This window comes from Streptomyces netropsis, assembly GCF_014203545.1.
Taxonomy (GTDB): domain Bacteria; phylum Actinomycetota; class Actinomycetes; order Streptomycetales; family Streptomycetaceae; genus Streptomyces; species Streptomyces netropsis.
On record NZ_JACHJG010000008.1, the window covers coordinates 1 to 113,426 of the forward strand.

Genomic DNA, 113,426 nt, shown 5'->3' on the forward strand with positions numbered 1-113,426 from the left:
GGCCGTGGTGAGCTGGCTGACCGCGGTCCCGCTCGCGGGAACCTCCAGCCGAACCGTCATCGAGTACGAGACGCTAGGCGCCGTTGCCATGGCCGGTCTACATCCTTTCGTTGGTCGCGCGAGTCGGCCTCGCGTGAAGGGGAACGTTGCGGGCCGTCCGGCCCCGTGTTGCCGTGAGGCCGGACGGGCTGGTGATTTCAGAAGTCGGTGGCGACGGTCGCCCGGGCGTGCGGGCGGGCGAGGTTGTCCGGGTGGAGGATCCGCTGGAGCTGCTCCGGGGTGAGCAGACCCTTGGCCAGGACGAGGTCGTGCACCGAGGCGCCGGTGGTCAGCGCCTCCTGGGCGACGGCGGTGGCCTGTTCGTAGCCGATGTGCGGGTTGAGCGCGGTGGCCAGCCCGATGGACCGGCCGACGAGGTGGGCCAGGTGCTCACGGTTGGCGGTGATGCCGCTGACGCACCGCTCGGCGAGAGTCAGGCAGCCGGCCCGCAGATGGGTCAGGCTCTTGAGCAGGCTGTGCGCGATGATCGGTTCGAAGGCGTTGAGCTGGAGCTGCCCGGCCTCGGCTGCGAAGGTGACGGTCACGTCGTTGCCGATGACCTCGAAGGCGATCTGGTTGACCACCTCGGGGATCACCGGGTTCACCTTGCCGGGCATGATGCTCGAACCCGCCTGCACGGGCGGCAGGTTGATCTCGGCAAGGCCGGCGCGGGGGCCGCACGAGAGCAGGCGCAGGTCGTTGCAGGTCTTGGAGAGCTTGACGGCGATCCGCTTGAGCACACCGGACAGCTGGACGAAGGCGCCCATGTCCTGGGTGGCCTCGACGAGGTCGCCGGCGACGGTGAGGGGAAGCCCGGTGATCCTGTTCAGGTGGGCGCAGGCTGCCTCGGCGTACCTCGGGTGGGCGTTGAGGCCGGTGCCGATGGCGGTGCCCCCGAGGTTGATCTCGCGCAGCAGCGCACGGGCCTCGTCCAGGCGCGTCCGGTCCTCGGCCAGCATGACGGCATACGTGGCGAACTCCTGGCCGAGCGTCATCGGCACCGCGTCCTGGAGCTGTGTGCGGCCCATCTTCAGAACGTCGGCGAATTCCTCGGCCTTGGCCGCGAACGCCTGGCGCAGCACCTCCATGGCTTCCAGCAGGCGGCCGGCGGCGAGCTGCAGGGCGAGGCTGACGGCAGTGGGATAGACGTCGTTGGTGCTCTGCCCGGCGTTGACGTCCTCCAGCGGGTGGAGGTGCCGGTACTCGCCCTTGTCGTGGCCGAGGAGTTCCAGCGCCCGGTTGGCGACGACCTCGTTGGCGTTCATGTTGGTGGAGGTGCCGGCGCCGCCCTGGATGACGTCGACGACGAACTGGTCGTGGAACCGCCCGTCCCTGATCTCCTCACAGGCCCGCACGATGGCGTCCGCCTTGAGGTCGTCCAGCAGCCCCAGGTCGCGGTTGGCCCGGGCGGCGGCCTGCTTGACGGAGGCCAGGGCGATGACGAGGTCGGGGTAGGCGGAGATCGGGGTGCCGGTGACGGGGAAGTTCTCCACGGCCCGCAGGGTGTGGACGCCGTAGTACGCGGCCGCGGGGACGTCCTTGTCGCCCAGCAGGTCGTGCTCGGTGCGGACCTGCGGGTGCACGTGGGGCGAGGCGGGGACGGAGGAGAGGCCGGGAGCGAGTGCCGACATGGGGATCCGATCAGGTGCGGGGGGCTTGGTGCGGGGAGGAAAAGGGGAAGGGGTGTCAGGCCCGGGTGCCCGGCGCCGGTGCTCCGGGGGTGCCGAGCACATGGCGCAGTGCGTCGACGCGTTCGGCCGGGTCGGTGGAGGCCAGGGCCGCGGCGAGCACGGCGATCCGCGCCTGACCGGCGCGCAGAGTGCCGGTCAGTACCGCTCCGGAGGCCGCGAGGTCCACGGCGCCGCCGTGGGTGTAGATCTCCGCGACCGGCCCGGTGGGCACACGCGTGGTCACGGCGACGAGCACGCCGCGGGCAACCGCCTCGTGGATCGCAGTGCTGATCTCGGGGGTGGCGTTGCCTGCTCCTGTCGCCACCAGGACGATGCCCTGGGCACCCGCCTCGACGGCGGCGTTGAGGAACAGTGGATCGGCATCGCAGTGGTGCATGACGATGTCGACGCGAGGCAGTGGCGGGGCGGCCGACGGCAGGGGGAGCGGTGTCGGGCGCTCGGGCCGCCGGTGGATGCGCACTCCGTCGGCTCCCACGTCCCCGACCCGGCTGCCGGAGGGATCGGCGAACGCGTCGGTGGCCAGTGTCTGCACCTTCACCGTTCCGCGCGCGGCGTGCACCTGGCCGTCGAAGACAACCAGAACGCCGAGGTCGCGCACCGAAGCCGCCGTCAGCAGTGCGTCGTGGAGGTTCCGCGGCCCGTCGCCGTCCGGCGCTTCGAGCGGGCGCTGGGCGCCGGTGAGAACCACCGGCCGAGGGTCGTCGTGGTGGAGGTCGAGCAGGAAGGCGGACTCCTCCAGCGTGTCCGTACCGTGTGTGACGACGATGCCGCCCACGGAGGGATCGGCCAGTACCTCGCGTACGGTGCGCAGGAGCGTCAGCTGGTGTGCGGTGGTAAGCCGGGCGCTGTTCACGCTCATCAGGTCGACGACCCGCACGGACACGCCCTCGGGCACGACGGCCGTGGCCACCACGTCCCCGCCCCGGGCTTCGGCGGCGAAGCCGGAGCCCTGCCAGCGGCTGGCGATCGTCCCGCCCGTGCTGATGACGACGATCTGTTCCACGTCTGCTCGCTCCTCTGCCAGATGATCGCTGCCGTACGCGACGACGTGCCGCACGGCGGGTGCCTCCTCCCCGCTGTCCACTGTGGTTCGGGGGCACGCCCTCGCATGCCAGTTCGCACTGGGGGCGGGGCGGGAGCAACCATAGGACGATTCACGCGCAATCGGGTCGCCGATTCGGGCGCGCTCCGGGCTGAAACGTGGTGGATAATTGCGCAGTGGATCAGATCGACAGGAATATTTTGCGTGAGCTCCAGGACGACGGCCGATTGACCATCCAAGAACTGGCCCAACGGGTCGGCCTCACGTCCTCACCGTGCATGCGCCGCGTCCGCCAGCTCGAGCAGGACGGCGTCATCCAGGGCTACCGGGCGATCATCGACCCCGAAGCCGTCGGAAGGGGCTTCGAGGTCCTCGTCTCCATCGAGGTCAAACGCGACCGGGGAGCCGTCGAGGCCTTCGAGGCGGCGCTCCAGGACATCCCTGACGTCATCGAGGCATACCGACTCTTCGGCAGCCCCGGCTGCCTGCTGCGCATCGCGGTCGCCGACATCACCGCCTACGAACAGCTGTGGATCGAGCGTCTCACCACACTGTCCGGCATCACCGAGGTCAACTCGCAGATCATCATGAAACGGATTAAGGAGCCGCAGGGCCTGCCGGTCGGCCGCTGAAAGAGCGTCTTGGAAAACCCCGTCCCCTGAATGGGGGCCCTCCAGGATCAGGATCGGGCCCGAACATGGGGTATCGGCGTAGGAGAACCCCATTGGGCCCAGTGGGTGCCGTGGACGCAGAAGGGCCGGCCGGAGGGGTCGAGGAGTGCGGTCCAGTGCTGCCCGCCGGGCTGGTGGGCGGGCTGGGTGTCTTCGCCCAACAGCCCCGGCCTGCGCCGTCTGTTCCGTCTTCAGTGCGTGGCCCGGGCTGCTGCCTCGCGGGTGACATCGGCGTAGAGGCGGAAGAGGACCGGGCCGGCTTCGCCGTGGTCTCGTTCGCGCAGGGCTGCCCAGCACCGGGCGATGAACCCCCGGGCCTGGGTGCCGGGCCAGGGCTGGGGCAGGAGCTGGGGCGGCAGCAGCGGGTCGGGCTCCATGGCGCGGGTGAGTTCGGTGGCCAGTTCGACCGCGATGGTGAGGAGTGCGGAGGAGGAAAGGGAGGCAGGGCCGGTGAGCCGGTCGAGGCGGGGCTGGGCGATGCGGCTGAGGCGGTGGTAGCGGTCGGCGATCTCCTGTAGGGGCCATAGGCGGCGGGCGAGTTCGGCAGGCTCTTGGGTGTCGCCCCTGCGCAGGTCCGTCGTGGTGAGGAGGGTGAGCGTGCCATGGGCGCCGAGGCGGTGGGCCGCTTCTTCGACGTAGGGTTCCCAGGTGTTGGCGCAGACGTACAGTCCGCCCTGGAGTGGGGCGCCGCCGAGGTGGACGAGCGTCTCGCGCAGGGCGTCCCGGGCCGTGCGCGCCGATTCCGGCACCGCGAAGGCGGCCAGGTGCCAGACACCGTCCCAGGGCGCGAGTCCGGCGTCCTGCTGGAATGCGTGCCGGAGGAACTCCGCGTTGGGGGCGAGGGCACGCGTCGTGTCCGCGGTCGCGTGAAGCTTCGCCTTGCGGCCACGGCCCTCGTGGGTGAACCGACCTTCGGCCACGAGGCGTTTGACGCACAGCCGCACCTGCTGGTCGCTCATGCCCAGGATGTTGGCGACGGTGTACAGCTCGTCCGCGCCGACGGTGCCGTCTTCGCGGATCAGCGCGTGGACGAGCATGCGGGTGGGGACCTCGACGTGGTCCGTTTCGGCGCTCACAGTGGTGTCGCTCCTCTCGTTCCGACGGCGCGACGCATGGTGGTCACCGCGCCGAACCCCAGCAGCCCGCGCAGGTAGGGCGTGCGCTCGGTCCGCACGGCCGTGAAGCCACGCCGCTCGTACAGGGCCCTCGCGCGCGGGTTGCTGTCGATCACGTCCAGTCTGATCTCCCGGCGGTCCTGTTCCGTCGCGACGGCGGCCACTTCTTCGATGAGCAGGCTCCCGACGCCGCGGCCGCGTAGGCCGGGGTCCACGGCGATTCCGTCCATGACGAGTTGCCCGGGGGCCGGGTGGCGTTCGAACAGGGCGAGGAGCAGGAGTCGGTGCAGTCCTCGCAGGTGTCCGTACGCGCGCAGCACGTCGGAGGCCGATCCCCCGGTGAGGGCCCGGCCGTTGAGCTGGTAGCCGGCGAGGCCGACGAGCTGCCCGTCGAGGAGCGCGCACACCGCCCGGTCGGCGTTCAGGTGGGCCGCGATGAAGGGCACCGCCTTGTCCGGCGGATTCAGCGCGGGGCCGAGTTTGCGGCCGAAGGCGTCCCAGTACAGCTCGGCCGCCCGCCGCTCGGCTCCGGCCGGAACGCCCCGCCGAACTGTCACCGGCCCGGTGCCGGTGCCCGTCGCGTCCAGTCCCATGTCCGCGCCCCCTTTCTCGCTGTAACCTCAACTCAAAGCTATCATCCTCATGACGATCGTTCTGGAAGTGTTAGTTTTTCGGTGGTGCGTAAACCCCAACAGAGGCGGTCAGATCTCATGTGTCCGAAGATTCAGCCCCGAAGGCGCGGGCTCCGTATCGTCGTGTGGTCATGCGTCGCGGTCCTGGTCGTGGCTGCCGGTCTCGTCGGTGTGGTGCTGTGGCAGAACTCCTACGACATGGACGAGCAGCGGGTTTCGATCCGCCACGGCGGTCACACCCTCAACGGCGTGCTGACCACCCCCAAGGACGGGCGCAAGCACCACGGCCTGGTCGTGTACGTCCACGGCGACGGCTCCCTCGACGCCACCCACGACGACGGCTACAAGCCCATATGGGAAGCGAACGCCAACGCTGGGTACGCCTCCCTTTCCTGGGACAAGCCCGGCGTCGCGGCCGCCCCCGGCGACTGGCTCGACCAGTCCATGGACGACCGGGCCGACGAGGCAGCCGCCGCCATCACCTGGGCGCGCACCCGCCCGGACATCGACGGCGACCGGATCGGGCTCTGGGGCGCCAGCCAGGCGGGCTGGGTCCTGCCGAAGATCGCCTCCAAGACGTCCGTGAGCTTCGTCATCGCCGTCTCGCCCGCGATCAACTGGCTCCGGCAGGGCCGCTACAACCTCCTCGCCGAGCTGCGCGCCGACGGCGCATCGGCAGCCCGCACCCAGGCCGAGATCGCCAAGAGCGACACCACGCGCCGGCTCCTTGAACGCCATGCGACCTTCGAGGAATACGTCAAGGCCATGGGCGGCGGCACGGACGGCATGACCGCCGACCGCTGGGGCTTCATCTCCAAGAACTACACCGCGGACGCCACGCAAGACCTCCACGCCCTGCGCGGCATACCGGTGCTTCTCGCCCTTGCAGGCCATGACATCAACGTAGACACCGCCGACACGGAGCGCGTCTACCGCAAGGTGCTGGATGCAGGCGGCGCATTGACGGTCAAGCGCTACCCGGATGCGACCCATTCACTGCTCAAGCGGTCCATCGAACAGTCGGACCTCAACACCACGCTCACTGCGCTCTTCTCCCCCCGCTCGCTCTTCGCGGACAGGTTCCTGGAAGACCAACCACGCTTCCTCAAGGATCTCGGCCGAGGCAGCAACGCCACCCCATGACACTCCCGCGAGGTTGTCCACGGCGCGTTGTGCACGTGCACGTGTACCGCCCGGTGCTCTTGAAGCGTGTTTGAGATGTGGTCCCGACCCGGCCCCTCGGTCTGTCAGGCGACCGTTCCGCCCGCGTTGCGGATCAGCCGCTGAAGCACCTTCACCGTGGTGACGTAGTCCGCGTCGCCGATGCCCTCGTGGAGGGCGGCGCGGATCGCGGGAGCGTTGCGCGCGAGGTCGACGCGGGCCTGCTCCCCCTCCTCGGTGAGCCACAGCCGGTCCTCAGCGTCCTGGGTCAGCCAGCCACGCTCCAGGAGTACCGCGGCCTCTGCCGCCAGGTCGTCCTCGGGCCGGATGTAGGAAGTCATGGCCTCCCGCAGCTCGGGCAGGGTCATCCCCTCGCCGTCGGGCGAGATGTCGTTCTCCGACAGGTTGCGCAGCAGCCAGAACTGGGGCTGGGTGTAGCCCTTTGCGGCCTGCTGAGCCCGGGTGAAAGCGATGAGCGCCTCGTAGGCGACACCGGTCCAGTATGCGGCGGGCTGCCCGGCGAGTTCGGCGTCGGAGATCTGCTGGGGCGTCATGGGATATCCCCTCCTGGTGCTTCGGTTCGGAGCCTGCACGCCGTGCAGGTCATGCGGAGAGCGTAGGACCTCAAGCGCGGTTGAGGACAAGCGCGTGATCTTCCGGATGACGTCGGCACAGGAACCAGAAGCCGTCCCCGCCCTGAACACATTCGAGATGTTGATCAGGCCCGTGGAACGACCTCGGAATGGCTCGTGACCTGACGGAGAAACAGTGAAATTGTCTGGAGGCGGTGTTGCCTGCGTCGCCGGTGATGGGGGTAAGCCCCGGGACCGGCGGCAGGTCTTCGACGGGATCTGGTGGCGGGCTCGTACCGACCCCCCCTGGCGGGATGCGCCCGAACGGTATGGCCCGTGAGAGACCTTGTACTCGATCTTCCGACGCTGGTAGATCGATGGGACCTGGGCCCGCATCCTGAAGAAGCTGCAGGTCAAGACGGGTGCTCCGGGCATGCGCACCAGCGCCGCGGCGAGGACCCTGACGTCCTTCTGGGTGGCCTCCCGTACTCGGGCAACACGGGGGCAGGGTCCTTCTTCTACGGATTCACAACCCGCACCGGACGGGCTCCAGCCGGACGAGAAGATCGGCTTGACGGTCGCGGCCGTCCTACCTCTCAGCGAGCTTCGCTCGATCATCGCCGAGCCGTTTCTCGCAAACCTGGAGATCGAAACCGAGGTGGTCCGCTACGAGCAGGCTTGGGACGAGTACAGCGACCCGGCCGCCGCCCCAGGAATCCTTGCGGCACGCATCGAAGAGATCTCAGCAGAGGAGACAGGCGCATGGACTCAGCGCCTTCCCCGCCCTGCCACCCCAGGAACCAACCAATAGCGACAACGCCGCCCACGCCGACTCCTCGGAGTACGAGATAGGTCGTGTCCGACGGTTCGCGTGACCGAGCAGTGCTGAGGTCGTTGGAGCGAGCGTGGGGCGAGGCGATTTGTCGGATCGGGAGTGGGCCCGGCTTGAGCCGCACTTACCGAAGAACACGGGACGGGGCGGGAGGTGGGCATGCCACCGCAAGGTGATCAACGGGATCCTGTTCCGGCAGCGGACCGGTATCCCGTGGCGTGACTTGCCGACGCGGTTCGGGAAGTGGAAGACCTGCCATGACCGGCATCGAAGGTGGTCAGCGGACGGCACCTGGGAGAAGCTTCTGCGGGCTGTTCAGGCCGATGCCGATATGGAGGGCCGGATCGACTGGTCCATGGTCAGCGTCGATTCCACATCGTGCCGAGTCCATCAGCACGCCGCTGGAGCCCACCAATGCCCGGCGCGGATACCGGGCCGACGCAGGCGGCCCGCCCATCACCGGCCGGACGAGGCGATCGGCCGCTCACGCGGCGGGCTCACCACCAGGATTCACCTGGCGAGCGACGGCGGCTGCCGTCCGCTCGCCGTTCTGATCACTCCTGGGCAGTGGGGTGACGCCCCGCAGATGATCCCGGTTCTGAACCGCATCCGTGTCCCGCGCCCGGCCGGCGGACGCCCAAGGACGCGCCCGGCACACCTCTGCGGCGGCGACAGGGCCTACAGTTCCCGCCGCAACCGCTGCTGCCTGCGGCGGAGGCAGATCCGGCACACGATCCCCGAACGCCGGGACCAGCGGGCCAACCGCCAACGCCGCGGTAGCCGTGGCGGCCGGCCCTCAGGATTCGACCAGACGCGATATGCGCGCAGGAACGAAGTCGAGCGAACCATCAACGCGCTCAAGGGCTCCTGTGCTGTAGCCACCAGGTACGACAAAAGAGCGTATGTCTTTCATGGCACGGTTACCCTCGCGGCGATTCGGCTCTGGCTTCGCGCATGACCTGCCGGACAGTCCTTAGCTGGCGGATACCGTCTCGTGGCGATGCGTCACGACGATGTGCAGATCGCCTCTGCAGTCACTTTCTGGGGTGTGCCCGTCGTGTTCTCGGCAGTGATCTGCCATCCGGTGCCGTTGGGGAGTGCGCGAGAGGCGCCGATGAATGCCTGGCCGCTGGGGAAAGAACCACCACCGCTGGCTACTTGGCCGGGGTCGCAATTGGCAGTCGCAACGCCTTCATCGCCGGGCTGGACGGTGATCTGGTTGCCGAGCCGGGGCTCATGGGCGACCGTCGAGCACAGGGCGACCGCATTGAAGCTCTGCACCGCGTTCGAGTTGTTGAACACCACGGCGTGGTACGACTGGGTCGAGGCGGAGAACCGCAGGCCGACGACGTCGGTGCCTGTCGCCTCCCAGCCTCCGCCGGCGGGTACCTGGCTGCCGGGGCACCTGAGGAAGCTGCTGACGCTCTGTTGGTGGGCGGGCACCGTGAGGGGGGTGTCGGCCACGCGCGTGTGGGACTGAGCGGTGCAGACGACAAAGGCTGAACCTCGCCGCTCCACGGCCGATTTGTTGCTGAACTTGACTTCCCATGCATTGCCGCGGGGTGAGGAGCCGGTCAGGAAGAGCCCTTTACCGGACCTGACGCCGCCGCCTCCGCTCGGTTCACGGCCGGCTGGGCAAGGCGCGATGGCCGTTCTGGCCTGGCCTGCCGGGATGACCACCTCGGCGCCTTGACTCCCGGTGTGATCCGTCGGGGCTGCGGCCCTGGGCTCGGAGGCCGGCGCACTGCTTGTCCAGCCAGCGGCATCGGTCATTCCTGCGGTGAGGGTCAGAGCGGCGACCGCCGCCATCACCGGAATTCTGATCCACTTCACTTCGTCCTCCCCTGTGCTGTTACTCCTGCAAGGCAGGCATGCCCTACACACCCGAAAGAACCCGGAAAGTCACTCGTCTGAGCTAACGGGCCTCAAGAACTCCACTCCCACGAGTGGCCACCCTAGACACGAGTGGCCACCCTAGAAAGGAAGGGAACACAGGGACCTGGGCCTTCTCAGGTGCGTCCGACGAATCGCGTCAGGGACACAGCATGGCCACGCGGGCCCGCCGACCTGACCCGTCGGACAGGCCTAGGCGTTTCAGGGCCGGGCGGCGTCGGACCGAGGAAGACCCCGAGGCTTCCTGGGCCCGACGCCACGGGAAGTGCACTGCTCTCAGAGCAGGCCAGCCACCTAGTGGATCAAGCCTCCGACGAAGGCGTGGATCCCGGCCACGGCCCAGCCCAAGAGCTGACCGGTAATGGGCAAGAGCATCGCTGCACTCCTGTCATATGGGCCGCTCATCATCGCGGCCTGGTGACCGGATCAACGACGCCCCGTCCGGTCGGACACGTCCTAGTGCCCAGGCAGGCAACGCTTGCCCGTGAAGGAGCGCCCGCCACGGGGCGGCTGTGTCACCGCGGTGCATGCTCTCGGCGTGCGGCCGGAAGTTCCCGCACTGGACGCACTTGGGGCTTTTGGCCGGTGAGGCGAAGGGGGCACTTCCCTGCTCCAGCGAAGCCAGAGCTTGGGGGCACGTGCCGGGCGTCGCGACGGGGCGAACGTTGCCTGTCGGGGCACTAGCGTGCGGCGATCCGGCTACGGGACGAACGCCGGGACCTAAGAGGCGTTCTTGGCCTGGGCGTTTGCGTCACCGCACATCGCTTGCCGGTACAGCGTCTTCAGCGCGTCGTCGATGGGGTGGTGCTGCGGTTTTCCCGAGGAGTCCGGCTTGTTCCACCTCTGGAGGTTGACCGCGACGGACATCTGGCGCTTGCCGTCGGCCCGGGTCAGGGACATCGTTCCGGCCCCCCACACCGTGCCGTCGTGGCCCCAGAAGGTGCCGCAACCCTGGATGCCGACCTTGTGCAGACCGAGGCCGTATTCGATCATCGATCCGTCCAGGGCGACGACCGGGACCGTGCGCTGCATCTGCGCCAGCGACAACTGGTTGACGATCTTTCCGTCGAGCAGCTTGCCGTAGAAACGGTTGAGATCCTCCATGGTCGATACGAGAGCGGCGCCGGTCCCCGTCCAGGACATGTTGTAGACGCTGTAGTCGCGCGGCGGGTCGTTCAGGCCCCACAGAGCCTCGTACATCCGCGAGTGCGGCCCCTCGATACGCGGCCGGGCCGGAAACCCGGTGTGCCGGAGCCCAGCACGCTCGATGACATTCCGGGTGATGTACTCCTCGGCCGTGGTACCGGTCACCTGCTCCAGAAGTTGGCCGAGGAGCAGGTAATTGGTGTTGGAGTACACCCCCGGAGTGGCTCCGGGCTCGCCTGCGGGAGGCGCCTTGACCCCCATCTCGATCAGCTCGGCCGGGCGGAACTGCCTGAACCGGTTGTCGTCCAGGCTCTCGGGCGACATGTCCTGCAGGGAAGGGAACGCATAGCGGGTGTAGTCGGGTAGGCCGCTGGTGTTGTTGAGTAGCATGCGCACCGTGATCTTTTTGCCGCGCTCTCCCGGCACCAGCTGCGGCAGGTAGCCGCCGATCGGTGCGTCGAGCTGGATGCGGCCCTGCTCGACCTGCTGCATGACTGCGGCGGCGGTGAAGGTCTTGGTGATGCTGCCGACGCGCTGGCGCATGTCGGGCGTGACGGGACGGCCGGTCCTGACATCGGCGACCCCGGAGGCGCCGCGCCATGTCCGGCCGGCATCGCGTATCTCGGCGTACAACCCCGGCACGCCGGCGCGGTGGACACCGTCCATGGCGGACTTCAGCTCTCCGGGATCGAGGGCGGTCGCCGGGCTCGTGCTGGTGGTCGGCGCGGCCCTTGTCCCGTCGGATGCGGGAGCTGCCGCCACCGTGCCCACACAGACGCTCAGCGCGGCCACGCTTCCACATATCGCCAGTCGCATCTTCAAGACATCCGTCCTTTCGTGATCAATGAGTGCAACGGGGGCTCTCCCCCGTGCCTTTCGGCATCCACGGCTCACTTGGCCAGAGCGCGGCGCAGGGCGGCGCCGAGTTCGGCGTTCTGCCGCTGCGAGACCTCGGCGGACAGGAGTGCCTGCGATCCGTGGAAGGTGCCGGGCCACTGGTGGAGCTCGACCGACACGCCCACCTGCATCAGGCGCAGTGCGTATGCGATGCCCTCGTCGCGGTTCGGGCAGAACTCGGCGGTGGCGATGTAGGCCGGTGGCAGGCCGGAGAGATCTGCGGCCCGAGCCGGGGCGGCGTACGGTGTGGCGGGCTGGGAGCCCAGGTAGTGCCGCCACGCTGCGGCGAGCTTGTCGCGGTTGAACCAGGGCGTGTCGGTGAAGTTCCGTGCCGACCACGTCTCCTGCCGGTCGTCCAGTCCCGGCTGGTTCAGCAGTTGGAAGTGGATCGCCGGTCCCTGCTCGTCGCGCGCCCGCAGGGCCGTCGCGGCCGCGATGTTCGCGCCGGCGCTGTGTCCTCCGACCGCGATCCGCGCCGGGTCGATGCCGAGTTCGTCCGCGTGCTCGGCCGTCCAGGTCAGTACGGCATAGGCGTCGTCGAGGGCGGCCGGGAACCGGTGCTCGGGCGCCAGGCGGTAGCCCACCGAGATCACCGCCGCCCCGGCGAGGCTCGCGATCCGGGCGGCCCAGGGATGCTCGGTGTCCAGGTCGCCGAAGACTCCGCCGCCGCCGTGCAGCCAGACGATGGCGCCTTGCGCCTGGTGCGGGCGGTAGACCCGCACCGCCACATCCGGGTCGGCGGACACCGTGCGGTCCTCGACCTCCATGTTCGAGGTGTCCGGTGCCGGCGCCGCGGCGGCACGCTCGGAGAATTCCTTGCGCGAGGTGACCGGGTCGTTCATGTCGAGTTGCGGGAGAAACGGGATGAACGCTTCGAGTTCGGGATCCATGACGACCATCCTCACGCTCGTCACCCGATGGGTCACCCGCCATCCGTCGCGCATCCCACCGCGATCACGCACCGATCGGCGCCGCCCCGTCCTTCTCTCTCCTGGCGTTCCAGAACCCGCCCGTCGCCCACTGCGCGCCATCCCCAGTCGTGCAGCAGGATCACCGTGTCCGCCCGCAGGTCGAGCAGCGTAAACACGCTCACGCGGCGCGCCTGCGGCCTTCGTCGGCAGAGCGGTGTTGCCCATGACCCGAGGCCACTAGCGTGATGGCATGCACCGAAGCGATATCCCCCGACACATGCGCATGGCACTGGCCGTCGCCACAGCCCTTCTTCTCTCCACGGGGTGCACGAGCGCGTCGGGCACGACGGACGCCCGTCAGGAGGCGAAGAGTCCGGCAGCAACCGGCGCCCGCTCCGCGGGCTCCAAGGAAACCTCAGCAACCGCCGATGCCTTCAGGCATCGGGCCTCCGGCCTCATCCCCGCCCGGCAATTACAACGCGATGTGTGCGAGGCAGGCGAGGAGAGTTCGTTCAACCACGGTCGCGATACCTACCGGTTCAGGTGCACGCGCACGCTCATCATGTACTTCGGTGCGGACGGCGCAATCGTGGACCGAATCCGGGAAATGGACGCGGCCATCAAGGACGTCGTACGAAAGCGCACCGGAAGCAAACCAATAACCGATCAGTCATTCGAGACGGTCGACGAAGCCATGAAGTACTACGCGAGCGATGGGAAGGACGGGCCAGTGCCGACGCTGACTTACCGGTGGTCGGTCGGGGGCGGCGCACAAAACAAGTTCAAGGCAAGAATGGACTGGGAAGATCCGGTCAAGGACAGGGGGCGGTTCTTCCTGCAAGGGCCGGGGAACTATGTCTGTAGCACGAGCAACGGAGGGGTGAATGCGTCACGTTCGGCCGTGCAAGAGTGCCAGACAGTGGATCAGGAGGCCGAGACTTCAAGGATCCGGGCCCGGCACCGGTATGCGGTGAAGGTAACCCTCGAGGACAATTACTACGAACTCGAATGGGAATAGCGGGGAGGGGTGGGCAGTGGCGCCTGTCGGCGACCACCCACCGTGCGACGCTGGTGCAGCCCTCGGGTGCAGCTGTCACCTGCGGCCAACGGTGAGCCGTCAACGAACCCGTGCCGACACCCCCACAACCCTGGTGGCACCGCAGCTCAGTGATGTGGAGTGCCATCGCGGCGACGGCGGCCATTGCCAGCGTCATCGCTGCCGTGGCCGTGGCGAAATGACACGTTGCCGCCCTGCTGCCACTTGGCGAAGTAGCCGTAGACCGTGGCCCACGCCGGGAGTCGTGCGGGAGATGCCGGCAGAGTCCCGGCAGCGGTCTCCGTACAGGATCGCGTTCATGGTCTGCCACAGCTCACTCTCGGGCGGGCGCCCGGCGCCCGGGGCGCGCTGGCGGCGCTTGGCCCGCCACAGGCCGTGATGGCTCAACTCGCAGGCCCAGGTTCAGAAGCAGGCGCTGAAGGCACCCCCGCCGCACCCCCGACGCGGCACTGTCACCGATCGGTCATGGGCATGTCTTGAATCTGCTTCAGGGCCCTTTTCAAGATCATCCCGCTGATAGATTCCCGTCTCGCCGGGTCCAAGATCATCGGCACCCGGCTGGACCATCATTGAGGAGCAACAGGTGAATTCCGTAATTCGGGGGAAGAGCGCCGGCAAGCGTGCCGCTGCCGTGGCGGGCCTGCTGGTCGCCGCCACGCTCGGCGGCGCGGCTCTGGCGGCGCCGGCGTACGCCGACGACGTCTACGGCCACTGCAAGGGCGAGGGCGTGCGCATCCGCGCCGCCGCGAGCACGTCCAGCTCGGTCGTCGGCCTCTGCTACAGCGACCACCGCCTGGCGCACCGTGACGTTTCGGGCGACGGTCAGTGGGACAAGGTCTACGACGTGAACACCGGCGTGTCCGGCTGGATCTCGCACGGTTACTGGAGCTGGTAAACAGCAGCCGGGGGGCGCGGGGGGTCCCTACCCCGCGGCCCCCGGCGCTTTCTTCTTGGGTGAGGCGGCGGTCAGGCCGTACAACAGGTACGGACAAACCTCAAGGCGGGGCGTGGCAAAGCCGAGGACGACGCCGGGCCGAACCCTTCCAGGCTGTCGGCCAGCTCTACGAGGACCAGGCGGAGCACGCGCGGAACCTGCCAGCGAGTGGGCAGATAGGCGAGGGGCAGGGGCGCGTTGCGCGTGACCCGGTACAGATGCACGCCGACGCGGGCGTAGTCCCCCGTGTGTCGAGCGGGCCGGGGGCTACGACCGGTCCCGGGGTGGTCCCGAACCCGTTCACGGCGTTCTGTGTGAGCGCCGCGGTGACGGCCGGCACGGCCAGGGCGTTGCTCGTCGGGTCCTCACCACAGCGTGCTCAGGTCGTCGAGGTCGGTGAACCACTGCTCGGTGCCGGTGATCAGGCTTTCGGTGATCTCGACGGCGATCTGTCCGTCGTCGGCGAGCGTCTGGCGGACCTGCTCCAGGTTGTTCCGGAGCATGGGGTCGTTCTGGGCCGCAGCCTGAACCTTTTCGGCGGCGAGCACCTCGGCCGTTGCCTGGCGTTCGGCCTTGTCGGCCTCGAGGGCGCTCCGGGCGGTCTGGATGAGCGCGTCGAGTTCCCTGCTGATCTGCTCGAAGAAGGCGGCCAGGGCCCCCTCCACGACGTCGGGGACTTCGTCGCAAGCCTCGACCAGCGGTGGCACGACCACGACCATTCCCGGTCGCAGATGGTCGAGGTCGAGACCCGGATTGGCCTCGCGGATCGCCTGAGCGGCCCTTTCCTGCGCCGCCTTGGATGTTCCGGCCTTGACGAGCCGGGCAGCCAGGGCGGCGACGGTGTTCTCCTGCTCGACGACGACGATCGGCATCCTTGCGGTCCTTCCGGCGGTTGAATCGGGGAGGTCGAGGGCGAGAGGGAGCGGACGGTCCCTCGGAGGGCGGGGTACCGGACCCGTCGTCAGAGCACATCCATGACATTGAGGTTCAGCCACTTGGGGTCGATGTAGTCCTCCGGGTCGATGCCTCGACTGGTGATGTTGCCGAGCGCGGCGAGCGAGCCCGGGTCGACGTCGAGGTAGATCGACGGAAGGCCGCCCCTGGCACGGTTGGCGGTCACGGTCGCGGTCCTGGCCCGCACGGTGAGCGCGGCCGGGTCCGAGTCGCCGTGCTGGCGGAACTGGTTGGCGGAGACGACAGCGTCTCCGGCCACGTCGATCCGCGCTGCGGGGTGCTGGGCGGCGCCGGTGAAGGTGTTGGCGGAGACGATCGCGCTGACGTCCAGCGAGGCGTGGGCGAACGCGGTGTGGCGGCCGATGAGGTACGAGACCCGGTTGCCGACGACGGAGACGTACGGGCCGATGTGCCCGGTGCGGATGTCCGGGGTGTCGGGGTCCCCGTCGTCGTCCCCGGGGTCGTCGCCCACCAACAGGCCGCTCCACGGGGTGTGCCCGTCGTCGTCGACGTCCTCGGGGATCCGTCGGCAGACATTGCCCTCGATGGTGGTGCGAGCGAAGACGGAGACGTGGATGCCGAGGCACCGGTCGTCATCGTCGGGCTCGGCCCGGCCGATCCGCTCGACGGTGTTGCCGTGGACTCGGGACTCCCGGCAGGCCAGCACGGCCACACCGGTCCTGTGGTCCGGGCTGCCGCCCTCGTCACCTTCCTTGCCCTCGTCGAGCTCGGTGGTGAGGTTGCAGACCGTGTTGGATCCCACGAGTGCATGGGTCGCGCCGACGACTCGGATGCCGTCGGTGCCGCCGGTTTCGCTCCACTTGTGAGTGGCGATGTCCCGCAGCGTGTTGCCGACGATCACGGCGTCGGCGAGCCGGCCTCGTTCCGTGACCACGATCCCCCCTTCGCCGACTCCTTCGATCGTGTTGTGCGAGACGTCGAGGTCGCCGGTGGGCACCCGCACGAGGATGCCCACGCCCCCGATCCGGCTGATGCGGTTGCCCGAGATGCGGGTGGTGCCGCGCAGTACGCCGGACTCGCCGCTCCGCATGGCGATCCCGTGGCCCGAGCCGGTCTCCGGGTCCGGGTTGCCGGTGACCGTGTTGTCCCGGACGGTGTATCCGCTCGCCCCCACCTCGATGCCGACCCCCTTGCTCTGCACGTGGTTGTCGGTGATGTCGAAGGAGGCCCAGGGGGAGAGGGCGCCGAGCAACCGCAGACCCGCGCCCTGCGCGAACACCACCGTGTTGCCGCGGATGGTGTTGCGGAGCATGTGGGCCGCACTGCCGCGGAACTGCACGCCCGACCACCAGCACGTCAGCAGGTTGCCACTGATCTCCAGATCGGCTGTCAGCAGGTGTGCCCTGATGCCGCCGCCTTCGTCGTCCAGGTACTCCCGGGCCTCGACACCGATGCGGGCCGCGATGTCGCAGTCCTGGATGCGGGTGCGCAGGGACGCGTTGGAGAGCTGGACGGCGGTGCCCTGGCCGCTGTCCTCTCCCCCGCCGGCGATCAGCACGGTGAGCCGCCGGACGGTGACCTCGGCCGTGATGGAGACCTTGATCCCGGGCCGGTGGCTGCTGGAGATCAGCGCGAAGTCCTCCAGGGTGACAAAGGCCGAGAGGCTGATGTCGAAGCCGCCCCTCTCACCGATGAGCAGGGTGCCGGGGCCCTGCCCGTGGACCCGCACCGACCGTGCCTCCCGGATCCGTACGGGTTCCTCGCCGAGGTGGTAGACGCCCTGCGCGAGACAGACCGTGCCGCCGTCTTCCGAGACCGAGTCCACCGCAGCCTGCACGGTCATGACACCGCTGGCGTGCGACTCGGGGGTGACACAGACCGTGCAGTCCCCGCAGTGCCCGGCGTCCGGCCACAGCGTGCGGCAGTCGTACGTGGCGGAGGGGAACGTGACGACGGCCAGGCGGGCGTAGTGGTGGTGAACGCCCAAAGGGGGCGCCTCGTCGAGCTTCTCGACGGTGGCGGTGGCCGTGCGCGCGGTGAAGATCCAGTGGTCACCGGGGCGGAAGACACCGCCACCGGGTGCGTCGAGTGTCACGGTGATGCCGTGTTCGAGGACGACGGCCACGCTCCCGGTCCGTACCCCGATGACCCCAGGGGCGCCCGCGGCGTCGAGGTCCTCGAGTACGGCACCCGTTCCGCTCGTGATCGTGCCCGCTTGGGCCCACCGGCGGATCCGCAGATTCCGCCGGCGCGCCTCGTCGGTCGTGGCCGGCAGGTCGGTCGGCAGCGCAGGGCTGAAGGAGACCGTCCCGTCGCCGTGCACCGTGGTGATGCGGCGCATCTCACCGGGCCGCTCGTCGAGTTCCCGGTGGTCGTCGAGGATCTCCACCCAGTCGTTCTCGCGCAGGCCGGGCACCGTGTCACGGCCCAGGTGCTCGGGCCGCAACCGGTCGGGGGCCACGACCTCGACGACCCGCACGGCGACGGAGCCGTTGTCGCGGGACCACTTGAAGGTGGCGGTGCCGGGGGCTCCGCCGTCGTGGATCTCGACCCGGTAGGTCTGGTTCTCGAGCCCGCGGTAGGCACCGCCGGGCGGCGGCGAGCCGGGGTCGTCGGCAGCCGCCACGGCGACCGCGTCGGTGGTGAGCCGGCCCGCGGAGAGGGCGATGACGTCGGCCCAGCCGGGGATGTCCTCGTCCTTGGTGCCGCAGTTGATGCCGGGGGTGTCGGGTTCGTGCACGCGCACCCGCCACACGGTCTGGGTGCGGCCGGTGGTGTCGACGCCCACCGCCTCCTCGACCAGGTCCGGCGCCTGGAGCGGGGTGACCTCGCGCTGCCACACGTCCAGATAGACCAGATGGGTGCCCGTGGTGGGCAGGTCTTTCGGGGCCGACCAGTAGGGCTGGTGCGCGTACGGGGTGTCCTCCTCGCTCACGGGGTCGGCGAGCAGCGGGTCGAGGACGATGCCTCCCGTGCCGTGGTTCTCGGCGAGCAGGCCGTCGACGTACATCCGGCCGCGGCCGATGGTGATGCCGTCCGCCGAGCTCGTGATCCGGAAGGCGTCGGGGGTCGTACGGGGGACCACGGCGACGCCGGAGAACCCCTCCGCGATGCCAGGGGTGCCGAGGTCGGCGGCAGCGGCACGCAGTCGGCGGTCGACGATCGCCACGAACTCGTTCCAGTCGGAGCCGAGCGGCAGTCGGCCCTGCTGCACGACGACGCCGGAGTGGTCGCGCAGCGCGTCGAACCTCGCGCGGCTCAGATCGGCTCCCATGGGGATGCCTCCTTCTCAGGTCGCGTGGAAGAAGCCCGCTTCGGGTCCGAAGCGGAGGTACTCGTCGAGCCGCAGCAGGAGATCGCTCTCCCGTCGCGGCGTGAACAGCAGGTGGGTCGCGCCCATTTCGCTCTCGTCGTCGGCATCGCGCCGGATGGTGTCCGGTGTGGCGGTGCCGATCCGGCGTACGCGGGGTCGCCGAAACGGAGCGAGGTGAAGCGCGAGCGGGTGGCGCGGCGAGTGTCGGGAGGATCGGCGGGGCCCGGGCGGCAGCGGTAGCGACGGCACGGGCGCGATTCCTCCGGCACGTGACTGAAGCGCAGGTATCACTGCCGGCGTCCCGTTCATGCGCGTGCCCCAGGACAGAGCCGCCGGTTCCCGCATGCTGGGGGTGGCGCGCGCGTGCGGCCTCGTGTGGTTCATGCACTGCCTGGTCACGAGGCGTTCGAAAACGCGACGGCATGGGCCGGCCAGCCGGTGACGTCCCGGGTCAGCTGCTCCAGCGCGGCGGCCGTGGCCCTTGCGACGCCGGTAGGCGATGGTGTGAGCCCCCTCGGCGCGCGGTGAGCGGACCTTGTCCGCCACGCCGTCAGCACCACGGTGACCAGCACGCAGGCCGCGTGCGCGACGACGGCGTGCCGTCGGCGCCGCCGTCCGGCGGGCTTCATGCAGCCGACGACATTCATCAGCGTGAAGGGTGTCGCGAGGTACCGGAAGAAGTCGGCGATGCCGCGGGAGGTCCGGAACCGGTTGAGGAATGCGAGGGCATGGGCCGAGGTCTTCGGCAGGACATGCGGATTCGCTGCCCCCGCGCGTCTCCGCCGACGGCTCGAGGACCGCACTGCCCAACGCGCTCAGTGGTCCGTGATCACCGACGCCATGCACGCGGATTTCGATCGAGCTCATGGGCTCAGCACAGCACAGGCCGGATTGTCGACGGCGTACGACGCGCGCCCGTGCCCTCTATGAGTGGCAGCGTGCGCTCCGATGCCGTGAACCCGCATTGCCGTGGGCGGTCTCGGCCCCTCGTAGCAGGCTTCCCGGCCGACCGCGAGGGCTCGCATGGTGCCGGTGCATGCTGTGGCCCATGCCCCCTCGGTGCAGGGGTGTGCACGTTTGGCCACACGAGCGCCGTGGTCGGGGTCCCGTCGACTGCTGGGCCGCAGAGGTCCTGGGCCGGAGGTTAAAGAAAACGCTGATTCCGGAAGCTTGGAGTAGACCAGCGCCAGGTGGGTCAGCTCCGTCAGCCTCGCGGTGCACCCGTTTCGCGATCTCCAGCAGCGCGGGAAAGTGCAGGAGAGGCGCTCGCGCACCGCGCCTTGGTCAGCAGCACCCCCTGCTGACCGGGGCCACTTGCCCGGCGGCCTTCCCGGGTAAGTCGACTCCGCGAGTCACAGGCGATGATGGTGCCCCGATACGTCGATCACGAGGTCAGGAGCTCCGATGCCAAGACGGGTTCATCAGCCACTCGAGGACGAGGAGGTCGACTTTGTCCTCAGGATGAGCGACGGCCCGGTCCTCGCCTACTTCTCCGGGACGTGGCCTAAGGCGATCGAGGCGTGCCGGGCAATGGACCTTGTCGTGGGTCGGATCGCCGAGGAGTACGCGAACCTCCTGACGGCCGTCAAGATCGACATCACCCGTTGTCCGGTGGCGACCAAGCGGTACGGCGTCACCGGGGCCCCGTCCGTCGTCCTACTCAAGGAAGGTGAGGTGGCGGCACGTAGCGCGGGACCGATGACCCACGCCGAGTTCCGGGAATTCCTGATCGCGCACCTCTGACCGGCCGTCCGCTCCCCGCCGAGAACGGTGCGCAGGCACAATGGCTCGACGCGAATGCAATGACCCGCGCCCGTTCGCACACCCCGGTGACTGTCCGACGCGATCACCTGAGCACAGCTCGGTGGCATGACCGGAACGGCACACCTGCGGGTGCTACGAAGGGGCGGATACCAAAGGGCCCGAACCTCCCGGTGAACGAGGTTCGGGCCTTCTCTTGCCGGGCCGTAGCCGCAGCCGCAGCCGCAGCCGCAGCCGCAGCCGCAGCCAGAAATATCAGCTGGGCACGTCTTCGCCCGCATGAAGTGCTGGAAGATCCTTCGCGACTTCCGCTTGAAAGGCGATGGCGTCCACCACGCCACGCTCGGCGTCGCCCACCTTCGCCACCTCACAGTCCCCGACTCAGGTGATCCTTGCAGGACAGCGCCCAGATCGACATGCGAGCAGACGCCTGCCGAGCCATCGTGGGTGTAGGGGCGAACACCCCTACACGCCGCCCACCTCGGGAGGGCAACGTGCAGCAGTACGAGCTAAAGCCCGGTCGTCACCGGGCCGCATGAGCAAAGTGACATCTGCTTCAAAGCCGAGAGGTCATACGACAGTACTCACTGGTGCGGAGGGTAACCATGAACAAGAAGCCCGCCTGCGGACCTGAGCGCGACCCTGAATTCTTTGCCGAAATCGACAAAGTCTTCGCCCAATACCCCGAAGCCGCCCGTAGGTATGCGGTGCGTTGCATGAGGCGCGAACTGGAAACACTAAAGATCGACTTCACCAAGCAAATCGGGCTGTCACGGGTTGAGGACGGCCGGATCATCACAGAGTTTCACGATCGAGACGACGACCTGGTGCGTTCGGCACACCACGCCTGCTGCGAGTGGCACCAAGGCCACTGTTACGAGCAGTGCCAGGAGTAACTCTCCGCACCTTGCCGTGCACCGCCGACACTGCGGCGCCGCCGGCGGTGCCCCGTCGCGGCTCGAGCCTGCCTTCGCCCGCATGACGAGCTGGAAGATCCTCCGCGACTGCCGCCTGAAGGGCGACGGCGTCCACCACGCCATGCTCGGCATCACCCGCCTGCACAACCTCACTGTCGCCGGGTAAGCCAGCACGCCGCTTATCACGCGCCCCAGGCCGACTCAGAGATCATTGCAGGACAGCCCTTAGGCTTTGCGGGCGAGTAGTTGAACCTCCTGAAACTGCCGTCGGTCGGTGGGCTGGGGCTCGCGAACCATCCGGGCTACCTCGACCAACCCGGACGTGCGCAGCATCTCGGCAAGGTGATCAGGAGACCACCGATAGGCCGGCGCGACTGCGTGATCGAAGACCTGCGTCGGGTGAGACGGATCATCGCTTGCCGAAAAGCCGACCAGAAGGTGGCCGCCGGGTGCCAGCACACGGTGGAACTCCGCCAAGGTGACGGGGAGTTCTTGTGGTGGAGTGTGGATGATGGACCAACGTGAGAGTACGCCGCCCAGCACGCCGTCAGCGATGTCCAACGCGGCCATCGAGCCCACGTCGAACCGCAGGCCCGGATAGGCCTGTCGAGCCAACTTGATCATCGCAGGGGAGGCATCAACACCAAACGCCGCCAGCCCCAGCTCGTCCAGATGAGCAGTGATGTGGCCAGGCCCACACCCCAGGTCCGCGACCTGACCATCCCCACTCGCACTTACGACCTCGGCGAAGGCACCCAGGATCGCGCGGTCCAGGGGGCTGTCACGCAGCGAGTCGCGGAACAGCTGCAGATAGGTGGGGGCAGCAGCGTCGTAGGCGTCGCGGGTGGCACTGAGGGCATCGTGTTCGACCATGCTCGCGACAGTAGCTCCTGGCGCTGAGGCGAGCCGAGAGAATCACGACCTTCCCTCCCGCCTGTCAGCCCGGGCTGTCACTGATGGCCTGTCATGCAGCCTTGGCCGGGTAATCGGTCCACTGAGCGTATTCAGCGTTGCCGCTCCAGGGTGAGGACGGCTTTGCTGATGACGGTCATGTGGTTGGGGCTGATGCGGGATCTGCGGAAGATCTGCGCGGAGCGAAGGGCCCGCCCCCGCCGGGCAGGCGGTGGGGGCGGGCCCTTCGTTCGACGCGACCGTGAGATCAGGCGCGCACCATCCACCAGGCGCCGATGCCGTTGCAGCCGCCCGCCATGAAGTTGATGCTGCGGTAGCCGGGCGGGATCGGGGAGCCGGAGCAGGTCCAGATGCCGTTGCGGACGAGCTGGTGGTACCAGGCGCCGACGCCGTTGCAGCCGGTGCGGTTGTAGCCCGTGATGACGTAGCCGGGCGGGATGGGCGAGCCCCCGCAGGTCCAGCGGCCGTCACGGGCGAGCTCGTGGTACCAGCCGCCGACGCCGTTGCAACCGATGCGGTTGTAGTTGGTGATCACATAGCCGGTCACGATCGGCGAGCCGCCGCAGGTCCAGATACCGTCGCGCACGGGCTCCTGGTACCAGGCGCCGGCGCCGTTGCAGCCGCCGCGGCTGTAGTTGGTGATGACGTACCCGTCCGGGACGGGCGCCCCGGAGCAGGACCAGCCGCCGGCCATCGCCGCCCCGGTGGTCGCGGCGGTGGCCGTGCCGGTGGCGGCGCCGGTGAGGGCGGCCGCGATCAGTGCGACGGTGCCCACGACGGCGGCGAGGCGGCTCCGGATGGCAGCCAGCGTCTTACCGCTCCACAGGTGACCGAAATATCTGTCCAATTCACACCAGTCCTATCGACATGCTCACTTCAGGTCTGTCGACGGTCAAGAACACCGGATGACGCAATAAAAGTCACCCCGCACGGTCGCGATTGTGAGAAGCGCGTCACTGTGCGTAGATGCCAAACCTGGGCTCGCCGGGCTGGTATGGGGGAGCGTCAGGTTCCGGATGTTGCTGCGGCACTCGTACGGGTGAACGGGGTCGGTGGGCCGTTCGTAGGACCGTTCGGCATGCTGGACTGTGGTGACCTCGATCGAGGGGATCGCCATGAGCGCACTCACTGAGCGTTTTCAGCGTGGCTACTGATCGGGTGAGGCCGATGAGGTCGAGGTGAGGGACGCAACGCACAAGGCTCCGGTGCCGTTGAGGGAGGTGTTCGAAGTCTCAACCCGCCGCCACAGAAGCCCTGTTGGTTCCCTATTCTGCCGCACTCGACCTCCCGCACGCCCTGGTCGAGTGGGTCACGATGCTCATCGTCACCCGAGAGGGTGACCGGCGGTGCAAACTCCCGCCGCACCGGCGTGCGCTCGTCACTCTGGTGTACCTACGCCACCACGACACCCTCTCCCGGATCGCCGCCGGCTTCGGGATATCCGTCGGCACCGCCCACGCCTACGCCACCGCCGCCACCGGCCTGCTCGCCGACCGCGCGCCGGGCCTGCTCAAGACGCTTCGCGAGCACGATCCGGAGTTCGTCCTGCTGGACGGGACTCTCGCCGAGTGCGACCGCGTCGGCGACAGCCGGGCCGACTACTCGGCCAAGCACCGCCGGCACGGCGTGAACGTCCAGGTCGTCACCGACCCCGCCGGCGAGGTGCTGTGGATCTCACCCGCGCTGCCGGGCCGCACCCACGACCTGACCGCAGCCCGAACCCACCACATCATCCGGATCTGCGAACGCCAGGGCGTCCCGATCCTCGCCGACCGCGCCTACCAGGGCGCCGGCTCCTGGGTCACCACCGGACTCAAACGCCCACCGCGCGGTGAACCCACCCTCACCCAGCGCACCGTCAACCGGGCCCTGGCCGCAGCCCGGGCACCGGTCGAACGCAGCATGGCACGACTGAAGTCCTGGCAGATCTTCCGCAGATCCCGCATCAGCCCCAACCACATGACCGTCATCAGCAAAGCCGTCCTCACCCTGGAGCGGCAACGCTGAATACGCTCACTGCTGGATCGGTGACTCGGCTGCGAAGCTAGCCTTCGGCTCGGCGCGACCGTTCCGCCAGCGGATGTGGTCAGCGATGGTGGCCTTCTGCTCGTCGTGGATGCGGTGGTCGGTGCCGTTGAGCGCGAGCAGGCCGATCAGGGATCGGAATCCCGTCGAGGGACCTCCTCGACGGGTCTCGCCGACATGCTGACCGGGAAGCGGTCGGCATCAGTGATGATATCGATCACGCACGCTCATCTCCGGCCAGAACGGCAGGCTGCCCAAGGGCACTTCGACTCTCGTCCATAACCCCAGCCTGCCTACTGTGCTGTTCATCAGCCCCCCAACGCGACCTAAGGATCCACCACCGTCACCGCCCACCGACACCACGGGGGAACGCTCAGTAAGTGGCGCAGCAAACCGCATCGGCTCAGGAATCTTTGGCCTGCCATGCCCTTGTGTCCCGCCTGCTCGTGCTCGACCGTTTGGGTTTCTGCTGTGATGCCCTGCTCGCAGCTCGTTGAGAGGAATGGGCTTGGCGAAAAACCGGGGGGGGCGGCCAGTGGTGGTTCCGCCCGGCCGACGGACTTCCGGCGCCGGACCACGGTCAGTGCCGTGCGGACGCCCATGGCATCGTCGGCACCCCCGCGCGCCCTCCCCGGCCCGACCGCTGTCCGCACCACCCCGGAGGCGCCCTCAAGCTGCCTCGTCTCCCCCGAAGAAAGGAATCACCCCTGCCATGGTCTCCCTCCCCGCAAGACGCCTGGGGCATCTGTTCGGCCGGCCGGCCACAGCGGCCGCAGTGGGCCTGGTCCTGCTCGCCACCGGTGCATACCCTGCGATAGCCGGCCCGGGTGTCCCGCCCGCCCGGGCTGCCCAAGCTGCCCCGGCTGCTCAGGCCGTCCCCGCGGACGGGACTGCTCTTGCCGCCTCGTGGGCGGGGCCGCTCAGCACACGCGGCCGCTACGTCGTCGACGCGGACGGCAACCGGTTCCGTCTCCGCTCAGGCAACTGGCACGGAGCATCCGGCACCTACAACGGCTCCGGGGACATCAATGACCCAGCCAATCACCACGCCGGCGAGAAAGCCGACCAGATGCCGCTCGGGCTGGACCGTGCCCCTCTCTCCAGGATTTTGGGTGGCTTCCATGAGTTAGGCCTCAACAGCATCCGGCTGCCGTTCTCCAACGAGATGATCAAGGACACCCGGCCGGTCAGCGACGCGTCCGTCGCAGCCAATCCCCGGCTCCGCGGCAAGACGCCCCTCCAGGTCTACGACGCGGTCGTCCAGGAACTCACCGACCAGGGGTTCGCTGTCATCCTCAACAACCACACCAGTTCCTCGAAGTGGTGCTGCGGCCTGGATGAGAACGCGATGTGGAACAGCAACCAGACCACGGCTGCCTGGGAAGCCGACTGGATCGCCATGGCCAAGCGGTACAAGGGCAACTCCCGCGTCGTCGGAGCCGACCTCTACAACGAGGTCCGCCCCCACAACATCAACTTCCCCAACTGGGGCGAAAACGGTGGCGGCCAGGACTGGTTCTCCGCCGCCCAGCGGGCCGGCGACCGCATCCTCACGGAAGCCAACCCCGACCTCCTGATCATCATCGAGGGGATCAACTGGAGGGGCGTCCCCGGCCTCGGCGGCCACCGCCCCCACTTGCAGCCGGCGCGCACTCTCTCCCACACCCTCGTCGTCTCCGACAAACTCGTCTACTCCGCCCACTTCTACGGCTATACCGGATCCAAACACACCGGTGCCTCCGGCGGGCTGGGCGCCACTTCCGACCCCCGCTACCAGGACCTCTCCCCCACCGAATTGAAAGCCACCCTCAACCGGGAAGCCTTCTTCGTCTCCCAGGAAAACGGCCGGCACTACACCCATCCCCTGTGGATCAGCGAATTCGGGGTCGGCGGCCGCACCGAGACCGACCAGAAGAGCAAGGGCTGGTTCCGCAACTTCGTCCAGTACCTCATCAATACCGACGCCGACTACGCCTACTGGCCCCTGATGGGCTGGACCGAGAGCAACAACGGCTGGGCCGCCCTCGAATGGGACAAGAACGGCAACCGGCGCAGCATCCTGGACGACAACGGCACAGCCGACTGGCGCGCCGAGCATTGGAAGCGCCTGGCCGCCTCCCCCGGCCACACCGGCCAGGTGACCAGGACCGACACCTACTCCATGCTCGACCTCGACCACGATGACCACATCGCCTCCCGGCGCATGCGGGCGGCGGGCGACTGGGACAACGGCTACCGCAAGGCCGCCTGCCCCGACGGGCAGCGCCTCATCGGCCTCAGCCGGGCAGGCACCGGTGGCTACGGCCGCGGCCTGTGCACCGACGCCGGCGGCCGCAGCCTCTGGCAGCCCGGCGCCCCCCACACCGTCGTCACCAGCGAGCCCAGCCCGCTCCCCAGCGGCGACTGGGCCTCCGGGCAGACCAAAGTCCAGTGCCCCAACACCTACATGATGATCGGTTACAGCACCGACCGGTCCTGGATTCACGCCGCCCTGTGCGCCAAGGCCGACACCGCCAAGGGCACCACGAGCCGCACCCTGTGGTTCGACTCCGATGACAACCGCCCCTCCGGCAACCCCGGCGGCGAATTCGCCAACGGCAACCACAAAGCCCAGTGCCGGGCCGACGAGTACCTGGCCGGCTTCGCCTACACCGGACTGATCAAGAAGCCGAACGCCGTCCTCTGCCGAACCCTCAACTGATCGCCGGGACCCGTGAACGGTGCAGGCAGGCCGGACGGCCTCCTTGCACCGGGGCCTTGCGCGGCCAGACCCCCGGCAGCCGCTGCCACGACGCCATGGTCTTCGCCTTCACCTCGCCGCACGAGGCCTCGGGCCTGATCGCGGAGTGACGCGGGTCCTCGCTGGCAGATCGGCACAGGTGAGGGCTTTCCGGGGCTGTGGGTGCCGGGCTGGGGGTCGTCAGGTCAGGGAGCGATCTCGAAGCGCCGATTCTGGCCGCCACCGCGCCGAAGACGGATCGACGAGGCCGAGCTGCTGCCGTGAGGACTCCGCTGCGATGTGCACCGCCCCCGGGAGGAGGGACACGGGGGATGCGGCAGATTAGGCGGCGGTACGCATCGGACGGTTGGAAGGGATAGCGATGATTCTGGAGCTGCTGCCGGAGGTGGGAGTTGCCACGCTGAGGCTCGGCATGTCGGCCGACGAAGCGGTCGGGGCCGCGCAAGAACTGGGCTTCGCCCCGTCCGACCCGGACTATGGCGACGCGCCCGGACAGGCGCTCTGCAAGCACGAGGAGTCCCGCACGGAGTTCACTCTGGGCTTCACCAAGGGCGCGCTGACCGACATCCATGTGTACCGGTTCCGAATCGAGGACGCGGACGTGACGGTCGCCCTCGACGGGCTCGACGTCTTCCGAACTCCCAGCGACGAGCTACTGGATCGCCTTGAGGAACGGGGCTACGCGGTCGAGCAGAACGACAGCGGAGTGGACACCCTTCCCGACCTCAAGGTGATCCTGTCGAACGAGAGCAGCTTTGAGTACCCGATGGACGAGGAGGGGGACCCGATCTACTTCGACTACGCCCTCGTCACGTCGGTGGACTTCCGGGGGCCGCGCAGGGACTGACTCCGGCGGCCGTCGACCGGGCCGGTCGTCCTCGGCCCGCTCGCACCCGGTCGAGAACGACCGGGACGTCGCACCTGGGAGATGCGCTGCGACGCGGAGCGCGGGCGGTTCGTGTTCCGGCGCGCTCTCCGTCGCGTGGGTGACCGGCACTCCCCCGCACGCGGCCGATCGTCCAGAAAGAGCCGTCCCCTCCAGATCGAGCCACTCCCTCATGGTGTCGGCGCACGTGCCGTATCCATCGCCGCAAGCGGTCCGGCCGCCGGGGGTGGCCCGCGTCACCCGTTCCTTTCTCCGCCGGTGAGCGTCTTGAGCGGTTGCGGGCGCAAGTGCAAGGCGGGGCCCTGACAAGGCGGGGCGAGCCGATGGCGACTTCGGCGCGGGGTGTGGCTGCTGTATGGGGTGATGCTGCGTGGCGCGGCTCGGTCGGACGCCGGGCTGAGGCTGTCGGATCTGGAGAGGCGCCTGGTGCGGACCCTGCGGTCGAGGATGCCCGAGGGAGAGATTTACGCGATGGGACGGGTGTTCGCCGAGGAGTCGTCGGTCAAGAACGCGCCGCGGCGCCCTCCGCGCAGGAACAGTACGGGATCGTCGGCGCCGGTGTCGCTGTAGCGCTGTCCGGTGGCCGGGGGCGCGGCGCCGACGCTCCGGGCGGGGGTAGCCGGGCAGCAGTAGGGGCGGAGTGAAGGACGCGGGCCGTATGGTGGCGACACCGCGCGTCGATGTCACAGGCGCACCTGGACGACGCCGAAGCAGGCTCCGCTGGCCAGGCCGATCAGTCCCACCAGGTCCCCGGGCTCCACTCGGTCGGACTCCTGGGCCGCGACCAGTTGCAGGGGCAGTGAGGCGGCGCCGCAGTTGCCGTGCTCGGCCACGGTGGCCAGGCAACGGTCGGCGGGCAGGCAGAGTTTGGTCGACGTGTCGAGGAACTGGGACATCGATATCTGGTGGAAGGCGATGAACGCGCTCGCGCGGACCGCCTCCATCTCGCGGTGTGCGAGGACCTCCAGCGCGAGGGGCAGGACGTCGAACGCGTCGTGCAGCAGGCTGCCGTTGAGCCGGAGGGTGGTGTGCTCGTCGTCGGTGGAGCGGCCGTGCAGCGAGCCGCCGCCGGCCACGGTGCAGGCCTCCCAGGCCGTGGGGTTGCCCCCGAAGACCAGGGAGAGCACGCCGGGGTCGTGCTCCCCCGCGGGGCCGGCGGTCAGGACGAGGGCGGCGCCGGCGTCGGAGACGGTGTAGCCGGGCATGGCCCGCAGGAGTGCCTCGTGGTCGGGCAGGCGCCAGCGGGTGGTTTCCGTGAGCGTCTCGCCACAAGCGATCAGCACGGTGCGGTACCGGCCTACGGCGATGAAGGCGCATGCCGTCTCCACCGCGTTGAGCACGCTGTTGCAGGCGTTCTTGATGTCGAACACCGGGCAGACGACGCCGAGTTTCGCGGCCACGATGTGCGCGGTCGCCGGCTCGAGGAGGTCGTGGCTGGTGGCGGCGAACAGCAGCAGGTCGACCTCGTCGATGCCGGCACCCGCCGCTTCCAGCGCCTTGGTGGCGGCCGCCACCGCGAGGTCGGACGCCTGGACGCCCTCGTCGCGCACATGGACCCCGCGCACTCCGGTGAGGTCTTCCAGAAGTCCGGCCGGGGGAACATATGCCCCGCCCGAGGCCGCGATCCGCTCCCGGATGGCGCCCATGGTTCGGTAGCGGGACGGCAGATGGACCGCTGTCGCAGCCAGACGGGCACGCCGGGTGTCAGGCACGGCATCACCATAACCACTTCACATGTCAATTCAAGTACTACGAAGGCAATTCACCATATAGAGCTACAAGTCGCTTGATCGGCACGGATGTTGGGCATCCCTCCCGTGCCACATCCGACCGGTTCGGTTCCTGCGGGGGGAATGGTGCATGTCATGGGGCAGCGTGACCGCGCGGTGGCCGTGGTGGGTGCGGGCCTGCGGCTGCCCGGCGGGATCACCGACCTGGCCGGGCTGTGGGCGGCCCTGGCCGAGGGCCGTGACCTGGTCGGCGAGATCCCGGCTGACCGCTTCGACAGGACCCGCTTCGTGGACCCCGGGGCCGTGCGCGCCGGGCGGAGCTACACGGGCGCCGGCGGGTTCCTCGACGACGTGGCCTGCTTCGACCCGGGCTACTTCGGCATCGCCCCCAAAGAGGCTCCGTATGTCGACCCGCAGCAGCGGCTGCTGCTGGAGATGACGGCCGAGGCGCTGGACGATGCCGGGATCCCCGCCGAGTCGCTCGCCGGCTCGGACACCTGCGTCTACATCGGCGTCTCCGACCCGGCCTACGGCCAGTTCATCATGACCCAGGAGAACCACACCAGCCCGTACGCCATGAGCGGCAGCACCCTGTCGATCGCAGCGAACCGCCTGTCGTACTGTTTCGACCTGCGCGGGCCGAGCATGGCGGTCGACACCGCCTGTTCCTCGGCCCTGGTGGCCCTCGACCGGGCCTGCCGGACGCTGCTGGACGGCACCAGCCGCACCGCCCTGGCCGGCGGGGTCAACGTGCTGATCGGGCCCTACGCCTTCGCCGGCTTCTCGCATGCGGGCATGCTGTCGCGGCGTGGCAGGTGCGCGGCCTTCTCCGCCGGCGCCGACGGCTTCGTGCGGTCCGAGGGCGGGGGCGTCGTGGTCCTCAAGCGGCTGGCGGACGCGCTGTCGGACGGCGACCGGATCCACGCGGTGATCGCCGGTACGGGCACCAACTGCGACGGCCGCACCCAGGGCATGGCCCTGCCCAGTTCCCACGCCCAGGAGGCGCTGCTGCGCGCGGTGTACGAGCGGGCGGGGGTGGAGCCGGACGACCTGGTGTACTTCGAGGCACACGGCACCGGGACCCCGGCGGGTGACCCGGCGGAGGCGGCCGCCATCGGACGGGCCCTGGGGCAGCGCCGAACGCGGGGGCCGCTGCCGATCGGCTCGGTCAAGTCCAACGTGGGCCACCTGGAACCGGCTGCCGGGATGCCGAGCCTGCTCAAGGCCCTGCTGGTGCTGCGGCACGGCACGGCCCCGGCGACGCTGCACGCCCACCCGCTGAACCCTGCCATCGACTTCGCAGGCCTGGGCCTCGCCCCCACCGTCGAGTCCGTCGGGCTGTGCCTGGGCGAGCGGGCCGCGGTGGGCGTCAACTCCTTCGGCTTCGGCGGGGCCAACGCCCACGCGGTCCTCATCCCACCGCCCGCCCCGCCGGACCACCACCGGCCGCACACCGGGGGCACCCTGCCTGTGGTGGTCTCGGCTCGTTCGGCCGCGGCGCTCCGGGAGCTGACCGGGCGGGTCTCGGCCCGGCTGCGGGAGGCCGCCCCCGAGGAGTTCTACGACCTGGCCCGCACCACCACGCTGCGCCGCAGCGCGCACCCGCACCGCGCGGCCGTCCTCGCCGACGGGCCGGAGCGTGCGGCGGAGGAGTTCGACCGGCTCCTCGCCGGGACGCCCGCCACCGGGGCACTGGCCCGTGCGGCTGACCGGCGCACCGTGGCGTACGTCTTCTCCGGCAACGCCTCGCAATGGCCGGGCATGGCCGCGGATCTGCTGGCGGCCGACGTCGTCTTCCGGGCCGCCGTCGAAGAGGCGGACGCCGCCTTGGCGCCGCACCTGGGGTGGTCGGTGGCGAGGGAGCTGGCCGGGCCCGACGCCGCGGCCTGGCGGCGTACCGAGATCGCCCAGCCCGTCCTGTTCGCCGTGCAGATCGGCTTGGCCGCGCTGTTCGCCGCGCGGGGGCTGCGTCCCTCGGCGGTGACCGGGCACAGCGTCGGTGAGGTGGCCGCCGCCCATGTGGCCGGAGCGCTGCCTCTGGACGACGCGGCCCGGGTGATCGCCGAACGCAGCCGCGCCCAGGGGGTGACGGCGGGTGCCGGCCGGATGGCGGCCGTCGGGCTGTCCGAGGCGGAGGCCCTCGGTGCGCTGGCTCGCTACGAGGGTGCCCTGGAGCTGGCCGGGATCAACAGCGACCGGGACGTCACGGTGGCGGGCGACCCGCGGGCGCTGGCGGATCTGGGCGCCGAGCTGAATGCCCGGGACGTCTTCTTCCGCGAGCTGGGCCTCGACTACGCCTTCCACAGCCGGGCCATGGACCCGATCGCGGACCCCTTGCGGGCCGCTCTGGCCGGGCTGGCCCCGGCCCCGGTCCGGGTCCCGTTCGTCTCCGCCGTCACCGGCACCCCGCTGCCGGGGGACGCGCTGACCCCCGACTACTGGTGGCGCAACGTACGCGAACCGGTCCGCTTCGCCGCGGCCGTCGCCCACGTCGTCGCGGAACATGCGGGCATCCTCGTGGAGATCGGCCCGCACCCGGTGCTCCGGCCCTATCTGCGTCGCACCGGCGCCTCCTACGTCCCCACCCTGCGCCGTGACGGCGACGGGCCGAGGGAAGCGGCCGCGGCCGTCGCCGGGCTGATCGCGACGGGTGCGGTCGTGGACTGGCCGACGCACTTCCCCGCCCCCGGCCGGGTGGCCGACCTGCCGCCCTACCCGTGGCAGCGCGAGCGGTACTGGCACGGGGCCCCGCAGGACATGGTCGTGCGCACCAGCGGCACCGGCCTGCTCGACCATCCGCTGTTGGGCGAGCGGCTCCCGGCGCCCCACGCGCTGTGGGAGGGCACCGTCGAGCCGCAGTTGGCGCCCTGGTTGGGGGATCACCGGATCGCGCGGACGGTGCTGATGCCGGCCGCCGGGTATCTGGAGATGGCCCTGTCGGCCGGGCGACTGGCTCTGGGCCGGCCGGTGGAGGTGCGGCATCTGCAGATCTTCCGGCCGCTGGCCCTGGGCTGGCCCGACCCGGAGGGCGTGCGCCTCCAGACGGCCGTGACCCCGGCCGATGGCGCGTTGACCATCAGCAGCAGCCAGGGCCGCGGCGGCGCGTGCGAGCCGGTGGTGCGTGCCGAGGTCCGCACCCTGCTCGGGGCGGCCCCCGCCCCGCTGGATCCGGAGGCGCTGCGCGCGCGGTGCCCCCGTACGGTCGCCGCCGCGGACTTCTACCGCACCTGCCACCGCGTCGGCCTCGGTGTCGGGCCGGCCTTCCAGCTGCTGGGCGAGGTGCACGTGGGCGAAGGCGAACTGCTGGCCTCCTACCGGCACGAGGAACCCGGCGCCCCGTACACGGTCCACCCCGTGGTGCTGGACGGCCCCCTCCAGGCCACCGTCGCGCTCGTCGAGAGGTGGATGGACAGCGGCCGGGCCTACCTGCCCTCGGTGTTCGGCGCGGTACGGGTCTGGCGCACGCCCGCGCCGACGGGCTTCGTGCATCTGCGCCAACGCGCCCGCACCGAGAACGAGTTCTGCTGGGACATCGCCTACGCCGATGAGGACGGCACCGTCTCGGCACAGATCGAGGGCTGCCGCACCCGCCGGATGGACAACAGCGACCACACGCCGGTGACCGTCCAGCGCACCGTCCTGCGCGCCGCACCGCTCCCCCTGTCCCCCGCCGCCTCCTCCCCGCTGCCGCCGCCCGCCGATCTGCTGGCGGCCGTCGAGGACCGCATGTCCGCAGCGCGTGCGGCGCTGCGCGAGAGCGGCCACGACCGCTGCGCCGCCGCGGCCGAGGAGGCCGGAGCCCACTGCTGGGCGGCCGCCCTCGCCGGGCTGCTCACCGACCCCGCCGCCACCTTCGCCGCGGGCGACCTCGTGGCCGGGGGCCTGCGGCCCCAGCACCGGCGTCTGGTCCGGCTGATGCTCCCGCTCGTGGCACGTCACGGGCTGGCCGAGCTCATGGACAACGAGCGGTGGCGGCTCACCCGCACGGTGCCGCGCCCGGGCGAGCTGCTGCGGAAGCTGGTGGAGGACCACCCGGCCTGCGCTGCCGAAACCGTCCTGATCAACCGGCAATTGCGCCACCTGCCCGACGTATTGCGCGGCGCCTCCGAGGCGGCGGAACTCCTGCCGCCCGGGGACCCCGTGCTCGAGCAGCTCCACGCGACCGCGCCCGCCCGCCGCTTCGCCCACCGCGTCGTCATGGCACTCGTCACCGAGGCCGTCCGGCAGTGGCCCGGGGACCGCCCGCTGCGGGTGCTGGAGGCCGGCGCCGGCACCCACGCCCTCACCGCGGCACTGCTGCCCCTCCTCCCGGCCGACCGCACCCGTTTCACCTGCACCGATGCCACGGCGACCGGCTTCGCCCGGGCCGAACACCGTTTCGTCGACTACGACTTCGTCGAATACCGCCTCCTCGCCCTGGACCGTGACCCGCTCTCCCAGGGCTTCCCCGATGGCGGCTTCGACCTGGTCGTCGCCGGGGACGCGCTGCACACCGCCACCGACCTGACGGCCGCGCTGGGGCACGTCCGCACCCTCCTTTCCCCCGGCGGCCTGCTGCTCTCCACGGAGCCGCACGACGTCTGGCGTACGGCCTTCGTCCTCGGGGCGACCGAGGCGTTCTGGCAGCGTGGCGACCACGCGCTACGCCCGGAGACCCGGCTGCTCGCCCGGGAGAAGTGGCTGCCGCTGCTGGCCACGTGCGGCTTCACGGGTGCGGTCCGCACGGGCATCGAGGACCGCTCCGTCCTGCTGGCGTCCGCCGACCGCCTGCCCGCGGACGGGCCCGCACCACCCACGCCGGAACCGGGCGCCGCCTGGCTCGTCGTGACCGAGACCTCCGACGAGGTCCCCCTCGCCCGAGCCCTGGCCGAGCTGCTCGGCCAAGCCGACGTCGTCGCCACCCCCGAGGACCCGGCCGCCTGGGATGCCGCCCTCCCCTCCGGGGGTGTCCCGCCCGGCGTCGTCCTGCTGCTGGCCACGGACGCCTGCGCGGAGGTGGTCGCCCTGACGACCCGTCGCGCCGCCGTCCTGCGCGCGCTGAGTGCCGCCCGTTCCGGGGCGATCGGCGGGGTGTGGCTGGTCACCCGCCCCAGCGGACTGTTCCCCGCGCCCGAGCGCCCCGCCCACCCGGCCGACGCAGCGGTGTGGGGGGCCGCCCGCGTCCTGGCCAACGAGCACCCCGGCCTGTCCCTGCGCCGGATCTCCCTGGACCGCTCCGACGCCCCGGCCACGGGCGCCCGCCGACTGGCCCACGAGCTGCTCGCGCCCGGCGCCGAGGACGAGATCGTCCTCACCCGGAACGGACGCTTCGTCCCCCGCCAGCTCCAGCGTCCGGCCGACCGCCCCGACCCCGCCCCCGGCCACACCCCGTACGTTCTGGAGGTCCGGGACCCAGGGCTCTCCCGCCGACTCGTCTGGCGCCGGACCGAACCGCTGCGTCCGGGCCCCGGCGAGATCCTCGTCGAGGTCCGGGCCGTCGGCCTCAACTACCGCGATCCGATGCGGGCCAACGGGCTGCTGCCGCCCGAAGCCGTCGAAGGCAGCCCCCTCAGCCGCGGGCTGGGCACCGACTGCGCGGGCATCGTCCGCGCCACGGGCCCCGGGGTCACCACGTTCACACCAGGCGACCGGGTGCTCGGACCGATGCCCGCGTCACTGGCCTCGCACACCGTCACACCGGCCGCCACGTCACTGCGCGTCCCGGACGGAATGAGCTACGCCGAGGCCGCGACCTTCCCGGTGGCGTTCCTGACCGTCCACCACACCCTCGCCGAGCAGGCCCGGACCTTCCCCGGCGAGACGGTCCTGGTGCACGGCGGCGCCGGGGCGGTCGGCCTGACCGTCCTCCAGAGCGCCCGGCACCTGGGGCTCCACGTCATCGCCACCGCGGGCACCGAGGCCAAACGCGACCTGCTGCACACCCTCGGCGCGGCCCACGTCCTGGACTCGCGCAGCCTGGACTTCGTCCCGCGGGTACGGGAACTGACCGGTGGCCGGGGCGTCGACATCGTCGTCAACTCCCTCAGCGGAGAGGCCATCGCCCACGGACTCGACCTGTTGCGCCCCAACGGCCGCTTCATCGAACTCGGCAAACGCGACATCTTCCTCAACAACCCACTCCTGCTACGCCCCTTCCACCACAGCCTCACCTTCCTCGGCTTCAACCTCGACAGCGTCATGTTCGACCCGCAACGATGCCCGCCCCTGCTGCGGGACGTCGCGGAACGGATCGTCCGCGGCGCCTACCGTCCGCTCCTCCACACCGTCCACCCCGCCGCCCGCGTGGACGAAGCGTTCCGGCTGCTCCAGCACTCCCAGCACACCGGCAAGGTGGTCGTCGCCTTCGACCCGCTGGACGAGCCCGTACCCGTCGAGTCCCCCTCCGCCATCCCCCTCCTGGACCCGGACGGCACCTATCTCGTCACCGGCGGACTCGGCGGCTTCGGCGCCGCCACCGCCACATGGCTCGCCGACCGGGGTGCCCGGCACCTCGCGCTGGTCTCCCGGCGCGGCGCGAACGCGCCCGAGGCAACCGAGATCCTCGCCCACCTGGCCGAGCGAGGTGCCGACGCAACCGCCTACGCCGCCGACGTCACCGACGAGACGGCCATGCGACAGGTCATCACAGCCGTCGATGCCACCGGGCACCGCCTGCGCGGCATCGCCCACTGCGCCATGCACCTCGACGACGCCCCGCTGGCCGACCTGACCGACGAGCGGTTCGCCGCCGTCCTCGCCCCCAAGATCGCCGGGGCCGACGTCCTGGCACACCTCACCGCCGACCGCGATCCGGACGTCGACCTGTTCCTGCTGTACTCCTCGGTCGCAGCGAGCATCGGAAACCCCGGGCAGGCCCCCTACGCTGCCGCGAACGCCTACGTGGAAGCTCTGGCTCGCGCTCGCCGCCACGCCGGCCGCGCCGGCAGCGCGATCGCCTGGGGCCCGATCTCCGAAACGGGCTACGTCGCCCGCAACGACCTGGGCGCCACCATGGCCCACCTCGGCTTCGAGCCCGCGGCTCCCGCCGAGGCCTTCGCGGCCGCAGACCACCTCGTCGCCACGGGCACCGACGTCTCCGGCGTCGGCCGCTACCGCTGGGGCCGCGCCCGCCGTGTCCTCCCGGCTCTGGCGGCGCCGCGCTACGCCGCTCTCGTCCCGGCCGGTGCCGCGGAATCGGACGACACACGCGAAGAGTTCCTGCGCCACCTGGCCGCACTGTCCCCCGAAGAGACCGCGCACGCCGTCACCGAGGCCCTGACTCACCTCCTCGCCACCGTCCTGCGTGCCGACCCGACGGAACTGGACGCGGACCGCCGACTGGAGGAGTTCGGCCTGGACTCCCTGATGAGCACCGAATTCCTCCTGCACACCCGCGAACGTTTCGGCGTCCAGCTCTCCCCCACCGAACTCATCGGCGGCCCCCGCACGCTGACGCAATTCGCACGGCTGGTCCACGAGCGACTGGGGACCCATACGGCGGGCTGACCTGGGCCACACGGTCACGTCAGTCCCCCGCGCAACCACGGCACCGTCTGCCGGACGTGGGACCAGCCGTGAAAGCCCCTCCTCTCCGGGGGGCTACTCGGTTCCCTCCTGACCGACCCCCTTACGGGCCCACCGATGGCTGCGCACGGATTACCTCCCTGGGCCTTGTGGCCCAGGGCGACATGCAGTTCCGCCAAGGCGGCATCGAGCGGTCTTCTCGCCCATGGCCCGGCGCCTACTCGTGCACCGGGATCACCTTTCACCTGCGGCCAGGCGCGACCGGCGCCCCGCCGCCTCGGTCACCCGCTCACGAGGCGTTCAGGCCCACGTCCGCAGCCGTGAGGGGACGACGGACCGGGGCCAGCGTCGTGTACTGGTCCGCGCCGATGTCACGGGCTCTGCCGCGCGGGTGACCGTCGATGTCCTCGGTGACGGACGGGCTCTTCAGCGTCGCCGCCCCGATCGCGGGGCTGCCCGCCGACAGCCGGGACACCCCGTCGGATTCCTGCCGGAGGAGCGGGTCGACCCGGCGGTATCCGCCGGAGGGGATGTTGCCGTTGGACGCCGGACCCCACAGGATGTTGCCCTGCCAGGTGAAACCGGTGTTCTTCCCCATCGCGACCAAGCTGCCCGCGCTCGCGACCAGGAGGTTGTCAGCGATGACCACGTCCTGGGGCGCGTAGTCGCGACCCTCGCCCGAGAGCGTCCCGGCGTTGCCGACCAGCGTGTTGTGCACGATCACCGCACGGTCGCACGCGTCGTTGCCCCGCCGCTCCTCCTTCGACTCGCCGGGGTGGTGATCGCGGGTGGTGCCGCTGCCGATCACCAGGGCGCGCCCGGACAGGCCACCGAGGTAGTTGTTGACGACCAGATGGTCGTTGCCGTAGACGCGGACGCCTTCCGCGCCGCCGAGCAGATAGTTGCCCTCCACGGTGGAACGGTTGCCGTGCCGCAGCACGATTCCGCCGCGGCTGTTACGGATCGTGTTGTACCGGACGGTGTTCTCCGAAGTCTTCACCGAGATGGCCTCGGGGTCTCCGTCGCACTTCTCGAACAGGTTGTACTCCACGACCGCTTTCGCGCTGAGCAGTGCCCGGGCGCTGTCGCCGAGCCGGACGGCCTCTCCGCCGTTGGCGCCGGTGAAGCTGTGACCGGAGAAGTGGTTCCTGAACAGGGTCAGGTTCTGGGCGACGGTCTTCGCGTCGCGGCCGTCGAGGACGACGAAGATGCCCTCAGTGGTCCTGTCGTGGAAACGGTTCCGGTCGATCTTGACGTCGTCGCCCCGCACGACGACCCAGTCCATCCCGCTGACATCGGCGAACTTGAAGTCGTTGCGCGTCAGCCGGATGTGCGAGGAGTTCGCCGGGATCTCCAGCGTGCTGCTCTGCCGGAAGGCGAAACCGCTGACGACGATGTTGCTCGAATCGCTGAAGACGAAGCCGCGCTCGCCCTGGAGCACCGCGCCGCCACGGGATGCCGCGACGATGGTGATCGGTGCGTCGCCGGTGCCGTTCTTCCCCGAGACGCGAAGGGCACCCCCCGCCGGGACGGTGTACGTGCCGTCGGCCACCACTATCCGATCGCCGGGCACCGCGCGGTCGATCGCCTTCTGAAGTCCGTCCAGGGAACTCACCGTCACCGTGGCCGCCGACGCGCCGACCGGCACAGCGGCGAGCCCGGCGGCACCCAGCAGGGTGCCGGTGAGGAACGTGCGTCTTTTCATGATGACTCCTGAGACAACGGAAATGTACCGGGTCGATCCTTGTGCCCCGGCGTGACGTTGCGCAACAACTGACGGACCGTAACCACGGGCCGCCGCACACCCTTTCCCGCTCGCGGCCACACCCTCACAAGGGGGTGGACCGGCCCGGCCTCCCTGCACTTCTTGGGGTAGGCCGCTGTCTCTTCTCAGCCTGTTGCCGCGCGCGTCCGCTTCCGTGCCCTCGTGCCGCCCCCTGCCGCCAGGGGCCGACGAGTGCGACGGGGACGGCAAGTTCGGTGCTCTGTTGCGCAGGAGCGGACCGGGGTACCTTCCGCCCCATGGGGATACGCGCGCAGCACCCGTCTGACGTACAGATCGCTCGTAACAGTGGCCGTATGCCGCCCCATTCGACCAGTCAGCCGCCCCTCCCCCGAAGGCGCCCGCCGATGGCGGCCCGCATCCGCATCCTCGCCATCGGCCTCACCACCGCCACGCTCGCCCTGACTCTCGTCCAGACACCCGCCCAGGCCGCCCGCGCCCCGCACCGCACCGGCTTCGAACTCAGCAACGGAACCCGCTGGACCACCCAGGCCGAGGAACAGCGCCTCCTGGCCGCCCTCGACCGGTCGAGCGACCGCGTAGCCGTCCGCCGCATCGGCACCACCCGCCAGGGCCGACCGCTCCGGCTGGTCCGCATCGGACCCGCCCACCACACCGCCGAAACCCTCCTTCTCGCCTGCAGCCAGCACGGCGACGAACCCGCCGGCCGGGAAGCCTGCCTCATCCGCGTCCGGGACCTCGCCCACACCACGGACCCGGCCACGCTGCGCTTCCTCGAACGCACCACCGTCCTGGTCGTCCCCACTCCCAACCCGGACGGCCGCGCGGCCGACACGCGCACCAACGCGGACGGCGTCGACGTCAACCGCGACCACATCGCTCTCAAGACCGCCGAGAGCCGCGCCCTGGCCGCCGTCATCCGCGACCACCGGCCCGACATCGTCTACGACCTGCACGAGTACGGCGCCACCCCGCCGTACTACGACAAGGACCTGTTCGACCTCTGGCCACGCAACCTCAACACCGACGCCCGCGTGCACCGGGAGGCACAGACCCTCTCGGCGGCCTACGTACGCCCCACTGCCCACGACGCCGGTTACAGCACCGGCACCTACGGCATCTGGACCGACCCCGCCACCGGCGACCCCGTCAAACAGGTCGCCGGCGACGGACAGGAGCGCATCCTGCGCAACACCTCCGGCATCAAGCACGCGATCGGTCTGCTCATCGAGAGCCGCGTCGACCCGGTGACGGATGCCGAGAAAGCGGACCAGGCCCTCAACAACCGGCGCCGTGTCCGTTCCCATCTCGTCGCGCTGGACGGGACGTTCGCCTTCGCGGGCGAGCGACGCGGGCACATCACATCGGCCACGGCCGCGGCACGTGTCAAAGGCCTCGCCGACCGGGGCCCGGTCCACCTCGGCGGCGCCGACAACGAACCCGCTCCCCCCGGCCAGACCCTGCCCGACCCGCCCTGCGCCTACCGGCTCACTGCCGAGCAGTATGCGGAGACTCAGGACGAACTCGCCCTGCACGGCATCGAAAGCACCCCGTCCCCAGCAGGCGGCGCGCTGGTCCCGATGCGCCAGCCGCTGCGGTCACTGGTACCGCTGCTGCTGGACGCCAGGGCGTCGTACGAACTCACCGCAGGCGAACCCGTCGACCCTTGCTGACGAGCAACCGTCCCACCGCTGATCGCGACGGCTGCGGGAGCCGGCTACTCATCTCTCGCAGCCGACGGCGCGGCTCGCACTCAGGCGGCGAGGTCGGGACAGTCGACGGCCTCGCGCTCGCCGCCACCTTCGTGTGCGGCCACCTGGCCAACCCCGACCTGCGCCGGGAGATCCACAGCGGGCTCCAGGTGGTGGAGAACTGATCAGAGCCGCGAGCTGCCGGCCTGGGAGTGTCCATCCGCCCGAACAGGCGGCAGTTCGCCACAGTCGTGGGTGTAGAGCCAGGCCGTGGCCTTCTCGTAGAAGAGGCGGACCGCCACCGGCATCACCAGGTCGCGCATCCACCGCGCGAGCGGGCCGGCCGTCTTGGCGTCGCGATTGCCCGAGGCTGCCTTGACCATCTTGGCAATGCGGTCCGAGCGGGCAGCCTCGTACGCCGAGAGGGCGGCCGCCATCGAGGGTTCTGCGGCCAGTGACTGCGCCAGGACCAGTGCGTCCTCCAAGGCCATCGATGCGCCCTGCCCCGCACCGACGGGGTGTCCGGCGTCGCCGAGCAGCACGATGCGGTCGTTGTGGCGGACCGGGATGGCATCGAGTTTGTGCATCAGGGTGGGGCGATGCAGTTCGACGGTGGCCTCGAGGATCGCGGCCGGCACCTGTTCGTGACGGTAGAGCCCGGCCAGGCGGCGCAGCCATTCCTCGTCGGTGAGGCCGAACTCCGGCTGCGCGGGCCAGGAGACCTGGGCCGACCACCAGACCTTGCCGTCGGGGGCGGCGAGGTGGATGAAGGCGCCATTGCGGGCGAAGGTCATGTTGAAGATGCCGGGTTCGGTCTCGATACCGTCGGCAATGCCCGAGATGCTGTAAAGGCCGGCGTATTCGGGGGCGGGCGCCTGCGGGTCGAGCAGCGACCGGGTGGCTGACCAGATGCCGTCCGCGCCGATGAGCAGCGATGCCTCCGCCACATGGCCGCTCGCGAAGACCGCGCGTACGCCCTCCTCGGTGGTGACCACATCCACCAGGCGCTCACCGGTGACGATGACTGCCCCGGCCGCCAGTGCCTCCGCGCGCAGCACCTCGACCAGCGCGCCCCGCATCAGGGTCACGCTGTGCAGCTCTTGGCCGCTCAGCCGGCCCCGCGGGACATCGCCCAGCAACTTGCCTGAGCTCGACCACATGCGCTGGCCCGGCACATCAACCCCGGCCCGCTGCACCTGCTCCAGTACGCCGAGCGAGCGCAGCACCCGCAGACCGTTGGACGCCAGACTCAGGAACGAGCCGACCTGACCTGCCGGTTCGGCGTACGCCTCGTACACCGTGACCTCCATGCCGAGCCGGCGCAGCGCTATCGCACTCGCCGCTCCAGCCACTCCGCCGCCGATCACGATGACGCCCACACACACTCCCTGAATCATCATTCACTGAATCTCAATTCACCGAACGGGGATTCACTATGATTGAGGGCCGGACCCCACGTCAAGCCTGAGAAGGAGCCCCCGGATGGGCGCACGCAAGGAGAAAGCCGCCGAGACGGAGGCGGCGCTGAAGGACGCGGCACGGCGGCTGTTCGCCGAGCGCGGCTATCTCGACACGAAGATCACCGACATCACCCGCGAGGCCGGGCGCGCCACCGGCTCCTTCTACGCCCACTTCGCGGACAAGAACGCCCTGCTCCAGGCCCTGCTGCAGGACCTGAACGCGCAGGGCGACACGGAGATCGGCGCGGACGGCCACCCGGCCGATCACGATCTGACAGACCCCGACCAACTGCGCGAACATCTGGCCGTCACCTGGCGGGTGATCCGCGACCACCTGCCGGTGGTCGTGGCCCTGATGCAGACGAACTTCGCCGGCCCGCCCGGCGAGGGTCGCGCATGGGCGAACCTGACCGGAGAGACGAGCACCCTTCGCGAGCACCTGGACTGGCTCCACCGGCGCGGCCACCAGCTCCCGGGCGACCCGGCGCTGGTCGCCGCAGCCATGGGGGCGATGGTTTCGATGTTGGGGTTCGCCGTCATCACCGCAGGGGAAGACGGCCCGCGGGCCACCGATGAGGAGATCGTCGACACCCTCACCTCCCTCCTGCTACACGGCCTGGCAGGACCGGCGTCGGGCGCGAGCTGACGCGTCCACGAGAGAGGGGCCGGCGGCGGGAAGGGAACGCTGAGCGCTGGGCCGTGAACCAGGCGGTGAGCACGACAGCGTGGTCTTCCCCGGTCAGGAACCCGCGCGCCCCACTACGCCGCCGCGCGCCTGGACTACACCTACCGCGAGGACCGTGCCGCCGTCGACAACCGGACGGCGGCACGGGAAACAGCCGCGGCCTCCGACGCGTACGCGTCGGTCAGCCGGGCGATGCCCCGGAGTGCCTGCCGGTCGGCGGCACCGAGGCCGGGACTCCGGAGCCGCGTACTTCAGGTGTGGTTTCCGAACCGGAGGCTCAGCTGTTGGTCAGGGCGCGGTCGAGGAGGGGGAGCAGACGGTCCCAGTGGCACTGCAGCGCGGAGGGGTTGAAGGCGTCGGTGTCGGACATGGTGAAACCGTGGATGGTGCCGGGGTAGATCTCGATGGTGTAGCCGACACCTGCGGCATCCAGGGCCTGGTCGAGCTCGCTGATGGTCTCGGGCGTCATGTCGTTCTCGGCGAGTCCGAGGTGGACTTGGGCGGTGAGCGCGGGGACGCGGCGGTGCGGGCTGTCGGGCGCGTCGGTGACCAAGAAGCCGGGGTGGAATCCGGCGACGGCCGCCACCTGGTCGGGGTGGGCCGTCGCGGTGCGCATCGCCAAGGCGGCACCTATGCAGTAGCCGATCACACCGACCGGCCCTGCGCTGACCTCGGGCTGGGCCGTGAGGAACCTGAGGTAGGCGTTGGCGTCGCGCAGGACACGTTCGGTGGTGTGCGCCTCGACCAAGGGCATCAGCCGGCCGATGACCTCGGGCCGGATCTCTTCTCCGATGTGCTCGGGAAGTTCGATCACCGGTGCCGGACCGTGCCGGTAGTAGAGGTTGGGGACGAGCACGTAGTACCCGTGCTCGGCCAGTTCGCGAGCCTTCTCCTCCAGCTCGGGCCGCACACCGAAGGCATCCGTGTACAGCAGCACCCCCGGGTGCCGCTCCCCACGGTCGGGGAAGGCGGCGAAAGCGTCGGCCTGGCCGTCCGTGGTGGGAATCTGCAGCGTCTTGGTGGGCATGGCGGATCTCCTCCTTTTCGTAGTCGATCATCAAGCAGGTCAGAAGTCGTCCGACACGGTGGCCACCGTCGCACTCGGACTTGACTCGTGGTGGGCCTTGGTCCGGAAAGGGGCCGGTGTCACCGTCTAACTCGCGCCGGCCGGCCGCAGTGAGGTGAGGTGTGCCATCTCCTCCTCCGAGAGCCGCAGCGCGTCGGCGGCCATGTTCTGCGCGAGGTGGTCCGGATCGCCGGTCCCCGGGATCGCCAGCACATGCGGCCCCTGGTGCAAGGTCCAGGCCAGGCGGACCTGCGCGACGGACACACCGTGCGCGCGGGCGACGGCGTGCACCGCCTCGCTGTCATGGGCTGCCGGACCGGTCTCACGCCCGGAACCGGCGATCGCGAAGAACGGGACGAAGGCGAGGCCGAGTTCACCGCAGAGCCGCAGGAGAGCCCGGTCCTCGCTCGACGCACCGAGCCCGTAGGGGTTCTGCACGCAGACCAACGGGGTGATGGCCAGGGCCTCGGCCAGCTGCTCGGACGTGACGTTGGAGACACCGAGGTGGCGGATCAGCCCGGCATCGCGCAGTTCGGCCAACGCGCCGAGGTACTCGCCGATCGAGCCGGCCCGTCGGCCCGGTGGCACGCGCAGGTTCACCACATCCAGGTGATCGCGGCCGAGTTGGCGCAGGTTCTCTTCCACCTGGCCGCGCAACTGCGCCGGTGTGGCCCACCACCACGCGCCCGAGGGGTCGCGGCCCGGCCAGACCTTGGTCGTGATGACCAGATCCTCCGGGTACGGCGCCAGCGCCCGGTTGATCAGCTCATTGGCCGAGCGCGTCGCCGAGAAGTAGAACGCGGCGGTGTCGATGTGGTTCACGCCGAGCTCGACCGCCCGCCGGAGCACGCCGATCGACTGCTCGCGGTCACGCGGCACGCCGTGGTCAAAGGGTGCGGTACCGGTCAGACGCATCGCGCCGAACCCGACGCGGTTGACGGTCAGATCACCGAGTTGCCACGTACTCGTGGCTGCTGCGGTGTTCGTCCGTGGGCTCATGAGATCTCCTCTTGCGGGCTAGGGACAGAGACCCGCGGTGCGTTCAGGTTGCTCGACGGGGCGAGTACCTTCGAAGCGGGTTCACCAGCGCCCGGGCAAACTGGCTCCGGGCATGAAAAAAGCCTCCTCGGCGGATCAGGATCCGCACCGAGAAGGCTCGTGTGTAGCAACACTTTAGCAGGTCAGTCAGGGCATCCGCCAGCGGGTCATCGGATAAGAGGCTTCGGGGCCGGCGGCCAGCAGTGAGCGTCGTACCGCCCGGGTCAGACCTGGTCGCCTGCGGCCACCGGCTCATCCACCACTCCCCCCGCGCCGCCCGGCTGGTTCGGACCCGTGCTCATCCACGCCTCCGGGTCCTACGGCGCGGCAGCCCTGCAGCGGGAGATACGGCGCCGGACCGCACCGAACTCGGCCGGAGATGGGTTCCACCCTTTCGAACCGCAACTGTGCCCTCAGCTGACGGCAGCGCCGAACCACTTGGGCAGACGGGTGAGCAGGTCCGCCTGATCGTCGCCGACCCAGACCACGTGGCCGTCCGGGCGCAGCAGCACGGCGGGGACGTCCAGTTCCTCGCTGACGTCGACGACGTGGTCGACCCGGTCCGCCCAGCCCTCCACCGAGAGCCGGCCGGTCTGGTCGAGCAGCAGCCCACGGCCGCCGCGCATCAGCTCGTAGAGACGACCCTGCTTCAGCTGCACATCCCGCAACCGCCGGCCGACCAGTTCGTGCCCCTCGCCGAAGTCGTAGCGGACCCCGACCGCAGTGATCATCTCGGTCACGTACCGGTTCACGACCTCGAATTCCAACAGCTCCGAGAACAGCTCCCGCAGCGTGGTCGCCCCCGGCTCGGTCCCCAACAGCGTGATCTGAGCACGGGTGTTGTCCAGCACGGCGGCGCCCACCGGGTGCCGTTCGGCGTGGTAGCTGTCCAGCAGGCCTTCCGGCGCCCAGCCGCCCACCTCGGCGGCCAGCTTCCAGCCGAGGTTGAACGCGTCCTGCACGCCGAGGTTGAGCCCCTGCCCGCCGACCGGCGGGTGGATGTGCGCCGCGTCGCCGGCCAGCAGCACCCGCCCAACCCGGTAGCGCTCGGCCTGCCGGGTGGCGTCGCCGAACCGGGACAGCCAGCGCGGCGAGTGCACGCCGAAGTCGGTGCCCGCGACCTCCCGCAGCCGCTGCTTGAACTCCTCGAGAGTCGGCCCGGTCGTGCGGTCCTCGGCCACGCCGTCGGCGGGCACGACAATGCGGCAGACGCCGTTCTCGTTGGGGATGACGCCGAACCGCAGTTGGGTCTTGCGTACTTCCTCGACGACGGCGGCAATCGTCGCCGGATCCTCGGTCACCTCCATGTCACCCAGCAGCGTCTCGACCGTGGCGGGTTCGCCGGGGAAGCCGACACCGAGCCGCTTGCGCACCACACTGTGGCCGCCGTCGCAGCCGACGACGTAGCGCGAGCGCAGCTGCGTGCCGTCCGCCAGCTCGACGCTCACCCCGTCCTCGTCCTGGCTCAGCCCGACCACCTCGCAGCCGCGCCGTATCTCGGTGCCGAGTTCGACGGCGCGCTCGCCCAGCACGCGCTCGGTGACCGGCTGCGGGGTGGTGAGGCCGTACGGGTGAGCCGTGTCCAACCGGTTCGGCCACGGCTTGAGGATGCCGCCGAAGAAACCGCCGACCTGGAACTTCTCACTGACCGCGAGGAATCGGTCCAGCAGGCCGCGCTGGTCCATCATCTCGACGCTGCGCACGTGCAGGCCCTGCCCGCGGGACTCAGCGGTCGGCTCGGTCAACTTCTCCAGCATGACCACGTGCACGCCGTGCAGCCGCAACTCGCCGGCCAGCATCAATCCGGTCGGCCCGCCGCCGACCACGATCACGTCAATCATCAAAACGCCCATTCCACGAGATTGAATTTCGGCCGGCTGCTCGGCGCGGTCCGGCGGCGTGTCACACCCGCGCCTCCGGGCCGCACCTTCGCGAGTCTTTCCCTTCCGCGGGTTCTGGCCTTGGCCGACAATTCTGCGACAAGACCGGGTCCTTGCCGCAAGCCCCCCGGTGCGCTATATGTTAGGAGTGGCAAGGAGTGGGCGACCTCCTTGCCTTTGCCATTTCTCGTCCGCTCTGGACGGACAAGCGCGTCCGAAGCAGTGACGCGCCGCGTATGGCCACGCCGGCGGTCCGGGAGGCGGACGAACTGTCGGACACGTCCGGGACAGCCGCTGAACAGGCCGGACATGGAGCGGCCTGTCCCGGACAGCCCGGGCCGTTGCATCCGGTCAGGCCACACAGCAGGCTGCGAGCAACCGAGGCGATCGAGCCGGCATGCGATGAGGTAGACCGTATCCCTCCAAGTCGGACGCTTCTGCGGCTTGCACGAAGCCGATTCTTCTGAGCTCGTGCGCCTTGGTGACATCGCAGCCACCCCACAGCAACTCGGGTAATGACGAAAGGCAGGCCTGTGAAAATTCCACGCACGCTGGCGGTCACCGTGCCGCTGCTGGTATCGGTCACTCTCATGACCGCGACCCCGGCCTCCGCCGCCTCGTACAGCGGAGGAAACGCATACGCTCGCGGCGGCATCGCGAACGTGACCTCCACGTACATGGGTGGCGGAATCTACGATCTGTCACTTCAGAGCCCCATCGCCACCGATCTGAAGAAGAAAGACGGCTGGCGCCCGATCCTGAAGGTCATGTGGAAGGACTACACCGCAGGAAATCCGACCAAGGAGAGGACCCTCGGGTTCGGTGTTGACAACGGCGAGACCGCCTACTTCGCAGACACCTCGATCGCCACGAAGTACCCGAATTCTGTGACGTTCAAGGTCTGCGGCCTGAAGGCCGGCGCCCGAAAGTGCGCGAGTCTCAGCAAGAGGTGACAGGATCACCACGGGCAGACGGCCTTCTCACAAGCCATTTCATCGCTGGGGCGCCGAACGCTCCGTCACCTGGCTGGGGTCGTGGTGAGCACCTGCGTTTCCGAGCGGGCCCATGAACTGCTGCCGAAGGCGCCACGCGTGGGCCCTGATCCCAGCCGAGTGTCCTGCTCACTCGATCTCGTCCAGGAACGGGACGATCGCATCGATGAAGTGCTCGTTCCGATCGCCGACCACCATGTGCCCCGCGTCGGCCACATCGACGCGCCGCGCGTGGGAAACCCTGTCACAGAACTGCTCGGCGATGTCTTCGCGCACCATGTCGCTGATCCTGCCGCGGACGAGCAGGATCGGCGCGTCGGCGTGGCGCGCGGCGGCGAGGAGACGCTCCGCCATGCCGGGCGGGTCCATCCGGCCCTCGAAGCTGTCCAGCATCCGGGGGTCCCAGTGCCAGACCCAGCGATCGCCGTGGCGTCGCAGGTTCTTCCGCATCCCCTCAGGGCCGTCCGGCCATGAGGGGATGCGGCAGGAGGGGGGGAGACCGCCGCGGCCGCTTCCCCGACGCTGGCGAATCCGTCCGGCCGGCGGCGCATGAACTCGACGATCCGGCGGGCTCCGCGGGGATCCGGTCGATGGGCGACGTCGACAAACGTGGCCGTGCGCCGGCCGTCATACCGTGGCTCGGGTCCGCAGCGGCGCAGCAGCTGGTCGCGGTAGGGGTCCGCAGCCGCCGCGGCGAGCGCGACGTCCAGCGCGAACAGGGCACGCGCGAGGAACCGGTCGTCGTCGATCAGGGTGGCGACCCACTGGTGCAGCGCACCGACGCACGAGGTGCCGACAACGGTATTTCGAACGCGGTGACTCCACACCGCCCTCCCGCCACGCCGCACACGCGGCCGTCGGCTCGTTGTCGCCTGGGAGCCCGGCGGCATCGGAGGTTAGGGTGAGTCGGGGCTTGCCGTGGGGCCGGCCGACCCGGGCACGGACGTGCACGGGGCCGAGGTGACGGGAGGCCGGGTGAGCGACCGCGTACGCCGGGCGCCGTCAGCCGCCGTCGCCACGGCCCTGGCCGGGCTGTGGGCCTTGCTTCTCGTGCTCCTGGCCGGCTCGGCGGCCGCTCCGACAGCGGCCGCCGCCACGTCGCCGCCAGGATCCACCGCATCGGTCGGCACCTCGGTCCCGTCCCCGTCCACCGCCCCGGTGGCCGGCCTGAACGGCCGCGTGCAGACCCGGATCGAGCCGACCGATACCCATCCGGCGGTGAACGACCGCTCCCGGGTCTCGACACCGGACGCGCACGCGGTCGTCCACAGCCAGCGACCGCACGGCCTCCCGGTCATGACGCAGGGCCCGGTCACCGGGCCCCTGCGGCTCCCGCTCCGGGCCGGCGAGATCGTCGGGCCGCGGCAGGAGCGCGCGCCGCCCCCGGCGGTCCTCACTTCACGCCGCACACGCGGTCCTCCCTTCGTACGGAGCAGCTGACACCCCGAGACGTCGGCCGCCCCGCTCTCCGGCATGCCCGCACGCCTTGGCGCGCGATAGCCGCCAGGAGCATCTGCGGCGCCGGCGTCCCTCTTCCGTACGCCGTGAAGTGGAGAATCCATGTCACCCCGCGCCCCGCTGTGGCGTGCGCTGATCGCGCTCGCCGTCGTCGCCGCGTCCTTGTACTTCGCCCTGACCACCCCCGCCCGCCTCGGCCTCGACCTGCGCGGCGGCACCCACATCGTGTTGGAGACACGGGACTCGCCCGGCACCCGCGCCGACTCCACCGCCACCGACCGGGCCCTGGAGGTGCTGCGCCAGCGAGTCGACGCGCTCGGAGTGGCGGAACCGTCGCTCACGCGCTCCGGCGAGCGACGCGTCATCGTCGAACTGCCCGGTGTCCACGACCCCCGGGAGGCCGTCGAGGTCATCGGACGCACCGCCCAGCTCTCGTTCCACCCGGTCCTCGCGTCCGCCGGCTCCAAGGAAGGGGCCGGTGACGGCGGGAGGGCCCCGGACACCCGGACCCTGCCCGATCCCGACACCCCGGGGCGCCTCCTGCACCTCGGCTCCCCCGCCTTGACCGGCCGTGACGTGAAGGACGCCAAGGCCGTCCTGGACACGCAGTCGGGCAACGGCTGGACGGTCGCGCTGTCCTTCCGTGGTAGCGGGGAGAAGGCCTGGGCCCGCGTCACCGGTGCCGCCGCCTGCGCAGCACCGGGCGACGCCTCCCGGCGTGTGGCCATCGTCCTCGACGACCGCGTCGTCTCGGCCCCGGCGATGCAGCAGAGCGTGCCGTGCCGTACCGGGATCGGCGGCGGCAGCGCACAGATCAGCGGCGGTTTCGGTGCCGCCGAGGCCCGTGAACTGGCCGCGCTCGTCAAGGGGGGTGCGCTGCCGGTACCGGTCGAGGTCGTCGAGCAGCGCACCGTCGGCCCGACACTCGGGGCCGAGGCGATCCGTGCCAGCGCCGGTGCGGCGGTCATCGGTCTCATCGGCACGGCGCTGTTCGTCATCGCCGTCTACCGGCTGCTCGGTGTGCTGGCCACCGTCGCGCTGGCGCTGTACGGGCTGATCTCGTACGCGGCCCTGGTGGCTCTCGGCGCCACTCTCACCCTGCCGGGGCTGGCCGGTTTCGTGCTGACCATCGGCATGGCCGTCGACGCCAACGTCCTGGTCTTCGAACGGACCCGGGAGGAGTACGCGCGGCTCCCTCTGCGCCGACAGGGGCCGGCGGACCTCCGCAAGCCGTTGCACAAGGGTTTCGGCAAGGCGTGGAGCGCCGTCGTCGACTCCAACGTCACCACTCTTCTCGCCGCCGGGCTGCTGTTCTTCTTCGCGACGGGCCCGGTGAAGGGATTCGGTGTGACTCTGTCGGTCGGTGTCGCGGCCTCCATGGTCTCCGCCCTTGTCATCACCCGTGTCCTCGCGGACTGGGCGCTGCAGCGGGACGGGGTCCGGCGGCGGCCGGGACTGGCCGGTGTGGCCTCGGGGGGCCGCGTGCGTGCCTTCCTCGCACGGCGCGCACCCCGCCCGATGCGGCGTCGCCGCACCTGGCTGGCCGTCAGCGGGGGGCTGCTGGCACTCGCCGTCGCCGGCATCGGGCTGCGCGGTCTGCACCTGGGCGTCGAATTCACCGGCGGCCGCCTCGTCGAGTACGCCACGAGCCGTCCGCTGGACGTCGAGAAGGCACGTGCCGCCGTCGGCGAGGCCGGCTTCCCGCGCGCAGTCGTGCAGAAGGCGGGCGACGGGGACATCGTCGTCCGCACCGGCGGCACGACGGACGACGACCAGCGGCGCATCCGTACGTCCTTGGAGGCGCACGGCGGCACGGTCACGGTCGAACGCGACGAGCGCATCGGGCCCGCCCTGGGCAGTGAGCTGCGTGGCAAGGCCCTCATCGCGCTGGGTGCGGCGGTCGCCGCCCAGCTCGTCTATCTCAGCGTCCGGTTCCGCTGGACGTTCGCCACGGCGGCGGTCGGGGCCATGGTGCAGGACGTGCTGCTGGTCGTCGGATTGTTCGCCTGGCTGGGCAAGCCCGTCGACAGCGTCTTCCTCGCGGCGCTCCTGACCGTCATCGGATACTCCGTCAACGACACGGTGGTCGTCTTCGACCGCGTCCGGGAGATGCGACGGTCCCGCGGCCGACAGCCCGGAGCGCCGGGCCGTGCCTCGCTGACGTCCGTCGTCGACGACGCGATCCTCCAGACGCTGCCGCGGACGGTCAACACGGGCATGGGCGTTCTGTTCGTCCTCGCCGCGCTCACGGTCCTGGGCGGCGACTCCCTGGCCGACTTCTCGCTGGCGCTGCTCGCCGGCGTCCTGTTCGGCATGGCCTCGACCGTACTGACGGCCGCGCCGATCGCCGTGACCCTGGAGGGCCGCAGCCCCGGCCCGGTGCCGGTACGCACCCGTCCGGGCGCGCGGTCGCGGCGGGATTCGGGCGCGGTGGTCTGAGCGGGACCCGAGCGTCCGCCGGACAGCCCCGGATCATCATGGCCGGGCCGACGAGTGACCTGATGGATGAGGCTCGCCTAGGAGAGTTGCCCGGCAAGGTGCTCGGGCATCAGACAGGCATGGTGACGGGCGGTCGTGACGAACTCGGCGATGAGGGGGTGGGGCGCGGTGCGGGTGAAGACGGCGAGGGGGCGGCGCCGGCGTGGGGTGAGACGCAGGACGGTGCCGGGGAAGTCGGGGGTGAGGATGTTGGCGGGGACGAGGGCGACGCCGAGTCCGGCGGCGACGAGGCGGGGGACGGCGGCGGTCTGGGTGGAGCGGATCGCGGCGTGGGGGGTGAACCCGGCCTCGGCGCAGAGCTGTTCGACGGACTGGGCCAGGCCGTGCGAGCTTCCGTACTGGACCCAGCGGCGGTCGGACAGCTCCGCCAGGCGCACGGTCTTGCGCTTGGCCAAGGGGTCTCCGGGCGGGGCGAGGGCGACGAACTCCTCCGCCCCCAAAGGGTGGTGGGGGCCGTCCCAGCCCTCGGGCAGCGGGCCGATGGCCACGTCGGCGGTGGCGTCGGTCATGGCGCGGGCAAAGGAGTCGAGGTTGGCGTACTCGTGCAGCACCACATCGATGTGGGGGTGCTGCCGGTGCCAGGCTGCCAGGACGGAGGGGAGCACGCCCAGGGCCACGCTCAGGACTGCGGCGAGGTGCAGTTCGCCGTGGACCATCCCGGCCACGGCGCGGGCGGCGCCGGTGGCCCGCTCGGCGCCGGACAGGGCATGGCGGGCGCCAGGGAGGAAGGCGCGGCCGGCGGGGGTGAGGTGGGCGCCGCGGGGGGTGCGCTCGAGCAGTGAGGTGCCGACCGTGCGCTCCAGGCTCTTGAGCTGCTGGGAGAGGGTGGGCTGGGAGACGCGCAGGTGGGCGGCGGCGTCGGTGATGGAGCCGGTCTCGACGACGGCCAGGAGGTATTCGAGCTGCCGGAGGGTCGCTGCTGACATAGCTCCATGCTATGGGGTTGTGTGAAATTTCGTCTTTGCGCTATGGCGGCCGGGTTCCTAATGTCGAACGCGAACCAAACGACCGAACGGGATGAAGGGGAACCCCCGTGTCCACCCGGCTCCACCGTGGCTTCGACCACTTCGCTCTGCGTGCCGCCGACTTCGACGCCACCGTCCGCTTCTACACCGAGGCCCTCGGCTTCACGGTCGCCTACGAATGGACTTCCCCCGGCACCGTCGGCCGCTCCGCGTTCCTGGACGCGGGCAACGGCTCCTGCCTGGAACTGTTCGACGCGCCCACCAGCGTGCCCGGCGGCCCCGCCCACCCCGACCTCACGGCCCCGGCGCCGACCGACGCCGAGCGGGCCGCACACAACGCGCTCCTGCACATCGCACTGCGCACCGACGACGTGGATGCCGCCTACGCGCACGCCCTGACGCACGGCGCCCGCGCCATGCAAGCCCCCGCCGACCTGCCGCAGACCGGCCTGAACGGGCATACGGACAGCCGAATCCGGCTCGCATTCGTCTACGGCCTGGACAGCGAGGTCATCGAGCTCATCCAGCGCGACGACTTCGTCACCGCCGCCGGTAGCCCCGCCGCATCCGACCGTTAGGACCCCACCCGCATGCCGCCGCTCGCCCTCGCATCCGACCAGGAGATTCCCACACCGCCGGCGAAGGGGCCGCTCAACGGCCTGGCCACCCTCGCCCTCGCCTACGGCACCATCTCCATCGTCGGAGCCTTCGCCCCACCGGTTCGTGACATCACCGGCACCGTCCCCGTCCCTGCCCTGATCCTGGGCGCCACCGGATGGGCAAACGCCCACCGCATGAACAGCGCCGGACGCAAGCAGGCCATGGCGGGTATGGCCACCGGCTTGACCGGCCTGATCCTGACCCTCATCACGCGCTGACCCTGTACCGGACCGGGCCGTGGCGGGCTGGAGGGCGACTGCGTCCAGGTACCCTCACCGCCGGGGTTCAGAAACAGGCACTTGTCTTGTCGTTCAACGTCCGGCAACCGCGTCCTGTGGGCGCGCATATGTCGTCAACTGGGACCAGCAGCGTCTTCGTTCGGCAGACAGCGTCGTCCACCCGTACTCACTGCTTCCTGAAGTGCTCGATCAGACGCGAGTAGCTGTCATTGGCGTGGCCGTCTTCCACGGCCTTGTTCACGAGGCCGAGGGTGTAGCCGGGGAATGCGACGTCGATGTTCCGGGCCCCGCTCTCGCGGACCAGGTCCTCGACCGAGGGCCGGTGGTGCTGGAGCGCTCCGTACGGCGTCGCGTACTCACCACGGTCGACCTCGTCGGCGATCATCGGGAAGGACGCCAGGAGTGCGGCAACGGACGGGCCGGCGTCGTCGAGGAACCGCTTCACCTCGATGCCCTCGCTGGACAGCAGAGCGGCCGCGTGCAGGAATCCGTTGAGCGCGCCCCACATAGTGCCGTGCACGGCCATCCCGTACAGGGCCGGCACGCCAGGGTCGGCCGAGATCAGCGTTCCCCGGCCACCGATGAGCTGGAGCGTTGGATGGAAGTGGTTGAACACGGCGTGGGAACCGCCGTAGAAAATCACCGTCTCCGCTCCCCCGATGCCCGGAGCGATCGTCATGATCTGCCCATGGAGATACTGCGCGCCCTGGTCCCTGCCCCACTCGGCCACGGCCCTGGCCTCTGCAGATGTCCCATCCGTGAGGTTGAGCACGGAGCGGCCGGAAAGCGCGTCGCCCGACGATTCCAGAACCGCGCGGGCTGTCCGCATTGCCCTTCACACTGACGACCACAAGAGGACTGGCGGCAACGGCGTCGCGGACAGTCGCGGACCGCTCAGCCCCCCCTGGCGACCAGGGGGTCGGCCCGCTCCGACGTACCGTTCCACACCGTGGTCGGGTGCCCGCCATCGAGGAAGGCGCCGGCGAGTGCGAAACCCATCTCGCCCAGACCGATCACGGTCACGGCCGACTGGGCATCGGTTCGTTCTGAGGCAGTGTTCATCGACGTCTCTCCCCGGTTGTAGTGGTCCAGCCCGTCCAGGGCCGCCACTGGTGCTACGCGAAACGTCACGCTGGAACCTGAACCGAAGTTGAGGTCAAAGGGGATCTGCGGCCGTGTGCTCACCGCCCTGGGAGAAACCGGCCGAGCCGAACACACTGACACCCGCCCGCGTCCGCAGGGGTTCAGAACCCCTTGGTGAGCGGATAGCCGATGCCGTGGGAGGAGGCGATACGGGTGGAGACGGATGAGATGTTGATGATCCGTTTCGAGTCCCCGCCGCAGACAGCCCCGCGCCGCGTCCGGATCACCGGCCGGAAGGACCCGCCCTCCCACTCGCGCGAGCCCGCCTACCGGAGCTTCATCGCTCCCTCCCCCATCCCCTCGACGCTTCGACCGAAGTCCCAGCGCCTACTGAAGTCCGGCTGAACCGTCAGTCCGTCGGCCCCACAGGGGTGACCAGGACCAGGGGAATCTCCCGTGTCGTCGCGGTGCGGTAGGCCGCGTACGAGGGCATCACGGCCACCACCGTCGGCCACAGGCGGGCCGACTCCACTGCCGTGGCCGGCCGGGCCGTCGCGGTGAAGGTGGCCGCGCCGACCTGGAGGGTGACCTCCGGGGTGGCCAACAGGTTCAGGTACCAGGCCGGGTGGCGGGCCGCGCCCGCGTTGGATGCCGTCAGGACGTACGCGTCCCCGTCCCGGACGTACGCCAGCGCCGTACGGCGCAGCAGGCCGGACTTGCGGCCCCGGGTGGTAAGGAGCAGGTCGGCCACCCCGGGGCGAGGGCGGCCGCCGGTCTCCTCGAAGCGGCGGATGTGATCGGCGACCCAGGGCGTCGGGTTGTCGTGGATCATGTCGGTCATGCGGCAGACACTCCGGCGTGCGTCCGGTGCAGGGTCCGGACCTCGACCTCGTCCAGCAGTGCGCGGGCGAAGTCCGCGGTCGTGATCCGGCTGTCGGCGGTGGCGGGGGCGAGCACATACCCGCCCGTGGGCTCGCCCTCGTGGTCGAAGTCCCCCGCCGGGCTCAATACCACCCAGTCGAGCGCCTCAGGCGCGGCCGCTCGCAGCGCGTCGGCGCCGGCGCCGTGGCCGACATAGAACTCCCGCCACTCCTGCGGGTACCCCGGGGTGTCCATCAGCAAATTCCCGGACGCGGTGGGCAGTACGGACGCCAGCCCGACCGACACCAGCCGCTTCACCCCGGCCGCCGGGAGCCCCTCCGTGAGGGCATGGGCGACGGCGGGGAAGAACTCCCCGGGGCGCGCCCCGGGGTCGTACACGGCGACGATCGCCGCGTCGTGCCCTGCGGCGAGCCGCGCCACGACCGCCGGGTCCGTCACCTCACCGTCGGCCCGCCCGGCCTCCGTGACTTCGTGGCCACGCCGTCGGGCCTCCGCCACGGCCGCCTGGCCGACCCGGCCGCCCGCCCCGAACACGATGATCCTGCTGCTCTTCGTTTCCATGGTCAGGAGCGTAGGCCGAGGGCTGGTTTCCCATTGGATACCGCCTTACGGTGTAGGTCATGACGAAGACTCAGTCCGGACGGGCCCCACTGGATCCGGAAATGTTCGACCCGGTCTGCCCGTCCCCGCTGGTGCCGTTCCGCGTGGGCGACAAGTGGGCCACGTTGATCCTGCGCTGTTTGCAAGACGGTCCGCGCCGGTTCTCGGAGCTCAGGGTCCCCTTGCGCGGTGTCACGGCCAAGTCGCTGACCCAGTCACTGCGCGGGCTGGAACGGGACGGATTCGTCGTACGGGAGGAGTACGAGGGTCGTCGCGTCGAATACGCCCTGACCCCGCTCGGCCGGGGCCTGCTGGTCCCGCTGGACACGGCCTGCGAATGGACGCGGGAGCATTGGGACGAGCTGATCGACGCGCAAGAGGCGGGCCTTTCGGCCACTGATCATTAATCAGCCATCCATAGGATCCGGCCCCGGCGTAGGTGTCGAGGCGAGGTGGATCCCGGCTCACGCCAGGGTGACCTGCATCCCGCCCTTGGCCAGGACATCGAGCACCTCGGCGATCAGGTCGTACGGTCGGCCGTCCGGCGTCAGGACGCGGGGCAGGTGCTCGCGCGCGGTCGCGGCGTCCCGCCGGAGCAGGGTTGCGGGGGCGGTGTAGCCGAAGGTGCCGCGCAGACAGTCGGTGAGAGCGTCCAGGCAGCCACCGAAGTAGCCGCCCGGCCCGTTCACCGCCTCGCCGAGCGCCAGATAGAGACCCGGGACGTCGGTTATGTGCCGGCCGTCGAGCTCGTGCCCATGACCGGTCGGCCGGTCATGGCGTGCGCGCCGACAACCTCTCTCCCGGGCGAGATCCAACCAGGCCCCGCGCTGCCGGGTGTCGAGTCCTGCCCAAGCGCCGGGGGTCCCCCCACAGCAACCGCTCGGCAAGCGGCTCGCCCCGCTCGTCCCGTATCTCCAGGACCGACTCCTCCAGCTCCAGCGCCCGCCGGGTCCCCGTCATCAGAGCCCGCTGCAGCTCCTCACCCTGGACAAGTCCTCGCAGGACGAGCGGGGGGGGACCCGCTCGGGCGGCAGGACCCGAGCGAATTCCCGGCAGGATCCCAACCAGCGGTGCCCGTCGCGCAGTCGGACAGGACCTCGGTGGCCCTCGGGCGGACCCTCTTAGTCGTCCATGCCGGTGAACACGAGACCGTCCGTCCCGGGGTGCCGTCCGAGGCTCTCCGCGTCTTCCAGGAGCCAGGGATCGAGCGTCCCGTCTTCCGGCACCAACCACACCTGGCTGCCGGCCCAACCGCGCGCCTCGGCTCCTTCCGGAACCCAGCCGAACAGTTCGTACGTCCCACGCCGAGGCTCCCCGAACAGCCCCTCCACCTCGGGGCAGACGCCCCACACACGGCCGTGCTCCGTCTCGGTCAGCGTGTACCGGGCCCGCCCGCGATGGTCCTCGTCCTCATGCACGGTGAGAATCTTGCCTGAACCAGGAGTGGGCGGTGGAGCTGAGCCTTCGCAGTCAGTCACACGTCGCCGTAGTGTGGTGGCACCCGGCGATACGGGCGCAAGGCTTCGCTCCAGGAGGGTGGGTGATGTCCGCGCAGACAAAATAGTTTGCCGACGTGGATGTCGCGTGGGTAGCGTCGCCGTCCGTGACCCCGACTCTGCGCACCGAGCGCCTGCTCCTGGAGCCGTACATCCCCGAGGACGAAGAGGGCTTCGTCGCTCTGTTCCAGGACACCAGGGTGTCGCAGTGGATGGGTGACGGCCCTGCTTCCGAAGCATCGGACCGGGCCCTGTTCGGGCGGATCTTCACGAAGGTCTACGCCCAGAACCTGTTCGATGTCTGGGCCGTTCGTCGCGACGGACTCCTGGTCGGACATGCCGAGATCAAGCCGACCGACGTCGTCGGAGGTCACGAGATCATCTACGCTCTGGCGCCGACGGCATGGGGGGTCGGCCTGGGGACCGAGCTGGCAGAGGCCATCGTTGCCTATGGCTTCGACGCCCTCGGATTGACCGAGGTGCATGCCACCGTGGCCGCAACGAACGAGGCCTCGCTGACCCTGCTGGACAGAATCGGTTTCGAGCATGTCCAGGACATCAAAGAGGAAGACGGCAGCACCACCCGCGTGTTGACCCGCCGTCTGGCTGCGACCGACAAGTCGCCCCTCGCACGGTAGCGAGCAAACCACTGCCTGTGCGCCTCCCGCGGGTGGCCGGGCAGGCAGCGTGGGCCCGGGATGGGTGAGTCGGGGCGAACGTGGTCTTCGGCTCTGCGCGGGTGTTGCGCCGACAGGGCGGCACCGCCATCGCGGCGTGGGCATTCGTTCTCGCCACCTACCCCATCGGCTGGGCGCACCGGGGGGTAGCCCTACCTGGAGCCGGGCGGGTAGCAGGATCGCCCCGGGCCGTCGGGTACGGACATGCTGGGACCGGCATTCAGCGCTGGTTTCCCAATGATTCCGTAGGAGTTGGCTCGTGCGTGAGCAGGCATGGCAGAGGTTCCGTTCTCCCCAGCGGCGGGCCGGTCGGCGCAGAGCCGTGCCGGCCGCGGCCGCGGTGGCCGTCGCCGTAGTGACGATGGGCGCCCTGACGCCGCCCGCGGCGTCCGCTGCCGCCAGGCCGGACACCGTCCAGCAGCGCCTGAACGCGCTGGTGAACTCCGATGGCCTGCCCGCCGCGCTGGCCGGTGTCCAGGACCGTGAGGGCCACACCAGTAACTACACCGCAGGGGTCGGCGACCTGGCCACCGGCTCGAAGGTGCCCGACGACGGTCAGGTGCGGATCGGCAGCAACACCAAGACGTTCACCGCGGTGGTCGTGCTGCAGCTGGTCGGTGAAGGGAAGATCGGCCTCGACGTCCCGGTCGACACCTATCTGCCGGGCCTCGTACGCGGGGAAGGGATCGACGGGAGCCGCATCACCGTCCGTCACCTCCTGCAGCAGACCAGCGGATTGCCCAACTACAGCAACTACCTCGGGGACGACGTCCGCTACTTCGAACCCCGCGAGCTCGTCGACATCGCTCTCCGGCACAAGTCCCGCTTCGACCCCGGGAAGAAGTGGGAGTACAGCAACACGAACTACGTGCTGGCCGGCCTGATCGTCGAGAAGGTCACCGGCCGCCCCCTCGCCGAGGAGATGGACCGGCGCATCATCAAGCGCATCGGGCTGCGCCACACCTACTTCCCCGCCCCCGGTGACGCGACCATCCGAGAGCCCCATCCCAAGGGCTACTACCGGGAATCGGCCGGCGCGCCTCTGCACGACATCACGGAAATCGACCCCTCCTGGGGCTGGGCGGCAGGTCAGCTGATCTCCACCAACTCCGACCTCAACCGGTTCTTCACCGCGCTCCTGACCGGCCGCCTCCTCCCGGAGGCCCAGCTCACCCAGATGCGCAGCGCCACCCGCCCCGCTGAGAAGACCTTCGGACCCGGCGCCCGCTACGGACTGGGGCTCGTGAGCATGCCGCTGCCGTGCGGCGACGGCGTCTACTGGGGCCACGGTGGTAGCTTCCCGGGATACGAGACCCGGGGTGGGGTCACCACTGACGGTCGCGCCGCCAACGTCGCGGTGACCATGCAGCTGACCGACGAGGCGGCCAGGAAGCGTGTCGACCGTGTCGTGCACGCGGCCCTGTGCCGCTGAACCACGCCTCCTGGGGGCCGTCCGGCGGGCCGGGTAGCGCTTGCCGGCCTTTCGAGGCGCCTGCTCGCGTGCGTCGGCGGCGTGCTGATGAGCACGGCACGTGCGGGTCCGCGATGTCACCTCTCGCCCGTCGGCCGGCCCGGATTCGCGCCGTCACGCGGCCGGCCACCCTCATGGGCACCGCGGTCGGCCACCGCGTGGCCCGCCCCGCGTCCGTCCGCGCGGGCCACGATCAGGCCGTCGTGGGCCCGGATCGCGACCTCGGTGGAGTCGTCGACCGGGTCCCAGCCGATGGCTGCGGGGACCGTGCCGGTGTCGTCGAAGACGATACGTGGTCGCTGTAGTTCCTCGGGCGCGACCACCCGACGTAGGCAGGCGATGAGATCGATGATCCGGAGTCTGGCCAGGCGGCCGGTCTCGGCGGGGTCGCCGGTCACGACGACGAACGTCAGCTTGTCGCCCGGCCGCGCCGAGCGCATCGCCTCCTCGGCCGCGGACAGGCGTCCCACGCCCAGCACGACCACCACGCCGTCGTCGACGAGGTCGACCCGGCGGCCGGTGATCTCGTCGCGGAGTTCGCGGGGGGCCGTCCATGTGTCTTGCGTCGGCGCCGGTGGTCGGTTCGGCGATGCCGCCCTACCGTCGGTCGTTCACGCCCCGTCCGCTTCCCGCTGCGGTCCGGGCGGTCGGGTCGTCGGTGAGGTCGCGTCGTCCCACGCAGAACGTGGGCGGGTTGACGTCGTGCATCTGCAGCGAGAAGTAGATCTTCCGCCGTAGGCCGGATCCCGGCCGCCAGGAGACGTAGTTGTGAACGCCGGTGCCCGCGTCGAGCGGGCGGTGCGCCACGTCGGTCAGGAACCGTTCGTAACGTCGCGCGGCGCGGGGCTGCGCGGCGAGGAACCGGCGCATCCGGCCCCGGATGAGGGCGGCGTTCGAGGCGTAGGTCCACAGCGGCACGTGGAGCGTGGCCCGTGTCCGGTCCACGAAGGGCTCTGCCCCCGGATCGGCAGCGAATTGAAGGCTTCAACGAGGCCGATCGGCGGCAACCGAGGCGAACTGTACGCCGGGGTCTCCTGACGCCCCCGGAGATCACTCCTCTGCATCTGACCCCAGAGCGGCCTGAGTTGGCCGATGCCCATCGGAAGCGACGCTTCGGATGGGCATCGGAGGAGATGCCTCGGACGAACTCCGCCTCGATCCCGGTCGAGCCGCGATGGGGACGCCTCCCTCCATCTCGGAGCCAGGCACATCAAGGCCTCCAGGACACCCAGCCCTGGAGGCTTCGCCTACACGGCGTCCCTGCCGTTGCGCGAAATGCACAGGCCCAGCCCCGCACCCGTCACCGGTCCGCACCGCTTCGGCACGAGCCGCACGGACGGCCACCAGGCGGTGACAGCGACTGATGCGCCGCGAAGGGCTGCGGCTCCTGACGGGGTGAAAACGCTGCCTTTAGCCCATCGGGCTGCTCCCTGTCGTCTGCCCTACGCGATGCAGATCGACTGCTCCCCACTACGGAGTGCGCTGTCCACCCAGATGGACCAGCCGCCCGGTGAGTTGGGATTCGTTGTGAAGAGTGTCCTTGACACTCCTGTAAGGAGTCCCGTCGGCGATTCAGCCACAAACACAGGAAGGGGAGGGAGTCCGTGCTTTCCGCTCAGCTTCTTGAACGTCTTCGTGCTCGGCCGGCTGCTGTCAGCGACCTCGCGTGCAGCCTCACCACCGATTCCGCTCACTTCGCGGCCGCGGGCACAGCCTCTTCGCCGGCAGGCACGCGCAACCCGGCCTCTGAGGAGAACCGTGTATCAAGCCCCTGAGTACGACATGGCGCCGCGCCTGAGCGGGCGCCGGCGCAGGCTGTGGGTCGCGCTGCTGCTGGGTACGGCCACGGTGGCCTACAACGGCTGGCTTCTGGAGTTCCTCCTGCCCACGGGTCTGGACCCCAGGCATTCCTACGTGAGTGAGCTCTACGCAGCCGACCAGCCCTTCCAGGCGCTGTTCAGCGGGATCGAGGTCACCTGCGCGCTGCTCGTGACGGCAGGGGCGCTGCTGGCGCGGAGCACGCTGCCGGGCCGGCTGGCCGGTACCGGCTGCTGGGCACTGATTGCCTTCGCCGCGTTCTCAGTGGCCGACACCATCGTGCCGATGCGCTGCGCGCCGTCGGTGGAACCCTCCTGCGAGGCAGTGAACCCGTGGCACACCACAACCAGCGCACTGGTCCACTTCGCGATCTTCTCTTCCATGGCGCTGCTCAGCGCCGCGGCCAGGGCCGAGCGCCCCGGGATGCCGTTGATCCACCGCTGGGGCCCCTGGATGCTGTCGTGCTCCATGGTGGCCGCGGTGGCCACGGTCGGTCCCCTGTTCGGCGGGCCGGGCTGGCACGGCGTTCCGCAACGGGTGCACCTGACCCTGGTGGGAACATGGTTCGCCCTCCTGGCAGTGGCACTGGTCAGGCTACCGACCCACCACGAGTCGGCTGACAGGACACCGACAGCCGCGCGCATCCCCCGGCCGACGCAAACGGCCTCCACCAACAGCGCCGTCACCTGATCACACGTCACAGCGACACAGACAGGGCCGCGGCACGGCGTGGGCGCCGAGCCGCTCAACCGCACGCGCGAGCCAGGCGAAGCCTGCCCGACACTCAGCGCCTGTACCAGGCATTCCGAGGCACCCAGGCGAGGCGAAACAGTCACTCACCGGGGCCGCCATTGGTGGTCGGGCAGGAAACGCACGTCGTACCGCTCAGGCACCTCCGCAAACTTGTGGGGTTCCGGGACGACGGGCTGGTTCGGCAGGCCAAGCCGCTCCGCAGGCGCGCCGAGGTTTTCGAAGAACCGCTCGAAGGTGCCGCCGGGGCCGGCCGCGACGCCGACGACCTGGCTGTGGTGGCGCTCCATGCGGTAGGCGTGCGGGCAGTTCTTGGGTACGAAGCCGAAGTCGCCGGGGGTGAGGAGCTTCTCCTGCTGGTTGCCCTCGGTGTCCTCGACGAACAGCCGCACGGCGCCCTGGGCGATGTAGAACACCTCGTGGGTGTCGGGGTGCAGGTGGGCCGGGATGAGGTCGCCCTTGGGGCCTTCGACGGTGAAGAAGTTGAAGGTGTTCTCGGTCTGCTCGCCGCCGGCGTAGATGGTGATCAGGTCGCCGAACAGGTGGGCGCGGTCTCCTTCGCCCTTCTCGATGAAGTAGGGCTTGCCCGGCTCGGAGGGTATGTGCGAGGCCCGCCGGTAGCGGGTGGCGTACTCGATGGTCATGGTGCTCCTTGGGTCCGCCTGAAGAATGTCAGGTAGCCTGACATGTAAGAGTGCTGACAGGCAAGCCGACCGTGAGGGATCCATGCAGTCCACCCGCCGCAACCTCCCCCAGCTGTTCACTGACGCCCGGCGTTGGTTCGAAGAAGGGCTGCTGGCATCCCTGGAGGCAGCCGGAGCCACACCGGTCTCCCCGACACAGGCGCAGCTTTTCGCCGTACTGGACGATCACGGCACCACCGTGTCCGAGCTCGCCCGGCGTATGGGCGTCACCCGGCAGACCGCGCACCAGGCCGTGCACGGCCTCGTCGCCGCCGGATTTCTCGAGCAGGTTCCCGACCCCGCCTCCGCCCGGCAGCGGCTGATCCGGCGCACCGTGGAAGGGGAACGCGCGCACCGCCAGGCCGGCGCCATCCTCGAACGGCTGGAAGATCAGCTCGCCGAGCGGATCAGCCGAGAGGCGGTCGACGCCTTGCGGGCGGCACTGGAGACGCCGTGGGGCCAGCCCCCTCCCCCGAACTCATGAGGCCGCCACCACGAAGGGGCCGAAAACAGACACCAAGCATGTTCCAGCCGTTCCACCAGGCGTTCGGTCAGGGCGCGGGAGTTCTGGGGCGCACGCACCGTTCACGGGTGCGCCGGGCGGCTGCGATACAGGCGTGTCGATTCGCGAGTATCGCGCCGGAGCGCGTCTTCTGCCGGGAAACATGGCTTTCCCCGGTGAAAGGGAAGGTCATCATGGTGATGCTCACTGTACGGACCAGACTCGCCGCGGTGGTCGTGGCAGCCACGATGGCGGCAGCGATCGGGCTGACGGCGCCCGCAAAGGCGGACGGTGCGCCCGCCGCTCCGGCCACAGGTCACGGACTGACCCAGGCCGCCCTGGACTCCGCCGTCAAGGGCGGCGTTCCCGGGGCGTTCGGACAGGCCCATGACACGCACGGCACCTGGTACGGATCCAGCGGGGTCTCCGACCTCACCACACGGCGCCCGCCCCTGCCCCCGGACCGCTTCCGGGCCGGCAGCATCTCCAAGACACTCATCGCCACCGTCGTCCTCCAGCTGGAAGCCGAGGGCAGGCTCAGCATCGACGACACCGTGGAGAAGTGGCTGCCGGGCGTGGTCCGCGGCCACGGCCACGACGGGAGCAAGATCACCCTCCGTAGGCTCCTCAACCACACCAGCGGCGTCTACGACTACACCGAGGACCCCGGCCTGCACTTGCTCGGAACGGACTTCCTGGCCCACCGCTACGACACCTGGACCCCCGAGCAGCTGGTAGCCCTCGCCATGAAGCACCGGCCGAACTTCGAGCCGGGAGCCGGCTGGAGCTACAGCACCACGGCCTTCACCCTCGCCGCGATGGTCATCGAGCGGGCCACAGGACACACCTATGCCTCCGAGGCCAAGCGGCGGATCTTCACACCACTCGGACTGCACGCGAGCACCCTCCCCGGCACCTACCCCAGGATCCCGGCGCCCAGCGGACGGATGTACACCGTCTTCTCCAACGACCCGGAACACCGGGTGCACGACATCACCGAGTTCAACCCTTCCTGGGCCTGGTCCGCGGGCGAGCTCATCTCCAGCACCTCCGACCTCAACCGCTTCTTCACCGCGCTCCTGGGCGGGAAGCTGCTCCCCCGGGCCCAGCTCAAGGAGATGACCACCACGGTCCCGTCACCGAATTTCCCTTGGGGGCAAGAAGCCGGCCTGGGCATCTTCCGCCTCACCCTGCCCTGCGGCACGGAACTCTGGGGTCACACAGGATTTCTGCCCGGCTCACAGAGCATCGCCTACACCACGCGGGACGGACAGCACGGTCTGGTGTACAACTTCAACACCGACTGGGCGGGCGAGACGGACGCCGCCGCGTACGTATTCCTCGCGGAATACTGCGGCACGACCCCACCACTGACAACGCACCCCTGAAGGCCGTCATCTGTTCACGGCGGGGGGACCGGATGCCAGGGCGGCCCTGTTGTTCCACCACCCGACATGAGCCGCCCAGCTCGCCGGGACTTTCACCGCGATGATGCTCATGGCTCAGCAGGCCGGGAATCGCCAACGGATCTAGGCTGGAGACGCTTGGGCGACGAAGCCCGGTTCACCTCGATGCCGGAGGTCCCATGGCGGTACGGCACCAATTGATCGAGCGGAGCCCGGAGGCGGTCTGGGCTGTCCTTGCCGATGGTTCCCGCTACGGCGAATGGGTCGTCGGAACCGCCAGGTCAGCCCCCGCTCAGGGCACCTGGCCTGAGCTCGGCTCCGCCATCGAATACACCATCCGGCTCGGCCCGTGGACAGCCTCCGGCCACACTTACGTACGCCGCTGCGAACCGCCTCACACACTCGAACTCGAAGTGGACAGCGGCCCGCTGGGAACCGCCAGGATCGCCATCCAGATCCAGCCGTGGGACCGTCACAGCCTCCTCATCATGGACGAACATCCCCTGCGCGGAACAGGCGCGCGACTTCACAACACCGCTCTCGACGCCGTAGTGCAACTGCGCCACCGCCGCATGCTCGGCAACCTGGCCGGCGTGGTGGAGCACTCCCCCAGGCAACCCGGCGAAGCGGCCTGAGCAGCAGCGAACCTACCCGGCCGGACTCGGCATCCGTTGGCCTCAAAGAGGCGGCCTAACTGTTCAGTTCCTCCGGGGCGGACAGCAGTGCGTCCAAGGCCGTGCGGACCCCGGCGATTCGGTGTTTCCACTCCTCGCTTCGCAAAGTGGCCGTGTCCCACTCGACAACCGGCTCGGTGCCACTCACGCAGTAGCCGTAGACCTGACGGGCCACCTCGTCGGTGAGGAGCTCGTCGTAGTGGAACGACCCCTCGGACGCCGCCCAGGCCACAGCCCAAGTGCCCTCACAGACCCGCCGGAGGGCCGCTCGCGTGTACGCGCGCAAGTCGAGCGAGGTGTCATCGAAGTCGAGGTCATACGACACCAGACCGAGTCGCTCGATGGCCTCCGGCAGATCCGTCAACGGAAACGGCAGCTCGGCGTCGGGAACGAGCCCGGCGAGGCGGAATGACTCTTCCGGGAGCGGTGTGTTGCCGGCGCCGACGACGAATACATTCACCGAGGCCGGACCACGCCAGCAGAGAAACTCCTGTACCTCGCCCGACATCCCTATCTCTCTCCGTACGTTCATGACCATCTCGGACGTAGGTGTCGCGACTCCATCCGGGGCCGCTCCAGAGCCTGCCTTGCGACGCGGTATCAGACGCTGCGGGCGCCACCGGCCTGATCCGAAGGAGCGCCCCAGGCGGGTGCTGGACCGGCGGCCGTCACCGAACCCCGCGAGAGTGGCTACCCGACCCGCGCCCTACGCCACTCCACTTCGTCAGCGGTCACCGGGGCCTGGATGCTGTACACGTCACCGACCCGCAGATCGTCCGGTGTGCTGTACTCGCCGTGGGTGCCGATGACGGAGACTGCCACCTGGGAATCGGGCTGCCAGAACGTCCGGTAGTACGGTGCGTTCGCCGGGTCCGGGATCTCCAGCAGGGGGATGCCGCGGTGCTCCAGCAGGCGCTGCAGCTTCGCGAACCGCAGTCTGGGGGTGAATCGCCCGTACCGGACGCGAAGCGTGTCGTTGGTAAGCGCGAGAGTACGGCCCCGGTGGGCGAGTCTGTGCACCTGCAAGGTGAAGTGGTGACCCGACCAGGGGTGGTCGGCGGACGCGCGGTCCCAGAAGAACTCGGCCAGGCCGTAGTCACGGCACATAGTGCAGTCGCCGAAGACGTTCCCGCCGAAGTTCGACCCCAGGACCTCGGTGACGCGGTCGGGAGAGTCCGTCGGGCGCAAGCCGAGCACGGTGCCGGTGGTGACGACGTCCACGTAGAACGCCAGGGAGTACGGGGTCAACTGCTGTTCCTCGATGATGCGGTTCCGTCGAATGCGGTGTACGAGGGCTTGCCCACGGAGGGGCGTACACCCCCTGGGCCCGCCTGAGCACCTTCAGTGCCTGCCGCGAGGCCTGGGACTCGATGCCCTGGTGCCAGCGGTCCCGGTCGGCCCGGCGTGAACTCCACTCCGGCTCGATGCCACCGTCCCCGCTCCCGACGACTCCAGGATCGGCTCCCCTGCGTCGCCAGCTTGCTCGCGTCATGTCGGCTCATCGCGGCCGGCGAACGGCCACTTCCCGGAGGCGACTCGGCGGCGATTGTCAGTGGCCCCGGCAAGGATGCTGCCATGACAACTTTGCTACTTGCCGACATCGAGCACGCCGTCCGCAACAGTTGGAGCGCCGACACGTGCACCCCGGAATTCCGGTCGCGCTGGAGCCCGGACAACCCGGCCCGGGACCAGTGCGGTGTGACCGCCATGGTCCTCAACGACCTTCTGGGCGGTGACCTGATCCGCGGAGAAGTCCATGTCAACGGCAAGCGTACGGACTACCACTGGTGGAACCGCTTGGGCATGGGAGTTGAGATCGACCTCACCCGAGAGCAGTTCGGGACCGAAGAGATCGTCACCGGGGGCATCGTCATCCTCCGTCCGCCGGTGACCGAGTGGCGTCGGCTCCGTGAGGAGTACGAGCTTCTCCGCGACCGTGTCGCGGAGAAGCTCGACCGGCGACGGACGGCGGGGGCTGCGGCCGCTGCTCTGTAGCCGGTGTCCCGGGAAACCCTCCCCCTCCTCCCCCATTCGGCGGAGGGGGGACGGGCCCTCAGGCCGAGGTGCGGCGGTGCCCCCGTGACGATCATGGATCACATGCTGAGAGTAAACGCACTGCCTGGTGTGCCGCGCTGGGCCGCCCTCGCCGCCTACGCCGTACCGCTGGTCACTCTGCCGTCGGGCTTGTGGCGGATCGCCCTGGTCGCCGGGCTCCCGGTAGCCGGAGAGCCCGTCCGGACCGGCTGGGGTGTGGTGTACGTCCTCTCGCTGACCGTCGTCTCCGAGGTGCTTGCCCTGCTGACACTCAGCCTGGTGCAGCGGTGGGGCGAGGTCGTGCCGCGCTGGATTCCGCTGCTCGGCGGCCGTACAGTGCGCCCACTCGCCGCCGCGATCCCGGCACTGCTGGGTGCGGTCGCGCTGTTCGGCCTGTGCGGCTGGGTCGGTTACCTGCAGTCTTCGAACCTGGCGGCGGGCAGCATCACCGACTCGGCGGCCCAGGAGGCGCTCCTCGTTGCCTGTTACGCCCCTCTGCTCGCCTGGGCACCGCTTTTGGCGGTGGCAGCCATCGCGTACTACCGGCGTAGGACGACCGTCCTCCCGTACAGGCACGAGAGCCCGCCTGCCCTTGAGTGCTCCGGTTGACGAAGCCTGTCATATGAAGTGCTCCGTCACACCACAACGGCGAAAAAGCGGGGCCGATCGGTGGGCCGGCGCGAAGCGGGTAGCCGGAGCACCGGGCAGGGAAAGCTCGCAGCTTGGAGCATGATTCTGGTCCTGGGCCGGGGACGAGGCAGCCCGATCCGACGGGGCAACGCATACCGTTCGGCTGAGTTTCGTTCGGCGGGGAACGTCGTTGTCCGTATCGACAGCCCATTTTCTCGTCACCTCAAGGAGCCGTAATGCGTCTGTTCCGCGTCGGAGTCGCCACCCTCGGGGGGCTTGCGCTCTCCGCTTCACTGGCCACCACCTCGGCGGTTGCCGCAGGTGGCCATTTCATCTGGGAGGGACCCAAGGGAAAGATCTACTCGGTCCAGAACCCCCCGGACCACAAGTGCCTCGACATGGGACAAGGGGCCCGGGCTCCTCACAACGAGACCAAGAAGGCGCTTGTCGTGTACTCGAGCAAGAAGTGCAAGGGCGCGGCGACGCGCCTGGCGCCGGGTCAGCACGCGGCGCGGAACCTGGCGTTCTCCAGCGTGATCTTCAACCCGTAACGCTTCCGTTCGCGTTTCCTCACGCGTGACCGTTCCGCGGACGGGGTCCTTCCCGAGTAGCCCAAAAGCCGCCACGGGATGACGCGGCATCCCCCGGACAGTGAGGGGATGGGCGGTGACATCATCCTTCCTCTCCCGGTCGATGACCGGGAGAGGAAGGGCCGTCGGGCACAGGCGTTCCTGCGGGCACAGAAGCCGACTCGGGGATGGCGACATCGAGCTGGACCGGCATCCGGGAACGGACGAGTGCACCATCGGGCGTGAGAACGTCGCCAGGGTGCGGGGCCCGCTCGACCGGTTAGGCCAGGTGGCCGATCAAGGCCGGTCTGGACGAGGCGGCCCGCCTGCTGCGGGTCAGCGCACACTCCATGCGCTCACCCCGGACAGCGGCACCCGGAAGAACTCGCCCAGTGCGGTGGGAAGGCTGCTGGCGCCGGAGATCAGCTGGCAGCCCTGCAAGTGGAGGAATTCCGGCGGATACGCCAGGGGCTCCGCCGCCTCCCGTACGAAGTCCTCGGCGAAGCGTTCGTCGGGCAGAGTGGCATCGCCGAGCCGGTCGGCGATCTGCGTCGCCCAGTGCCGGTGCGCCGCGAGGCGACCAGTGATCACCACTCCCTCCGCCACGATCGTGATGCGCGGACCACCGCCTTCCATCTCGGTACGGTTGATCAAATCGATGAGTAGTTCGTCTCGTATGGCCATGCCCGAAACTCTATTGATCACCGCGATGGGGCAGACATGAAGGGCGACGGGGCGGACTCGGCCCTGAAAACGACCGGCTACGCGCTGACACGATGCCGGCATGCCGCCCCGTCCGTCTGCGGATGAATGAACTACGGCTGTTTGCGGGCCTTCGACGTTGAAGGAGATGCGGCGCGTGGCGCGCGGCCCGGTGATCGTTCTGACCTGCGATCCGGATCTGGTGCGGGATTTCTGGCTGTACGCGTACGCGCCGCTGGTCCTGGACACCGAGGCCAGGCGCTACCCCGCTCTGAGCGACATCACCGATGCTCTGGGCGGACGGGCGACGGTGGAGCGCGTCGCGATCCCTGCCGACTGCCCCGACGGCTTCAACGAGGCGTATTACGCGCGTCCTGAACGACTGCTGGACCCCGGTGCGCGCCAAGCGTGTTCGGCCTGGAGCTTCGTGGAACCAGTCGTGCAGGAGCAGTACATCGACCGGCTCCGCCACGACCTCGACACCGGGCTCTGGGACGAACGCTACGGAGCCCTCCGGCAGCAGCCCAGTCTGCACGGATCCCTCGTCCTCGTCCGTGCCGTCCCCTGATACTGCCTGCTACCGGCCCACCCCGCCGGGTGTCTCAGCTGCCCTTCCCAGGCCGAGGCGGCACACCTACGGCACCAGGACGATGCGCCCCCGTACGCCACCCTCCGCCAGCCGTGCGTGCGCCTTGGCCGCCTCCGCCAGCGGGTGCGTCTCGGCGACGCGCAAGGTCAGCGCGCCCTCGTCGACGAGCGCGGACAGAGTGGCGAGGCGCGCCCCGTCCGGGCTCACCTCGACGGCCGCGGTGCGGACGGACCTTACGGACGCAGGCTGCGCACCGGGGATCACGCCCGCGTAGGATCCGCCGTCGCGTACAAGGGCGAGTGCCGCCTCTCCGAGCACCGCCGCGTCCAGCACGCCGTCGAACCCCGAGGGTGCCGCCGGCCCCGAGCGCGGCACGAAATGATCCGCGCCGAGAGAACGTACGAGTTCCTCGTCGTCCGCGCCCGCGAGGGCCGTGACGATCAGGCCCTGCTGGTGGGCGAGTTGAATCGCGAAGCCGCCGACCGCGCCGGCCGCGCCCGTGATCAGCAGTGTCTGCCCCGGCGAGAGGGCGAGCAGATCAAGGCCCTGTGCGGCGGTGAGCGCGTTGAGCGGCAGCGTCGCGGCGTGGACGGCGTCGACGGACCTCGGCGCCGCCGCCACCGCGGTCGCATCGAGTACGGCATGGTCGGCATGGGTGCCGAGCTCCTTGTGGGGCCCGTAGGCGAGCCCCACGACCTCGTCGCCCACGGCGAAACCAGCTCCCGGGCCGACCGCGTCGACGGTCCCGGCGACATCCCAGCCGAGACCGAGCGGACGCCCCTCACCGCCGAACACACCAGCCCGCACCGCCCCGTCGACAGGGTTGAGCGTGGCCGCCGCCACCCTGATCCTCACCTGGCCGACGCCCGGCTCGGGAAGTGCGGTCTCGATGATCTCGACCTGCTCGGGACCGCCGAAGGACGTGACTACCGCAGCGCGCATGGAACTGCCTCTCTTTTCAAGGGAGTCTGAGGGGAAGGACTTCACTTCCCTTCCCGCTGGAACAAACCTAGAGGCTGCTACTCTCTTTTGGTAAGTACGCACCTCGGAGTGCGTAGGGGACCTGGAGGTGAGCCATGGCAACCAGAACCGCGGCCCAGCAACGCAACGAGGCACGTGAGGCGTACGACGCCTTCATGAAGGAGTGCCCGACCAACCAACTGCTCGCCCGCATCAGCGACAAGTGGGTCAGTCTGATCGTCAGCGCACTGGGCGAGCAGAGCCCCATGCGCTACAGCGACCTCGGTCGCAAGATCCCGGGCGTCAGCCAGAAGATGCTCACCCAGACCCTGCGCTCCCTGGAACGGGACGGCCTCGTGGCGCGCACGGTGACGGCGTCCGTGCCGGTGCGCGTGGACTACGAGCTCACGGCCCTGGGGCGGAATCTGTGCTGCCTGCTGACCGCTGTGAAGGAGTGGGCAGAGAAGCACTTCGACGAAGTCGACGAGGCTCGCACCCGGTACGACGAGACGGCCTGAACGCATCCGCTCTCCAGCCGGTCCGGAGGCCCTCGCATACAGCCCCGAAGCGGCCTGGACGTTTGGTCCTTGGGCCGAGCGCAACCCCGGTCGGCGTCAGCCGGACGGGCATCGCACCACTCCGGCCGGCACCGCCGATCAGGTGGACAACAGACCGTTGCCACGCCGACGAAGGAGAAGCAGACGTAACTGTTCGAAGCTGGTTAGATCGAGCCAGGCGACGTCGACGGAGAGCGCGTGGGCGGCCCCGCTAACAGATGGAGGCACGATGAGTAGGGCCAAGAGGACAGACACGCAGTCGCCTGCGTTGCATGGTGCCGACAGCCACGATCTGATCCGCGTCCACGGCGCGCGCGTGAACAATCTCAAGGACGTCAGCGTCGAGATCCCGAAGCGCCGGCTGACGGTGTTCACCGGGATCTCCGGCTCGGGCAAGAGCTCGCTGGTGTTCGACACGATCGCCGCGGAGTCGCAGCGGCTGATCAACGAGACGTACAGCGCCTTCGTGCAGGGCTTCATGCCGACGCTGGCGCGGCCGGAAGTCGACGTACTCGAAGGGCTGACGACCGCGATCATCGTCGGCCAGCAGCGGATGGGCGCCGACCCCCGCTCCACGGTCGGCACCGTCACCGATGCCAACGCGATGCTGCGCATCCTTTTCAGCCGGCTCGGCAAACCGCACATCGGCCCGCCCGGCGCGTACGCCTTCAACGTCCCCTCGGTCCGGGCGAGCGGTGCGATCACCGTGGAGCGCGGTGCCAAGAAGGCGGTGAAGGCGACCTTCAACCGCACCGGCGGCATGTGTCCGCGCTGCGAAGGCCGGGGCGCGGTCTCCGACATCGACCTCACCCAGCTCTACGACGACTCCAAGTCGCTGGCCGAGGGCGCGTTCACCATCCCCGGCTGGAAGTCGGACAGCTTCTGGACCGTGCGCGTCTACGCCGAGTCGGGCCTTCTCGACCCGAACAAGCCGATCCGCAAGTACACCAAGAAGGAGATGCAGGACTTCCTCTACCGGGAGCCGACCAAGGTGAAGGTCGAGGGGGTGAACCTCACCTACGAGGGGCTGATCCCCAAGATCCAGAAGTCGTTCCTGTCCAAGGACAAGGAGGCGCTGCAGCCGCACATCCGGGCGTTCGTGGATCGGGCGGTCACCTTCGCCACCTGCCCCGAGTGCGACGGCACCCGGCTCAGCGAGGGGGCCCGGTCGTCGAAGATCAAGCGGATCAGCATCGCCGACGCCTGCGCGATGCAGATCAGCGACCTGGCCGCATGGGTTCGGGGCCTCGACGAGCCGTCGGTGGCACCGCTGCTCACCGCGCTGCAGCACACCCTCGACTCGTTCGAGGAGATCGGTCTTGGCTACCTCTCGCTGAACCGGTCGTCGGGCACGCTCTCGGGCGGCGAGGCGCAGCGCGTCAAAATGATCCGCCACCTCGGCTCCCCGCTCACCGACGTCACCTACGTCTTCGACGAGCCGACCGCCGGTCTCCACCCTCATGACATCGAGCGGATGAACGACCTGCTGCTGCGGTTGCGGGACAAGGGCAACACGGTACTCGTCGTGGAGCACAAGCCGGAGACGATCGCGATCGCCGACCATGTCGTCGACCTCGGCCCCGGAGCCGGTACCGGGGGCGGCACGGTCTGCTTCGAGGGCACCGTCGAGGGGCTGCGGTCCGGTGGCACCGTCACCGGCCGCCATTTCGACGACCGGGCCGCCCTGAAGGAGACGGTGCGGACGTCTACCGGCACGCTGGAGATCCGCGGCGCGACGGCGAACAACCTGCGCAAGGTCGACGTCGACATTCCGCTCGGGGTGCTTGCCGTCGTCACCGGCGTCGCCGGCTCCGGCAAAAGCTCGCTCGTGCACGGGTCGATCCCCGCAGGGGCGGGTGTGGTGTCGGTCGACCAGGGCGCGATCCGCGGCTCGCGACGGAGCAACCCGGCGACGTACACCGGACTGCTCGACCCGATCCGCAAGGCGTTCGCGAAGGCCAACGGCGTGAAGCCGGCGCTGTTCAGCGCCAACTCCGAGGGTGCCTGCCCCACCTGCAACGGCGCGGGCGTCATCTACACCGACCTGGCGATGATGGCCGGCGTCGCCAGTACCTGCGAGGAGTGCGAGGGCAAGCGGTACCTGGCATCGGTGCTCGAATACCATCTCGGCGGCCGCGACATCAGTGAGGTGCTCGCGATGTCGGTGACCGAGGCCGAGGAGTTCTTCGGCGCCGGCGAGGCGCACACGCCGGCCGCGCAGCGCGTCCTCGGCCGGCTCGCCGACGTCGGGCTCGGCTACCTCAGCCTCGGCCAGCCGCTCACCACGCTGTCCGGCGGCGAGCGGCAGCGGCTCAAGCTGGCCACCCACATGGCCGAGAAGGGCGGCATCTACGTCCTCGACGAGCCGACCACCGGCCTCCACCTCGCCGACGTCGCGCAGCTGCTCGGCCTGCTCGACCGGCTGGTCGACTCGGGCAAGTCGGTCATCGTGATCGAGCACCACCAGGCGGTCATGGCACACGCCGACTGGATCATCGACCTCGGCCCGGGCGCCGGCCACGACGGCGGCCGGATCGTCTTCGAGGGCACACCCGCCGACCTCGTCGCCGCCCGCTCCACCCTCACCGGCGAGCACCTCTCGGCCTACGTCGGCACCTGACCGAGGCCCTCGCGGACAGCGTGGGACAAGCTCTCCGTCTGTAGCGACCTCGGGCTCCAGCCGTAGTCATCACGGAAGAGCGACCACAGCCAAGGGGCGCTCAGTCACACGAACGGTGACTGAGCGCCTCACGGCTGCTCCCGGACTCCGCTCCCGGCTGCCAGGAGGCCTCAAAGGGGGAGGGAGGCGAGCCAGTCGGTCAGGAGTCGGTTGATCTCGTGAGGGCGTTCCTGCTGGATCCAGTGGCCGCAGCCGTCGAGGACGTGGGCGGAGACCAGGCCGGGCAGCGTGGTGGGGTATGCCTTGATCGCGTCGGCCATCCAGGTCGTGGAGACGTCCAGGCTGCCGCCGATGAACAGGGAGGGCTGGACAATGGGTGCGCCGTCGAAGTCGGCGAGGTCTTCCCAGTCCCGGTCCATGTTCCGGTAGCGGTTGAGTGGCCCGCTCATGCCGGCCCGCTCGAACTCCCCGGCGTAGACGTCCAGGTCGTTCTCACTGAGCCACGCGGGCCGCCGGCCGGCGGGGAATCGGTCGCGCAGCGTCCCGCCTCGGCTGACGAAGTGCGTGCTGGGTCCGCCTGGTGCGGGCATGGTGTCGGCGGACAGGGCGGCGTAGAAACCCGCGAGCCAGCCGCGCACGTCGGGCTCGATCTCGGCCTCAGCCCGGCCGGGCTGCTGGAAGTAGGAGACGTAGAACTCTTCGTCCCCGGCCATCTGCGCGAAGATCCGGCTGGGCCTGGGTCCGCCGCGCGGGGCGTAGGGCACGCTGAGCAGTCCCACTGCGCGGAAGACATCCGGCCTGGACAGAGCGGAGTTGGCGGCGATGGCCGCCCCCCAGTCGTGGCCGACGACGACTGCTGACTGTTCGCCCAAGGCGTGCACCACCGCGGCGTTGTCCTCCACCAGCTCCAGCATCCGGTACGCGTCCAGGTCACCGGGCTTGGAGGAACGGCCGTAGCCGCGGACATCGATGGCGACCGCGCGGTACCCGGCCGCGGCCAGCACCGGCAGTTGGTGGCGCCAGGAGTACCACGACTCCGGGAAGCCGTGCACGAGCAACACCAGCGGCCCGGTGCCCTGCTCCACCACGTGGATCCGGCCTGCCGGAGAGGGGACCAGCCGGTGAGTGAGGGCCGTGGCCTGCTGCGACATGGGTCCTCCAGGACTCTCGGTCTGCCATGCGTCACGATCAGTGACCCGATCATGCGGGGAACGGCGCGGGCGCATCGAATCTTGTTGCCGTTTCAGCAAATGGCTCTGGGCAGCCCTCGTACATCGCGCGTTCCGATTTCCTCGCCCGTGTCCGGGCCACGACGCCCGGGCGGTGCCTCACGTTCTCGTGAGCATCGGCTGCGGCCGATAGCGGCCGCCTTCCCGCGAGGTGAACAACTGCTGCCGCAACAGGTCGGGGAGAGCTGCTGCATCCGCGGCGGACGCGGGACCGGTGCCGACGGCCGTGCGGCGCGGCGACGGCGCCGGGCGCCGCCTCCGGGTCTTCCCAGAAGGCAGGGCATGAACCAAGATGCCCCTGCGGGAAGCGCGCAAAGGGGCCGGTCACCGGTACCGGCGGCCTCGCCGGACGGGGCCCGTGGCGTCGCGCGCCGAAGGCCCCCGGCACCGGCGCGCGTCCGCCCGTACCACCCGGCGCGAGACACCAGTCAGGAGAACGGCATGCCCACTGTCCCCCGGCCCTCTTCCCCGTCCGCCCCCGTCGCCCCGCAGCTCGACGCCGTCGTCGTCGGAGCCGGCTTCTCCGGCCTCTACCAACTGCACCGACTGCGCGAACTGGGCCTGCGCACCCGCGTCTTCGAAGCATGCGACGACATCGGCGGAACGTGGTACCGGAACCGCTACCCCGGTGCCCGCTGCGACATCGAGAGCACGGCTTACTCCTTCTCCTTCTCGCCCGAACTGGACCAGGAGTGGGAGTGGAGCGAGCGGTACGCGACGCAGCCGGAGCTCCTCTGCTACCTCCATCACGTCGCCGACCGCTTCGACCTGCGCAAGGACGTCACCCTGCACACCCGCGTGACCCGGGCGGTGTACGACGAAAGCGCTCACATCTGGCAGCTCACCACCGACACCGGGGAGACGGTCACCGCCCGGTTCGTCGTGCTGGCCACGGGCTGCATGTCGGCCGTCAAGGAACCGGACATACCCGGGGCCGGCACCTTCGCCGGCCGGGCCCTGCACACGGCGGACTGGCCGCACGAGGACGTCGACCTCACGGGCAGACGGGTCGCCGTGATCGGCACCGGGTGCTCCGGCGTCCAGGCCATTCCGCTCCTGGCCGAGCAGGCCGCCGCACTCACGGTCTTCCAGCGCACTCCCGTCTACGCACTGCCGGCCCTGAATCGCCCGCTGTCCGCGGCGGAGACCGTCGCGTTCAAGGCCCGCTACCCGGAGTTCCGCGCCGCCCAGCGGCAGTCCCGGGGAGGCACCGTCTTCGAGCTGCCGACCCGGTCGGCGCTGGAGGTGGACGAGGCGGAGCGCACAGCCGCCTTTGAGGCAGGATGGGACTCGGGCCTGCTCAGCGGCCTCCTGCGCACGTACACCGACATCCTCGCCGACCGGGCCGCCAATGAGACCGTCGCCGAGTTCGTCAGGTCCAAGATCCGGTCGATCGTCACCGATCCGGAGACCGCCGAGACGCTCTCACCGCGCACCTTCCCGTTCGGCACCAAGCGTCCCTGCCTGGACACCGGCTACTACGCCACCTACAACGAGCCGCACGTGAGGGTCGTGGACCTCACCAAAACCCCGATCGTGGAGATCACACCGCGGGGTGTCAGGACCTCGGACCGGGAGCACGACGTCGACGTCATCGTCTTCGCCACCGGCTTCGACGCCATGACCGGATCCCAGGTCGCCGTGGACATCGTCGGCAAGGGTGGCACCACCCTCCGGGAGAAGTGGGCCACCGGCCCCCGCAACCACCTGGGCCTGCTCTCGGCCGGTTTCCCGAACCTCTTCACCGTCATCGGGCCCCTCAGCCCTTCGGTACTCAGCAATGCGGTGGTGTCCATCGAACAGCACGTGGAGTGGATCACCGACTGCATCGCCCACCTGCGGGGGAACGGCTTCACCGAGATCGATGCCACCCCGCACGCCGAGGAGGACTGGTGCGCCCACGTCGCCGACCTCGCCTCCCGGACCCTCTACCCGTCCGTCGCCTCCTGGTACACGGGGGCGAACGTGCCGGGCAAGCCGCGCGTGTTCCTGGCCTACACGGGCGGGGCGGACCGGTACCGGGCGGAGTGCGACACCGCCGCCCGGGACGGGTACCGCGGCTTCGCCCTGTCCGGCGGGGCTTCCTGAGGGGCCCGCTCCCCCGGCCCCGGATTTCCTGTCTCCCGCACGCCACCGAGCGCGCTGCCCGGCCACTCCGGCCAGGCAGCGCGCTCGGTCACATGCGGGTCGCTGCGGCGACACCTACCGGGCCCGCCCTCTAGGGGGCGACAGGCAGCTGGCGCTTGTGGTCGGTGAGGCGGTAGCGGCGGACGATCGTGTCGAAGGCCCGCTCGTCCACCGGCTTGCCCTCCAGGAAGTCGTCGATGTCGTCGTAGGTGACCCCGAGCGCGTCCTCGTCGGCCTTGCCCGGGTCGAGGGTCTCCAGGTCGGCCGTCGGGGTCTTCCACACCAGCTCGGCGGGCGCGCCCAGAGCGTCGGCGACGGCGCGCACCCGGCGCTTGGTCAGGCCGGTCAGCGGGACCAGGTCGGCGGCGCCGTCGCCGAACTTGGTGAAGAAGCCGGAGACCGCCTCGGCGGCGTGGTCGGTGCCGACGACCAGGCCGTCGTGCGCGCCGGCCACCGCGTACTGGGCGATCATGCGCTGCCGGGCCTTGATGTTGCCGTGCACGAAGTCCTGGTGGTGGGCGTCGCGGAAGCTCACGTCGGCGGCCAGCGAGGCCTCGAGCGCGGCATCGCTCGCGGGCTTGATGTCCACGGTCAGCACGTGGTCGGCCCGGATGAAGGAGAGCGCGAGCTGGGCGTCGTGCTCGTCGGCCTGGACCCCGTAGGGCAGCCGCATCGCGTAGAACCGCGCCTCGTGCCCGGCGGCCCGGGCCCGCTCGACGGCGAGCTGGCACAGCCGGCCGGTGGTGGTGGAGTCGACGCCGCCGCTGATGCCGAGCACGAGGGAGCGCAGACCGGTGGAGATCAGCCGCTCGGCGAGGAAGGCCACCCGGCGCTCGACCTCCCGCTCGGCCTCGAAGGTCTCGGCGACCTGGAGTTCCCGGGCTATCTCCTGCTGCAGGGCGATGGACGCCGGCTCGCTCACGTCTACTCCTTGTTCCGGTTCACGGTGTGCTGTCGCCCCACCCTACTTAAGGGTGTCCGGTTCAAGGGTGTCCGGCGTATCGGGGGCGGACGGCCCGGGTCGGCTCGCGGGCTCTCCAGCCAGTCGGTCCGCCTGGCTTTCCAGTTCGCTCAACGCATTCCTCCACAGCTCGGGCAGCCTGGCTGCTCCGGGGGTGCGCCGGTCGTGGACCACACCGAGCCTGGCAATGGCAGCCGCCCTGGTCAGCGATACGTAGCAGGGCATTTTCCCGGTGGGAACGCAGAACAGGCCGGCTGCGGTAAGAGAGGAGCCGAAAACGGTCCAGGGCGACGGCAGCTTGAGGTGAGTGGCGGTCAACGCGTGACGGGGGCGTGGGTTCGGGTGAGTGAGCCAGGGGGCGAGCAGGCGCTCGATGAAGAAGTGGGCTGTGTCGCGGTACCCGGTTCGCGCGGCTCGACGAGTCTGCTTCAGAACGGCCTCAAGGCAGTGCCGCGGGTCGGACTGTGAGCGGGGCAGGGCGAGGTCCATGGAGACCACGTGGTTGCCGGGCGCCCCCTCGGTCCGGGAGGTCCGGACCGACAAGGGGACTGCTGCCGTCAGGCCGAGGAATGGGGATGTGGGGAACTCCCGGCTGTGCCAGACGGGCATGGCACGGGCCAGGGCCGTGAGGTACACGTCGTTGACTGTCACGCCCCATGCGCGGGCCAGGGCGAGCAGGCGGTCATCCGGTACGTCCACGTACGCGATTCGGGCGTCACCTTGGTAGTCGGCGGACAGGTCGGGCCACGCCCGGCCGCGCGGCGGGCGGCGGAGGTAGTTGTGGGCGAAGCGGGAGGCCGCTGCCAGGGTGGGCCGAGCGGGCCGGTGCAGGTGCGGAGCGGGGAGCTCCTGGTCGGCCAGGAGGGCCGCGAGGTAGTGGGCGGCGCCGACCCCGTCGCACAGAGCGTGGTCGATGCGGAAGCAGATGCGGTAGGAGCGGTGTTCCTGGCTCGTGAACAGCCACATGTCCCAGGGTGGGTGGGGTGGGTGGGGCAGGTCTTTGCGGATCAGTTCGTCGGTCGTCTCGTCTCGTGTGCGTCCGGAACGATCGTCGGGGCCTTGCACGACGTGCACGGTCAGATCCAGAGGGCGGCCGACGCGTTGCCAGCCCGAGGAAGCACGGTGCGGCAACAGATGCAGCGCCGCGAGGGGCCCGGTGCGGTGACGGAGGTGCTCCCTCAGGGCGTCGATGCTCGGTGGCACTCCCTCGATATCGAGGACGAGGCCGAAGACGGCAGTGCGGTCGTAATGGATGAAGAGCCTGTCGGCGACTCCGGGTACGGCGGGGCCGTCTGCAAGGGACGGCTTCGTTCGACTGCGGACCGGTGATGAGAGTGGGAGCAAGTGCCGCATTTGCACGCCTACACGCTTGAAGGAGGGGGCAGGACAGGCGCCACCTCTCGTCACCCTTGGCGAAGGGCGGCCTGCGGTCAGCCGGTCCTGCGTGGTGTGGTTTGGTCGACGGCCCTGCACCTGAGGGTGTTTCAAGCGCACTGCCCGTACGGAGGAGTGGGCAGGCGCATCGGGCAGTGATGGACCGCAAGCTAACAGAGCAGGTAGGGAATTTTCGGATGACAGGCCGATAGGAAGCTTTCTGGACAAAGGCGAATACTCTCCCCGAGCCGGGAGCCGATCCGACGTAACAGCTCCCCCGAGGACGACGGAACTGCAGACTGACCCCGGGCACTGATGGCACGCACGTCCGTGAGTCACGCTTGTGCGGTAGACAGCTCTGCACCTGCGGCTTCCACGACGGTTTCCCCGGCCCGGGTGCGTGCGTACAGCACCTCTCTGCCTGCACGGTGGGCGCTGACCAGACCAGCGGTGCGCAGGGCCGTCAGGTGCTGGGAGACGCCACCGGGGGTCAGTCCGGTGCGGCGGGCTAGGTCAGTGGTCGAGGCGGGGACGGTCAGCTCGGTCAGGAGGGTCGCGCGGGAGCGGCCCATCACTCCCGCCAGGGCATCGGACCCGGTTGCGGCTCGTGTGTGCCAGAGCGTGCCGACGGCGCGCGGCGGGTAGCGCAGGGACGGCTGCCACGGCTCGTCGAGCACGGAGAACACACGCGGCCACACGAAGGCCGATGGCACCAGCAGCAAGCCACGGCCGTCGAGCCGGCGCGCTCCGCGCGCGGAGCGATGCTCCAGGTGCAGGGTGCCTCCGGCCCAGGTGACCTGTGGGTCGAGGTCTGCGAACAGGTGCTGCGCGCCACCTTCGACCAGACGCCCGGCGCGGTAGCGGATGTCGCCTTCCAACAGGGCGAGGATCCGCGACCAGTACGGTGCCAGAGCCAGTTCCCAGTATGCCTCCATCACGGCGGCCAATCTCGCGAGCTCGGCCGCCGGGTCGGCGCGCAACGCCGCCATTCGCGCAGGCGGCACCTCGGCCGTCGTGTGCAGCAGCGCCGGCGGGGTGGCCCGTACCGTGGCCAGCTCCACGTCCAGTGACGGCAGGGGCGTCGTGGGCGGCGGGCAGATGAACCCCGGAATGCGGCCGCCCCAGGGCGAGCGTGTCGGCACCGGAACAAGGTCGAACAGCGGCCTCAGGTCGAGGTCCGCCGTCGCCAGCCGCGGGCGCACCTGTTCGGCCCAGGTGCGATGCAGGCCGTGTTCGTCCGCGCCCTTGAGCACCCGGACGCTGGCCACCACCTCCCACAGCGGGGAGATCGCGAAGCGGGTACGGGCCACGTCCTCCAGGCCGAGTTCGATCTCGATCATTTAGCTGAGGGTAAATCACTGGGTGGAGCGGTGGGCGGTCGCGCACGGTAGCGCGCATGACCGAACCCCATTCCCCGTGGCGGCTGCGCGACTTCCGTGTGCTCTTCGCCGCGGGCGCCCTCAGCCACCTCGGCAGCAACGTCGGCTACGTGGCGATCCCGCTGTTCGCCGTCACCACCCTCGACGCGGGTCCCGGCCAGGCCGGTGCGCTGGCTGCGCTGTCCACCGTTGCCTTCCTCGTCATCGGCCTGCCGGCGGGCGCCTGGGTGGACCGCCTCCCCGGTCGCGGGATACTGGTGGCCGCCGACGCCGCCCGTGCGGTGCTGTTCGCCTCGATTCCCCTCGCCTGGTGGTTTGGTGTGCTGTCGCTGCCGCAGTTGTACGCGGTGGTGTTGCTGAACGGCTGCGCCACGGTGTTCTTCGACGTCGGCTCGCAGAGCGTCCTGCCCGAACTGGTCGGCCGCGAGCGCCTGGTGCAGGCGAACACCGCTCTCGTGAGCCTGATGGCCGGCGCCAACGTCGCCGGTCGCGGCGCGGGTGGCTTCCTCGTCCAGTCCTTCACCGCCCCCTTCGCGATTCTCGGTGGTGCCGTCGCTTACCTGGTCTCCGCCGTCGGCCTCACGGGCATCGTCCGACGACGCGCTCCTGCCGTGGTGGCGACCGACCGGCGGCGGCTGCGGGTCGAGATCGCGGAAGGGCTACGCCACGTCCTCGGTAGCCGAGAACTACGCGCGCTGGCTCTCACCGCGACTCTCACCAACCTCGGCGCACAGATGATCAACGCCATGCTGCCGGTGTTGTTCACCCGCGAACTGCACCTGTCCCCCGGGGCGCTCGGGGCCTACTGGGCGGCCGGCGGTGTGGGCATCTTGCTCGGCGCCGGCCTCGCGCGCCGCTTCGCCGCCCGCCTCGGTCACGGCCGCGCCCTGGGGCTGGCCGGGCTCTGGTTCGCACCCGGCGCACTTGCCGTCGCGCTGATCGGCGACGGGCCGTGGCTGTGGGTGGCCGGCGTCGGGTGGCTCGTGATCATGACGAAGACGGGCATCGACAACGTCCTCGGCGTCACCCTGCGCCAGCACTTGACCCCCGACCCGCTGCTCGGCCGCATGAACGCAACCTTCCGATTCCTGCTCACCGGCGCTCTGGCCGTCGGCTCCGCCCTCGGTGGTCTCGTCGGCCAGGCGGCAGGCGTACGTATGGCGGTCTGGTCGGGCGCGATCTGCCTGGCAGGCGCCTTCCTCCCCGTCTTCTGCTCCCCCGTCCGTATGTTGCGAGAGCTTCCGGTAGCCACCACGCCACACCGCCGGGCACCAGCGGTCTCCGCTACCGAGGCGTGAAACCACTCCTCTGCGCGATCGGGCCCGTGGGCCGGCCAAGGCGTCCCTCCGGGGGAGAGCCGGGCAAGCCCGCGCCGGGGTTCGCTCGTGGGGGTGGTGCGCCTGCCGACGGCGAACCACCCAGGCGACAAGCGCGTCTGGGCGGTCATGACTTGTATCGACGACGGGCAAGTCGCCGAACCGGGCATGGTGATCCTGGATGTCACCACCCACGACGAAGCGACCGCGCACGTGGTGATGTCCGCCCTGGAACGGAGTTGGGCCACCTCTGGCGTGGGGCCCGTGCGGCGGGAGCCCGGCGAGTCCGGGGGCAAAGCCCGCATCTACGCGGACCTCCGAGGCCCCGGTACCCGGGCCTAGGGAAGCGGTGACTTCCCGTCAGGACCGTGCACGTCTCCGGGCGGAAACCCGCTCTCATCGGACGGATTTCCGCACCCCCCGGCGTGGAGAGGTCAGTTAGCGCGGCACGGTGTCGTCGGCCTTGAAGGGGCCGCCGTGGCCGGGGACGATGAGGTCGGCGGCGGACAGGACACGGAGCCGGGAGGCGCGCAGTACCTCGCGGTCGGGGGCTACGGGGTCGTCCGCCGGGCCGTCGGAGTGCCACCACAGGTCGCCGGCGAACGCGACCACGCCCGTGTCCGTGCCGGCCAGCAGGGTGATGTCCTCGGGGCTGTGTCCGGGAGTACGGATCAGCCGTAGGGACGGGGTGAGTTCATAGCCTTCCGCGTCCCGGTTCTTCCACTGGTCGCCCAGGTACTCCACCTTGTGGTCGTGGACCCGGGCCCGGCCGAAGAGGCCCACGTTCATGGTGTTGTCCGGGTGGTGGTGGCTGAGTACCACGTCGGTGATGTCGTCGGGCCCGAGCCCCAACTCCGCGAGCGGACCGAGGATGTGGTCGCGGCTGGCCACCATGCCCGGGTCGAAGATCACATGCCGGCCGCCGTCGGCGATGTAGGAGACGGTGGCGGCGACCCCGGGGCCGGTGGAGCCGACGTAGCCGGTGGTCAGGATCGTGTACACGGCGCTGCGGCCGAGCGGTGCGTCTGTCATGTCCCCTATCCTTCCGGGCCGTCCGACTGTTCACGAGTGGCACGTGTGCCACTGATCGCAGGTTTCGTGCCACACTGCTCGCATGCCGCCTTTCGTGACCGTCGCCGCGTACGTCCCGCCTGGTGTCGGCATGCTCGCCGTGGGCATCGTCACGGAGGTGTTCGGCGCGCACGGGGAGGGTCTGCCCGGCTTCGACTTCGCCTTGTGCACCGACCGGCCCGGGCCGGTCCCCACCGACCTCGGCGTGCCGCTCACCATCGCGCACGGCTTGGACCGGCTGGCCGCCGCCGATCTGGCGATCGCCCTGCCAGGGGCGGGTTTCCGCACCCCGCCCGGTCCCGCCGTGCTCGACGCGCTGTCGGCCGCACACGAGCGCGGTTCGCTGGTCGCCGCCCACTGCGTCGGCACGTTCGCGCTCGCCGCCGCCGGGCTGCTCGACGGCCGACGCGCCACCACCCACTGGCGGTTCACCGAACTGCTGGCCCGCCGCCACCCGGACGTCACCGTCGAAGCCGACGCCCTCTACATCGACGAAGGGCGGATCACCACCGGTGCGGGAGCCGCCGCGGGCTTCGATCTGTGCCTGCACCTGCTGAGGCGGGAGCACGGAGCCGCGATGGCCAACGCCGTCGCCCGCGACATGGTGCTGCCTGCCCACCGCGACGGCGGGCAGGCCCAGTACCTGGCAGCCCCTGCCATCGAGGACTGCCAGGACGAGCGACTTGCCGAGGTGCTCGCCTGGGCCCGCCGGCACCTCCACGAACCCCTTCCCGTCGAGGAACTCGCCCGGCGCGCCATGATGAGCAAACGCTCCTTCGCCCGCCGCTTCGCCGCCGCCACCGGTACCACCCCGCACGCCTGGCTCCGCGGCCTGCGCCTGAGCAGCGCCGAGGAGCTCCTGGAAACCACGGCCCTGCCGGTCGAGGAGATCGCCCGCCGGGTCGGCTACGGAAGCGCGGCCGTCCTGCGCGAACAGTTCGTACGCCGCCGGGGAGTGCCGCCCCGCTCCTACCGACGGTCCTTCACCAACACGCCGTAGCGAGCCGGACGAGCCGAAGCCGTTCCGATCAAGGCCGCCCTCCCACATCCACAAGCACCGGGTCTGCACGGTCAACGGTCGTCGGGTCGCGGGGCCTTACCCGGTTTCTGCTGCCGGCGGGTTGAAGCAAGGGGTGAGTCCGGAGTTGTAGTCCCAGAGGGCCTTGAGCGTGGGGTGGGTGGGTGGTGGGCCGCAGGGGCAGACGAGTCGGTGCGGGATTCGGCAGACGGCTTCGAGGGGTGGTTCGGTGTCTCCGGTGTTGACGGCCCGGCCGTCTGCCCGGACGATCCAGCGTTGGCCGACGGGCACTGTGTGGGCTGGTGGTTCGTATCCGGGCTCGAGGAGAACGTAGCGGTCGTACCCGGTCTTGTACCTGTCTTGGCGGAGTTCGCAGTCAGGGCAGTGCGGTAGCGCAGCGGTGGCACCCTCCTCGATGGCCTGTCGGTTGTCGGTCTCGTTGATCAGGCGGCTGTAGCAGAGGTCGCAGAGGCGGCCGAAGGGTTGTCCGCGGTCGCGTGCTGGGCCGTGGTCGGCGGGGCATGCGTCGGTCGGTGTGGTGCGGTAGTCCCCCATTCAGTGGAGATTGCCGGGTTGTGGCTCCGACGGTCAGGGGTTCGTTGGCCGTTTGTACCGACGGCTGGGTGTGCGGGTGGGTTGGTGGGTGCCGCGGGGGTTGTCAGCAGCCGCGCTGGTGTACAGAGGTGACGGCCGGGCTGGTGGTCTTGCGCAAGTCATGCCCGTGTCCCCTCTCTTGCGGCGAGTACCGGCCCGGCAGGCCGACTGGTGGGGCCGCGTACTGGCCCTGTGGCCGCGAAGAGGTCGATTCTCGACACCGTCGAGACGAGCGGCTACGCGGCCGGCGGCGGGACGGATGAGACGGTCAGTGGTCGACGGTGACGACGATCTTGCCCACCTGGGCGCCCGACTCCATGTAGCGGTGCGCTTCGACGATCTCGTCCAAGGTGAAGGTACGGTCCACGGCGGGCCGGAAGGCGCCGGTACGCAGGCCGGAGGAGACGAACGCCTCGGCCCGGCGGAGCCGTTCCGGGTCGGTGGTGACCTCGAAGAGGGTGTAGGTGCGCATGTTCAGCGCGGGCATGCCGAGTTCGAACCCCGGATACGGTGTCGGTTCGCCGCTCAGGGCCCCGTACACAAAGAGCGTGCCGCCGGGCGCGACCACCTTCGCCAGGTCCACCACACCGGGGCCGGCGACGGCGTCGAAGACGAACTCGGCGCCCCGCCCTCCGGTCAGCTCGCGCACACGGTCGACGACGTCTTCCTCGTCGGTGCTGATCACTTCGGCCGCCCCCGCTCGGAGCAGAGCATCCCTCTTGGCGGGGGTGCGGGTGGTGGCGACGGGGATGGCCCCGACGCGGTTGGCGATCTGGATCGCGGCCAGTCCCACGCTGCTGGAGGCAGCGGTCAGCACGACCGTGTCCCCGGCACGCATCCCGCCGACCTCCACCAGCGCCCCGTAGGCCGTCAGGTAGGGCATCCAGACCGCTGCGCCCGCGACCGGGTCGAGTCCGTCGGGGCGGTGCAGCAGCGCGGTGGCGGGGACGATCGCGCGCTCGGTGTAGACGCCGTAGTCGTTCATCGAGAACGCGGGCACCACGCTGACCGGCTGACCGACCCTGAGCCCCGCCACGTGCGTGCCGATGGCCTCGACCACTCCCGCGGCCTCGGCGCCGAGCCGGGCGGGGAACTGCTTGGCCGTCTCGATGTAGTTGCCGCTACGGAAGAGCACCTCGGCGCGGTTGAGGCCGATCGCGTCCACACGGATCAACACCTCACCGGGGCCGGGTTCGCCGACCTCCACGTCCTCCAGCCGCAGCACGTCCGGCCCGCCATGCTCATGGAACCGCACCGTCTTGGCCATCACACGTCCCCCTCCTGATCGGTGACGGCGCGAAGGCCGCGCCGCCGGGCCTCACTCAAGCGGAAGGTACGATGCATGTCAAACTTTGATGGGTGTCATACTTTGATGCGCGTCGTATGATGCTCGCGGGAGGTCAACACACGATGGCAGCACCACGACGCAGCGGGCGGGAACGCGTTCCGCCCCACCCGGACATCCAGACGATCAGCCTTCAGCAGGTGCTCGAGGCCCTGGTCGACCCGGTACGCCGCCGGATCGTCAGCGAGCTGTACGCCGCCCGCCAGGATCTCGCCTGCGGCACGATCGAGCTGCCGGTCAGCAAGTCCACTGCCACCCACCACTTCCACGTGCTGCGTGAGGCCGGCCTCATCCGCCAGTACTACCTCGGCACCTCCCGCATGAACGCACTGCGCCGCGATGAGTTCGACGAAGCCTTCCCCGGACTCCTCAGCGCGCTCGTAGCCGTGCGCGACCGCGGATGAACGGCCCACGCCGCCCCCTGGCATCCGCCCGACGATCAGCAGCCCGCGAAGGAAGCGACTCCTCAAACGCTGGGGCCGCATCACCGGCACCCTCTCCCTACACCGGCCGCTCCTCCCCTACGGCCGGATCTTTCGGCTTGAAAGTCGCTATCAGAAACTGATCAGCACGCCATAGGAATGGCTTCCCGGCCTGACCGGCCGTCCACGATCCAAAGGAGCCATCACCCCATGACTCGCTTTCGCACCATCGGTATGACCCTCGCCGGCGCCGCAGCGATGTTCGCCCTGACCACCGCGCCCGCCCACGCCGCCCCCGGTGACGTCACCACCTCCTGCGCGAGCGTGCTCACTCCGACCGGCTACGTCGACGTCAGCTGGGGCTACAGCAGCAGCTGCGGCACGCAGAACTTCAGCCCGAACATCAAGCAGATAAAGCAGCTCACCGGGCTGCCCGTCGGGACTGTGGTCCAGGCCTGCGCCTCCACCTACCAGCCTGCGGGCTGGGTCCAGACCAGCTCGTACTACAGCAGCAGCTGCCGCTACTCGGCCACCCCCAGCCTCAACCACAACGCATGGCAGCTGAAGCGCGTCTCCTGATCCAGGGTGCTGGCGTGGCTTCTCGCGACGTGATGGAAAACAGGCCGCGTATCTCCGGGTGAGGTGCGGCGGTCGGAGATGCCTCCTCCAGGGGAAAGGCCAGCCGGAGGGGGCCGCTGCCGCGGCCACCTCTGTGTCGTAGGGTCACGCGCATGCTGGACGGAATCGACGACATCGACTGGGCGGAGCTGGAGCACGCGTACGGGCCGGCGGACGACGTGCCCGGCCTGCTGCGGGCGGCCGGCTCGGTGGACGCAGGGGTTCGGGACGAGGCGTTGGAGGAGTTGTTCTCTTCCCTCTGCCACCAGGGGTCGATCTACTCGGCAACGGCCGCGGCCGTGCCGTTCGTCGCCGAGCTCGCCGTGGACGGGCCAGGCGACCGGCTGGCGCTGCTGTGGCTGCTGCACGGCGCGGCCGATGGAACGGGCCGCGAGTACCAGCAGGTGCGCCGGGCGGTGGCCGTAGCGCTTCCGGCTCTGCTGGGCCTGGCGGCGGACGAGGACCCGGACGTTCGGCGCACGATGGTATGGATCGTCACCGCCTGCGAAGAGGCGTCCCTGCCGCTGCTCCCGCTGCTGCGGGCACGGTTGGAGACGGAGGACGATGCCGAGGTACGCGCGGATCTCGTCACGGCGCTCGGCCTGCTCGACGTCTCGCCGGACACCAGGCAGGCGCGTAACCGGGCGCTGCTGTCCGCACCGGAGCCGCTGGTGCGCAGGGCCGCGGCGACAGATCTGCTGCGCACGGCCCCGCTGCCACTGCCGGCCGCTCTGGTGGAGTCGGCGCTCGACGCCCGGGAGGCGGCGCCTGCCGATGAGACACACCACCCGTGGCCCGGCTCCTACCGACCGCTCACGGACCGGCTGATGGACGACCCCGACGCGGCGCTGCGAGCTGTGGAGCGGGGTCTTCCGTTGGCCTGGGAGCTCACCGAGACATGGCGCGACCGCGAAGGAGACGTCCTGCCGTGGCTCGCGGAGGCAGCCAAGGACGCGGAGGACCTGTGCCAGGTGGCGCGAGTGGGTGCCGCATTGGATGGCGGGGAGCCCGCTCCGTGGTTGGACCCTCATCTGAGGTCCGAGGACCCTGCCCTACGGGTGGCAGCGACGCATGCCGCGGTGCGGCTGCGAGTACCCGGTGCGCTCGGCCTCGTCCTGCGCCTGATGGACGAACTACCGGAGGAAACGGCGACACTGCAGCTGACCCCGTTCATCGCGCCCGGCACGGTCGTGCCCGCGGCGGTGGAGGTGTTCGGCGCGGCGGCCGAACCGGTGGCACGGCGGGTCGCGGCCGGGCCGCGTGCCGAGTGGCTGGACGTACTGCTGCACTTCCCCGTGCTCGCAGCCGGCTGCATGGACGAACTGGTCCGTCTCCTGCCTGCTTCGGCCGGGGTCCTGGGAGCGCTGGGGCGGGCGGCGGGCCCCTCGGCGGCTCGAGCCCTGCGCGTACGGGCCGGGGCGGGCGACCTGACAGCAGCCATAGCACTGGCACGGGTCACGGGCGACACGGGGCCTGTAGTGGACGTCGTGCGGGCGCTGCCGGACGCGGTGGCGCGACGCGCGGCAGCCGTCCGGGTGGCGGGTGAACTCGGCCCACCTGCGGCGGCGCTGCTGCCCCTGGTGGAGGAACGGCTGAAGGCGCCGGACCGCGAGAGCCGAGCGGACGCGGCTGCCGCGATCTGGCGGGTCACGGGCCGCACGCACGACACTGCGCCAGTGATCGCGGACCAGCTCGCCCGCCACGGCGATCTGCACGATCCGCATCTCGGCGCGCTGCGCGCGCTGACGGCGATGCGACTCCTCCCTGCGGCGGCCCGCCCCGCCGTGGAGCACATCTCCACCTCCCCACGTCGCGTCGTCTCCGGCTTCCCTTGCGACGGAACCCCGCACCCGGACCTGGAGGCGAGGAAGCTGGCTCGGGGGCTGCTGGCGCTGACCGGGTGACGGCGTCGTCAATCGCCGCGTTCAGCGACCACCACCGGCCGCTCGGGGCGGAACTCCACCCACGGGCCGAGTGGCACCGCTACCACCGTGCCGTTCGCCGGCCCCACAGCCGCCAGCACCGACACCTCGGTCGTCCCGGCGTGCAGAACGAGGATCGCGATCAAGGGGAACGCGTCGAACGCGAGCCACGTGCCGAGTGTGCTGACCGTGTACGCCGCCCACAGCCAACCGAACCGCCGCCCCAGCGGTCTCCTGCCGACCATGCCCAGCGCACCCCTTGATGTCTCCCTGAACAACTTCGCGTTGACCAGTGAGATCAAAACGGGCAGCACAGCAGCAGGTCAACAACGGCTCTGCCAGCGCGATACGACCGCGCGTTGCGCACGGGGGCCGGTCGGCGTGGATCTCGATGCCGTACGCGCGTTCGTCGCCGTCGCGGACGCGAGCCGGGTTCCAGCAAGCCGCCGCCGACCTGCATGTTCCTCAACCCCTGTACCGGAACTGACGCCTCCTCAGTGGTGTGCGTCACCTGCGGGCCGGAGCCGTTGACCTCAAGCATGGTTGAGCTCATAGCGTCCTCCCCATGACGACGACAGCGACGACAGCCCCCGCGAACCCCGACAACACGGCCGTGGCCACGCAGCCCATCGGGTACTGGTCCACGGCGACCAGCAAGACGGTCCTCCAGTACATCCAGAGCGCGATGGCGCGGCTGGACATCACCCAGCCGCACTGGTGGGTGATCAACCACGTCAACGACTCCGACGAGGGCCTCACCCGCGACGAGCTCCGGGTCCGGCTGGGCGTCTTCGTCGACAACGGCCAGGAGATGGTCGGCCGCGCCGCCGACGGCCTCCTCGCCCGCGGCTGGCTCACCGCCGACGCCACCGGACGCCTCCGCCTCACGGACACCGGGCAGGAAGCGCGCGGTCTCATCAAGGAACGCGTCGACGGACTGCGGGCAGAGATCCACGAGGGCATCCCGGACGAGGAGTACGTGATCGCGCTGTCCGTCCTGCAGCGCATGATCCGCAACGTCGAGGCGAAGGCCGCACAGGCGTAGCGCGCCGGGCCGGGACGAGGACCCTTGGCCCGGCGACGGCGGCAAGGGGGCGAACTCCTGGGGCACGGCCCGAGCCGTGCCGGTACGGCTCGCAGGGAGAGTCGTCTCGCTGCACCACCCCGTCCAGGCCGCCCGGCGGGACGCCTACCGTCTCTCGGGTTGGGCACCGCCGCCCCAGCAGGTGCGTACTCAGTCCGGCTTGGGCCGGGATCGCAGGTGACGCATCTGGTCGTGGCTGAGATCGTGCGCCTGTCGCATGTGACGGGTGATCACTTCAAGCTCGTCCTCGGTGTGGCCGTCGAGGAGCGTCTGCCAGGCCTGGCCGAGGTCGTCCCACACGGCGGTGACGCGGGCGACGCGATCAGGCACCGGGGTGACCAGTACCCGGCGGCGGTCCTGCTGGTCGGGGGCGCGGACCACATAGCCCCCTCGTTCGAGCCGGTCCACCAGCCGCGTGGCGGAGCCCGTGGTCAGGCCCGTCATGTCGGCGATCTGCTTGACGGTGAGCGGCCCGGGTGCGGCCGTCAGCAAGCTCAGCGCCTGCACATCGGTCGGGTGCATCCCAAGGTGATCGGCGAGGGCCTGATTGAACAGCACGTAGGCCGCCAGGTAGCGGCGGGATTCGATCGACAGCTCCTCATAGAGCCGGGCCCGGCGAGCGTCTGTCATCCGGATCACTCTCCAAAATCACTGCGCGGCGCAGCGAATACAGTGCTAGTCTCCTGCGTGACGCAGTTAATGCATCACGCAGCGATACTACCGCTTGGAGGAACCATGCCCATCGTCGCCGTCACCGGAGCCACTGGAGCCCAGGGTGGGGCCACCGCCCGCGCTCTCCTGGACGTCGGCCATCAGGTCCGCGCGCTCACCCGCCACCCTGACTCGCCTGCCGCCGAAGCCCTACGAGCCCTTGGAGCCGAGGTACGCCACGCCGACTTCGACGACCGCGCCTCCCTCGATGCCGCCCTGGCCGGGGCTGACTCCCTGTTCGCGGTCACCACGCCGTTCGGCACCGACATCAGCGCCGAAGTCCGTCAGGGCAAGGCCCTCGTCGACGCCGCGGCAGCCGCCCGACTCGGGCACGTCGTGCTCACCTCCGCCGCCCATGCCGACCGCGGCACCGGTGTACCGCACTATGAGAGCAAGCATCTGGTCGAGCAGTACCTGCGCGCAGCCGGCGTGCCGTGGACGGTGATCGCCCCGGCAGCGTTCATGGACAACTACGCCAGCGGCTGGACCCTCGACGGGCTGCGCGAGGGCACTTTCGCCTGGCCCATGCCTGCCGATCGGCCGCTCACTCTCATCTCCGCCGCCGACATCGGCGCATTCGCCGCGCTGGTCCTCCGGCGCCGCGACGAGTTCACCGGCCGCCGCATCGACATCGCCTCCGACGAGCGCACCCCCGGCCAGATCGCGGAGATCCTCACGGCGGCCATCGGCCGCCCGATCGCCCACCAAGAGGTGCCTCTGCCCTACGTCCGGGCCCGATCCGCCGACCTGGCGGTCATGTTCGACTACTTCACCACCGTCGGCCTCGACGTGGACGTCGCCTGCCTGCGACACGACCACCCCGACGTCGGCTGGCACAGCTTCGCCGACTGGGCCGCCGGTCAGGACTGGCCCGCACTCCTCTCCCCCGTACCCGCACGTCAGTGACATCCCCCGCCCGGACGCCACCGCGCAACCCCCGGACCCGCCACTGGAGGAGCACCTGCATGAAACCCATCGGCTACTGGCTCAACCGCACCGACAAAGCCCTCACCCACTGCATGAACGACATGCTGGAGGGTTTCGGCCTCACCCGGACCGCTTGGCAGGTCCTCAACGTCATCCGCGACACCCCCGAGTCCACCGACGCCGACGTCCTGTCGGTTCTCGCCTCCAACGCGGACACCTCCACTCTGATCGCCGCCATCGACACCGTGCTGGCGGAGGGCTGGGTGGCCCGTCCCGCACCGGAGAGGCTCGCCCTCACCCCTGGTGGCCGTCAGCAGCTGGCCGACGTCGCCGGGCGCGTCGAAGCGTTCCGTTCGTTGTCCACAACGGGCATCTCCCCGGACGAGTACCGGACGGCTGTCTTCGTCCTGGAACGCATGACCCACAACCTCGAAACGCCGAGGCAGCATGAAACGGCAGTCCGGCCGACTCAGCAGAACGCTCCGGTAGAGGGACCCGCCGGCCTGATGGATCGATACCAGGGGCACCAGCAGATCCACCGAACGGCCTGAACGTAGGCTGCCTCCGTGCCCCTTCTCCGTTCCCGCGCCGCTCTCACCGTCGTGATCCTGACCGTAACCCTTGCCACGGCTTGCTCCACCACCGGATCACAACAGGGCGACAGTCCCCGGAAGCCCTCCGCCACCGACACCACCACAGGTCCCGGTGGCGGCGCTCGGACGGAAGTGCGGGCGCCCACCGCGAACGCAGCCTTCGACTACCAACTCGGCGGCGCGTACCCACCGCCCGGCAAGGTCCAGGCCGTCTCCCGCGACCGCGAGGCCAAGCCCGTCGACGGTCTCTACAACATTTGCTACGTCAACGCCTTCCAGACGCAGCCCGACAAAGCCGTCACATGGTGGAAGAAGCACCATCCGGATCTGCTCCTGAAGAGCGACGACGGAGACCTGGTCATCGATGAGGACTGGGCCGAGCCCTTGCTCGACATCTCCACCCCGGCCAAACGCGAGGCCCTCATGGACGTCGTCGGCCCCTGGATCGACGGCTGCGCCGCAGCGCATTACGACGCGGTGGAACCGGACAATCTCGATTCCTACGAGCGGTCCGAAGGACGACTCACCGCCGAGCACGCGGCCGCTTTCGCCCGGCTCCTGGCCGACCGCGCACACCAGCAGCACTTGGCGATTGCCCAGAAGAACACCGCCGACCTGCTCCCTCAGCGCACCCGCATCGGCTTCGATTTCGCCGTTGTCGAAGAATGCGGACGCTACAAGGAGTGCCCCGAATTCAGCGATGCTTACGGGTCCAGGGTCTTCGACATCGAGTATGCGAAGAAGGATTTCGCCACCGCCTGCAGTGCCTGGGGGAAGGAGCTGTCCATCACCCTGCGCGACCGCGACGTCCGCCCTGCCGGTACTGACGGCTACCTCTACCAGTCCTGCTGACCTCGTTCTTACGGCCGACGTCGAACACCGCTCGACGCCGAGCGGCCTTCCCGCAGTTCAGCGGACATGGAGGGCGGGGCCACGTTCGTCAGTACGCGGGACTCCTGGCCGAAACCGGGGCGCCCGGGTCCGGGTCGGGCTGGAGGCAGCGCGGGCCGACCTGCCCCGAGGTGAGAGCCGGCGGCCACCGGACGAGACGGCCCGGGCGGATCGCGTGATCACACCAGGTGAACTGTCTGCCTCCGCAATCGACCTCGTTGCACCGAGGCCTCACGTGCATGCGGCGTTCGCGCACAGCTGCCACGGCTCCCAGGACAGGAAGCGATCCCGCTCGGTGGTCTGCCAGTAACGATCGCGGTTCCACTCGCGGGCGACGATGTGCAGCCGCCCGTCGGCGAGCTGGGTGACCGAGGTCGGCGAGCTCAGCCCCACGTCCGCCTCGGGAACCTTCCCCATCCATCGCACATCGGCCCAGTGGCCGTCGGAAGAGCTGTACTGGCTGCGTACGTCCATCGAGGTGTAGGGGCTGCCGCTGGAGGCGAAGGCGTGCAGGCGCCCGTCTCGTTCCTTGAACAGCACGATGCCGCCGTGGTACGGAGCCGGCTGCAGGCCGAAGTCCTCCGCCGGACCCCACTGGCCATCGGGCTCGGGCAGCACGGTGTGGCAGAAGCGGCCGTACGAGGGGATGAACGCCTCCAGCCCGCCGATGCTGTTCTCGGCCGCGACCACCTGGTAGAGCTTCGGCCCGGCGGGCACGGCGCTGACCCGCTCCCAGTCGCCGTAGGAACCACCGGCCACGTCCTGGGCCCGGTGCCAGACGAACGGCAGACCACTCATCGAGGAGTTGTCGTAGAACTGCTGGAACTGCTCGACCCGCCCGTCGGCCCGTGTCACCGACACCAGGCTCCCCGAAGCGGGCCGGGAGGCGAGGCCTTGGGCGTTGCTGTCGCCCGCGCAGGCGGCCGCGGCATGCGCGGCGGGAGAGATCAGCACACTTCCGGTGCACGCGAACAGCATCGCGATCACACTGTGCAGCACGTTGCGTAACAGTCTTCGGTGCACGACCGGTCAACCTCCAGCGCTCGACTGCGGCTCCGGGTGGTCCCGGAGCCAGAGCCGCATCCTCGCGTGTCGAACGCCGATCGGCTAGGGCCTGTCCGGCGGATCTTGTGACCGTCTGAGTCCTGGCTCGTTGGCATGCTCATGGGGCGGGGAAATCTCACAAGCGAAGAATGGGCCCGGCTGAAGCCACATCTGCCGAAGTCCAGGCAGCGCGGGGGGCGTTGGGAGAGCCATCGCAGGGTGATCAACGGGATTCTGTTCCGGCAGCGTACCGGGATGCCATGGCGGGATCTACCTGCACGTTTCGGTAAGTGGAAGACCGTGTACGAGCGGCATCGGCGCTGGTCAGCGGATGGTACGTGGGACAGGCTCTACGCGGCTGTCTTGGCCGATGCTGACGCGAGTGGCCGCATCGACTGGTCGATGGTGAGCGTGGACTCCACCTCCTGCCGGGCTCACCAACATGCCGCAGGAGCACGCAAGGAGCCTCCGCGGTTGCGGGGAAAAGACGCACGCCCCGGCAGCACCGCGCCGACGAGGGTCTGGGACGCTCCCGGGGCGGCCCGACCTGCAAAATCCACCTCGCCGGTGAGGGTGGACGCCGCCCACTCGCCCTGCTGATCACCCCGGGTCAGTGGGGAGACGCCCCGCAGCTCATCCCGGTCATGGAACGTGTCCGCGTCGCCCGCCTGGATGGCGGGCGCCCCCGGACTCGACCTGATCATCTCGGCGGAGACAAAGCTCACTCCTCCCGCCGAAACCGCCGCTACCTGCGACGACGCCAGATCAAGCACACGATCCCCGAGCCGAAGAACCAGCGGGCCAACCGACAACGTAGAGGCAGCAAGGGCGGTCGGCCTGCCGGCTTCAACAAGACGATCTACAAGCGCAGAAACGAGGTAGAGCGGACGATCAATGCCCTCAAGAACTTCCGGGCTGTCGCGACGCGGTTCGACAAACGCGCCTACGTCTTCTACGGCACCGTCATCGTTGTCTCGATCCGGCTCTGGCTGCGGTCGTGATCCACCGGGGATCTAGTAATACCCCTTCGCCCCGTCGAGTAGCTCCCTCACGATGTCCGCATGCCCCGCGTGCCGTCCGGTCTCCTCGACGAGATGGATAAGCATCCAGCGGAGGTTGGCGTTGCCGGAGCGGTAGTCGGGGTGGCGGCCGACGTCGTCCAGGGAGGCCGCGGCCACGATCTCGTTACTTCGGGCGCACTGGGCCTCGTACTCCGCGAGCAGCTGCTTCAGCGAGATGCCGTCAGTACGCCAGTTCGCGTCCTCGTCCGTCTCGTCAAAGGATGGGTTCTGCGTCTTGTCGCCGCCCAGGAACAGCACCTCCAGCCAGGTGTGCTCGACCCACCGCATATGGCTGATGAGGCCAGCAATCGTCATCGCCGGCGAGGTCGGGATGACGGAGCGGTGCGCGTCCGCCTCGCTCAGGCCATCGCACTTCCATCTCAGGATCTGCCGTTGCAGATCCAGCCAGCCGATGAGCGCGGTGCGCTCGTCGGCCTGCAAGGGGGGACGCTCAAGTGAAGGTGCCATGCCTGCGGACGTTAGGGCGCCCGGTCTCCGGCTGTCGCCTGATTTTCGGCTCAAGATCCGCCGGACAGGCCCTAGAGCACAACGGCTGGTGATGCCACGTCAGTCCGATACGGGGTGCTCTCCAGCGCGGCGACATCCCGTAGAGACCCCCGGGGTTCCACCGGGCCTCCTTGGGTGAAGGCGGCCCTTTGCACCCGGCTTGGGCGCTGTGGGCTCAAGCTTGCCGGACCAGCCCGATCGCCTCGATCTCCACCATCCACCGCGGGTCGGCGAGCGAGGAGACCTCGACGAAGGTCTCAGCAAGGTGGGGCCTGTCCGGGAAGTACTCCGCGCGAAGCCGGGTGAAGACGTCCTGCTGCCGGATGTCGGTGACGAACACGGTCGCTTTGATGGTGTCCGCGAGGCTGGATCCCCCGTTCACCAGGACCGTCGACAAGTTGGCGAGCGCCTGACGGACCTGGGCTTCGAAGTCACCGGTGCCGACCGTGCGGCCCTGGCCGTCGACCGGCGCCTGTCCGGAGGTGAAGACCAGATTCCCTACCCGGACGCCGAGCGAAATACCTGCCGACTCGTACCAGTCGGGGTCCGCGGTGACACGGACACGCTCGGGCGGGGAATCAACACCGGCGTGGGCGGAATCGAGCCGGTCCGATGGCTCACCGGATTCTCCTTGCTCCACGAGTTGGGCCACGCCGTTACCCACCGACCAGTCGATGCGGTCGTTCTCGGTGAGCGTGATCACCACGTCCTCCGGGCGGATGCCGGCGTCCGCCGCGAGGTTGGCCGCAATCCGGCGGTACAGCTCCTTCTTACGGCCCGGAGTGCGTCCGCGCACCAGGGTGATCTGGACGAACACGACGTCGCGGCGTTCGACGCCCATGTAGTGCTGGTCGAAGATCAGCTCGTTCTCGGCGTGAGTGCTGACGATCTGGAAGCGATCGTCATCGGGAATACCGATGGTCGCTACCAGGGCGCGGTGCACGCCGTTCGCGATGGCTTCGAGTACTGCCGGCTCTTTGTCGGAACGGGTAGAGATGTGGACCAGTGGCATGCCGACCTCCCAGGGATTCCTGATCCTCGAATCTACATCATGTTCGACTGTAAGCGAACATGATGGCCGCACGGGGATCATGGGAGACTGGGCCCATGGCCAGCCGGAATGCCACTCCCCTCGTTCACCCCGACACCGACGCCCTTGTCTTCACGGACGTCCTCACCGCCTTGAGCGACCCGCTCCGTCTGGCGGTCGTCGCGGAACTCGCCGAAGGCGCAGAGAAGCCGTGCGGCTCCTTCCGGCTACCTGTAAGCAAATCCACCCAGAGTTGGCATTTCCGGGTACTGCGCGAGTCCGGCGTCATCCGGCAGCGCGACGACGGCAACCGTCGCCTGAACTCCCTCCGCCGGGACGACCTCGACGCACGCTTCCCAGGGCTCCTCGCACTGGCCTTGCGCGAAGCCCAAGCTCTCCGCGTACCCCCCGAGGACTCCCCCGACTCCAACGGCCCTCCGCCCCCTTGACGCTGCCGGCTGCCACGACAAGCACACCGCCACCGGCCCCGGCCGCACAGACGATGTCCCGCAGCACCCCTTCCCGCGTATCAGGGGCAAAAGGCATCGGCGTGCGCGACGGCCCATTGGGCGAGAGTCCGCGGCGGGCGGCCGACAACATTCTCGACCGCTGACGTCACCCTGGCCACCGTCTCGGGCACCGTCGCCCACAATGTGCATCATGAACTCGATGCCCTCCTCGGGCCGGCCCTCGGCCCGCCATTGCCGTCGCGCCTGATCATCGGTCAGCTTGGTGAAGTGGATCCGGCGGCCGGTCGCCGCCGCGATGGCGGACACCTTGTCGGCCGATCGACTGCCTGGCCTTGTCCGGCCGCCATAAATGCCGGCATCTTCGACGTGGCGCTTGCGGACGCCGAGGCCCACAACCGCAGGACGCACGCGTCATGTTGCGGGAGGTCGCGGGCTCTTCACGGTCGCGCGGGGGCGGTGGGTGGGAATGACGGCTCAGGCGACTGCGCGCCGGGGCCGCCGCCGGTGACCGGCCCATTCGTTTCGTCCTTCTTCCAGGGGCCCACACCGAGCTTCCCCGTCGTGCCCAGGTCGAGCTCCGGGCTCACCATCACGGGGGCGGCACCGGGCTTTTCCCACACCCTCACGTAGGGGGCGTTCACGGGATCACCGGCACCTCCTCCGACGGTGTTGCGCCAGACCAGGCCGGCGTAGGCACGCTCGCCTGGCTTCAGGTCCAGCTGCTGGGGCGCGCCGTCGGCTCCGGTGCCGGTGGCAATGGCGCTGCCGCCATGGAGGATCTTCACGCTGTCGACGGGCTTGTGACGCTCGTCGAGGAGCTGGAGCTGCGGGTAGCCGTTGAGCCGGTGGGTTCGGGCGCCGCAGTTCTCCAGGTGGAGACTCACGACGCGGAGTCCCATGGCGGCGTCGCCGTCGTCGGCGTACACGCGCACTCCCGAGGGCGGGCAGGTGCCCTTGTCGGAGGGGGCTTCGCCGGCGGGGACGCTCCTCACCTCGGCGATCCGCACGCGTGCCGCCCCGCGGGGGTGTGAGGGCAGTCCGCTCATGACGACGGTGCGCTTCACGGTCCGACCAGGCTTGACGGAAGGGACTGTCTGCTTCGTATTGGTCAGCGCCTCTCCGGAATCCGACAGGAACTCGAAGGTGATCATGTAGGTGAAGGGTTCGGTCCCGTGGTTGGTGACATCGAACTCGGCGCAGGCACGGGCGCCGCCGCTCGAGCCGGTGATCTTGACTCCGCCCTTCTCCAGCCCGGCGGGGTTTCCGGGCAAGGCCGAAGTACTGGGCGCGGTCGGCGTGTCGGAGGCCTGAGCCCCGCAGGAGGACCTGTCGGGAGAGTTCGGGGAGTCCGACCTCTGCCTCTGCGTCAGGCCGTCGTTCTGGGAGTCGGCCGTCTGCGATCCGCAAGCCGTGAGCAGCAGGACGCCGGCGAGGACGACGGGAGGGGTGAAGGAGGCTCTACGCATACACCGAGTCGATCAGGACCAGACCGTGCCAGGCCATGACGGAAGCCACGATTCCGGTAACAAGCCGGTCACAGGGTGAGTGAGCCGTGCGGACGGGAGCTTCCCGATGAGAATTCGACCGCACGCGCCCGGATTCCCGGCCCCAAGTCCCGGGCTGCGGGGGCCGACGAGATGCCACGGCCCTCCGGTCGGTGCCGTCTCGCCGCGTGTGCGCGCCCGAAGCGCATGGCGCTAGAGGGTCGACGTCCCGCTGGGTGGCCTTCTCGCGGTGGTGTTTTTACAGCGACTACCTAGCCGTTGTAAGGATGCGCGCCGGGTACCCCCATGCGATAAAGGGAATATGGCGGATGCGCTGAAGAACGCCGATGTCGAAGTCAAGACCATCGCGTCTGACGAGGCGGCCGAGTCCGCGTGCCGACTGCTCGGGCTGGAGGCCGACGAGGGCAAGGGCCTCACGGTGTACTTCTGGGACAAGCCGTGGGCGGACGGCGACGACATCCGTCTCCCCTTGTCGGAGGCGGGAGTTACCATCCGGCTTCGGAAGCCCGCGAAGGGCGATGCGGACGACCTGACCGTGAAACTGCGACCGTGCATCCCGGAAGCGCTGCCTGCCGACTGGCGGGCGAGTCGCGACGGGGAGGACTGGGAATTCAAGATCGAGGAAGACTGGAGCGGCCGCAACCGCGTCTGGGCAGCCTCGCTGAAGGTGGAAGACGACTTCGACCGGCCCACCGCCGATGGCGGAGGCGGGGACGGGGACTCGCACCGACCCCGGCTGACCAGGGACCAAAGGGATTTGCTCGCGAGCGTCGGCGTCACCGACGACGACCTGGAGGGCATCGTGCCACTCGGCCCGGTCCAGGCCACCAAGTGGAAGCCCTCACGTCGCGACCTGATCCACCCGCTCGCCGCGGAATTCTGGAGCGTCGGCCCCGACCTGCGTCTCTTGGAGCTGTCGCTCCGGGTGCGTCCCGCGGAAGCCTCCACCGCACAGGACCTGCTGGAACGCGCTCTGCTGGACTTGGGCCTGCAATCACCTCAGGCGTCCAAGACCCGCAGCGTCCTCACCGCCCTTGCCCGTGCGCACCTGAACCGGTAGCGGTATCGGTAACGGCTTGGGCAGAGGGGGCCACGAGGGTGCGACCGTCTCAGGGAGTACGCACCTTCAGCAGTTTGCCGTCGCACTGCAGGATCTCGAGCCGGCGGTCGGGCCGGCTCGTACCGGGAAAACTGATGGCGAGTGACTTTCCGTCCGCCGTCGACCAGTGGCCGGGGATGATGTCGGGGACGTCGGCAGCACCGATGGCGTGGTCGATGTAGGTTCCGTCCGCGACGATCTCCATGCCCCTGCGACCGCGAGCGGGTGGGAACGGGTAGTCGGTCGGGCGGTAGACGGTGACCCCCTCGGTGTCCTCTTCGTAGGAGTGGGTCCACCGCTGGAACAGTTCGGCGGGCAGCTCGCTCATCGTTCCGGCCTTCCCTTGAGGGCACCTTTTGCCCGGATTTGCAACAGATGATAACCTTTTAGTGGATTACTTTATTCGCATCACCATGGCTTATTCACCGGAATACGGAAATGCCTCGCCGCGGCCACAGCCGCGGCCCACGGCCGAACCTGGAGGTGTGATATGTCAGAGAACGATGCGACCACCGCTCCCGCCCGCCGAGGCTGCGGCACGATGCCGGTGCACCATCTGCTGATGGCCGAGAACCCGGCGTACGCCGAGGCCCGCGTCCGGATCGAGAACAAGGCCTTCGCCTATGAGACCGGCGACGAAGCAACGGCACGCGTCGGCGTGACCCGCATCCCGGTCGTCGTGCACGTGGTGTTCAACACCGCCGCACAGAACCTCAGCGAGGACCAGATCACCAGCCAGATCGACGTGCTGAACGAGGACTTCCGGGCACTCAATCCGGACATCGACCAGGTCCCGCCGGTATGGAAGCCGCTCGTGGCCGACAGTCGCATCGAATTCCATCTCGCCACGCAGGATCCGCAAGGACAGCCCACCGACGGCATCACCCGTACACAGACCCAGGCCGCGAAATTCAACATACGGACCAACACCGTCAAACACGCGTCGAGCGGTGGGCACGACGCCTGGCCCGCCGATCGCTACCTCAACCTGTGGGTCTGTCCGCGCATCTTCGACCCCGCGGACCCCAACGAGATACTCGGCTATGCCCAGTTCCCGGGTGGCCCCGCAGAGACGGACGGGGTGGTCATCGGCCACCGGTTCTTCGGCACGACGGGCACGGCCTCCGCTCCCTTCAACGGCGGTCGCACGGCGACCCACGAGGTGGGGCACTGGCTGAACCTGCTGCACATCTGGGGCGACGACGGCCAGGGCTGCAACGGCGGCGACCTCGTCGCGGACACTCCGAACTCCGGCGGCCCCAACTTCGGCACCCCGACCTTCCCCAAGCTGTCGTGCAGCAATGATCCTGACGGCGACATGTTCGTCAACTACATGGACTACACCGACGACCAGGGCATGTTCATGTTCACGAAGGGCCAGGTCGCCCGCATGGAGGCCGCCCTCGACAGCGCCCGGTCGTCCTTCAACGGCGCCTGACGGGCGAACGGCCCGGCCCGGTCAGGGGGCGCGGCGGGGGTCACCGCCGCGCCCGCTGACTGCGAGGCGCAGGACGAGGCGCGGATGCCGGACCCCGGGGTGTTCAGTCATCACCTGGGGTCAGCGTTGAGGCGAACCGTTCGAGCAGGTGGGCAAGCCGCGCCTGCTCGTCCGCGCCGAGACCGGACAGGAGCCGTCGCTGGTTGTCCAGGTGGACGGCGATGAGCTCGTCGGTCAGTGCGACGCCCTCGGCGGTGAGGGTGATGAGGCGTCCACGCGAATCGGTCTCGGCGACGGATCTGCCGACCAGGCCACGGGCTTCGAGCCGGTCGACCCGTTTGGTGATCGCGCCGCTGGTGACCAGGACGGTGCGACTGAGCTCGCCTGCGGACAGCGCATAAGGCTCCCCCGAACGCCGGAGCGCCGCCAGCACGTCGAAGTCGCCGCTCCCCAGGCCCGCGGCCTGGAAGGGCGGGCGCAGCTGCTGGTCCAGCGCGTCGGTGAGCCGGAAGAGCCGGCCGACGACGAGCATCGGCGCCGCGTCCAGGTCGGGGCGCTCGCGCTTCCACTGTTCGACGATGGCGGCGATGGTGTCGGTCTGCATGCCTTCACTATATCTTCCACAGATGATAATTTACCTTCCATGGAAGATATTGCTCCCTCTCGCGCCGCCGTACCGGTCGTCTGTTACTTCGATCCCACCTGCCCCTTCGCCTGGGCCACTTCCCGATGGCTGCTCGAAGTCGAACGGCTCCAGCCGATCGACCTGCGCTTCCAGATCATGAGCCTGTCCGTGCTCAACGAGCACCGTGAACTGGAGCCCTGGTACCGCGAGTTCAACGACCGGGCCTGGGGCCCGGCCCGAGTGTGCGCGGCCGCCGAAGTCCTCCACGGCAACACCGTCCTGCGTGAGCTCTACACCGCGCTCGGCGGTCGCATACACGTGGGGCGCAACAAGGACTACGACGCGGTCATCACCGAGTCCCTCGACGAACTGGGACTGCCCGCGTCCCTGGCCAAGGCCGCACACACCGACGAGTTCGACGCGGCTCTGCGCGCCAGCCACCGGGCCGGACAGGAAGCGGTCGGCGAGGAGGCCGGGACGCCCGTCGTCGCCGTGGACGGCACCGGCTTCTTCGGCCCCGTCCTCACCTCCGTCCCGAGAGGCGAGGAGGCAGTCCGACTGTTCCAGGCCACGCGGACCCTGGCCGGGACGGGAGCGTTCGCCGAGCTGAAGCGGGGCCGTGGTGCGCTCGACTTCCGCTGAACCCGACGTTCGCACCCGGCGCCGACTCATCGCCGCGAGCCTGGTCGGCTCGATCGGCGACGGCATATACGTGCCATTGACGATGCTGTTCGTCCACTCGCTCACCGGCCTGTCGCTGACGTCGATCGGCGCGGGCCTGACCGTCGCCGGGCTCTGTGCCCTGGCGTTCATGCCGGTCGCGGGTGTCCTCATCGACCGTTTCAGCGGCCGACGGGTGCTCATCGGCGTGCTCGCGTTGCGCGCGGCCGGTTTCGCCGCCTACCCGCTCGCCGACTCCTACCCCGCTTTCCTGGCGATCGCCCTGGTGGTCGCGGTGGGGATGTGGGCCTCGTCGCCCAGCCAGCACGCCCTCATCGGCGAAATCGCCCAAGGCGCCGAGCGTGACCGACTACTCGCATGGGACCGGAGCCTACGCAACGCCGGTATGGGATTCGGCAGCCTGGCGGCGGCAGGCATGCTGGCGTGGAACGGCAGTGCCGGTTTCGTCGGCGCCGCCGTGGTGCTGGCCACGGTCTTCGCCATTGCCGCGGTGCTGGTGTCCCGGATCCCGGCCGTCCACGGCGGGGCCGGGCAGCCGGAGGGCACCCGGGGCGGATACCGGCAGGTACTCGCCGACCGGCCCTACCTGCTCATCACAACTGCCAACTTCCTGATCGCCTTCGGCTACACCGCCCAGGCCATCGCCCTACCGATCTTCCTCACTCGTGACATCGGCATCCCCAACGCCCTGGCCGGGGTCGTGTTCGCGCTCAACACCGCCCTGGTCGCCGCGCTCGGTGTCCCGGTCGCCCGCCTGACCCTGCGCGGCAGGCGCACCCGCACGGCTGCGCTCGGCGCGTTCGTCTTCGCGCTCTCCTTCGCCGCCTTCGCGGCCCTTCCCCACCTCTTCAGCGGCGCCGACGCCGTCGTCGCCGTCCTGGCGGTCGCGGTGCTCTACACCGCCGGTGAGCTCGTCCACTCCGCACCGTCGCAGGGCCTGTCGGTCCAGGCCGCCCCTGATCACCTGCGGGGACGGTACCTGGCGACCTATCAACTGTCCTGGTCGGTCTGCCGCACCATCGCGCCCGTACTGTTGGGATTCCTGCTCGACGCCGGGCGGTGGCACCTGTGGACGGTTCTGGCCCTGATGGTGCTGACCGGCGCGGCGATCCTCCTGCACGCCGAGCGCGTGCTGCCGGCACACGTCGTGAGCAACACTCGCGAAGCCACCACCACCGCACAGGAAGTCATGACCTGACGCACGGGGCCCAGACGACCCGGCCACGTTCGGCGCTCCCGGCGAAGCGGGGTATTTTCCTCCTACTTATCGAAGCTTGGGGGTCGATGATGTCCGGATACCGGAGGAAGTCCCGTGCCGCGCGGCCTCCCTTCCCCATGCCGAAGGGCATCCTCCTGTTCAGAACGCCGGACGGCTGGCGCCACAGCATCCTCACCGCGGCAAGCGGAACAGTCTGCGGACGCCTGCCCCAAGTTCCCATCGACGCCGCCCCGCGAGCAGCACAGGCCGCTGCCGTCACGATGCTGACGGAGCTCACACGCGACCACCACGGCGTCAGCATCGAGGTCCGATGGGACCCCGCGCCGTCGGCGGATACATGGACCGGCAGTGTTCACCCCGCAGCCCCCGGCTCCTAGCCGACAGGCGGTGCAAGAACAACCGGCGGCCGGCCCCGGCAATGTCACGCACCGAGCCCGCCGACCACCTTCGGTGGGAGAACTCCGCTGTCCGGACGGGGTGGGTGCTGTCCGGGACACTCTTCCGACCTGCCCGGACAGCGGGTCGGTGTCCGGGACGGGCGTAGCGCCTTGCGGCAGCGGCACGAGAGCAGCACCTTGAGCGAACGGCGCTGCCGCGCGGACCATCGGTCGCGCCGACCCCAGTCGGATCCATCCCTTCCAGGAGGAACCTTGCGCATTCGGGGAGCCGTAGCAGCTTTTGTCCTGACGGCCGGCCTGGCCGCCGGGGCAGGGCCCGCCCATGCGGGGACGACAGAAGCCGCGGCGTTCACACAGTTCGTCGGCGAGAGCACCAACAGGGCAAGCTCGGGGAGTGTTTGGTACGAGTACAGGAAGCGCAGTGACGGCTGGTACGACATCTCCGTCGATGACCCGCGGTCGGCCGACGAGTGGCCACACGACGGCTACGGCAGCATTCTCATGGTCATCTACGACACGCCAACGTCCAGTGGCGGTGGATACGTGCTCGCGCAGAACCAGGACATGGGAGACGACGCCGGCCCTGGCTTCACCAAGTCCAAGGTGAAGAACGCGTACTTCCAGATCTGCAACCGCAGCGACAACCTGGGAACCTGGTACAGCTGCGGGCGGCTGCACAAGAAATAGCGGCAGGGCAGGAACACGGCCGAGGGCGTGCTCCGCGCCGCCCTCGGCGCGCACGTCATCGAGTCGCCGACGGGCGCGGCGCCCCGCGCCCGACCGGCTCCCCTCGCGGCGAGCAAAAGTCCCCGGGGCCTGCTCGAACCACTTCGTGGCGGCTCCGAGCAGCCCCGCCCTGATGTCATCGTGATCCTGACCGACGGCCAGACGCCCTGGCCCGAGGGGCGACCATCGTGCCGGACGGTAGTGGGCCTGTTCCCTCGGCAGCATGCGATCCGGTCCTGGGACGAGAACGATCCCGACTACGTTCCGGACTCGCCACCCGCGTGGGCACGAGTGGTTGACATCGGGTCCTCTCCTGCCGCTCGGTAGTCCGAGGGAGGACGTCAGCGCTTGTGGCGCTGCCCCTTGGCGAGCTGTTCCGTGGTCTTGTCGCCGCCGACGCGGCGTTGGACGGCGGCGGACACGTTGGGGGCGACGCCGGCGACCAAGGTGACCAGGCGCAGGCTCAGCGGGGCCACATCCACCTCGGCGAGATTCTTCTCGATGGCTCGTACGGTCGCGCGCGCCACGTCCCGCGGCGAACGGGTGCCGACCCCCCGGGGCAGGGTCGCGCCGGAGTCGGCGAACATGCCCGCGTCCCTGATGACGCCGGGGAAGACGGTCGAGACGCCGACGTTGTGGGGCCGCATGTCCTCGCGGAGCGCGAGGGCGAAGCCGCGCATTCCGAACTTGGTGGCGTTGTAGAGGGAGGCTTGACCGGACGCGGCCTTCCCGGAGAGCGAAGAGATGAAGACCAGGTGACCGCGGCGGCGGGCGGCCATGCGTTCCCCGGCCAGCTTCGCCATCACGATGGGCGCGCGAAGGTTGACGTCGAGCGCGCGGTCGATCTCGCCGATGGAGTAGTCGGCCAGCAGACCTGTCGCCGGCAGCGCGGCGTTGGCCACGAGCACGTCGATCTCGCCTGCCTGATCCAGCAGTTCCTCGATCGCCTCGCGGTCGGCCAGGTCGGCAGGGATGGCCCGGCCGCCCAGTCTCTCGGCCAACGGCTTGAGCATGTCCGCGCGGCGCCCGGTGAGCACCACGTCGCTACCGCGGGCGGCCAGGCCCACCGCCAGCACTTGCCCGATGCCGCCGGTGGCGCCTGTCACCAACACCTTCGCGTTGCGCAGATCCATGTCAGGAGGATCCCACTGCCACCACGATCAGGCCAGGACGACCTGCGCCATGTTCGCCGGGCGGATCCAGGTCACCGCACCGTGGACTTCGTGTCGGCTCTATCAGTCCGTCAGTCCGTCCCCGACTCGATGGCCGCATGGTCGAGCGTGTCGGAAGCCGCTGCAACGGCTTCTGCCTCGTCGCTGGCCGCGGCGATGGCCACCGCACCGCCGGGGGCGAGCTCGCCGATGAGGCCGCTCCAGGGCCGGAGCTGACCGTGCTTGGCGTATTCCTCCAGCATCTTCCGCGTGTCGGCGATATCGAGGTTCCGCATGGTCAGCTGACCGATGCGGTCATCCGGGACGAACGCCGGGTCCTGACTGCGCTCCATGGACAGCTTCTCGGGGTGGTAGCTGAGGTTCGGGCCCTGCGTGTCGATCACGGAGTAGTCCTGTCCGCGGCGGAGTCGTACCGTGACACTGCCGGTGATCGGGTAGCCGACCCAGCGCTGCAGGCTGTCGCGGAGCATGAGCGCCTGCGGGTCGAACCAGCGGCCCTCGTAGAGCAACCGCCCGAGCCGACGCCCCTCGTTGTGGTACATCGCGACGGTGTCCTCGTTGTGGATGGCGTTGAGCAGCCGCTCATAGCACACGTGCAGCAGCGCCATACCGGGAGCCTCGTACACACCGCGGCTCTTGGCCTCGATGATGCGATTCTCGATCTGGTCCGACATCCCGAGCCCGTGGCGACCGCCGATGCGATTGGCCTCCCCCACCAGCTCCACCGCATCGGCGAACTCGCGCCCGTTGATCCGCACGGGCCGTCCGTGTTCGAACTCCACGGTGACGTCCTCGGTCTGGATGTCGACCTTGGGGTCCCAGAAGGCAACGCCCATGATCGGTTTCACGGTCTCAAGGGAGGTGTCGAGGTACTCCAGGCGCTTGGCCTCGTGCGTGGCACCCCAGATGTTCGCGTCGGTGGAGTACGCCTTCTCGGCGGAGTCCCGGTAGGGCAGGTCGCGCTCCGCGAGCCAGGCAGACATCTCGTGCCGGCCACCGAGCTCCGCCACGAACCCCCGGTCGAGCCAGGGCTTGTAGATACGCAGGTTGGGGTTGGCCAGCAGGCCGTAGCGGTAGAACCGCTCGATGTCGTTGCCCTTGTAGGTGGACCCGTCGCCCCAGATGGAGGTGTCGTCCTCGTGCATCGCCCGCACCAGGAGGGTGCCCACCACGGCACGGCCGAGCGGAGTGGTGTTGAAGTACGCCTGCGCGGCCGACCGGATGTGGAAGGCACCGCACACCAGCGCGGCCAGGCCCTCCTCGACCAGCGCGGCACGGCAGTCGATGAGCCGCGCCCGCTCGGCCCCGTAGGTGAGACCGCGCTCCGGTACCTCGGCGAGATCCGGCTCGTCGTACTGGCCGATGTCAGCCGTGTACGCGTACGGAAACGCGCCGCGCTCACGCATCCACGCCACCGCGACCGAGGTGTCCAGCCCCCCGGAGAACGCGATACCGATCCGTTCGCCGACCGGCAGCTTGCTCAAGACCTTCGACATGCTTGCACCTTAGACCCGCATGACGCGGGGCCCCTGATTCGCAACGTACGAGCGGCTCGGGAAAACCCCGAGAACTCAAGGGTGGCATATTCTTGCATTACAGCACAAGAATATGCCACCCTTGTACGCTGCAGCCTGCGGGCTTGTGCGAGAAGAAATCGAATACGCCAAGGAATCCCCGTCGGCATCTACGGCTGCTTACCTACCCGTTCGGCACGGATATAGCCCTTCTCCGACCCTGGGCACCGACGCGTGACGCCCGGACGGCGCAGCGCGCGGGACCGGCGAGCAGCTGCACTGGGCGGAAACACGCCGGGTGGCCCAGCGACCAAGCCGGTCACGCCGACGATCCCCCCATCTCCAAGCCCCCAGCCGGGCATCATTCTGACGAGGGGTCCGGCCCGGATGTCCGCACAAGGGAGCGTCCGGTCGGCGCCGTTGCCATGTGAGGCCATCGCGGTACCGAGCACAGCGATCTGTTCGCCTCCTTCGCAGCCCCTGCGTCCTGGGCACAAGGGTGAACGACGTCTCCGGCGTCCGAGGGCGCGATGGCCCGGGCCGAGTTACGATGCTTGTGGGTGGATTGCGACGTCATGGGCAGCTTCCCAGAGGAAGTCATTCGTCCCGGCCAGCGCCAGGAGTGACTCCGGTTGCGCTCATCGCCAGGACCGACCCCACCGTGCTCATGGAGCGAATCTCCCCTCCACGCCGGTTGAGGAGCGCATCTCATGACCCAGGATTACGGCGAATCGCAACGGAACGAGCCAGGCCCCGAAGAGGGGAAGCCTCTGAGGATGGTTCCTGGTGTGGGGGAACATACCGATGCCGAGGGTGTGCTGCGGAAGTACATCGACCCGGGGGCGACGCTGACACAGGCGCCGACCGCCCGGAAAGCCATTGAGCAGTTCATGAAAGCGCGCAGGGGCGACCTGAAGTCCGGGAACATCGATCTGCGCGAGATGGAAGCGAGCGAAGGCGCGGCAACGCTGAGAATCCGCTACCAGCAGTTCCACAACGACGTCCCCGTATCCGGCGCCACCGTGCAGGCCGTGGCCGACGTCAAACAAGGCAGCGTCATTCAGGTCGATCACGGCGGAGAGCTCGACATGACGGGTGCGCCCGGTCCGGGTGCCGCTCAGACCCCCGACGCCCTCAAGGGGGTTGCCCTCGCGCCCTTCGAAGGGGAATTCGAAGCCGCAGAGGTGGTCAAGGACGAACTCGCCTACATCCGCGACACGTCCAGGCCCACCCTGCCGAGGACCGACTACCCCAGCGCCTCGACCGTGCTGCTGGGGAAGGGCAAGAAGCCCGACGACGCACTGCATCTCATTCGTGATTTCCTCGTGGAGACCACCGGCCCCTTCGAGCACTTCCGCGTCGTCGTGGACGCCGTATCCGGCGAACTTCTGTGGATCGCGCTCGCAGGCAAGTACGTGGCGGCTTCCCTGAAGGTCTTTTCACCGGACCCCGTGACCGAGTCGGACGACAGCACGCTGCACGGAGGGGCCAGCGCGGCAACGCTCGACGTGTTCCGTCACGACGTCCAAGCCGAGATCGCTCCTGCCGCCGGCGGAAAGTTCCGACTCGACGGTGAGTGGTTCCAGTGCAAGGACTGGGACACCCCCGTCTTCGCCCAGCCGCAGGAAGCATCACCCAGCTTCTCCTACCAGACGTTTCCGAGTAATCGCGCCTTTCTGAGCGCGAACGCCTACTACTGGCTCGACTCGGCCGCACGCTACCTCCGCAGCCTGGGAAACCCGACGTTGAACGCCAACATGACGAAGGTGGAGGTCGATGCCCAGGCGTTCAACGGTGGCGACAACAGCGAGTGGATCGGGACGACTCCCCCGCGGATCCGCTTCGGTGAGGGCGGCACACCGGATGCCGCCGACTTCGGTGTCATCGTCCATGAGTACACCCACGGTGTCTTCCAGTGGCTCGGTGCGGACCACGGCGGGTCGGGGTCGTACGAGCACAGCGTCTGCGACGCCCTGCCCGCCATCTACCGGGACAGGTTCAATCCCACCGGGAACCGGCGCGCCGAGACGTTCCCCTTCGACAACAACGCCACCAACCAGTGGAGCACGGAGCGTCGGCTCGACCGCACCGAGCGGTTCGACGATGCGCAGTTCAGCACCTACAGCCCCGACCTCCGCAATTCGATGCTCGGTACAGCGCTGTGGCAGTGCTACCTCAGCATGGGTGGTGACTCGTCCGGTTCCGCCGAGCGGATCGAAGCAGCCGATGCCGTGATCAAAACGATGATGGAGATGTTGCTCATCGTGCCGGACAGCGATTCCACGAGCGCGGCGCATGCCGTCAGCATGGCCCAGGGCTGTATCTCGGCCGACTCGATGCTCACCGGCGGCCTGTTCAGCAAAGTGATGGACGAGGCCTTCATCGGCCAGGGACTGTGGCAGCGGCGGCCCGTGGACGTCTACATCCCGGACAACCCGGCCGACACCGGGGCCCTGCCGAGCCCCCGCCCGAGCCTGGCCTCTCCCGACATCTGGGTCCGCAACAACGACATCAGTACGGGCGACAATCCCGATCTCGGACACCAGGCGCCCATCAACGACCAGCCGAACCATGTGTATGTGCGCGTACACAACAGGGGAACCCAGGCTGCCGTGGGCGGAGCGTTCCAGCTCGAAGTCTTCCGGTGTGGCCAAGGCTCCGGGATGATCTGGCCGACGCACTTCCAGTCGATCGGCACGCTGGCGATCAACGAGGCGATTCCGGCCGGCGGTGCGGTGCGCGTCGGCCCCTTGGCGTGGACGCCGCACGTCGTCGATCACGAATTCCTGGCGGCGGTCGTACACGGCGCCCCGGACCCGGCGCTCACCGCCACTCTCAACGGACCGGTGACCGCCGACCGGATTGTTCGCTGCGACAACAACATGGGGTTGCGCGATGTGGCCTCGTAGACGGACAGCCCGCAAGGGCGGTCAAGACAGCGATGGACAGTATGTGATGCGACCCGACACATTTGAGGGGCAGCCGTTCGCCGTCCCCGACAAGCGCCGACCGCCGAGCCCAGCCGCACGGGTCGAGCCGGTCAAACGCAAGTGGACCGGCACGCTGCCGGACAAGTTCATAGCGACACTTGTCGAATTGGTCTCGGTGGAGGCTCTCCGCAACACAGTGGAGGCACTCGCGGCCTTCCACACCAGGCACACGTTCTCGCCGCACCTCGGAGAGGCCGCCGCACGGATATCGGACCAGTTCACGGCGGTGGGGTACACAGATGTGGTCAGACGCCCCTGGTCCCATGCCGGTCACAGCGCGGGCAACGTCGTCTGCACCAAGCCGGGGACGGGAAGCGGCGGCCCCGTCATCATCGTGTGCGCCCACTACGACAGCCGAATGGAAGACTTGGGCAACGCGACCGCACGGGCTCCAGGAGCCGACGACAACGCCAGTGGTGTGGCGGCGGTCCTTGAAATCGCGCGCCTGCTCGCGCCGGTCGCCCTCTCCGCCACCGTCCGCTTCGTGGCGTTCTCCGGAGAGGAACAGGGACTGTGGGGTTCGACCGCGTACGCCGCGGAGCTCCACGCCGCGGGTGCCGACATCTACCGGGTCATCAATCTGGACATGATCGGGAGGCCACCGGAGGACGGTTCCGTGACGGTGGAGCGGGACGAGGGAAACGCCGTACCGGGCAATGACGCCGCTTCGCAGGCCCTCGGTGCGGTGATGGCGCAGGCCGCCGCGTCCTACACGGCGCTGCCGGTCAAACTCGGCCCCATCTATGCCAGCGACTACATGCCGTTCGAAGCGCACAGCGACGTCACGGTCGGCGCCTACGAAGGAGAGGGGAACCCGCACTACCACCGGACGTCCGACAAGCCGGCCACGCTCGACTACGGCTACCTCGCCGCTGTCACCAGGACAGTACTGGCGACCCTGCTCTCCGAAGCGCTGGATGTCGCCGACGAAGCGAGTTCGGCCGTGGACCTCTACATCCGGGACAACCAAGCCGACACCGGATCCCAACCGAGCAGTTCCCCGAACGGAGCCTCTCCCGACCTGTGGGTCCGCAACAACGACATCAGAGACGGCGACGACCCCGAACTCGGCCATCAGACACCCGTCAACGGCATTCCCAACTACGTGTACGTGCGCGTGCACAACCGGGGCACGATCGCTCTGGGAGGCGGCGTCGCCCAGGTCCGCACCTATCGGTGCGACGCGGGCGACGGAGTGGGTTGGCCGACGCGCTTCCAGCCGATCGGGACGCTGGTGATCGACCAGGCGATTCCGGCCGGTGGCTCGATGCGCGTCGGTCCGTTCGCATGGACACCTCACATCGTGGACCGCGACCGCCTTCTCGCGATCGCGTCCGCTCCTTCCGACCACTCCGTTCCCGATGTCTACACAGGCGAGCTCGATACCGACCTCTTGGTCCGGTTCGACAACAACGTGGGTCGGCGCGATGTGGCTCCGCAGCCGGCCGGGCCGGAGGGGTAGACCCCCGGGCGATGGGCGCCGTCGGGAAGTCCGGTCGGCGCGGGCCACCGGCCCCGTCCGGCGCCGACCGAGCTGCCGCGTGCGGCCGGCGAGGAGCGCCCTGCGACGTGCCGGCTCGCGCATCATTCCCAGCGTTGCCCCTACGGTGCTGTCGTGGCCTCGATGTACTGCTTGATGAGTTCGTACGAGCGAATGCGGTCGTGGAGGTCGTAGACGGGCGTAGTCAGCATGAGTTCGTCTGCTCCGGTCTCACGAGCCAGTTGCGTGAGCCGGTGCACGACGGTCTTGGGTGTCCCGACGGCTTGCCGTGCACGGAAGTCGTCCAGCGCCTGTCGTTCTTCCGCTGTGAAGGGGTGGGCGGCCGCCGCCGCCGGCGTGGGGAAGGGGATCTCACTCTGGCCCTTGAGGAGCCCTGCCTTGACGACTTCCATCGGTCCGACTCGCCACGCGGCCTCTTCTTCCGTCTCGGCACACGCTGCCTCCACGCACACCAGCACCCGGGGTTGCTCGCACCAACGGGACGGGGTG

General features: G+C 69.5%; 104 protein-coding genes and 6 pseudogenes (1 of these 110 running past the window's edge). 57 read left to right on the forward strand and 53 right to left on the reverse strand.

The features are described from left to right. From FHS38_RS36375 to FHS38_RS19430, 3 genes are all read right to left on the reverse strand, one after another. The coding region (locus tag FHS38_RS36375; RefSeq protein WP_376700053.1) for a hypothetical protein at window positions 1–201 on the reverse strand (201 nt) is incomplete at its 3' end. Further along, entirely contained in the window at window positions 198–1,670 is a 1,473-nt protein-coding gene (aspA, locus tag FHS38_RS19425) for an aspartate ammonia-lyase (protein ID WP_184735090.1), read from the reverse strand. The genes FHS38_RS36375 and aspA, both read right to left, overlap by 4 nt. A 55-nt stretch (window positions 1,671–1,725) precedes the next feature. Beyond that, complete coding sequence (locus FHS38_RS19430) at window positions 1,726–2,733, reverse strand: asparaginase (RefSeq protein ID WP_184735621.1); 1,008 nt, start codon at window positions 2,731–2,733, stop codon at window positions 1,726–1,728. A gap of 215 nt (window positions 2,734–2,948) precedes the next feature. Between FHS38_RS19430 and FHS38_RS19435 the strand changes: the two genes are divergently transcribed. Further along, window positions 2,949–3,404 carry an Lrp/AsnC family transcriptional regulator gene (locus FHS38_RS19435; RefSeq protein WP_184735092.1) on the forward strand — a complete coding sequence of 152 codons (456 nt, stop codon included), beginning with the start codon at window positions 2,949–2,951 and terminating at the stop codon, window positions 3,402–3,404. A 230-nt stretch (window positions 3,405–3,634) separates the two neighbouring features. Here FHS38_RS19435 and FHS38_RS19440 read toward each other — a convergent pair whose 3' ends face one another. Both FHS38_RS19440 and FHS38_RS19445 read right to left on the reverse strand, forming a co-directional pair. Further along, window positions 3,635–4,480 carry a PaaX family transcriptional regulator C-terminal domain-containing protein gene (locus FHS38_RS19440; protein ID WP_184735623.1) on the reverse strand — a complete coding sequence of 282 codons (846 nt, stop codon included), beginning with the start codon at window positions 4,478–4,480 and terminating at the stop codon, window positions 3,635–3,637. A gap of 35 nt (window positions 4,481–4,515) precedes the next feature. Next, a complete protein-coding gene (locus FHS38_RS19445) occupies window positions 4,516–5,151 on the reverse strand; it encodes a GNAT family N-acetyltransferase (protein WP_184735094.1) in 636 nt (211 codons plus the stop codon). 189 nt (window positions 5,152–5,340) lie between these two features. On the opposite strand from FHS38_RS19445, the gene FHS38_RS19450 reads away from it, so the two are divergent. Next, window positions 5,341–6,333, forward strand: coding sequence for an alpha/beta hydrolase family protein (locus tag FHS38_RS19450; RefSeq protein WP_311775277.1), 993 nt, complete (start codon window positions 5,341–5,343; stop codon window positions 6,331–6,333). A 104-nt stretch (window positions 6,334–6,437) separates the two neighbouring features. On the opposite strand, the gene FHS38_RS19455 is transcribed toward FHS38_RS19450, so the two are convergent. Then, a complete protein-coding gene (locus FHS38_RS19455) occupies window positions 6,438–6,905 on the reverse strand; it encodes a winged helix DNA-binding protein (protein ID WP_184735098.1) in 468 nt (155 codons plus the stop codon). A 214-nt stretch (window positions 6,906–7,119) separates the two neighbouring features. On the opposite strand from FHS38_RS19455, the gene FHS38_RS19460 reads away from it, so the two are divergent. The 3 genes from FHS38_RS19460 (at window position 7,120) to FHS38_RS19470 (ending at window position 8,713) form a co-directional block, all read left to right on the forward strand. After that, window positions 7,120–7,263, forward strand: coding sequence for a transposase (locus FHS38_RS19460; protein ID WP_184735100.1), 144 nt, complete (start codon window positions 7,120–7,122; stop codon window positions 7,261–7,263). A 231-nt stretch (window positions 7,264–7,494) separates the two neighbouring features. Continuing rightward, window positions 7,495–7,734, forward strand: coding sequence for a hypothetical protein (locus FHS38_RS19465; RefSeq protein ID WP_184735102.1), 240 nt, complete (start codon window positions 7,495–7,497; stop codon window positions 7,732–7,734). A 94-nt stretch (window positions 7,735–7,828) separates the two neighbouring features. Further along, window positions 7,829–8,713 carry an IS5 family transposase gene (locus FHS38_RS19470; protein ID WP_184735104.1) on the forward strand — a complete coding sequence of 295 codons (885 nt, stop codon included), beginning with the start codon at window positions 7,829–7,831 and terminating at the stop codon, window positions 8,711–8,713. A gap of 47 nt (window positions 8,714–8,760) precedes the next feature. Here FHS38_RS19470 and FHS38_RS19475 read toward each other — a convergent pair whose 3' ends face one another. The 4 genes from FHS38_RS19475 to FHS38_RS19490 all read right to left on the reverse strand — a co-directional run bounded on the left by FHS38_RS19475 (window position 8,761) and on the right by FHS38_RS19490 (window position 12,784). Then, window positions 8,761–9,588: a hypothetical protein gene (locus FHS38_RS19475; protein WP_184735106.1), complete on the reverse strand. Its 828-nt coding sequence runs from the start codon at window positions 9,586–9,588 to the stop codon at window positions 8,761–8,763. A 780-nt stretch (window positions 9,589–10,368) separates the two neighbouring features. Continuing rightward, a complete protein-coding gene (locus FHS38_RS19480) occupies window positions 10,369–11,460 on the reverse strand; it encodes a serine hydrolase domain-containing protein (protein ID WP_229822934.1) in 1,092 nt (363 codons plus the stop codon). Window positions 11,461–11,684: 224 nt separating this feature from the next. After that, window positions 11,685–12,581: an alpha/beta hydrolase gene (locus FHS38_RS19485; protein ID WP_184735108.1), complete on the reverse strand. Its 897-nt coding sequence runs from the start codon at window positions 12,579–12,581 to the stop codon at window positions 11,685–11,687. Window positions 12,582–12,613: 32 nt separating this feature from the next. Next, on the reverse strand, window positions 12,614–12,784 hold the full coding sequence (locus tag FHS38_RS19490) for a hypothetical protein (protein WP_184735110.1): 171 nt from the start codon (window positions 12,782–12,784) through the stop codon (window positions 12,614–12,616). A gap of 95 nt (window positions 12,785–12,879) precedes the next feature. Between FHS38_RS19490 and FHS38_RS19495 the strand changes: the two genes are divergently transcribed. Together FHS38_RS19495 and FHS38_RS19500 are read left to right on the forward strand one after the other, a co-directional pair. Then, window positions 12,880–13,620 (forward strand): hypothetical protein, encoded by a 741-nt coding sequence (locus FHS38_RS19495; protein WP_184735112.1) that lies wholly within the window; start codon window positions 12,880–12,882, stop codon window positions 13,618–13,620. Between the two features lie 622 nt (window positions 13,621–14,242). Next, on the forward strand, window positions 14,243–14,554 hold the full coding sequence (locus FHS38_RS19500; protein WP_144440843.1) for an SH3 domain-containing protein: 312 nt from the start codon (window positions 14,243–14,245) through the stop codon (window positions 14,552–14,554). Window positions 14,555–14,958: 404 nt separating this feature from the next. Here FHS38_RS19500 and FHS38_RS19505 read toward each other — a convergent pair whose 3' ends face one another. Both FHS38_RS19505 and FHS38_RS19510 read right to left on the reverse strand, forming a co-directional pair. Continuing rightward, window positions 14,959–15,465 (reverse strand): LysM peptidoglycan-binding domain-containing protein, encoded by a 507-nt coding sequence (locus FHS38_RS19505; RefSeq protein WP_184735114.1) that lies wholly within the window; start codon window positions 15,463–15,465, stop codon window positions 14,959–14,961. A gap of 89 nt (window positions 15,466–15,554) precedes the next feature. After that, a complete protein-coding gene (locus tag FHS38_RS19510; RefSeq protein WP_184735116.1) occupies window positions 15,555–18,782 on the reverse strand; it encodes a DUF6519 domain-containing protein in 3,228 nt (1,075 codons plus the stop codon). Between the two features lie 1,443 nt (window positions 18,783–20,225). On the opposite strand from FHS38_RS19510, the gene FHS38_RS19515 reads away from it, so the two are divergent. The 4 genes and pseudogenes from FHS38_RS19515 to FHS38_RS19525 form a co-directional block, all read left to right on the forward strand. Further along, window positions 20,226–20,564: a thioredoxin family protein gene (locus FHS38_RS19515; protein ID WP_184735118.1), complete on the forward strand. Its 339-nt coding sequence runs from the start codon at window positions 20,226–20,228 to the stop codon at window positions 20,562–20,564. Window positions 20,565–20,846: 282 nt separating this feature from the next. Then, window positions 20,847–21,035, forward strand: a pseudogene (locus tag FHS38_RS36380) (hypothetical protein); the annotation flags it as partial. A gap of 152 nt (window positions 21,036–21,187) precedes the next feature. After that, entirely contained in the window at window positions 21,188–21,478 is a 291-nt protein-coding gene (locus tag FHS38_RS19520; protein ID WP_184735120.1) for a hypothetical protein, read from the forward strand. A 55-nt stretch (window positions 21,479–21,533) separates the two neighbouring features. Beyond that, window positions 21,534–21,665, forward strand: a pseudogene (locus tag FHS38_RS19525) (IS5/IS1182 family transposase); the annotation flags it as partial. A 59-nt stretch (window positions 21,666–21,724) separates the two neighbouring features. On the opposite strand, the gene FHS38_RS19530 reads toward FHS38_RS19525, so the two are convergent. The 3 genes and pseudogenes from FHS38_RS19530 to FHS38_RS19540 all read right to left on the reverse strand — a co-directional run bounded on the left by FHS38_RS19530 (window position 21,725) and on the right by FHS38_RS19540 (window position 23,258). After that, complete coding sequence (locus FHS38_RS19530; RefSeq protein ID WP_184735122.1) at window positions 21,725–22,372, reverse strand: class I SAM-dependent methyltransferase; 648 nt, start codon at window positions 22,370–22,372, stop codon at window positions 21,725–21,727. Between the two features lie 131 nt (window positions 22,373–22,503). Next, window positions 22,504–22,620, reverse strand: a pseudogene (locus tag FHS38_RS19535) (IS5/IS1182 family transposase); the annotation flags it as partial. 38 nt (window positions 22,621–22,658) lie between these two features. Beyond that, window positions 22,659–23,258 (reverse strand): hypothetical protein, encoded by a 600-nt coding sequence (locus tag FHS38_RS19540; protein ID WP_229822932.1) that lies wholly within the window; start codon window positions 23,256–23,258, stop codon window positions 22,659–22,661. Window positions 23,259–23,668: 410 nt separating this feature from the next. Here FHS38_RS19540 and FHS38_RS19545 point away from each other — a divergent pair, with 410 nt between their 5' ends. The 3 genes from FHS38_RS19545 (at window position 23,669) to FHS38_RS19555 (ending at window position 28,023) form a co-directional block, all read left to right on the forward strand. Beyond that, window positions 23,669–24,418: a transposase family protein gene (locus FHS38_RS19545; protein ID WP_184735124.1), complete on the forward strand. Its 750-nt coding sequence runs from the start codon at window positions 23,669–23,671 to the stop codon at window positions 24,416–24,418. A gap of 730 nt (window positions 24,419–25,148) precedes the next feature. Further along, window positions 25,149–27,137: a glycoside hydrolase family 5 protein gene (locus FHS38_RS19550; RefSeq protein ID WP_184735126.1), complete on the forward strand. Its 1,989-nt coding sequence runs from the start codon at window positions 25,149–25,151 to the stop codon at window positions 27,135–27,137. A gap of 400 nt (window positions 27,138–27,537) precedes the next feature. Further along, a complete protein-coding gene (locus tag FHS38_RS19555) occupies window positions 27,538–28,023 on the forward strand; it encodes a hypothetical protein (protein WP_184735128.1) in 486 nt (161 codons plus the stop codon). Window positions 28,024–28,745: 722 nt separating this feature from the next. Here FHS38_RS19555 and FHS38_RS19560 read toward each other — a convergent pair. Then, entirely contained in the window at window positions 28,746–29,774 is a 1,029-nt protein-coding gene (locus tag FHS38_RS19560) for a 3-oxoacyl-ACP synthase III family protein (RefSeq protein ID WP_184735130.1), read from the reverse strand. A gap of 153 nt (window positions 29,775–29,927) precedes the next feature. Here FHS38_RS19560 and FHS38_RS19565 point away from each other — a divergent pair, with 153 nt between their 5' ends. Then, on the forward strand, window positions 29,928–37,277 hold the full coding sequence (locus tag FHS38_RS19565; RefSeq protein WP_184735132.1) for a type I polyketide synthase: 7,350 nt from the start codon (window positions 29,928–29,930) through the stop codon (window positions 37,275–37,277). A 307-nt stretch (window positions 37,278–37,584) separates the two neighbouring features. On the opposite strand, the gene FHS38_RS19570 is transcribed toward FHS38_RS19565, so the two are convergent. Beyond that, entirely contained in the window at window positions 37,585–39,000 is a 1,416-nt protein-coding gene (locus FHS38_RS19570; protein WP_184735134.1) for a polysaccharide lyase 6 family protein, read from the reverse strand. Window positions 39,001–39,425: 425 nt separating this feature from the next. Between FHS38_RS19570 and FHS38_RS19575 the strand changes: the two genes are divergently transcribed. Together FHS38_RS19575 and FHS38_RS19580 are read left to right on the forward strand one after the other, a co-directional pair. Next, window positions 39,426–40,712, forward strand: a complete 1,287-nt coding sequence (locus FHS38_RS19575; RefSeq protein WP_184735136.1) for a M14 family metallopeptidase — start codon at window positions 39,426–39,428, stop codon at window positions 40,710–40,712. Continuing rightward, window positions 40,706–40,915, forward strand: a complete 210-nt coding sequence (locus FHS38_RS19580; protein WP_184735138.1) for a hypothetical protein — start codon at window positions 40,706–40,708, stop codon at window positions 40,913–40,915. Before FHS38_RS19575 ends, FHS38_RS19580 begins: the two co-directional genes overlap by 7 nt. Here FHS38_RS19580 and FHS38_RS19585 read toward each other — a convergent pair whose 3' ends face one another. Further along, entirely contained in the window at window positions 40,916–42,109 is a 1,194-nt protein-coding gene (locus FHS38_RS19585; RefSeq protein ID WP_184735140.1) for an FAD-dependent oxidoreductase, read from the reverse strand. A 103-nt stretch (window positions 42,110–42,212) separates the two neighbouring features. Between FHS38_RS19585 and FHS38_RS19590 the strand changes: the two genes are divergently transcribed. Next, window positions 42,213–42,836 carry a TetR/AcrR family transcriptional regulator gene (locus FHS38_RS19590; protein ID WP_184735141.1) on the forward strand — a complete coding sequence of 208 codons (624 nt, stop codon included), beginning with the start codon at window positions 42,213–42,215 and terminating at the stop codon, window positions 42,834–42,836. A 316-nt stretch (window positions 42,837–43,152) separates the two neighbouring features. Here the strand turns inward: FHS38_RS19590 and FHS38_RS19595 are convergent, their stop codons facing one another. The 3 genes from FHS38_RS19595 to rox form a co-directional block, all read right to left on the reverse strand. Further along, window positions 43,153–43,902 carry a dienelactone hydrolase family protein gene (locus FHS38_RS19595; protein ID WP_184735143.1) on the reverse strand — a complete coding sequence of 250 codons (750 nt, stop codon included), beginning with the start codon at window positions 43,900–43,902 and terminating at the stop codon, window positions 43,153–43,155. Window positions 43,903–44,028: 126 nt separating this feature from the next. After that, window positions 44,029–44,940 (reverse strand): aldo/keto reductase, encoded by a 912-nt coding sequence (locus FHS38_RS19600; protein ID WP_184735145.1) that lies wholly within the window; start codon window positions 44,938–44,940, stop codon window positions 44,029–44,031. 452 nt (window positions 44,941–45,392) lie between these two features. Beyond that, window positions 45,393–46,820: a rifampin monooxygenase gene (gene rox / locus FHS38_RS19605; protein WP_184735148.1), complete on the reverse strand. Its 1,428-nt coding sequence runs from the start codon at window positions 46,818–46,820 to the stop codon at window positions 45,393–45,395. 554 nt (window positions 46,821–47,374) lie between these two features. Between rox and FHS38_RS19610 the strand changes: the two genes are divergently transcribed. Then, the gene (locus FHS38_RS19610; protein WP_184735150.1) at window positions 47,375–47,812 is read left to right on the forward strand and encodes a hypothetical protein; all 438 of its coding nucleotides are present in this window, start codon (window positions 47,375–47,377) and stop codon (window positions 47,810–47,812) included. A 168-nt stretch (window positions 47,813–47,980) separates the two neighbouring features. On the opposite strand, the gene FHS38_RS35485 is transcribed toward FHS38_RS19610, so the two are convergent. After that, entirely contained in the window at window positions 47,981–48,244 is a 264-nt protein-coding gene (locus FHS38_RS35485; RefSeq protein WP_229822659.1) for an alpha/beta fold hydrolase, read from the reverse strand. Window positions 48,245–48,826: 582 nt separating this feature from the next. On the opposite strand from FHS38_RS35485, the gene FHS38_RS19620 reads away from it, so the two are divergent. After that, on the forward strand, window positions 48,827–49,291 hold the full coding sequence (locus tag FHS38_RS19620; protein ID WP_184735152.1) for a hypothetical protein: 465 nt from the start codon (window positions 48,827–48,829) through the stop codon (window positions 49,289–49,291). Between the two features lie 120 nt (window positions 49,292–49,411). After that, a complete protein-coding gene (gene secD / locus FHS38_RS19625) occupies window positions 49,412–51,748 on the forward strand; it encodes a protein translocase subunit SecD (protein WP_184735154.1) in 2,337 nt (778 codons plus the stop codon). Between the two features lie 77 nt (window positions 51,749–51,825). On the opposite strand, the gene FHS38_RS19630 is transcribed toward secD, so the two are convergent. Next, complete coding sequence (locus FHS38_RS19630; RefSeq protein ID WP_184735156.1) at window positions 51,826–52,734, reverse strand: LysR family transcriptional regulator; 909 nt, start codon at window positions 52,732–52,734, stop codon at window positions 51,826–51,828. Window positions 52,735–52,841: 107 nt separating this feature from the next. Here FHS38_RS19630 and FHS38_RS19635 point away from each other — a divergent pair, with 107 nt between their 5' ends. Further along, a complete protein-coding gene (locus tag FHS38_RS19635) occupies window positions 52,842–53,351 on the forward strand; it encodes a VOC family protein (RefSeq protein ID WP_184735158.1) in 510 nt (169 codons plus the stop codon). 12 nt (window positions 53,352–53,363) lie between these two features. Then, window positions 53,364–53,651: a hypothetical protein gene (locus FHS38_RS19640; protein WP_184735160.1), complete on the forward strand. Its 288-nt coding sequence runs from the start codon at window positions 53,364–53,366 to the stop codon at window positions 53,649–53,651. A 187-nt stretch (window positions 53,652–53,838) separates the two neighbouring features. Here the strand turns inward: FHS38_RS19640 and FHS38_RS19645 are convergent, their stop codons facing one another. From FHS38_RS19645 to FHS38_RS19660, 4 genes are all read right to left on the reverse strand, one after another. Next, the gene (locus tag FHS38_RS19645) at window positions 53,839–54,351 is read right to left on the reverse strand and encodes an imine reductase family protein (protein ID WP_184735161.1); all 513 of its coding nucleotides are present in this window, start codon (window positions 54,349–54,351) and stop codon (window positions 53,839–53,841) included. Between the two features lie 215 nt (window positions 54,352–54,566). Then, a complete protein-coding gene (locus FHS38_RS19650) occupies window positions 54,567–54,734 on the reverse strand; it encodes an NAD(P)-binding domain-containing protein (protein WP_184735162.1) in 168 nt (55 codons plus the stop codon). 430 nt (window positions 54,735–55,164) lie between these two features. After that, window positions 55,165–55,596, reverse strand: a complete 432-nt coding sequence (locus FHS38_RS19655) for a nitroreductase family deazaflavin-dependent oxidoreductase (protein WP_184735164.1) — start codon at window positions 55,594–55,596, stop codon at window positions 55,165–55,167. After that, complete coding sequence (locus FHS38_RS19660) at window positions 55,593–56,198, reverse strand: NAD(P)-dependent oxidoreductase (protein ID WP_184735166.1); 606 nt, start codon at window positions 56,196–56,198, stop codon at window positions 55,593–55,595. The genes FHS38_RS19655 and FHS38_RS19660 overlap by 4 nt, the downstream gene beginning before the upstream one ends. A 59-nt stretch (window positions 56,199–56,257) precedes the next feature. On the opposite strand from FHS38_RS19660, the gene FHS38_RS19665 reads away from it, so the two are divergent. Further along, entirely contained in the window at window positions 56,258–56,644 is a 387-nt protein-coding gene (locus tag FHS38_RS19665; RefSeq protein ID WP_221495179.1) for a winged helix-turn-helix transcriptional regulator, read from the forward strand. Between the two features lie 57 nt (window positions 56,645–56,701). On the opposite strand, the pseudogene FHS38_RS19670 reads toward FHS38_RS19665, so the two are convergent. Then, a pseudogene (locus FHS38_RS19670) lies at window positions 56,702–57,655 on the reverse strand (barstar family protein). A gap of 185 nt (window positions 57,656–57,840) precedes the next feature. Between FHS38_RS19670 and FHS38_RS19675 the strand changes: the two are divergent. Beyond that, window positions 57,841–58,371, forward strand: a complete 531-nt coding sequence (locus FHS38_RS19675) for a GNAT family N-acetyltransferase (RefSeq protein WP_184735168.1) — start codon at window positions 57,841–57,843, stop codon at window positions 58,369–58,371. Window positions 58,372–58,669: 298 nt separating this feature from the next. Next, entirely contained in the window at window positions 58,670–59,842 is a 1,173-nt protein-coding gene (locus FHS38_RS19680) for a serine hydrolase domain-containing protein (RefSeq protein WP_308433560.1), read from the forward strand. Window positions 59,843–59,958: 116 nt separating this feature from the next. Here FHS38_RS19680 and FHS38_RS19685 read toward each other — a convergent pair whose 3' ends face one another. After that, window positions 59,959–60,351 carry a hypothetical protein gene (locus FHS38_RS19685; RefSeq protein ID WP_184735170.1) on the reverse strand — a complete coding sequence of 131 codons (393 nt, stop codon included), beginning with the start codon at window positions 60,349–60,351 and terminating at the stop codon, window positions 59,959–59,961. A 127-nt stretch (window positions 60,352–60,478) separates the two neighbouring features. Continuing rightward, window positions 60,479–60,826: a hypothetical protein gene (locus tag FHS38_RS19690; RefSeq protein ID WP_184735172.1), complete on the reverse strand. Its 348-nt coding sequence runs from the start codon at window positions 60,824–60,826 to the stop codon at window positions 60,479–60,481. Window positions 60,827–61,639: 813 nt separating this feature from the next. Here FHS38_RS19690 and FHS38_RS19695 point away from each other — a divergent pair. Next, window positions 61,640–62,389, forward strand: coding sequence for a DUF998 domain-containing protein (locus FHS38_RS19695; protein ID WP_229822657.1), 750 nt, complete (start codon window positions 61,640–61,642; stop codon window positions 62,387–62,389). Between the two features lie 146 nt (window positions 62,390–62,535). On the opposite strand, the gene FHS38_RS19700 is transcribed toward FHS38_RS19695, so the two are convergent. Further along, on the reverse strand, window positions 62,536–63,093 hold the full coding sequence (locus FHS38_RS19700; RefSeq protein ID WP_184735173.1) for a quercetin 2,3-dioxygenase: 558 nt from the start codon (window positions 63,091–63,093) through the stop codon (window positions 62,536–62,538). Between the two features lie 82 nt (window positions 63,094–63,175). On the opposite strand from FHS38_RS19700, the gene FHS38_RS19705 reads away from it, so the two are divergent. The 3 genes from FHS38_RS19705 to FHS38_RS19715 all read left to right on the forward strand — a co-directional run bounded on the left by FHS38_RS19705 (window position 63,176) and on the right by FHS38_RS19715 (window position 65,675). Beyond that, window positions 63,176–63,616 carry a MarR family winged helix-turn-helix transcriptional regulator gene (locus FHS38_RS19705; RefSeq protein WP_184735175.1) on the forward strand — a complete coding sequence of 147 codons (441 nt, stop codon included), beginning with the start codon at window positions 63,176–63,178 and terminating at the stop codon, window positions 63,614–63,616. Between the two features lie 212 nt (window positions 63,617–63,828). Next, window positions 63,829–65,022 carry a serine hydrolase domain-containing protein gene (locus FHS38_RS19710; protein WP_229822655.1) on the forward strand — a complete coding sequence of 398 codons (1,194 nt, stop codon included), beginning with the start codon at window positions 63,829–63,831 and terminating at the stop codon, window positions 65,020–65,022. Window positions 65,023–65,219: 197 nt separating this feature from the next. Continuing rightward, window positions 65,220–65,675, forward strand: a complete 456-nt coding sequence (locus FHS38_RS19715; protein ID WP_184735177.1) for an SRPBCC family protein — start codon at window positions 65,220–65,222, stop codon at window positions 65,673–65,675. A gap of 55 nt (window positions 65,676–65,730) precedes the next feature. Here the strand turns inward: FHS38_RS19715 and FHS38_RS19720 are convergent, their stop codons facing one another. Both FHS38_RS19720 and FHS38_RS19725 read right to left on the reverse strand, forming a co-directional pair. Beyond that, window positions 65,731–66,222 carry a hypothetical protein gene (locus FHS38_RS19720; RefSeq protein ID WP_184735179.1) on the reverse strand — a complete coding sequence of 164 codons (492 nt, stop codon included), beginning with the start codon at window positions 66,220–66,222 and terminating at the stop codon, window positions 65,731–65,733. Between the two features lie 182 nt (window positions 66,223–66,404). After that, window positions 66,405–66,962, reverse strand: coding sequence for a hypothetical protein (locus FHS38_RS19725; RefSeq protein ID WP_184735181.1), 558 nt, complete (start codon window positions 66,960–66,962; stop codon window positions 66,405–66,407). Between the two features lie 327 nt (window positions 66,963–67,289). On the opposite strand from FHS38_RS19725, the gene FHS38_RS19730 reads away from it, so the two are divergent. The 3 genes from FHS38_RS19730 to FHS38_RS19740 all read left to right on the forward strand — a co-directional run bounded on the left by FHS38_RS19730 (window position 67,290) and on the right by FHS38_RS19740 (window position 68,929). Beyond that, window positions 67,290–67,709 (forward strand): YunG family protein, encoded by a 420-nt coding sequence (locus FHS38_RS19730; protein WP_184735183.1) that lies wholly within the window; start codon window positions 67,290–67,292, stop codon window positions 67,707–67,709. Between the two features lie 102 nt (window positions 67,710–67,811). Beyond that, a complete protein-coding gene (locus FHS38_RS19735) occupies window positions 67,812–68,357 on the forward strand; it encodes a hypothetical protein (protein ID WP_184735184.1) in 546 nt (181 codons plus the stop codon). Between the two features lie 257 nt (window positions 68,358–68,614). Further along, window positions 68,615–68,929 carry a hypothetical protein gene (locus FHS38_RS19740; RefSeq protein WP_184735186.1) on the forward strand — a complete coding sequence of 105 codons (315 nt, stop codon included), beginning with the start codon at window positions 68,615–68,617 and terminating at the stop codon, window positions 68,927–68,929. A gap of 354 nt (window positions 68,930–69,283) precedes the next feature. On the opposite strand, the gene FHS38_RS19745 is transcribed toward FHS38_RS19740, so the two are convergent. Then, complete coding sequence (locus tag FHS38_RS19745) at window positions 69,284–69,631, reverse strand: GvpU-like protein (RefSeq protein ID WP_184735188.1); 348 nt, start codon at window positions 69,629–69,631, stop codon at window positions 69,284–69,286. Between the two features lie 175 nt (window positions 69,632–69,806). Here FHS38_RS19745 and FHS38_RS19750 point away from each other — a divergent pair, with 175 nt between their 5' ends. Further along, window positions 69,807–70,217: a hypothetical protein gene (locus tag FHS38_RS19750; protein ID WP_184735190.1), complete on the forward strand. Its 411-nt coding sequence runs from the start codon at window positions 69,807–69,809 to the stop codon at window positions 70,215–70,217. Between the two features lie 66 nt (window positions 70,218–70,283). Here the strand turns inward: FHS38_RS19750 and FHS38_RS19755 are convergent, their stop codons facing one another. Continuing rightward, complete coding sequence (locus FHS38_RS19755; RefSeq protein WP_184735192.1) at window positions 70,284–71,180, reverse strand: NADP-dependent oxidoreductase; 897 nt, start codon at window positions 71,178–71,180, stop codon at window positions 70,284–70,286. 134 nt (window positions 71,181–71,314) lie between these two features. Between FHS38_RS19755 and FHS38_RS19760 the strand changes: the two genes are divergently transcribed. Both FHS38_RS19760 and FHS38_RS19765 read left to right on the forward strand, forming a co-directional pair. Further along, the gene (locus tag FHS38_RS19760; RefSeq protein WP_184735194.1) at window positions 71,315–71,716 is read left to right on the forward strand and encodes a winged helix-turn-helix transcriptional regulator; all 402 of its coding nucleotides are present in this window, start codon (window positions 71,315–71,317) and stop codon (window positions 71,714–71,716) included. Between the two features lie 268 nt (window positions 71,717–71,984). Next, complete coding sequence (locus FHS38_RS19765; RefSeq protein ID WP_184735196.1) at window positions 71,985–74,375, forward strand: ATP-binding cassette domain-containing protein; 2,391 nt, start codon at window positions 71,985–71,987, stop codon at window positions 74,373–74,375. Between the two features lie 170 nt (window positions 74,376–74,545). Here the strand turns inward: FHS38_RS19765 and FHS38_RS19770 are convergent, their stop codons facing one another. Continuing rightward, window positions 74,546–75,526 carry an alpha/beta fold hydrolase gene (locus FHS38_RS19770; protein WP_184735198.1) on the reverse strand — a complete coding sequence of 327 codons (981 nt, stop codon included), beginning with the start codon at window positions 75,524–75,526 and terminating at the stop codon, window positions 74,546–74,548. 519 nt (window positions 75,527–76,045) lie between these two features. Here FHS38_RS19770 and FHS38_RS19775 point away from each other — a divergent pair. Continuing rightward, complete coding sequence (locus FHS38_RS19775; protein ID WP_184735200.1) at window positions 76,046–77,692, forward strand: flavin-containing monooxygenase; 1,647 nt, start codon at window positions 76,046–76,048, stop codon at window positions 77,690–77,692. Between the two features lie 130 nt (window positions 77,693–77,822). Here FHS38_RS19775 and nadE read toward each other — a convergent pair whose 3' ends face one another. The 3 genes from nadE to FHS38_RS19790 all read right to left on the reverse strand — a co-directional run bounded on the left by nadE (window position 77,823) and on the right by FHS38_RS19790 (window position 81,406). Further along, a complete protein-coding gene (gene nadE / locus FHS38_RS19780) occupies window positions 77,823–78,653 on the reverse strand; it encodes an NAD(+) synthase (RefSeq protein ID WP_308433558.1) in 831 nt (276 codons plus the stop codon). A gap of 42 nt (window positions 78,654–78,695) precedes the next feature. Then, on the reverse strand, window positions 78,696–80,045 hold the full coding sequence (locus FHS38_RS19785) for a wax ester/triacylglycerol synthase domain-containing protein (protein ID WP_229822653.1): 1,350 nt from the start codon (window positions 80,043–80,045) through the stop codon (window positions 78,696–78,698). Between the two features lie 356 nt (window positions 80,046–80,401). After that, window positions 80,402–81,406: an ArsR/SmtB family transcription factor gene (locus FHS38_RS19790; RefSeq protein WP_184735204.1), complete on the reverse strand. Its 1,005-nt coding sequence runs from the start codon at window positions 81,404–81,406 to the stop codon at window positions 80,402–80,404. Between the two features lie 56 nt (window positions 81,407–81,462). Between FHS38_RS19790 and FHS38_RS19795 the strand changes: the two genes are divergently transcribed. Then, window positions 81,463–82,743, forward strand: coding sequence for an MFS transporter (locus tag FHS38_RS19795; RefSeq protein ID WP_184735206.1), 1,281 nt, complete (start codon window positions 81,463–81,465; stop codon window positions 82,741–82,743). Window positions 82,744–82,830: 87 nt separating this feature from the next. Then, entirely contained in the window at window positions 82,831–83,103 is a 273-nt protein-coding gene (locus FHS38_RS19800) for a DUF6207 family protein (protein WP_229822652.1), read from the forward strand. A 96-nt stretch (window positions 83,104–83,199) separates the two neighbouring features. Here FHS38_RS19800 and FHS38_RS19805 read toward each other — a convergent pair whose 3' ends face one another. Then, the gene (locus FHS38_RS19805; protein ID WP_184735208.1) at window positions 83,200–83,793 is read right to left on the reverse strand and encodes an MBL fold metallo-hydrolase; all 594 of its coding nucleotides are present in this window, start codon (window positions 83,791–83,793) and stop codon (window positions 83,200–83,202) included. Between the two features lie 82 nt (window positions 83,794–83,875). On the opposite strand from FHS38_RS19805, the gene FHS38_RS19810 reads away from it, so the two are divergent. Further along, on the forward strand, window positions 83,876–84,832 hold the full coding sequence (locus FHS38_RS19810) for a GlxA family transcriptional regulator (RefSeq protein ID WP_184735210.1): 957 nt from the start codon (window positions 83,876–83,878) through the stop codon (window positions 84,830–84,832). A gap of 96 nt (window positions 84,833–84,928) precedes the next feature. Here FHS38_RS19810 and FHS38_RS19815 read toward each other — a convergent pair whose 3' ends face one another. Beyond that, entirely contained in the window at window positions 84,929–85,405 is a 477-nt protein-coding gene (locus FHS38_RS19815) for a DUF6083 domain-containing protein (RefSeq protein WP_184735212.1), read from the reverse strand. 307 nt (window positions 85,406–85,712) lie between these two features. Next, window positions 85,713–86,711: a zinc-dependent alcohol dehydrogenase family protein gene (locus tag FHS38_RS19820; RefSeq protein WP_184735213.1), complete on the reverse strand. Its 999-nt coding sequence runs from the start codon at window positions 86,709–86,711 to the stop codon at window positions 85,713–85,715. Window positions 86,712–86,854: 143 nt separating this feature from the next. On the opposite strand from FHS38_RS19820, the gene FHS38_RS19825 reads away from it, so the two are divergent. The 3 genes from FHS38_RS19825 (at window position 86,855) to FHS38_RS19835 (ending at window position 89,733) form a co-directional block, all read left to right on the forward strand. Next, window positions 86,855–87,193, forward strand: coding sequence for an ArsR/SmtB family transcription factor (locus tag FHS38_RS19825; protein WP_184735215.1), 339 nt, complete (start codon window positions 86,855–86,857; stop codon window positions 87,191–87,193). Between the two features lie 228 nt (window positions 87,194–87,421). Next, on the forward strand, window positions 87,422–87,790 hold the full coding sequence (locus FHS38_RS19830; RefSeq protein ID WP_184735217.1) for a hypothetical protein: 369 nt from the start codon (window positions 87,422–87,424) through the stop codon (window positions 87,788–87,790). A gap of 152 nt (window positions 87,791–87,942) precedes the next feature. Continuing rightward, window positions 87,943–89,733, forward strand: coding sequence for a HEAT repeat domain-containing protein (locus FHS38_RS19835; protein ID WP_184735219.1), 1,791 nt, complete (start codon window positions 87,943–87,945; stop codon window positions 89,731–89,733). A 23-nt stretch (window positions 89,734–89,756) separates the two neighbouring features. Here FHS38_RS19835 and FHS38_RS19840 read toward each other — a convergent pair. Continuing rightward, window positions 89,757–89,996, reverse strand: a pseudogene (locus FHS38_RS19840) (MFS transporter); the annotation flags it as partial. A gap of 320 nt (window positions 89,997–90,316) precedes the next feature. On the opposite strand from FHS38_RS19840, the gene FHS38_RS19845 reads away from it, so the two are divergent. Then, entirely contained in the window at window positions 90,317–90,796 is a 480-nt protein-coding gene (locus tag FHS38_RS19845) for a MarR family winged helix-turn-helix transcriptional regulator (protein ID WP_184735221.1), read from the forward strand. Between the two features lie 189 nt (window positions 90,797–90,985). Here FHS38_RS19845 and FHS38_RS19850 read toward each other — a convergent pair whose 3' ends face one another. After that, window positions 90,986–91,465, reverse strand: coding sequence for a MarR family winged helix-turn-helix transcriptional regulator (locus FHS38_RS19850; protein ID WP_184735223.1), 480 nt, complete (start codon window positions 91,463–91,465; stop codon window positions 90,986–90,988). 105 nt (window positions 91,466–91,570) lie between these two features. Here FHS38_RS19850 and FHS38_RS19855 point away from each other — a divergent pair, with 105 nt between their 5' ends. The 3 genes from FHS38_RS19855 to FHS38_RS19865 are packed head-to-tail and all read left to right on the forward strand — an operon-like array spanning window position 91,571 to window position 93,918. Next, window positions 91,571–92,452 (forward strand): NmrA/HSCARG family protein, encoded by an 882-nt coding sequence (locus FHS38_RS19855; RefSeq protein ID WP_184735225.1) that lies wholly within the window; start codon window positions 91,571–91,573, stop codon window positions 92,450–92,452. 59 nt (window positions 92,453–92,511) lie between these two features. Then, window positions 92,512–93,024 (forward strand): MarR family winged helix-turn-helix transcriptional regulator, encoded by a 513-nt coding sequence (locus tag FHS38_RS19860; protein ID WP_184735228.1) that lies wholly within the window; start codon window positions 92,512–92,514, stop codon window positions 93,022–93,024. Between the two features lie 15 nt (window positions 93,025–93,039). Further along, window positions 93,040–93,918 (forward strand): endo alpha-1,4 polygalactosaminidase, encoded by an 879-nt coding sequence (locus FHS38_RS19865; RefSeq protein WP_184735230.1) that lies wholly within the window; start codon window positions 93,040–93,042, stop codon window positions 93,916–93,918. 270 nt (window positions 93,919–94,188) lie between these two features. Here FHS38_RS19865 and FHS38_RS19870 read toward each other — a convergent pair whose 3' ends face one another. Further along, window positions 94,189–94,980, reverse strand: coding sequence for a PLL family lectin (locus FHS38_RS19870; RefSeq protein ID WP_184735232.1), 792 nt, complete (start codon window positions 94,978–94,980; stop codon window positions 94,189–94,191). Window positions 94,981–95,121: 141 nt separating this feature from the next. Between FHS38_RS19870 and FHS38_RS19875 the strand changes: the two genes are divergently transcribed. Continuing rightward, a protein-coding gene (locus tag FHS38_RS19875) for an IS5 family transposase (RefSeq protein WP_184735641.1) occupies window positions 95,122–96,002 on the forward strand; the annotation gives its coding sequence in 2 pieces (ribosomal slippage) (window positions 95,122–95,479 and window positions 95,479–96,002; 882 coding nt in all). Window positions 96,003–96,014: 12 nt separating this feature from the next. Here the strand turns inward: FHS38_RS19875 and FHS38_RS19880 are convergent. Together FHS38_RS19880 and FHS38_RS35490 are read right to left on the reverse strand one after the other, a co-directional pair. Next, window positions 96,015–96,530, reverse strand: coding sequence for a DinB family protein (locus FHS38_RS19880; protein ID WP_184735234.1), 516 nt, complete (start codon window positions 96,528–96,530; stop codon window positions 96,015–96,017). A gap of 214 nt (window positions 96,531–96,744) precedes the next feature. After that, window positions 96,745–97,581, reverse strand: coding sequence for a tautomerase family protein (locus FHS38_RS35490; protein ID WP_229822650.1), 837 nt, complete (start codon window positions 97,579–97,581; stop codon window positions 96,745–96,747). Window positions 97,582–97,676: 95 nt separating this feature from the next. Here FHS38_RS35490 and FHS38_RS19895 point away from each other — a divergent pair, with 95 nt between their 5' ends. After that, window positions 97,677–98,048, forward strand: a complete 372-nt coding sequence (locus FHS38_RS19895; protein WP_184735236.1) for an ArsR/SmtB family transcription factor — start codon at window positions 97,677–97,679, stop codon at window positions 98,046–98,048. 458 nt (window positions 98,049–98,506) lie between these two features. On the opposite strand, the gene FHS38_RS19900 is transcribed toward FHS38_RS19895, so the two are convergent. Beyond that, window positions 98,507–99,340 (reverse strand): DUF4232 domain-containing protein, encoded by an 834-nt coding sequence (locus FHS38_RS19900; protein ID WP_229822649.1) that lies wholly within the window; start codon window positions 99,338–99,340, stop codon window positions 98,507–98,509. Between the two features lie 535 nt (window positions 99,341–99,875). Here FHS38_RS19900 and FHS38_RS19905 point away from each other — a divergent pair. Beyond that, a complete protein-coding gene (locus FHS38_RS19905) occupies window positions 99,876–100,634 on the forward strand; it encodes a hypothetical protein (RefSeq protein WP_184735240.1) in 759 nt (252 codons plus the stop codon). A gap of 49 nt (window positions 100,635–100,683) precedes the next feature. Here the strand turns inward: FHS38_RS19905 and FHS38_RS19910 are convergent, their stop codons facing one another. Further along, complete coding sequence (locus FHS38_RS19910; RefSeq protein WP_184735242.1) at window positions 100,684–101,001, reverse strand: hypothetical protein; 318 nt, start codon at window positions 100,999–101,001, stop codon at window positions 100,684–100,686. 162 nt (window positions 101,002–101,163) lie between these two features. On the opposite strand from FHS38_RS19910, the gene FHS38_RS19915 reads away from it, so the two are divergent. Then, on the forward strand, window positions 101,164–102,111 hold the full coding sequence (locus FHS38_RS19915) for a zinc metalloprotease (RefSeq protein ID WP_184735244.1): 948 nt from the start codon (window positions 101,164–101,166) through the stop codon (window positions 102,109–102,111). A gap of 103 nt (window positions 102,112–102,214) precedes the next feature. On the opposite strand, the gene FHS38_RS19920 is transcribed toward FHS38_RS19915, so the two are convergent. Beyond that, window positions 102,215–102,715: a MarR family winged helix-turn-helix transcriptional regulator gene (locus FHS38_RS19920; protein ID WP_184735246.1), complete on the reverse strand. Its 501-nt coding sequence runs from the start codon at window positions 102,713–102,715 to the stop codon at window positions 102,215–102,217. A 39-nt stretch (window positions 102,716–102,754) separates the two neighbouring features. On the opposite strand from FHS38_RS19920, the gene FHS38_RS19925 reads away from it, so the two are divergent. The 4 genes and pseudogenes from FHS38_RS19925 to FHS38_RS35495 form a co-directional block, all read left to right on the forward strand. Further along, window positions 102,755–103,378: a mycothiol-dependent nitroreductase Rv2466c family protein gene (locus FHS38_RS19925; protein WP_184735248.1), complete on the forward strand. Its 624-nt coding sequence runs from the start codon at window positions 102,755–102,757 to the stop codon at window positions 103,376–103,378. Then, on the forward strand, window positions 103,356–104,615 hold the full coding sequence (locus tag FHS38_RS19930; RefSeq protein ID WP_184735250.1) for an MFS transporter: 1,260 nt from the start codon (window positions 103,356–103,358) through the stop codon (window positions 104,613–104,615). The genes FHS38_RS19925 and FHS38_RS19930 overlap by 23 nt, the downstream gene beginning before the upstream one ends. A gap of 671 nt (window positions 104,616–105,286) precedes the next feature. Next, window positions 105,287–105,721 (forward strand): hypothetical protein, encoded by a 435-nt coding sequence (locus FHS38_RS19935; protein WP_184735252.1) that lies wholly within the window; start codon window positions 105,287–105,289, stop codon window positions 105,719–105,721. Between the two features lie 162 nt (window positions 105,722–105,883). Then, window positions 105,884–106,087, forward strand: a pseudogene (locus tag FHS38_RS35495) (DUF2201 family putative metallopeptidase); the annotation flags it as partial. A gap of 14 nt (window positions 106,088–106,101) precedes the next feature. Here the strand turns inward: FHS38_RS35495 and FHS38_RS19940 are convergent. Together FHS38_RS19940 and argG are read right to left on the reverse strand one after the other, a co-directional pair. Next, window positions 106,102–106,893, reverse strand: coding sequence for an SDR family NAD(P)-dependent oxidoreductase (locus tag FHS38_RS19940; RefSeq protein ID WP_184735254.1), 792 nt, complete (start codon window positions 106,891–106,893; stop codon window positions 106,102–106,104). Window positions 106,894–107,003: 110 nt separating this feature from the next. Next, on the reverse strand, window positions 107,004–108,428 hold the full coding sequence (gene argG, locus FHS38_RS19945; RefSeq protein ID WP_184735256.1) for an argininosuccinate synthase: 1,425 nt from the start codon (window positions 108,426–108,428) through the stop codon (window positions 107,004–107,006). A 728-nt stretch (window positions 108,429–109,156) separates the two neighbouring features. On the opposite strand from argG, the gene FHS38_RS19950 reads away from it, so the two are divergent. Both FHS38_RS19950 and FHS38_RS19955 read left to right on the forward strand, forming a co-directional pair. Beyond that, the gene (locus tag FHS38_RS19950) at window positions 109,157–111,355 is read left to right on the forward strand and encodes a hypothetical protein (RefSeq protein ID WP_184735258.1); all 2,199 of its coding nucleotides are present in this window, start codon (window positions 109,157–109,159) and stop codon (window positions 111,353–111,355) included. A gap of 46 nt (window positions 111,356–111,401) precedes the next feature. Further along, the gene (locus FHS38_RS19955) at window positions 111,402–112,898 is read left to right on the forward strand and encodes a M28 family metallopeptidase (protein WP_229822664.1); all 1,497 of its coding nucleotides are present in this window, start codon (window positions 111,402–111,404) and stop codon (window positions 112,896–112,898) included. A 140-nt stretch (window positions 112,899–113,038) separates the two neighbouring features. On the opposite strand, the gene FHS38_RS19960 is transcribed toward FHS38_RS19955, so the two are convergent. Then, a protein-coding gene (locus tag FHS38_RS19960; protein WP_184735262.1) for an MsnO8 family LLM class oxidoreductase crosses the window boundary here: on the reverse strand, window positions 113,039–113,426 show its final stretch. It continues 599 nt past the right edge of the window; the window shows 388 of its 987 coding nt (coding positions 600–987); its start codon lies beyond the right edge, outside the window; it ends in the stop codon at window positions 113,039–113,041.

Bases quoted from the DNA above. Each gene is read 5' to 3' on its own strand.
- FHS38_RS19825 (WP_184735215.1), top strand. From the start codon at position 86,855: ATGGCAGCACCACGACGCAGCGGGCGGGAACGCGTTCCGCCCCACCCG.
- FHS38_RS19775 (WP_184735200.1), top strand. From the start codon at position 76,046: ATGCCCACTGTCCCCCGGCCCTCTTCCCCGTCCGCCCCCGTCGCCCCG.
- FHS38_RS19610 (WP_184735150.1), top strand. From the start codon at position 47,375: ATGACGAAAGGCAGGCCTGTGAAAATTCCACGCACGCTGGCGGTCACC.
- FHS38_RS19835 (WP_184735219.1), top strand. From the start codon at position 87,943: ATGCTGGACGGAATCGACGACATCGACTGGGCGGAGCTGGAGCACGCG.
- FHS38_RS19860 (WP_184735228.1), top strand. From the start codon at position 92,512: ATGAAACCCATCGGCTACTGGCTCAACCGCACCGACAAAGCCCTCACC.
- FHS38_RS19715 (WP_184735177.1), top strand. From the start codon at position 65,220: ATGGCGGTACGGCACCAATTGATCGAGCGGAGCCCGGAGGCGGTCTGG.
- FHS38_RS19660 (WP_184735166.1), bottom strand. From the start codon at position 56,198: ATGGAAACGAAGAGCAGCAGGATCATCGTGTTCGGGGCGGGCGGCCGG.
- FHS38_RS19575 (WP_184735136.1), top strand. From the start codon at position 39,426: ATGGCGGCCCGCATCCGCATCCTCGCCATCGGCCTCACCACCGCCACG.
- FHS38_RS19665 (WP_221495179.1), top strand. From the start codon at position 56,258: ATGACGAAGACTCAGTCCGGACGGGCCCCACTGGATCCGGAAATGTTC.
- FHS38_RS19505 (WP_184735114.1), bottom strand. From the start codon at position 15,465: ATGCCGATCGTCGTCGTCGAGCAGGAGAACACCGTCGCCGCCCTGGCT.
- FHS38_RS19455 (WP_184735098.1), bottom strand. From the start codon at position 6,905: ATGACGCCCCAGCAGATCTCCGACGCCGAACTCGCCGGGCAGCCCGCC.
- FHS38_RS19515 (WP_184735118.1), top strand. From the start codon at position 20,226: ATGCCAAGACGGGTTCATCAGCCACTCGAGGACGAGGAGGTCGACTTT.
- FHS38_RS19770 (WP_184735198.1), bottom strand. From the start codon at position 75,526: ATGTCGCAGCAGGCCACGGCCCTCACTCACCGGCTGGTCCCCTCTCCG.
- FHS38_RS19705 (WP_184735175.1), top strand. From the start codon at position 63,176: ATGCAGTCCACCCGCCGCAACCTCCCCCAGCTGTTCACTGACGCCCGG.
- FHS38_RS19655 (WP_184735164.1), bottom strand. From the start codon at position 55,596: ATGACCGACATGATCCACGACAACCCGACGCCCTGGGTCGCCGATCAC.
- FHS38_RS19550 (WP_184735126.1), top strand. From the start codon at position 25,149: ATGGTCTCCCTCCCCGCAAGACGCCTGGGGCATCTGTTCGGCCGGCCG.
- FHS38_RS19595 (WP_184735143.1), bottom strand. From the start codon at position 43,902: ATGCCCACCAAGACGCTGCAGATTCCCACCACGGACGGCCAGGCCGAC.
- FHS38_RS19760 (WP_184735194.1), top strand. From the start codon at position 71,315: ATGGCAACCAGAACCGCGGCCCAGCAACGCAACGAGGCACGTGAGGCG.
- FHS38_RS19915 (WP_184735244.1), top strand. From the start codon at position 101,164: ATGTCAGAGAACGATGCGACCACCGCTCCCGCCCGCCGAGGCTGCGGC.
- FHS38_RS19720 (WP_184735179.1), bottom strand. From the start codon at position 66,222: ATGTCGGGCGAGGTACAGGAGTTTCTCTGCTGGCGTGGTCCGGCCTCG.
- FHS38_RS19925 (WP_184735248.1), top strand. From the start codon at position 102,755: ATGGAAGATATTGCTCCCTCTCGCGCCGCCGTACCGGTCGTCTGTTAC.
- FHS38_RS19530 (WP_184735122.1), bottom strand. From the start codon at position 22,372: ATGGTCGAACACGATGCCCTCAGTGCCACCCGCGACGCCTACGACGCT.
- FHS38_RS19895 (WP_184735236.1), top strand. From the start codon at position 97,677: ATGGCCAGCCGGAATGCCACTCCCCTCGTTCACCCCGACACCGACGCC.
- argG (WP_184735256.1), bottom strand. From the start codon at position 108,428: ATGTCGAAGGTCTTGAGCAAGCTGCCGGTCGGCGAACGGATCGGTATC.
- FHS38_RS19790 (WP_184735204.1), bottom strand. From the start codon at position 81,406: ATGATCGAGATCGAACTCGGCCTGGAGGACGTGGCCCGTACCCGCTTC.
- FHS38_RS19485 (WP_184735108.1), bottom strand. From the start codon at position 12,581: ATGGATCCCGAACTCGAAGCGTTCATCCCGTTTCTCCCGCAACTCGAC.
- FHS38_RS19590 (WP_184735141.1), top strand. From the start codon at position 42,213: ATGGGCGCACGCAAGGAGAAAGCCGCCGAGACGGAGGCGGCGCTGAAG.
- FHS38_RS19630 (WP_184735156.1), bottom strand. From the start codon at position 52,734: ATGTCAGCAGCGACCCTCCGGCAGCTCGAATACCTCCTGGCCGTCGTC.
- FHS38_RS19440 (WP_184735623.1), bottom strand. From the start codon at position 4,480: ATGCTCGTCCACGCGCTGATCCGCGAAGACGGCACCGTCGGCGCGGAC.
- FHS38_RS19520 (WP_184735120.1), top strand. From the start codon at position 21,188: ATGAACAAGAAGCCCGCCTGCGGACCTGAGCGCGACCCTGAATTCTTT.
- FHS38_RS19785 (WP_229822653.1), bottom strand. From the start codon at position 80,045: ATGCGGCACTTGCTCCCACTCTCATCACCGGTCCGCAGTCGAACGAAG.
- FHS38_RS19495 (WP_184735112.1), top strand. From the start codon at position 12,880: ATGCGCATGGCACTGGCCGTCGCCACAGCCCTTCTTCTCTCCACGGGG.
- FHS38_RS19855 (WP_184735225.1), top strand. From the start codon at position 91,571: ATGCCCATCGTCGCCGTCACCGGAGCCACTGGAGCCCAGGGTGGGGCC.
- FHS38_RS19850 (WP_184735223.1), bottom strand. From the start codon at position 91,465: ATGACAGACGCTCGCCGGGCCCGGCTCTATGAGGAGCTGTCGATCGAA.
- rox (WP_184735148.1), bottom strand. From the start codon at position 46,820: ATGATTGACGTGATCGTGGTCGGCGGCGGGCCGACCGGATTGATGCTG.
- FHS38_RS19555 (WP_184735128.1), top strand. From the start codon at position 27,538: ATGATTCTGGAGCTGCTGCCGGAGGTGGGAGTTGCCACGCTGAGGCTC.
- FHS38_RS19805 (WP_184735208.1), bottom strand. From the start codon at position 83,793: ATGACAGACGCACCGCTCGGCCGCAGCGCCGTGTACACGATCCTGACC.
- FHS38_RS19730 (WP_184735183.1), top strand. From the start codon at position 67,290: ATGACAACTTTGCTACTTGCCGACATCGAGCACGCCGTCCGCAACAGT.
- FHS38_RS35485 (WP_229822659.1), bottom strand. From the start codon at position 48,244: ATGCTGGACAGCTTCGAGGGCCGGATGGACCCGCCCGGCATGGCGGAG.
- secD (WP_184735154.1), top strand. From the start codon at position 49,412: ATGTCACCCCGCGCCCCGCTGTGGCGTGCGCTGATCGCGCTCGCCGTC.
- FHS38_RS35490 (WP_229822650.1), bottom strand. From the start codon at position 97,581: ATGCCACTGGTCCACATCTCTACCCGTTCCGACAAAGAGCCGGCAGTA.
- FHS38_RS19755 (WP_184735192.1), bottom strand. From the start codon at position 71,180: ATGCGCGCTGCGGTAGTCACGTCCTTCGGCGGTCCCGAGCAGGTCGAG.
- FHS38_RS19905 (WP_184735240.1), top strand. From the start codon at position 99,876: ATGGCGGATGCGCTGAAGAACGCCGATGTCGAAGTCAAGACCATCGCG.
- FHS38_RS19445 (WP_184735094.1), bottom strand. From the start codon at position 5,151: ATGGGACTGGACGCGACGGGCACCGGCACCGGGCCGGTGACAGTTCGG.
- FHS38_RS19830 (WP_184735217.1), top strand. From the start codon at position 87,422: ATGACTCGCTTTCGCACCATCGGTATGACCCTCGCCGGCGCCGCAGCG.
- FHS38_RS19510 (WP_184735116.1), bottom strand. From the start codon at position 18,782: ATGGGAGCCGATCTGAGCCGCGCGAGGTTCGACGCGCTGCGCGACCAC.
- FHS38_RS19920 (WP_184735246.1), bottom strand. From the start codon at position 102,715: ATGCAGACCGACACCATCGCCGCCATCGTCGAACAGTGGAAGCGCGAG.
- FHS38_RS19600 (WP_184735145.1), bottom strand. From the start codon at position 44,940: ATGAGCCCACGGACGAACACCGCAGCAGCCACGAGTACGTGGCAACTC.
- FHS38_RS19565 (WP_184735132.1), top strand. From the start codon at position 29,928: ATGGGGCAGCGTGACCGCGCGGTGGCCGTGGTGGGTGCGGGCCTGCGG.
- FHS38_RS19810 (WP_184735210.1), top strand. From the start codon at position 83,876: ATGCCGCCTTTCGTGACCGTCGCCGCGTACGTCCCGCCTGGTGTCGGC.
- FHS38_RS19480 (WP_229822934.1), bottom strand. From the start codon at position 11,460: ATGGACGGTGTCCACCGCGCCGGCGTGCCGGGGTTGTACGCCGAGATA.
- FHS38_RS19880 (WP_184735234.1), bottom strand. From the start codon at position 96,530: ATGGCACCTTCACTTGAGCGTCCCCCCTTGCAGGCCGACGAGCGCACC.
- FHS38_RS19700 (WP_184735173.1), bottom strand. From the start codon at position 63,093: ATGACCATCGAGTACGCCACCCGCTACCGGCGGGCCTCGCACATACCC.
- FHS38_RS19645 (WP_184735161.1), bottom strand. From the start codon at position 54,351: ATGACGATCGCTCCGGGCATCGGGGGAGCGGAGACGGTGATTTTCTAC.
- FHS38_RS19740 (WP_184735186.1), top strand. From the start codon at position 68,615: ATGCGTCTGTTCCGCGTCGGAGTCGCCACCCTCGGGGGGCTTGCGCTC.
- FHS38_RS19940 (WP_184735254.1), bottom strand. From the start codon at position 106,893: ATGGATCTGCGCAACGCGAAGGTGTTGGTGACAGGCGCCACCGGCGGC.
- FHS38_RS19845 (WP_184735221.1), top strand. From the start codon at position 90,317: ATGACGACGACAGCGACGACAGCCCCCGCGAACCCCGACAACACGGCC.
- aspA (WP_184735090.1), bottom strand. From the start codon at position 1,670: ATGTCGGCACTCGCTCCCGGCCTCTCCTCCGTCCCCGCCTCGCCCCAC.
- FHS38_RS19815 (WP_184735212.1), bottom strand. From the start codon at position 85,405: ATGGGGGACTACCGCACCACACCGACCGACGCATGCCCCGCCGACCAC.
- FHS38_RS19570 (WP_184735134.1), bottom strand. From the start codon at position 39,000: ATGAAAAGACGCACGTTCCTCACCGGCACCCTGCTGGGTGCCGCCGGG.
- FHS38_RS19955 (WP_229822664.1), top strand. From the start codon at position 111,402: ATGCGACCCGACACATTTGAGGGGCAGCCGTTCGCCGTCCCCGACAAG.
- FHS38_RS19735 (WP_184735184.1), top strand. From the start codon at position 67,812: ATGCTGAGAGTAAACGCACTGCCTGGTGTGCCGCGCTGGGCCGCCCTC.
- FHS38_RS19795 (WP_184735206.1), top strand. From the start codon at position 81,463: ATGACCGAACCCCATTCCCCGTGGCGGCTGCGCGACTTCCGTGTGCTC.
- FHS38_RS19710 (WP_229822655.1), top strand. From the start codon at position 63,829: ATGGTGATGCTCACTGTACGGACCAGACTCGCCGCGGTGGTCGTGGCA.
- FHS38_RS19765 (WP_184735196.1), top strand. From the start codon at position 71,985: ATGAGTAGGGCCAAGAGGACAGACACGCAGTCGCCTGCGTTGCATGGT.
- FHS38_RS19950 (WP_184735258.1), top strand. From the start codon at position 109,157: ATGACCCAGGATTACGGCGAATCGCAACGGAACGAGCCAGGCCCCGAA.
- FHS38_RS19745 (WP_184735188.1), bottom strand. From the start codon at position 69,631: ATGGCCATACGAGACGAACTACTCATCGATTTGATCAACCGTACCGAG.
- FHS38_RS19650 (WP_184735162.1), bottom strand. From the start codon at position 54,734: ATGAACACTGCCTCAGAACGAACCGATGCCCAGTCGGCCGTGACCGTG.
- FHS38_RS19910 (WP_184735242.1), bottom strand. From the start codon at position 101,001: ATGAGCGAGCTGCCCGCCGAACTGTTCCAGCGGTGGACCCACTCCTAC.
- FHS38_RS19820 (WP_184735213.1), bottom strand. From the start codon at position 86,711: ATGGCCAAGACGGTGCGGTTCCATGAGCATGGCGGGCCGGACGTGCTG.
- FHS38_RS19640 (WP_184735160.1), top strand. From the start codon at position 53,364: ATGCCGCCGCTCGCCCTCGCATCCGACCAGGAGATTCCCACACCGCCG.